Here is a 105,532-nt window from a genome sequence, read left to right on the forward strand (position 1 = left end):
GAGCAGTTACTCTCCTTGGCGTTCTTCTCTGGCAACAGAGCTTTACGATCCGAAAACCTTCATCACTCACGCGGCGTTGCTCCGTCAGGCTTTCGCCCATTGCGGAAGATTCCCTACTGCTGCCTCCCGTAGGAGTCTGGGCCGTGTCTCAGTCCCAGTGTGGCCGATCACCCTCTCAGGTCGGCTACGCATCGTCGCCTAGGTAGGCCGTTACCCTACCTACTAGCTAATGCGCCGCAGGCCCATCCGTAAGCGGCAGATTGCTCCGCCTTTCCAATGAAGAACATGCGTTCTCCATACGTATCCGGTATTAGCTAACGTTTCCGTTAGTTATCCCGGTCTTACGGGCAGGTTGCCTACGTGTTACTCACCCGTCCGCCGCTGACCCCGAAAGGTCCGCTCGACTTGCATGTATTAGGCACGCCGCCAGCGTTCGTCCTGAGCCAGGATCAAACTCTCCAATAAGGTGTTGCTTATTAGATGAGCCGATTTGCTCATTACTTGACTAGCTTGTTATGGTCTCGCGAGAGACCGCACTTGCACGCTCGTTGTTCAGTTTTCAAGGAGCAAATTCGATGACCTTCGTCAACTTTCGCCGTTTTGCGGCGACCTCTTTAATATAACACATCCGCCTATTTCTTTGCAAGCTTTTTTGAAAATTATTTTTCGAAGCTTGCCGACCGATGCATTGCCGTTTGAAGCGGCAAGAGATAGACTACCACGCCCATACGAGAAAGTCAACATCTTTTTTCTTACTCTATGATTAAACCGACTTGTCGGATTTGAAACAAAAGCGGGCGCCTTCGCAGCGCCCGCCGGTCATACGACTTCCTGTATAAATAATTTGCGGTCGACCGCCAAATTGACGATGGTTCCGTTAATGTTCACCATCGGACGCGTCGGATTCGCCCGGTCCGTAAAAATAATTTCGCCGATCCGATTGTCGCTCAGCCTTACGATCGTACCGTGATGAAATTGCGTCACCTTATGGATAAACGTCGAGACGATCGTCGGCTCCAGCTTGCCGAACGATTCCTTCTGAACCTGCTCGAGCACGAGATACGGCGACTGCGCCTTCTTGTAGGTCCGATTGCTCGTCATCGCGTGAAAAATATCGGCTACCGCGATCACTTTCGCATACGGATGGATTTTGTCGCCTTTCACGGCAAGCGGATAGCCCGAACCATCCTCCCGCTCGTGATGCTGCAAAGCGCAAAGCTTCGAGCCGTCGTTGAGCGAAGCCGTATTTTTAAGAATGGCGTACCCGTACAGCGTATGACGTCTCACCTCTTCCACTTCGGCGGCCGTCAGCTTGGAAGGTTTGGCCAATATGGCCGGATCGACCTTCGCGTTGCCGATGTCGTGCAGCAATCCGCCCAATGCGATCGGTATCCAGTCCTTGCTCTGGAATCCGTGCCATTTCCCCAGCAAATACGAGGTAAGAGCGACCATGATGCTGTTGTGATACATATATTCGTCCGAGTTCAGCATTCTCGGCGTAAACGTCAAAATGTTGTAATGCTCGATTTTGGCGATCAACTGCTCGAGTCCCGTTCGAATATCCAATATCGGAATGGTCGGGGAAGCCATCGCGTTTTTGAACACCTTTTTCAGCAGTTGCAGCATTTTGTCGTATTCGGTGTAAAACTGGATGAGGCCCGATTCTTCCTGCCTTTCTTCCGATTTGGCCGACGCCTCCGGCTCGATCGTGACGGCCGGGATGAGAAACGCCCGCAAAATGTCATACTCCCTCTGGGTAACGTAAAAACCTTTCTTGAACAAAACGTTGCCCATTTTCGTAACGACATCTTCGACGATTTTATCGCCGATTTTCAACTGGGAAACGGAAATGATCGCCATCCTATGTCGCCTGCCTTGCGTTCTCGTTTATCGAATCTCCCGTTCCGGTTTATTGTTCCTCGTCGGATTCCGCATCGGCCGGCGCTTCTTCGCTTTTCTCGACCCGCGTAACGGTAGCGACCTCGTCGTCCTCGCGCGTATGAATCAGCTTGACGCCCTGCGTATTGCGGCCCATCGTGTTGATTCCCGACATGCTCGTGCGGATAATCGTGCCCGAAGCGGTAATAATCATAAGGTCTTCTTCGTTTTTGACGACCTTGAGACCTACGACCGGACCGTTCTTCGGCGTAATGTTCAGCGTCTTGATCCCTTTGCCGCCGCGCGACTGGATGCGGTATTCGTCCATCGGCGTCCGCTTGCCGTACCCTTTGGACGTAACGATGAGTACGTCGTCGTTCAAATCGACGACATCCATATCGATGACGGCATCGTCGTCGGCGATCGAAATGCCTTTTACCCCGGTCGCCGAACGTCCCATCGAACGGACGTCCTCCTCGGAAAACCGGATCGACATCCCTTGCCGCGTCCCCATAATGATTTCCTGCTTGCCGTCGGTCAGCTTCACGCCGATCAAATCGTCGTCCTCGCGCAGGTGGATCGCGATCAAGCCCGCCTTGCGGATGTTGGCGTAATCGTCGAGCGGCGTCTTTTTGACGATTCCGTTTTTGGTGGCGAAAAACAAATATTTGTCGGAATCGAAATTTTCGATCGGAATGACCGCGTTCACTGTCTCGCCCTGTTCGATCTGGATCAGGTTGATGATCGGCGTTCCCCGGGCCGTACGGCTCAAATCGGGAATTTCGTAAGCTTTCAGCCGGTACGCCTTCCCTTTGTTCGTGAAAAACATCAAATAATGATGCGTATTCGAAACGAACAAATGTTCGAGGAAGTCGTTGTCTTTCGTATCCATCCCGACGACGCCGCGGCCGCCCCGCTTCTGACTGCGGTAGGTCGTAACCGGCAGCCGTTTGATATAGCCGGAATGCGTAATCGTAATGATGACGTCCTCGCGCGGGATCAAGTCCTCGTCTTCGATGCTTTCTTCGCCGATCGTAATTTCGCTGCGGCGTTCGTCGGCGTATTTCTCGCGAATTTCCCGCAGCTCTTCGCTAATAATGCCGAGAATCAGCTTTTCGTCGGCCAAAATGGCGCGGTATTCGGCGATTTTTTGCATCAATTCCGCGTACTCCGCCTCGATCTTTTCCCGCTCCAACCCGGTGAGCCGCTGCAGACGCATGTCCAAAATCGCCTGCGCCTGCTCGTGGCTCAAGTTGAAACGGTTCATGAGACCGTCGCGCGCTTCTTCCGTCGTCCGGGACGACCGGATCAGCGTAATGACCTCGTCCAAGTTGTCGAGAGCGATGCGCAGCCCTTCGAGAATATGCGCCCGGGCTTCCGCTTTTTTCAAATCGTACTCGGTCCGACGGCGTATGACTTCCTGCTGGTGTTTCAAATAATAATGGAGCATGTCCTTCAGGTTCAGCACTTTCGGCTCGCCGTTCACGAGCGCGAGCATGATGATCCCGTAGTTGGACTGCATCGGCGTATGCTTATACAAATTGTTCAGCACGACGTTCGGATTGACGTCGCGGCGAAGCTCGATAACGATGCGCATCCCGGTGCGGTCGGACTCGTCCCGCAAATCGGTAATGCCGTCGATATGCTTGTCGCGCACGAGCTCGGCGATTTTTTCGACGAGCTTCGCCTTGTTCACTTTATACGGCAGCTCGTACACGATTATACGGGCTTTGTTGTTCGATTCCTCGATGTTGACTTTCGCCCGCATCGTGGCGGAGCCGCGGCCCGTCGTATACGCCTGGCGGATGCCCTCGCGCCCCAAAATGTAGGCGCCCGTCGGAAAGTCCGGGCCTTTGATGACCTGCATCAGCTCGAGCGGCGTGACGTCCGGGTTGTCGATCAGCATTTGCACGCCGTCGATCACCTCGCCGAGGTTATGCGGCGGAATGCTTGTCGCCATCCCTACGGCGATTCCGTACGAGCCGTTGACGAGCAAGTTCGGATAGCGGGAAGGAAGGACGGAAGGCTCGACTTCTTCGCCGTCGTAATTGGGCACGAAATCGATCGTTTCCTTTTGCAAATCGCGCAAAAGCTCCATCGAAATTTTCGACAGCCGCGCTTCCGTGTATCGCATCGCCGCGGCGAAGTCGCCGTCGATCGAGCCGAAGTTGCCGTGACCGTCGACGAGCATGTACCGGGTCGAGAAATCTTGCGCCATCCCGACCATCGTTTCGTATACGGCCGAATCGCCGTGCGGATGGTATTTGCCGATAACTTCCCCTACGATTCTCGCCGATTTCTTGTAAGGCTTATCCGGTGCCATGCCGAGCTCGGACATCGCGTACAATATGCGGCGGTGCACCGGCTTCAGTCCGTCGCGGACGTCGGGAAGCGCGCGGCTTACGATGATGCTCATCGCGTAATCCATGAAGGACGTGCGCATTTCGTTGCTGATGTCGATATCTTTTATGAGCGAACGATTTTCTTCAGCCATGGGACCTCCTGGAAGCTGGTTGTTCGGCGAACGCTACGCGCGGGGCGCAGCCGGTTTCGCCTTTCGTTTCCGCAACTTGCGCGGCGTTTGTGCCGGCGTATCGGATCAAACGTCCAAGTTTTTGACGAACTTGGCGTGTTCTTGGATAAACTCTCTGCGCGGCTCGACGTTGTCGCCCATGAGCGCGTCGAAAATGGCGTCGGCTTCGATCGCGTCCTGGATGCTCACCTGCAGCATCGTCCGGCTTTCCGGATCCATCGTCGTTTCCCACAATTGCTCCGGGTTCATTTCGCCGAGACCTTTGTACCGCTGGATGTTCGCCTTGACGCCTTCGCCGAATTCCTGCAAAATCGCATCGCGCTGCTTCTCGTTATAGGCATAACGAACGGTCTTGTTCCGTTCGATTTTGAACAGCGGCGGCTGCGCGATATACACGTAGCCGGCTTCGATAATTTTGCGCATATACCGGTAAAAGAACGTCAGCAGCAGCGTCCGGATGTGGGCGCCGTCCACGTCGGCGTCGGTCATGATAATGACTTTATGGTAACGCGCTTTGGACAAGTCGAAATCGTCGCCGATTCCCGTGCCGAGCGCCGTAATGATCGCGCGGATTTCCGCGTTGGACAAAATTTTGTCGAGACGCGACTTCTCGACGTTCAAAATTTTCCCGCGAAGCGGCAAAATCGCCTGGAAATGCCGATCTCGGCCCTGCTTGGCCGAACCGCCCGCGGAGTCGCCTTCGACGATGTACACTTCGCTGATCGACGCGTCGCGGGACGAGCAGTCGGCCAGCTTGCCGGGCAGCGAGCTGACCTCGAGCGCGCTTTTGCGCCGGGTCAATTCCCTCGCCTTGCGGGCCGCTTCCCGGGCGCGCGCCGCTTGAATGCCCTTCTCCACGATCCGCTTGGCGATCGCCGGATTTTCGTTCAAAAATTCCTCGAACTTATCCGCGAAAAGAGATTCGACAATACTGCGCACTTCGCTGTTGCCGAGCTTCGTCTTCGTCTGGCCTTCGAACTGCGGGTCGGGAATTTTGACGGAAATGATCGCGGTCAAGCCTTCACGGACGTCGTCCCCGGTCAGGTTGGAGTCGCTGTCCTTGATCGCGTTCGTTTTGCGGGCATAATCGTTCAAAATGCGGGTTAAAGCGCTTTTAAACCCCGATTCGTGCGTGCCGCCTTCATGGGTGTTGATATTGTTGGCGAACGAGTAAATGTTTTCGGTGTAGCTGTCGTTGTACTGCAGCGCCACTTCCGCCTGGATCTTGTCTTTCTCGCCTTCGATGTAGATCGGCGGCTCGTGAATCGCCTGCTTTGTCCGGTTCAAATATTCGACGTACGAGACGATGCCGCCGTCCGCCTTGTACGTGTTCGACAAATCGTGGCGCTCGTCGATAAGCTGAATTTCGATGCCTTTATTCAAAAACGCAAGCTCGCGTATGCGCGATTGCAGCATATCGTACTCGAATTCGGTCGTTTCCGTAAAAATGTCCGGGTCCGGCTTGAACGTAATTTTCGTTCCGGTCTCGTCCGTGTCGCCGACGATCTGAATGTCGTATTGCGGCTTCCCCCGGCTGTATTCCTGTTTATAAACGTGCCCGTCCTTCCACTTCACTTCGACGACGAGCTTTTCCGAGAGCGCGTTGACGACGGACACGCCGACCCCGTGCAGACCGCCGGACACTTTGTACCCTTCGCCGCCGAATTTGCCGCCCGCATGCAGAACGGTCAAGACGACTTCGAGCGTCGATTTTTTCAGTTTGGCATTTTCGCCGACCGGGATGCCCCGGCCGTTGTCGATGACGGTCACGCTGTTGTCTTTATGGACGATGACCTGGATTAATGTGCAATATCCCGCCAACGCCTCGTCGATGCTGTTATCTACTACTTCCCAAACCAAATGGTGAAGCCCCCGGACGCCGGTTGACCCAATATACATCCCCGGGCGTTTGCGTACCGCTTCGAGTCCTTCAAGCACCTGGATCTGGCTTTCGTCGTATGTGTGTTGGTTGACAGTCATTCGCTAGGTCACCTACTTCTCTGATTTGAAAATGGTTCGATATCGCTGACGAGCAAGCTGCTGGTCCGTTTTTTGAGCGTCGTCGACGAGATGGGAGAGTAGTAAACTTTCGTTTTCGTCACGACGATCGACTTGCACTCTTCTTCGCCGATCACTTCCACGTTTTTTTCTTTTTGGGCATGCAGCACGAAACTTTTCGATATTTTCGAAGACTTCTCGACGGACAGATCGAAGATGGCGATAAGCTCGGACGTACGAATGATTTTTTCTCCGCCTAAATGAATAAACATGACGAATCAGCTCCTCTTTCGATTTAAGCGAGCGTTGACTAAACCAATCGGCCGTTTCGCACATGAAAAATGGAGGCGTTCTCCAGTCGATTCATCTGAAGGCTTTCAACGCCGGTCGTGGTGATGAACGTCTGAACTTTCGTCTGGAACGTCTCGAGAAGTTGGGTTTGCCGATATGTGTCCAATTCGGACAGAACGTCGTCGAGCAAGAGCAGCGGATATTCGCCGACTTCCTCCTGGATAAACTCGATTTCGGCGAGTTTTAACGACAGCGCGGTTGTTCGCTGCTGCCCTTGCGAACCGAACGTCTGGACGTCTTTGCCGTTGATGTAGAAAGCCAGATCGTCCCGGTGGGGGCCGTACAGCGTCGTGCTTCGTCGTATTTCCTGATCCTTAGCCTGTGATAACTTTATCATAAATTGCTCAAATAAAACAGATTCTTCTACCGAATCGTCATAGGCGAACGAAGGCTTGTACTCGATGGCGAGCGTTTCCGAGCCGTTCGTAATGCCGCGATGGATAGATTCCGCCCATATTTGCAACTTATGAATAAAGTTTTGACGTTTTTTCATAATTTTAATACTCAGGCGGACAAGTTGTTCGTTCCACACCTCGAGCAGCGTCCCGTTCGCCGGCGATGCGCCGAACGACTGCTTGAGCAGGTTGTTGCGCTGCGCGAGCACTTTCTGATATTGCGACAAGTCATATATATACGAGGGCAGCACCTGCCCGATCTCCATGTCGAGAAACCGGCGGCGGACGCCGGGAGAGCCTTTGACGATGCTCAAATCTTCCGGCGCGAACATGACGACGTTGAGCGCTCCGATAAAATTGCTCAGCTTTTTTTGCTCCAGCCCGTTGATAATCGCTTTTTTGCCTTGATTCGAAAACGTCAGGTCGAGGGTGCACGGGCCGTATTTTTTATCGAACTCCCCGTGCAGCGTCGTCCGTTCGGCGCCGAAGCGGATCAGCTCCTTATCGTGATGCGTCCGGTGCGACTTGGTCAAGGCGAGCACGAATATCGCTTCGAGCAAATTCGTTTTCCCTTGGGCGTTCGGGCCGATGAAAATATTGACGGCGCCTTCCGTCGCCAGCTCTACCGATTCGTAGTTGCGATAGTCGCGGAGCGCCAGTTTTTTCAGATACAAGCAGAAGCCTCCTAGCTACGCCGCTCGACCGCGAACGTTCCGCAGCCTTCCACCGCAACGCGGTCGCCGGCGTACAGCTTGCGTCCTCTGCGGTTTTCCGGCTCGTCGTTTACGGAAATCGCGGTCTCCTTGACGAAAACTTTCGCTTCCCCGCCCGTCGATATGCAGTCCGCCAGCTTCAAAAATTGACCGAGCGTAATGAATTCCGTCGAAATGGTGATCGTCTTCATCTCTTGCACCCCGTCAGCCCGTCGTCCGGTAAGGCATGATCAGATGCAGCATGTTGGAGTGGTCCTCCGGCTTCATGATGATCGGCTGCATCGCGCCGCGGAAACAAATTTGGATAAAATCGCTGTCGATGACCTTGAGCGCGTCGAGCATATATTTGGAGTTGAACGAGATGCTGAGCAGGTCGCCGGTCAGCTTGTGCGTTTCGATCTGCTCCGTCACTTTGCCGAGCTCGCTGGAGCTGGACGATATTTCGACCGACTGGTCTTCCTTCAGCGTCATTTTCACGATATTCGTCTTCTCTTCGCGCGACAGCAAGTAAGCGCGGTCGATTGCGTCGGCCAGCTTGCGCGTGTCGATCGTCAGCTCGGTTTGGAACGATTGCGGAATGAGCTTCGACGTGTCCGGGTAGGCGCCGTCCAAAATGCGCGTGTAAAATAAAATATTTTCCATTTTGAACAGCACCTGGTTGTTCGCGACAACGATTTCGACGGTCATGTTATCGTCGGGAAGCAGCTTGTTCAGCTCGTTCAAGCTTTTGCCGGCAATGACGATATTTTGAAAGTCGACTCCGCCTTCGGATGAAATTTGCGCTTCCCGCGACGCCATCCGCAGCCGGTCGCAGGCGATCAGCTTCAGCCGGTTTTGGGCGAAATTCCACAAGACGCCGGTCAGGATCGGCGACGTTTCGCTGGTGGAGACGGCGAACGTCGTTTGCCGGATCATGCTTTTCAGCAAATCGCTCGATACGTTCACGACGTTGTGCTCCTCCAGCTGCGGGAGGAGAGGGTACTCTTCGGGATCGAGGCCGACGAGCTGAATTTCCGCCGCTCCGGAGCGAATCCATGTAATAAAATTTTGTTTCACCTCGATCGTCACTTCGGGCGACGGCAGCTTGCGGATCATCTCCGTAAAAAATTTCGCCGGCAGCACGACGCTGCCGGTAGCAGCCACTTGCACGATTTCCGTTCCGTCGAGCTCGCGCGGAATAAAGCTTTGTATCGAAATTTCCGTATCGGACGCCGTCAGCGTGACGCCGTTTTCGTCCACATCTATTTTGATGCCGGTCAAGATCGGGATCGTCGTCCGGCTGGAGATCGCTTTCGACACGTGCTGGATCGATTCGTTCAAGTTGTCTTTCAAAATATGGATTCTCATTATTTCAACTCCCGGTTCTAAATGATTCCGAAGCTCGCATAAGATAACGATGTAGACGAGGATGCGGAAAGCGAACGGCTTGCGCGTCACTATTAAGTATATATCTTTTATAGTGCAGGTAGTAGTAGGCGCCCTGAATATGTGGATATGTGGGCAAACCGCTTGAACAATAAAGCCTATCCACATGTGAATAGTTTGTGCATAGGCTTCCGATTATTAAGAGGTCGGATTTTTGATTTTTTCGGTTATCGTTTGAATGATTTTGTACAAGTCCTGATCGTGCTGCAGAGCGGAGGCGATTTTTTCGTGGGCGTGGATGACGGTCGTATGGTCCCGTCCTCCGAACGCTTCGCCGATTTTCGGCAGCGAATAGTCGGTCAGCTCGCGGGACAAGTACATGGCGACCTGTCTCGGAAAAGCGACGGCTTTCGTTCGTTTGCGCGCCTTGAAATCTTCCAGCTTCAGACTGTAAAACTCGCCGACCTTCTGCTGAATGTCCTGAATCGTAATGATTTTCGGCCGGCTGGACGGAATGATGTCCTTGAGCGCTTCCGCGGCCAGATGCGTCGTGATGTCCTGGTTGATGAGCGACGAATAGGCGACGACGCGGATGAGGGCGCCTTCCAGCTCGCGAATGTTCGTATCGATCTGGTTCGCGATATAGATCATCGCCTCGTTCGGGATATCCAAATTTTCCGCCTTCGCCTTTTTCCTGAGAATGGCGATTCGCGTTTCCAGATCGGGAGGCGCGATGTCGGTTATAAGTCCCCACTCGAACCGGGAGCGGAGCCGGTCTTCGAGCGTCGGGATTTCTTTCGGCTGCCGGTCGCTCGAGATAATGATCGCTTTATGCTCCTCGTGCAGCGCGTTGAACGTATGGAAAAATTCTTCCTGCGTGCCTTCCTTGCCGGCCAAAAACTGGATGTCGTCGATCAGCAGCACGTCGATTTTGCGGTATTTGTTGCGAAAATCTTCGCCCCGGTTGTCGCGGACGGCGTTGATGAACTCGTTCGTAAATTTCTCGGACGAAATGTACAGCACGCGCGCCCCCGGATTGTGCTCCAGCACGTAATGGCCGATTGCGTGCATCAGATGGGTTTTTCCGAGTCCGACGCCGCCGTACAAAAACAGCGGGTTGTACGCTTTCGCCGGCGCTTCCGCGACGGCCAGCGACGCCGCATGGGCAAACCGGTTGCCGGATCCGACGACGAACGTATCGAACGTATATTTCGGGTTCAATATATTATAGATGCTGCCGTCTTCCTGCGGCGGCGATTGCTTCACGATCGGAGTCGCTCCCGGCGGGTTCGGCTTCGCGGCGGGCTCTTCCGTATCTTGTATGACGAAGCTGACTTCGACGTCGCGGCCCAAATATTCGAGGACGGTGGCGGCGATCATTTTTTTGTAGCGGCTTTCGAGCCAATCGCGCGCGAAGCTCGACGGCGCGCAAACCGTCAGCTGCGTTTCGGTAAAGACGGATGCCGTCGTCGATTTCAGCCAAGTGTCGAAGCTCGGTTTGCTTAATTTCGTTTGAATCACGGACAACACTTGCTGCCATAACTCGTGGGTATGACCGTCCACAGTTTGTTCACTCCTTCGATTCATTGCCGGTCGTACAAAGGGCCATGCTATGTGAATCATTTCAAAGATTATGTCGGTATATATCCACAAATGTCATAGGTTTGGGAATTTTGAAATGAACGCAGGGGAAAATTGTTCACAAACTTATCCACAGCCTGTTGATAATCGGAGAGTTTCGGTGCGCTATTCACAACCGAAAACAATACCATGATAGCAGAATTGGCGCGTGTTTTCAAACATTATCCACAATATCTAGACCTTGTGCGCAACAGTTGTCAACAGCACTACATATTGTTTATACGTTGTGCAAAAACCGACAAAATGCGATTTTCCGCCCCGAAAAGTTATGCACAAGTGGATAAAAGATCGAAACGCGCGGTTATTTTGCGCACAGTGGATAACGTTGCGGCGAATGCGCCCTGATTTTGCCGAACGGCCCCAGATTGACTTTTGGACCGAGAAGTGATTTAATGGATAGAGGCGTTTTCGGAAAAGGTAACGGAAATACCGTAGGGAGGTGCAATCGATGGGTCCGACATTTAAACCGAATGTCAGCAAGCGCAAAAAAGTGCACGGCTTTCGTAAAAGAATGAGCACGAAAAACGGCCGTAAGGTGTTGAAAGCACGCCGCCAAAAAGGAAGAAAAGTTATCAGCGCGTAATGAAAGGCCACTTCCGGGTGGTCTTTTCTTTTTACGAAATAATGGCATACGTCCGGTGTTCCGGCCGAATGACGGGCTACGGCTTCGAAGTCCCCGCGCCGCGCTGCGGGGGCGCTTAAGTTTTGTCGAATCGACGGTGAAGAGGATGCAGAAGGAGCTGCGGCTGACCCGCAGGGAAGATTTCAATAAAGTGTACCGCCACGGCAAGTCGACGGCCAATTTGCAGGTCGTCATTTATTGTTTGCCGAATCCGCGGATCGAACGGTTCCGGATGGGGGTATCGGTGAGCAAAAAGCTGGGAAGCGCGGTCGTGCGAAACCGGATCAGACGGATGATGAAAGAGATCGTCCGCTTGAACGAGGAACGGATCCGCTCGCATTACGACTTCATCGTGATCGCCCGCAAGCCGGTTGTCGACATGGAGTACAAGCAGTTGGAAAAAAGCTTGATGCACGCGCTGAAACGGGCCCAGCTGCTGCGAAGCTCGACCTAGCGGCGGCCGCTCTGCCGATCGCCCGCCGGGACCTGCTTTCGACAAGCGAAAATTCGTTTTTTCCAAAGTTTCATTTGCTGTCCAACTTGTGGTATAGTTGATGTTGGATAGGAGGGCCGTTTCCCGTCTATGACGGTGCCTTTTCCTGATGTTCCGGGTGCGGTCGACTTTTCGCGCGCAATCAGCGCTATATAGATAAAGATTTAGGAGGAAGCTTATTTTGGCCCGACGTCGAATACATCTCGCTCTGCTGTTTGTTGCTGCCATCGCCTTGCTTTCCGGCTGCAGCAGCATGTCGGCGCAAACGAATCCGATCGATCCGAACAACGGGATATGGGACCGGTATTTCGTGCATCCGCTTTCTTGGTTGCTGAACTGGTTCGCCGAACTGTTATGGGGACAATACGGATTGTCCATTTTGGTCGTAACGATCATCATCCGCTTCCTGGTGCTTCCTCTGACGCTGAAGCAGTACCGCAGCTCCAAGGCGATGCAGGCGATCCAGCCGGATATGAAGAAGATCAAGGACAAGTACAAGGACGATCCGAAGAAGCAGCAGGAAGAAACGATGAAGCTGTTTCAAAAACACGGCGTCAATCCGCTGGCCGGCTGCTTGCCGCTGCTCGTGCAGATGCCGATCTTGATCGCGCTCTATAACGCGATCGTGCGCAACGGGGAGATCAGCCAGCATACGTTTTTATGGATGCAGCTCGGTACGCCGGACCCGTATTACGTGCTTCCGACGCTGGCCGCCATTACGACGTTCCTGCAGCAAAAGGTGATGGCGTCCCAGACGACGCCGCAAATGCAAAATTTGATGCTCATATTCCCGGTGCTCATCTTCGTCATGTCGATGAATTTCGCTTCGGCGCTGCCGCTCTATTGGGTATACAGCAACCTGTTTACTGTCGTGCAATCTTATTTGCTGTACGGTAGATCTAATCAAAAGGGTGACGTGTCCAAATGAAAACAATCGTTGTCACGGGCAAAACGATCGAGGATGCGGTAAAATCCGGGCTTGCGCAATGGGGCGTTCCGGAGCAGCGGGTCAAAGTCAAAGTATTGGAACAGCCCTCCAAAGGGTTATTCGGCTTGATCGGCGCCAAGGAAGCGAAGGTGGAGCTGGAGCTCATTCCGGACGCGCTGGAAGAGGCGGTCAAGTTTTTGGAAGATGTGTTTCGTACGATGGACATCCAAGTCAACATCGATCGTGAGCAAACCGATGACGGCGTACAGTTTAATTTGAACGGCAAAGAATTGGGAATACTGATTGGAAGAAGGGGCCAGACGCTGGACTCTTTGCAATATCTCGTCAATATCGTGGCGAACCGGTACGCCGATTCGCACGTTAGAATCGTGCTCGATGCGGAAAATTTCCGCAAGCGCCGCCGGCAGACGCTGGAGGAGCTTTCGAACCGGCTCGCCATGCGGGTCGTCCGAACCGGCAAGGAAGTGGTGCTGGAGCCGATGTCGCCGCAAGAACGGAAAGTGATCCATTCCAAGCTGCAAAATCATCCCGAGGTGAAAACATTCAGCAAAGGGGAAGAACCGAATCGCAGAGTCGTAATCGCGCTCCGATAAGGGTTGGATGGGATGCGCGGAAGGGGCGCCTCATACCGGGCGAAACGGATGCCGGGAACCGGCGCCGGCCATCCGCGCGACTGCGGCAACTTTATGGCAATGGCTCCGCTAGGGCGGGAGTCATTGTTTTTGTTTTACTTGAAGACTACGGAACGATCAACGAATCGTCAATCCAGAAGGTGGTGTACGTGAAGCATGTCGGATACGATTGCAGCTATTTCGACTCCCGCCGGCGAAGGGGGGATCTCCGTTATACGCGTGAGCGGCGCGGACTCGATCGAGGCGGTCGACCGCATCTTTTCATTTAAAGGAAAGCTGCGGGACGTTCCGTCCCATACGGTGCATTACGGGCATATCGTAGCGCCGGATACCGGCGAGCGGGTCGAAGAAGCGCTCGTGACGGTCATGCGGAGCCCGAGATCGTTTACGACCGAAGATGTCGTCGAAGTCAGCTGTCACGGAGGCCTGATCGCGGTCAAAAAAGTGCTCGACCTCGTGCTGGAGCAAAACGTGCGGCTTGCCGAACCGGGCGAATTTACGAAACGGGCGTTTTTGAACGGACGCATCGACCTCGCCCAGGCGGAAGCGGTCATCGATTTGATCCGGGCGAAGTCCGACCGGGCGTACAAAATCGCGCTGCGGCAGGTGGAAGGGACGCTGTCGAAGCAGGTGAAGCAGCTGCGCCACCGGCTCGTCGAATTGATGGCGCATATCGAGGTCAATATCGATTACCCCGAACATGACGTCGAAGAGCTGACGAACGCGTATATCGAGGACAAATGCAAAGAAGCGCTGGCCGATCTGGAACGGCTGTTGCGCACGGCGGAGCAGGGGAAAATTTTGCGCGAAGGCATCGTCACCGCCATCGTAGGCCGGCCGAACGTCGGCAAATCTTCGCTGCTCAACGCGCTCGCGCAGGAAAACAAAGCGATCGTCACCGATATCCCGGGGACGACGAGGGACGTAATCGAGGAATACGTGAACTTGAACGGCATACCGCTCAAGCTGCTCGATACGGCCGGACTGCGCGAAACGGAGGATATCGTCGAGCGGATCGGCGTGGAGCGCTCCCGGAACGCTTTAACCGAAGCCGATCTGATCATTCTCGTGATCAACCGCGGCGAGCCGCTGCACGAGGACGAGAAGCAGCTGATCGAGCAGGTGCGGGATAAGCAAAGCATCGTCGTGCTGAACAAGAGCGATCTGCCTCTCGCCGCCGATATCGGTTACGTGGAAGCCCGTTTTCCGCCGGAGCGGATCGTCTCGATGTCGGTCAAGGAAGAGGAAGGGCTGGACCGGTTAGGGAAGGCGATCGCGGATTTGTTTTTCGGCGGACGGCTGGAAATGAACGATTTGACGTATGTGAGCAACGTGCGGCATATTCATCTGTTGAAAAGCGCGATGAAGGCGCTGGAAGAGGCGCTCGAGGCGGTCGACCGGCGCATTCCGATCGATATGATCCAGATCGATATTAGCCGCGCCTGGGAGTCTCTCGGGGAGCTTGTCGGCGATACCGCCCATGAGTCGCTCATCGATCAAATTTTTTCGCAATTTTGTTTGGGCAAGTAATCGACGGAATAAAGCGAACAAATGTTCGTGCTATACAAGAAGGCAAGGGAGGTTTTATCGTGAACAACTATTCGGCGGGTCAATACGACGTCATCGTAATCGGAGCCGGGCATGCCGGCTGCGAGGCGGCGCTCGCTTCCGCACGCATGGGGTGCGAAACGCTGCTGCTTACGATCAATTTGGATATGGTTGCGTTTATGCCGTGCAATCCTTCGATCGGGGGGCCGGCGAAAGGACATGTCGTCCGGGAAATCGATGCGCTCGGCGGCGAGATGGGACGCAATATCGATAAAACGTTTATTCAGCTGCGCATGCTCAATACCGGGAAAGGCCCGGCGGTTCATGCGCTTCGCGCGCAAGCCGACAAATTTTTGTACCAGCATACGATGAAGGAAACGATCGAGAAGCAGCCCAAGCTGACGCTTCGCCAAGGCATGGTCGAGGAGCTGATCGTCGAAGACGGCGTCTGCAAAGGCGTCGTGACGAAGACGGGCGCCGAGTATTACGGCAAAGCGATCGTGCTGACGACCGGCACGTACTTGCGCGGCAAAGTAATCATGGGCGATTTGATGTACGAGAGCGGGCCGAACAACCAGCAGCCGTCCGTAAAGCTGTCGGAAAGCTTGAGATCGCTCGGCTTCGAGCTGGTCCGGTTCAAAACCGGAACTCCGCCGCGCGTGCATAAAGATACGATCGACTTCGCGAAGATGGAAATTCAGCCCGGAGACGAGCAGCCGAAATATTTTTCGTACGAAACCGAGCCGTTCGTCCGCGAGCAGCTGCCGTGCTGGCTTACGTACACGTCGGCCGATACGCATGAAATCATTAACAGCAATCTTCATCGCGCTCCGATGTTTTCCGGGGCGATCGAAGGGACCGGTCCGCGCTATTGTCCGTCGATCGAAGATAAAATCGTCCGCTTCAGCGATAAGCCGAAGCATCAAATCTTTTTGGAGCCGGAAGGCCGCCATACGTCGGAATATTACGTGCAGGGGCTTTCCACCAGCATGCCGGAGGAAGTGCAGTTGAGCATTTTGCGGTCGATCCCCGGTCTCGAGAACGTTAAAATGATGCGTACCGGCTATGCGATCGAGTATGACGCGATCGTCCCGACGCAGCTGTGGCCTTCTTTGGAGACGAAGCGGGTCCAAGGTCTGTTCACCGCAGGGCAAATTAACGGGACGTCCGGCTACGAGGAAGCGGCCGGGCAGGGGATAATGGCCGGCATCAATGCGGCCCGCAAAGTGCAGGGGAAAGAGCCTGTCGTGCTGGAACGGTCGCAAGGCTATATCGGCGTTCTGATCGACGATCTCGTTACGAAAGGCACGAGCGAGCCTTACCGTCTGCTTACGTCGAGAGCCGAATACCGGCTGCTGCTCCGTCACGACAACGCCGATTTGCGGCTTACTCCGATCGGGTACGAGATCGGGCTTATTTCCGAGGAGCGGTATCAAAAGTTTATGCATAAAAAATCGACCGTGGCGCTCGAAATCGATCGGTTGAAAACGACGAAGCTGCGTCCGGAGCCGCATGTTCAGCAGCTTTTGACCGAGCTCGGCACCGTACCGCTGAACAACGCCGTCGATATGATTTCGCTGCTCCGCCGGCCGGAAGTGACATACGCGCATTTGGAGCAGCTGTCTCCGTCGCCGTTCGAATTGAACGAGGAGATGAAGGAGCAGGTCGAAATCCAGATCAAATACGAAGGGTATATCGAGAAGCAGCTGATCCATGTCGAACGTCTCGCGAAAATGGAAAAGAAAAAGCTTCCGGAAAATTTAAATTATGCGGAAATTCACGGGATCGCCAACGAAGCGAAGCAGAAGCTTGCGCAAATCCGGCCGATTTCGATCGGGCAGGCGTCGCGCATTTCCGGGGTAACGCCTGCCGACATTTCGATTCTTCTCGTTTATTTGGAGCAGCATAACAAAACCGCTGCGGCAAGAGGCTGACACCGATGGACGATGTGAAAAAGCTGTTTACCGAGCTGCTTGCCGAACGGCAGCTCCAGTTGTCCGATAAGCAATGGGAGCAATTCGAGACGTATTTTCGCGAGCTTGTTTCTTGGAACGAAAAAATGAATTTGACGGGGATTACCGAGAGAGAGCAGGTCTATATGAAGCATTTTTACGATTCGCTCTCTCTTTCTTTTTTCGTTCCGATGTCCGAACTTTCAACGATAGCCGATATCGGTTCCGGAGCCGGGTTTCCCAGTATTCCGCTTCGCATCGTATTCCCGCATTTGCGCGTAACGATCGTCGATTCGCTAAACAAACGCATTCAGTTTTTGAATCATCTCGTTCAATCGCTGGGGCTGGAGCATGTTACTTGTATACACGGGCGGGCGGAAGATGTCGCTCGCATGAATGGACAACGGGACAGCTACGATCTTGTGACCGCGCGGGCCGTTGCCCGTCTGAACGTGCTCGCCGAATTTTGCCTTCCTTTTGTGCGCAAATCGGGCCTATTTGCTGCGATGAAAGGGGCCGATCCCGAGGAGGAGCTGCGCGAGGCTGCGTTCAGCTTGAGGCAGCTTCGCGGAGTCGTAAAATCGGTCGCATCGTTCCAGCTTCCGATCGAGCAATCTTCCCGGCATATCATTTTGATCGAGAAGGTTGGGGCGACGCCGCAAAAGTATCCGCGAAAGGCGGGACTGCCTTTAAAGCAGCCGCTAATTGGAGCGCCGCGTTAATTGTTCCACGTGAAACATTCACAAATTGTTTCGATGGGATAGGCAGGAAATCGACCGTCTTTGGAGAATTATTATATAGTAGATGGGCGAGTGAAAAACAGGTTTTCAACGTCGGCAAGGCCCCCAATGCGGAAGAAGGAGGGCCGATGCAGCATGCTTGCAGAACTCGTATTCCGGCGAGTGATTGGCTGGTTTAGAGCGGGGTTTTCGGCTGATTCGAGGTCCAAAGACGACTTTTGGATCGATATAAAACGGCTTTGTAAAATCGCGCGAGGAGAATGCTGCATGCTGCCGGTGCCGGGGGGTGTTGGCGTGCAGACCGGTCGCCGAAACAGTATCGACACTGACCCTTATGTCAGCCATTGCAAGTCGAATAGTAGGACGGCAGCGAAGAGCCGCGTAACCTGGATGGGGAACCCTCGGACAAGGCTTTCATAGCGACGAAAGGAATTGGGTGATTGGTTTCCATATGAAAGAACAATTCTCCAAGCTATTCGGGTTCTCGGAGCGAACGAGCCAAGACGAAGTCAAAAACATATCCGTACATGAAATCGTGCCTAGTCCTTATCAGCCGAGGACGATTTTCGACGATGAACGTATCGATGAACTTTGTCAAACGATCAAAACTCACGGGGTCATACAACCGATCGTCGTTCGGGTCCGGAATCAAAAATTTGAAATTATCGCCGGAGAACGCAGATGGCGTGCGGTTAAGAAACTCGGGATGGATACCGTTCCGGCGATCGTCCGCGAATTCAACGACGCGCAGGCCGCGTCAATCGCATTAATTGAAAATTTGCAGCGGGAAGGACTGACGGCGATCGAAGAGGCGATCGCTTATCAGCAGCTGATGGAGATTCACGGACTGACACAGGAAAGCTTGGCTCAACGTCTCGGCAAAAGCCAATCGACGATCGCCAATAAAATCAGGCTCCTCAATTTAAGCGAACCGGTCAAGCAATCGCTGCTGGAACGGAAAATTACGGAACGGCATGCGCGGGCGCTGCTCTCGCTGGACAGCGAAGAACTGCAGCTGAAAGTATTAAACGATGTTATAACGAAAGATTTGAATGTGAAGCAAACGGAAGCTAGAGTGACCTATTATAAAGAAGCGGCGGCCATTAAAAAAAGCAAGCGGGTGTCATTTTCCAAAGATATTCGATTGGCCCTTAATACGATTCGTCAATCGGTCGAAATGGTGGCCGGCTCCGGTCTGCAAATAAAAACCGACGAAAAAGATCACGACGATCACTATGAATTCATTATCCGAATTCCGAAAAAACATTAAACGCGACTTCGACATTCCAGCTCCATTTCATGGGGCTTTTCTTTTCTTCTGTCTCTCGATCAACTTGATAGAGAAACTTGCTAGATTCGACAACCGCGTTTACATATAAGCCCATGTACGGCGGCGAGCCAAGTTTTTCTAACATTTTTCGATTGAAATCTAGCTTTTTAGCGTTTTTGCGTTAGCATTCTGATAGGGGAAAATGGTATAATGAGGCGTTAGGTGTAGGATGCACGGTTTGCATGCGCCCGTGTATGGATTATCGATTGAGGTGAAGATGTTGGCTAAGACGATCGCAATTGCGAATCAAAAGGGCGGTGTCGGGAAAACGACGACATCCGTCAATTTGGGCGCTTGTTTGGCCACCTTGGGCAAACGGGTGTTGCTTGTAGATATAGACCCGCAAGGGAATACGACGAGCGGAATCGGCATTAACAAGGCCGATGTCGTGTCTTGTATTTATGATGTCATCATAAACGATGTGCATCCGAAAGATGCGATTATGGGCACAGCGATAGAAAATTTAAAGATCATACCCGCAACGATCCAGCTGGCCGGTGCGGAGATCGAGCTCGTGCCGACGATTTCCCGTGAAGTACGGTTGAAAAAGTCGCTGCAGCTCGTCAAGCATCATTTTGATTACATTTTGATCGATTGCCCGCCGTCGCTGGGCATTTTGACGATCAATTCGCTTACGGCGGCCGACTCCGTCATCATTCCGATCCAATGCGAATATTACGCTTTGGAAGGATTGAGCCAATTGCTCAATACGGTCCGACTCGTTCAAAAGCATTTGAACACAAGCCTCCAAATCGAAGGAGTGCTGCTTACGATGTTCGATGCGAGAACGAATTTGGGTATTCAGGTCATTGAAGAAGTGAAAAAATATTTTCAACAAAAGGTGTACCAAACAATTATTCCGCGCAATGTGCGCTTAAGCGAGGCTCCCAGTCACGGGCAATCCATCATAACTTACGATCCGCGCTCCAAGGGAGCGGAAGTATATTTGGAATTGGCGAAGGAAGTGGTCTCCTATGAGTAAGCGTCTCGGAAAAGGTCTGGACGCGCTGATCCCGTCGCTTCATGTGAGCGAAGAAGATAAAGTAGTGGAAATCCCCTTGAAGGATCTTCGTCCGAATCCGTATCAGCCGCGCAAAACATTCCATGAAGATTCCATTAGCGAGCTCGCCCAATCGATTAAAGAGCACGGCGTCATTCAGCCGATCATCGTTCGCAGCGTGCTTCGGGGATTCGAAATCATTGCCGGAGAACGCAGATTCCGCGCTTCGCAGCAATGCGGGCTCGAAAAAATACCGGCCGTTATCCGCAATTTTTCCGACCAGCAAGTGATGGAAATCGCACTGATCGAAAACGTGCAGCGGGAAGATTTGAATGCGATCGAAATCGCAAACGCGTATCAAGCGCTAGTCGAGCAGTTTCAATTTACGCAAGAGGAGCTTTCGGTAAAAGTCGGCAAAAGCCGTTCGCATATCGCCAACTTTTTACGGCTTCTGCAGCTGCCTGAGGAAGTGAAACAGCATGTTTCACGTGGAACATTATCGATGGGGCACGCGCGTGCGATCGTCGGGGTGAAGGACGACAAGACGAAAAAAGAGCTGGCCGATTTAACGATCAAAAACGAGTGGAGCGTCCGTTTTCTGGAGGACTACATCAAGCAGCTGGAGGATGCGAAGCAGCCGCAAAAGGAGAAAGGGAAGGAAAGGAAAAGCGACCCGTATATCGACCAACTGGAAGAGACATTGCGCGATCGATATCGGACAACGGTGAAAATCAAGCATCAAAACGATAAAGGAAAAATTGAGTTATTGTATTATTCCAAGGATGATTTGGAACGATTGCTGGAACTGCTGCAGGGAAAAATAAGCTGACGGCGCAACGAATCGAGCATACCAATGCTTAACCCGACAAAGGGCCGCTTGGTATGCTTTTTCGACGAAACGACAATCGAAATTCGTTAAGCGTCTGGAAGTGGAGGCCTGTTCTCGATGACTATTACCTATTTGGATAATGCGGCGTCATCATGGCCTAAGCCGCCCGCCGTATGGGAAGCGATGAGCGAGTGTATGCAAATGGCCGCCAACCCGGGGAGAGGCAGTCATCAGATGGCGGTCAAGGCGAGCCGTATCTTGTTCGAGACGAGAAGCGCGATCGCGAAGCTGATCGGGGTGCGCAATCCTAACGACATTTCGTACGCGCTCAATACGACGATGGCGCTCAATGAAGCGATTAAAGGCTTCGTAAAGCAAGGGGACCATGTCATTTGCACAAACGTGGAGCATAACTCGGTGCGCAGACCGCTCGAATTTTTGAGGAAACAAATGGGCGTGCAAGTGACTTATGTGGAAGCGAATGCCGAAGGGCAAGTTCGAGTCGAGGATGTCGAACAAGCGTTTCAATCGAACACGACGCTCGTTGTTTGCAACCATAGCTCGAACTTGCTCGGTACGATATTGCCGATCGAACGGATTGTCGAATTAACGAAGCGGAAAGGGGCCAGGCTGCTCGTCGACGGCGCGCAAACGGCCGGTATCATTCCGATCCATGTCGAACGGATGGGGATCGATATGTTCGCATTTCCGGGGCATAAAGGACTTCTGGGGCCGCAAGGAACGGGAGGTTTGTACATTCATCCCGATCTGGAGCTGACCCCGCTGCTGCACGGGGGGACGGGAAGCCAGTCCGAGGCGATCGATCAGCCGACGGTAAGGCCGGACCGATACGAAGCCGGGACGCAAAATACGGTAGGGATCGCCGGATTGAAGGAAGGTGTAAAATTTGTACTGCATGAAGGCGTCGAGGCGATCCATAATAAAGAATGGAATCAAATTCAAAGGCTTATGGAAGGATTGCAGTCCGTCGATGGCTTGAAGCTGCTAGGTCCCAAGCTTGGCGAACCGAAGACGGGGATTGCCTCGTTCGTGCTGGATCAAGCCGATGCATCGGAAGTGGCGTTTATTTTGGATCAAAGCTTTCAAATCGCCGTGCGTGCAGGCTATCATTGTACGCCGCTGGCCCATGAGGCGGCCGGTACGACGAAGACGGGGGCGGTTCGGGCAAGCATCGGATACTTTACGACCGACTCCGAGATCGACGATTTGATCGGAGCGATGAAAGAAATAAGCAAGCATTACCGCAGCTCGGTTTAACGAACTGTTGTTCATGAATAAGGGAGAAAGGAACCGAAAACGTTGAACGAATGGGCTAATTCGCTGCAACCCGTCTACTTGCTCGCCGCCGGTATCGTCATCGCGCTGATGTTCGTTATTCTTCTAATCGTTGTGATCGCCCTTTCGGTCAAGTTGTCCAAATTGCGAAAAACGTACGAAAAAATGATGGGCGAGTTGAACGTGACGAACCTGGAGCAAGTACTGTTCGATTATAAAAACAAAATCGATACGGCCGTTGCGTCGCTCCAAACGGAAAGCGCGCGAATCGATCGTATCGAATCGTCCATGCAAACGATGGTGTCGAAAATCGGGGTTGTCCGGTATAATGCTTTCGGCGAAAGAGGCTCGGATCTCAGCTTCTCCGTCGCGATCTTAAGCGAGAAGCAGGACGGAGTCGTATTATCCGGCATTCACAACCGCGACGAAACGCATATGTACGCGAAACCGATATCCGGCGGGCAATCCGCTTACCGATTGACTCCGGAAGAAAAAGAAGCGATCAATCAATGCTCGGAACTTGTCCAGTCGAAGTGATGCGTCTGGCCATCATAAGCGAACGGAAAATCGAGCGCGAAATAATTTCCGACATTTTCATCACGACGCTCAGTCTCGTGTTTTGCAAAACGAAATACTCCATGAACCCGCCGACGTTCACGATGCCCGTCACGTGCATATGACCGAGCGCGGGCAATTCTTTTTGCACGCCGGCGCCGGGCTTTACCGGACCGTCGGCAACGGTTATGCAGCCGACGCTGGATACTTGACCGAGACAGGCGTCTATGGCGACAATATAAGGGGAGTCGTACAACCGTTCGATCTCCGCAATCGATTCGTTCAAGTTCATCGCATGCACCGGCTCGTCCAGCGTGCCGAACAGGTGAAGGCCGCTGTAATGATATTTATACAGGAGTGTGCCGATGAGGGGGCCGAGCGAATCGCCCGTCGAACGGTCGGTGCCGATACATACGAAAACGATTTGCTTGTAGTCCGGCACAAGCGAGAAATATTGATATAAACGTTCCGTTAACGAGTCCACGACGTCAGGGTCGCTATAGTTGAACCGGTACGAGGCGGGATCGTTTTTGTTGAATAAACCGAGCGGAAACTTCATGGACGGTTCCTCCCAAATCGATCGACATGGATAATTTCTACTAGTATACGAAAAAGAAGGCTCGTTTATACGTAGAAGAATGAGAGAATCGAAACAACATTTCGAATTGATCGAATAAGGCGGTGGTTTTGCTGGAAACGATGCTGATCGCGTTCGATTCGACCCAGCAGGCGCTGCGGACCGAAATGCTGCTCGAATATGCCGACGTGGAAATCGATATAAGACCGACTCCGAAAGAAATAACGGCGGGCTGCGCGTTGTCGATCGATTTTCCGGCCGAACGCTTCGAGCAGGTGAAAGCGATAATCGAGCAAGAAAGTGTGGAAATTCGCGGAATTTTCAGAAAAATGGACGAACGGTACGAGTTGGTAATGGGAAGTCCGAACTGAATGCGGAGGGAGCTATCATGAACGGGCAAGGTTTATTGATCGCCATGTTGGGCGATATCGGTTGGTGGGCGAAATTCAAGCAAGATACGTGGGCCTACATGATGAATCCGAACAATTGGACGACATGGCTGACGATTCTGATCAAAGTGATCGTCATTTACGCGGTAGGTCGGATCGTCAATACGATCACGCGGCGGGCGGTTCAGCATATGGTGCAGGAACGGGAAAAAAGTCCGCTGAAATTCGATCCGAGACGTACGAAGACGATCGGCAAGCTGGTCGGCAGTCTCATATCTTCGACCGTCAATTTCTTCGTCATCATTTTGATTTTGTCCCAGTTCGGATTCAATCTGGCGCCGATTTTGGCCGGAGCCGGCGTTCTCGGGCTCGCGATCGGCTTCGGTGCGCAGAGCCTGGTCAAAGACGTTATTACCGGCTTCTTCATCATATTCGAAGACCAGTTTGCCGTCGGCGACGTCATTCAGACCGGCGCGTTCAAAGGAACGGTCGAGGAGATCGGCATCCGCGTGACGCGCGTTCGCAGCGGTACCGGCGAAGTTCATATTATTCCGAACGGTCTCATCACTCAAGTGACGAACTTCTCCAGCCATAATTCGCTTGCGGTCGTCGACGTGACGATTGCGTACGAAGCCGATTTGGAGAAAGCGATGCAGGTGACGAAGGAGACCGTCAATCGCGTATACGCAAGCAGCGACTTGATCGTCAAAGAGCCGGCCGTATTGGGCGTACAAGCGGTAACGAATACGGAAGTGACGCTGCGCATCTCGGTGGAGTGCAGACCGAATACGCAGGCCGAAGTGATACGGGGATTGAATTTCGAGCTGATGCGCGCATTGGAGCAAAACGGCTTGAAAAAAATCGGATAAGAGGAGGGACGACGCAATGGAACGGAAGCAGTTCGAGCTGGGCGATGTCGTGCAAATGAAAAAGCCGCATCCGTGCGGAACGAACGAATGGGAAATTATTCGGATGGGGATGGACATCCGGATCAAATGCGTCCAATGCAAGCACAGCGTGCTCATTCCGCGCGCCGAATTCGAGAAAAAGATGAAGAAGGTGCTGCGTTCGGCCGCATCGAACGAGCAATGAGCGTTCCGGAAACGGCAAAGCATTTATAAAAAATTTCCGCTTAAGAGGTCTTGCGAATTTCCGAAAGGGTATGCTATAATATCTCTTGTCCTCATTTTTTGGGGATTAGGCCGATGCGGAAAGGTACCCAAGAGGCCCAAGGGGGCTGACTCGAAATCAGCTAGGCGTCGCAAGGCGTGCGTGGGTTCGAATCCCACCCTTTCCGTTCTTAAGCAAGAAACGAACAACGACCTCCTACTCGACGGGTAGGAGGTTTTTTGTATGAGAACAGCAATCGGATCAGTCGTTTCCTTTTTTCGTCCATTTGCGGTCTTTATTCGTCGTTTCCGGGAACTTGTCGCCTTGCTTCAGCTTGATTTGCTTCGGATTCGTAATGCCCATATGGAAATCGTTCTCGCCGATCTCGATGTACGTTCCGTCGTTCGGGGCGGTCATGCCGGGCTTGAATTCGGTTTGTTCTCCCATCGTCGTCACCTCCGGGGCTCTTTGTGAATGGTTTGCATTCCATAGGTTGCGCGAGGGGACGAAAAACATGCCCGGAGGAGCCGTCCATATTTTGCATCGGATAGCGGGTCTTTCGCCGCATCGTTCGACTTGTATTGCCGCTGCCGATTTGATATAGTTATAAGGTGCGAGTTTTGACTGCAAAGCCCGCTCCTTGCTTCCGGCTTGTCCGGAAGCCGCTAAGTCCAGAAGGAGGTGACCATTCATGCGCAAATACGAAGTGATGTACATCATTCGCTCCGACCTCGAGCAGGAAGCCGTTCAAGCGACGATCGAGAAGTTCCAAGGCATCATCGGCAACGGTGGCGAGATTACGAAGCACGACGTAATGGGAAAGCGCCGTCTTGCGTATGAGATCAACAAGTTCCGTGACGGGATTTACGTTTTGGTGCAATTCAACGCCAATAACGACGTCATTACGGAGCTTGACCGCGTAATGAAGATTTCCGACGAAATCATTCGTTACTTGATCGTCAGAGACGTAGCTTGATCGTTTACGATTGTTTGAAGTAGTCGAACCGTTAGGGAGGGGTTTCGATTGTTGAACCGTGTTATTCTGATCGGCAGGCTGACGCGCGATCCGGAGCTGCGGTATACGCCTTCCGGCGTTGCCGTCACGCAGTTTACGATTGCGGTGGACCGGCCGTTCTCGAACCAGCAAAACCAGCGCGAAGCCGATTTCATACCGATAGTGACTTGGCGCCAATTGGCGGAAACGTGCGCGAACTATTTGCGCAAGGGCCGATTGACGGCGGTCGAAGGCCGCATACAAGTTCGCAACTACGACAACAACGAAGGCAAGCGGGTATACGTGACCGAAGTTATCGCCGATAACGTGCGTTTTCTGGAATCGGCCAACAAGGACGCGAGCCGCGACGAATTCGGCGGAGGCGGAAGCGGTGGAAACGGCGGAGGGAACAGCGGTGGCAGCCGGTACGGCGGTTCGCGGGACAATCAAGATCCGTTCTCGGACGACGGGAAACCCATCGATATTTCCGATGACGATTTGCCATTCTAGGCAGAAAGGAATGAATCTCGCATGAGCAACAGACGTGAGGGCGGAGAAGACCGCGGCGAACGCAAGTTCTCCAAAAAAGGCCGCAACAAGCGCCGCAAAGTGTGCTACTTCACTGCCAACAAAATTACTCACATTGACTATAAAGATACGGAAACGTTGAAAAAGTTCATCAGCGAGCGCGGCAAAATTTTGCCTCGCCGCGTTACGGGTACTTCCGCGAAGTACCAACGCATGCTGACGATCGCGATCAAGCGTTCCCGTCAAATCGCGCTGCTCCCGTATACGACGGAGTAATCCGGGACAACGGAGCCGCGAGCGAAATCGTGCGAAACAAAGGCAGAGCGTCCGTGCTCTGTCTTTTTTCGTACGCGGACAAAGCCGTAAGGACTATTTAAGAGAAAGTTAAGAATTCCGGTTCATTCTCCTTAAGGTTTACGAGATACAATGGTTTCGTAAGCGAAAAAGCGGGATGAAAGAGGCTGGACCGGATCATGACACAAGCTGAAGAACTGTCGTTCCAACACATATATAAAATGTATCGGCTGCCGCTGCACCGTTATTTGGCGCGGCGTACCGGAAACGATAGCGAGGCGGCCGATTTGGCGCAGGAGACGTTCGTCCGCATGTACGAGAAGCGGGTGCAGCCGGAGACGGCGAAGGCGTGGCTGTTCAAGACGGGCTATCATTTGTTCGTCGACCAGTGGCGGAAAAAGAGGAGAGCGCTGCACGTTCCGCTCGAATCGATTCCGGATATGCCGGTATCGGACGGATCGCCGGAAGGGGAAGCCGCCATCGCCGAGCTGCGGCTCGAAATTAGCCGGGCGCTCGGCGAGCTGAAGGCCCGCGACCGCCAGGTGCTGCTGCTGCTCGCGAACCGGGGGATGACGTACAAGGAAATCGCCGATCAGTTCGGCGTATCGGAAAATGCGATCAAGACGCTCGTCCATCGGGCCCGCAAGCGGATGCGCGAGCTGATGGAAGCGCGCTGACAGCGGGTGAAGATACAAAGAAATGCCGCCGGGACGACCGGCGGCATTTTTCTTTTTACGGATTAATGTAAGCGGTACGGCTTTGCTGCACGTATTGAACGTCGAAGCCGAGCGCCTCCGCCATGAGCCGCAGCGGAATGTACGTCTTCGTTTCGCCGTTGCTCTCATGCGCGTGGGGCGGGGCGGTATCGATCGTTTTCGCGGTGCCGTCTACCGTAATGGTCGTCGAATCCATCGTAAGCGCGACGCTTCGGCCGCCGACGCTGACCGTAGCCGTTTTCGTCTCGTCGTTCCAGCCGACGGTCGCTCCGAGCGCTTCGGCATATTCGCGAAGCGGCACGAACGTACTGCCCTCGATTAAAGCGGGCACATGCGGCGTTTCGATCGTCCGGCCGCCGACAACGACCGTAATCGGGGTCGTACGGGCCAAATCTGTCCGATAATCGCCCCATATCGATTTGGCGAACAGCTCGGCGATTTTGTCATACCCGGACTGGTTCGGATGAATGTCTCTCTCGGCGATATGCGTATACGTTCCTTCGCTGCCGACAAAAGCTTCGGCGACCGGAACCGCCGTCACCTGGAAGCCGTTCCCGCGGAACGTTTGCTCGATCTTCTTCAGCGTTGCGGTAAACGTATTTTTTAACGTTTGAGCCTTCGCGTACTCGGCCTTCAAAAAGCTCGGCACGGGCGAATATTGATCCGCTACGTAGATGCGAACGTTTTTGTTGATCGTGAATATGTTTTGCAGGGCGGAGGTCAAATTATCGGTATATGCTTTCATGAAGGTTGCGGAATAAGCCTCCAGCTCGGCGTCGCTCATATCCTTCAGCTCGGCGATCATTTTCGATCCGATGTCGTTGCCGCCGATCGTAATCGTGACGAGGGTCGCGGCCGCGAGATCGGATTTGATTGTGGCCGCATTCGCCAGCACCTGATCGGCGCGCGGGTCGGGGAGCGATTGCTGAATGTCGGCGCCCTTCACGTTTTTGCCGTCGACGACGGCTTGCAGCATCGCTTTCAGTCCCGAGCTCGTCAGTCCCGCGATGCCGTAATTGGCAATCGTGGCGCGGCCGTGTATAAGCGCCTGCTCGTATAAGCGATCCGAGTAGCCGTACGGCGTCGAACCGACCGACATGCCCGGCTCGTAGCCGATCGCAAGCGAATCGCCGAACACGACATACCGTTCCGCGGGAGAGGGTGCGGCCGATGCGCTTGAAGCGAAGGCGCACAGCGCCAGCAAGCAGCAGGCGAGCCAGATCGATAACGTCCGTTTTTTCAAAAAATGTCCCTCCTCCTAATCGATGCCATAAGCACTAATTCGCGATCGGCCGAAGCCGTTCCTGCCGGCCGGCCGCCGGAAATCGATGTTTTTGCGGCGGGCGGGCCGAACGGGACAGTGCCCGGGGTTTGTGCTATAATTTGTAACATAGCCGAAAAAAGGAGCCGTGTTGCCGGGAGCTGCGAAATCGGTTTATGGTGTAACCTGATTCCGTTAAGAGGTGACGTTTTGTTGAACAAGCAAGCCTTGTTATGGAGCCTCATCCTGGTGGTGCTGCTCTTGCTCATGTTTACTTCGCTGGCCATGGTTGCGCTCAGCCTGGCCATGATCCCGACCGTTTTCCTGTTCGTGAAGCTGGATACGAAACGATTCGTTCTTTACTATGCATTGTCGCTGCTGGTGGTGTATGGGGTCACCGCGGCGTTCGGCGCCGGCATTTTGGGCACGGTCGCTTCGCTCGTTTCGTTTTGTTTGCTCATTCCGAGCATCGTCATGGGTATTCTGTACAAGCGAAAAGCGTCGGCGCGTTCGGTCATTACCGGCGGTGCGGTCGCATTTTTGGCGCAATTGCTGCTGTTTCTGCTTGTGACGCAGCTGTCCGGCATCCAAGTCGCGGGCGAAATGCGCGAGTTCGTCAGAGGCAGTCTGGACACGCTGCCCGCCGAGCTGAAGCAGATGGTGCCACAAAATATGATCGACCTCGTGATCGACATGATGATCCGGCTTCTGCCGCTTTATCTGATCGGCATATCGCTCTATTTCAGCGTCCTGACGCACTGGATCGTCCGGAAAGCGCTCGTGCGCAGCGGAGAAACGATTCCGGCGATGCGGCCCGCCAAAGAGTGGATGCTGCCCCGGTCGTTCGTCTGGTACTATTTGATCGCGCTTGTGCTCGGGTTTATTTTCACGGGGACGGGCGGCACGATGATCGACATGGTGCTGCTTAACGTCACGCCGATTTTAATGTTCGTTTTTGCGGTGCAGGCGTTCGCGTTTTTCTTCTTCGTCGCCGATACGCGGGGATGGGCGAAGGCGGTGCCGATCGCCATCGTGGTGGTGCTCGGACCGCTCATGGTGCTGTTGCCGTTCATTATGCAGCTGCTTACGCTGCTCGGCCTGTTCGACGTCGCCTTCCCGATTCGGAGCCGATTGAAGAAATCATAGAAGTTTAGGAGCGAGGACGTATGCCGAAGTATTTGTTGAATCGTTGGCATGGACTCCATATTTATTGGTCGTCGATTGCCATTCTGCTGCTGTCGGTCGCGCTTTTTTTCTATGAGTGGGTGCTGGGCGTCGTCGGTCTCGCGATCGGGGGCGTGCTGGCGTATTACACGCTGGCGGCGGAGCGGGCGTTTCGCAAAGGGCTGAATCAATACGTCGGAACGTTGTCGCATCGGATCAAAAAAGCGGGCAACGAAGTGTTCAACGAGCTTCCGATCGGCATCGTTTTGTACGATGAGGAACGGAACATCGAATGGCACAACGGCTATGTCGGGAAAATGACGGAGCGCGACTCGCTGATCGGCGAACCGCTGCTCGACGTGTTTCCGGGGCTGAAGGGCAAGGACGACAAAGACAACAAGCTCGATCTGACGGTCGGCAAGCATGTGTTTCAGGTGCAGGTGAAGGCGGAGCATCGGCTTTTGTATTTTCAGGACGTGACGGCGCATGCGGTACTGTCCAAAAAGTACGAGGAAGAGAAAATCGCCATCGGCATCGTCATGCTGGACAATTTGGACGAAGCGACGCAAGGGATGGACGACCAGAGCCGCAGCGTCATGCTCGCGAAGGTGACGGGCGAGCTTACCGGCTGGGCGCAAAAATGCGGCGTCTACATTCGCCGGACCGCCTCGGATCGCTTTCTTATTTTCATGAACAACAAGGCGCTCCGGCAGCTGGAGCAAACCCGGTTCGACATATTGGACGACGTTCGCGACATAACGATCGAATACAAGCTTCCGCTCACGCTCAGCATCGGCGTCGGGGCCGGGGCCGACAGCTTGATCGAGCTCGGCCAGCTGGCGCAAACGAGCCTCGACATGGCGCTCGGACGCGGCGGCGATCAGGCGGCGGTGAAGGTCGGGCAGCGGCTCTCGTTTTACGGCGGCCGCTCGAACGCGGTCGAGAAGCGCACCCGCGTCAGGGCGAGAGTGATCTCGCACGCGCTGAGAGACTTGATCCGGGACAGCGACAAGGTCGTCATCATGGGGCACCGCATCCCCGATATGGATTCGATCGGAGCGGCCGTCGGCGTGCTGAAGGCGGTGCAGGTCAGCCAGAAGGAAGGGTATATCGTCCTGGAAGGGATGAACCCGTCCATCCTGAAGCTGATGGAAGCGATCAAGGAAGACGAGCGGCTGCACAAATGGTTCATTACGCCCGAGCAGGCGATGCAGATTACGACGCCGCGCAGCTTGGCCGTCGTCGTCGATACGCACAAGGCGTCGATGGTCGCCGAGCCGAGGCTGCTGCAGCAGACACACCGCATTATGATCATCGATCATCACCGCCGCAGCGAGGAGTTTTTGAGCGAAGCGACGCTCGTCTACATGGAGCCGTACGCGTCGTCGACGTGCGAGCTGGTGACCGAGCTGCTGCAATATTTCAACGACCGGCTGTCGATGGACGTGCTGGAGGCGACGTCGCTGCTCGCGGGCATCGTCGTCGACACGAAAAGCTTCTCGCTGCGCACCGGGGCGCGCACGTTCGAAGCGGCGTCGTTTCTGCGCAGAAGCGGCGCCGACTCCGCGCTCATCCAGCGGATGCTGAAGGAAGACCTGGAGCAGTACATTCGCAAGGCGGAAATCATTAAGCACGCGGAAATGATGTACGATCATATCGCGGTCGCCGCAACGGCGCCGGGACGCAAATACCCGCAGCTGCTGATCGCGCAGGTCGCCGACACGCTGATCAACATGACGGACATTATGGCTTCGTTCGTCGTCAGCGAGCGGACGGACGGCTTGATCGGCATAAGCGCCAGGTCGCTCGGGCAGATCAACGTCCAGGTCATTATGGAGCGGCTCGGCGGAGGGGGGCATTTGACGAACGCGGCCACGCAGCTCGAAGGAACCGTCGAGGAGGCGGTGGCCAAGCTGAAGCAGGTGCTCAGGCAAGTCAACGAAGAGGAGGGACTGTTCGAATGAAAGTGATCTTTTTGAAAGACGTGAAGGGCCAGGGGAAAAAAGGGGAAATCAAGGAGCTGTCGGAGGGATACGTCCGCAACTTTTTGCTGCCGAAAGGGCTGGTCGCGCTCGCTTCGGAAGGAAACGTCAAGCAGCTGGAGCACCAGAAGCTGTCCGAGGAGAAGCGCAAGGAGAAGGAAAAGGCGGAAGCCCAGGCGCTTGCGGCCAAGTTGTCGGAGATGGTCGTGACGATCAAGACGAAGGCGGGCGAAGGCGGCCGGCTGTTCGGATCGATTACGAGCAAGCAGATCGCCGAGGAGCTGGAGAAGAAAGGCATCCATCTCGACAAGCGCAAAATCGAAATGAACGACGTCATCCGTTCGCTCGGCACGACAATCGTCAAAGTGAAGCTGTATCCGGACGTGACGGCGGAGCTGCGCGTCCAAGTGTCGGAATGAGCAAGGCCATCGAAAGAAGGAGTTTGACATGAACGGGGACCAGTTTGTCGAAAACCGCATACCGCCGCAAAATTTGGAGGCGGAGCAGGCGGTTCTCGGAGCGATCCTGCTGGACGGCGACGCGCTGATTACCGTCATGGAGCGGATCGGCAGCGACGATTTTTACCGTACGTCCCATCAGCATATATTCGGCGCCATGCTCGAGCTGGCCCAGCAAAACGAACCGATCGACCTGATAACGCTGACGGCGAAGCTGCAGGACAACCAGCAGCTCGAAGGGATCGGCGGGATCGGTTACTTGAGCCAACTGGCGAACAGCGTGCCGACGGCGGCGAACGTGGACTACTACGCGCAAATCGTCGAGGAGAAGTCGATGCTCCGCCGCCTGATCCGTACGGCGACGCAAATCGTTTCGAGCGGCTACGCCGGCGAAGACGACGTGAGCAGCTTGCTAGGCGACGCCGAGAAGCGCATATTGGAAATATCGCAGCGCCAGTCGGGAAGCGGGTTCGTTTCGATTCGCGACGTGCTGATGGAAGTGTTCGAGAAAGTCGAATTTTTGTACAACCATAAGGGCGGGGCGAGCGGCATTCCGTCCGGCTTCCCCGACCTCGACCGGATGACGTCCGGCTTTCAGCGGTCGGACTTGATCATCGTGGCGGCGCGGCCGTCGGTAGGGAAAACGGCGTTCTCCCTCAACATCGCCCAGAACGTGGGCGTGCGGGCGAAAGAAACGGTCGCCATCTTCAGTCTCGAGATGGGCGCCGCGCAGCTCGTGCAGCGGATGATCTGCGCGGAGGCGAACGTCGATGCGACGCGAATGCGCACCGGCCAGCTGGAGGGCGACGATTGGGAGAAGCTGACGATGGCGATCGGCACGTTGTCCGAAGCCCAAATTTATATCGACGACTCGCCGTCGGTCACCGTCGCCGACATTCGGGCCAAGTGCCGGCGGCTGAAGCAGGAGAAAGGGTTAGGCCTCATTTTGATCGATTATTTGCAGCTGATTCAGGGACGCGGCAAAGCCGGGGAAAACCGGCAGCAGGAAGTTTCGGAAATTTCGCGGACGCTCAAGCAGATCGCGCGGGAGCTCAACGTGCCGGTCATCGCGCTGTCGCAGCTGAGCCGGGGCGTCGAGCAGCGGCAGGACAAGCGTCCGATGATGTCGGACTTGCGGGAATCGGGATCGATCGAGCAGGACGCCGACATCGTGGCGTTTTTGTACCGCGACGATTATTACGACAAAGAGTCGGAGAAGAAAAACATTATCGAGATCATTATCGCCAAGCAGCGGAACGGTCCGGTCGGAACGGTCGAGCTGGCTTTCCTGAAAAATTACAACAAATTCGTCAGCCTGGACCGAACCCATCAGGAGGTCGCCGCTGGAGCGGGGTGACGGGGCGAATTCGCTTCCGAACGCCCCGCTTTGGTTTTTCCGGGATCGGACGAGGGGATCATGTCTAATTTCCGAACGTTGCTAAGGCTACATGCGGAATTGTTCGTTTATTCGTTGACTTTACCAAGGGTGACTGATACACTGAAAATGCCGCCTTGACTTCGTCGGGCGGGGTTGTCGGCAGTGTCGGAACACACTTGAACTGGAGGTTTTGCCATGTCTAGCGTTGTAGTTGTCGGTTCCCAATGGGGCGATGAAGGTAAGGGCAAAATTACCGACTTTTTGGCGGAATCGGCCGAAGTCGTCGCAAGATATCAAGGCGGAAACAACGCCGGCCATACGATATTGATCCAGGATAAAAAATATAAGCTGCATCTGATTCCTTCCGGAATTTTCTATACAAATAAAATTTGCGTCATCGGCAACGGCATGGTCATCAACCCGGCCGCGCTGATCGAGGAAATCAACTACATCCACGAGAACGGCTTCTCGACGGAAAACCTGAAAATCAGCGATCGCGCCCACGTCATTATGCCGTACCATTTGCTGCTGGACGGTCTGGACGAAGACCGGAAAGGCGCCAACAAAATCGGCACGACGCGCAAAGGGATCGGTCCTTGCTATATGGACAAAGCGGCCCGCAACGGCATCCGCATCGCCGACCTGCTGGACGCCGAAGAGTTCGAGCGCAAGCTGCGCCACCTCGTCGCCGAAAAAAACACGCTGATCGAGCAAGTATACGGCGGCAAAGGACTGGACGCCGACTCGATCCTGACCGAATATTTGGGCTACGCCGAAGTGATCCGCCCTTACGTGACCGATACGTCCGTCGTATTGAACGACGCCATCGATCAGGGGAAACGGGTGTTGTTCGAAGGCGCGCAAGGCGTCATGCTCGATATCGATCAGGGCACGTATCCGTTCGTCACGTCCTCGAACCCGACGGCGGGCGGCGTCTGCATCGGCTCCGGGGTAGGTCCGACGAAAATCCATCAAATTATCGGCGTCGCCAAAGCGTACACGACGCGCGTAGGCGACGGTCCGTTCCCGACCGAGCTGAACAACGAAACGGGCGACTGGATTCGCGAGAAGGGCAACGAGTACGGCACGACGACCGGACGTCCGCGCCGGGTCGGCTGGTTCGACAGCGTAGTCGTTCGCCACGCCCGCAGGGTAAGCGGCATTACCGGCCTGTCGCTCAACTCGATCGACGTGCTGTCCGGCCTGCCGACCGTTAAAATTTGCACGCATTACGAATATCGCGGCGAAAAGATCGACTATTACCCGGCCAGCCTGAAAATGCTGTCCGAATGCACGGCCGTCTACGAAGAGCTGCCCGGTTGGTCGGAGGATATTTCCGGCGCGAAATCGCTGGACGATCTCCCCGAAGCGGCCCGACATTATGTGGAGCGCGTCTCCCAGCTGTCCGGCATTCCGATCGCGATCTTTTCCGTCGGCCGCAACCGCGACCAAACGAACATCGTACGTCCGATTTACGCATAAGCGATCTACCGCTCAGCAAGCCGTCTTTCCGGCCCGAACCGCCGGCAAGGGCGGCTTTTTCCGTTTCGCGGCGCTCGTCTGGACACAGGCTTCCCCCGCGTTCGATCGTTTCAAGCGCGTCGTTTTCGTCAATACTGGTGCTAACGACATCAAGCTTCGCGGAAGCTCCGGAAGGTGGAATGCGACATGAAACTGTTCGCTTGGCTCGGAAAAACGCTCGTTACCGCCATTTTGATCGCCGGTTTATCGGCGGCGGCGACGCTTTACGTGCTGAACGCGTACGTCCAGGAACTGCTGAAGCCGTATGCGGCCGTATTGCCGACTAATCAAATCAAGTTTTCGGATTTTGTTGCAAAATTATGGACCGGGTCGAATATAGTAGGTCAGGGGGGTACGCAGCCGAGCGGAAAGGAGAGGACGCCTCAGCCCGATACGAGCAACCCGGTAACGAAGCCGCAGCCGGAGGACGACGCCGTCGCCGCATGGGCGCAATCCGGGAAATCGGACGCCCGCGAGAAGGATAAAGTGGTGATGAGCGCCGAGCAGTTCCAGGCGAAGCGGGAGAAGCTGTCGGAGGAGGACAAGGCGAGCGTGTTCTCGCTGCTCATTTCCAAGCTGCCGCAGGAGGAGCTGCAGCAAATTTCGACAAAGCTGGAGGACGGAATTACCCAGGCGGAGCTGCAGGAAATCGAGAAGATCGTGGAACAGTACCTACAACCCGACGAACTCGCAAAATTGATGGAGATCGTGAACAAATACTAGATTCGCCATGCCGATCAAGCAATGCTGGCGCCCGGTATCCCTTGCGAATGCCGCCTTCTTTCACGATCCTCTCACATGGCTTTGCCGCAGAAAGTTGAAACTAGTAGACGGACTGTGGTAAAGTAGAAACGTTGGTGTCGGCTTTTGCTGCCGAAAGTTGCCAACTTTCGTAAAAACCAATGTAAGAGGAGAAGCACATGAACTCATTCAAGAATAAAGGTTGGGCCAAGGCTGCGCTTGAATCCGTAAAGCGCATGTTTTCGAAAGCCCAATATAAAAGCTTGACTGAAACAATCAGGCAAAGAAGGCCTCTTCATCGAACGGAATCGCTGCTGCGCACATATAAGCTTCGCTTGCTGCAAGGCGTTGGCGCCTTGGGACTTTTGGCCTCCATCTCGATCGGAGGCAACGAATACGTACAAATGCATACTTACGAAGTGTTCCACGTGTATGTCGGCGATCAACTGGCCGGAACCGTCAGCGATCCGAAAGTCGTCGAAGACTATATCATCGACAAGGTGAAGCGGCTGGAGGAGCAGAACCCGAACGTACATATGGTGCTGAATTCGGACGAGGTCGCCTATAAAGCTGAAAAGGCTTACAAGATACAGAGCGACGACGCGGGCGCGCTGGCCAATTTGGACAACATGCTGAAGGCTCATGCCGTCGGCGTGCAGCTGGTCGTGAACGACAAGCTCGTCGGCATCGTGAAGGATAAGGAGACGGCCGAATCGGTGCTGAACCGCATTAAAGAGAAGTATGCGCCGCAGCAAAAAGACGCGGGCCGCGTATCGGTGCTGTCCGCCCCGCCGGAGCCGCAGGCGGGCGAATCGGTCATCCAGTCGGTCGAATTCATGGAAAAGGTCGACATGAACATTACCGAAATCAAACCGGAGGAGATCGCCAATCCGGACGATCTCGTCCGCAAGCTGGAAACCGGCGACGTGGCGCCGAGCAAGTATACGGTCGTCAAAGGCGACTGCGTCGGCTGCATCGCCAAGAAGCTGGGCATTTCGAGGCAGCTCATTTACGAAAAAAATCCGTGGATTCAAGACGATAAAATCAAAGTCGGCGACGTGCTGGACGTCACGATGCTGAAGCCGGCGCTGACCGTCAAAACGGTCGAGAAAGTGGTCGAGAATCAGGAAATCCAGCACGACATCATTTACGAGAAAGACGACACGATGCGGGCCGGAGAAACGAAGACGATCAAAGAAGGCAAGAACGGCATGAAGAAAGTGACGTTCCTTGTCACGAAGGCGAACGGCTACATGATGGAGCAGGAGCTGGTCGGCGAAGAAGTCGTCGAACAGCCGGTTCCCGAGTATGCGAAGAAAGGGACGAAGGTCATTCTCGGCGAAGGCAGCGGCAAGTTCATCTGGCCGGTCCTGAGCGCGAAGCTGTCGGACTACTTCGGCATGCGTTGGGGCAAAATGCACAAGGGCGTCGACATTACCGGCAACCGCAATATTATGGCCGCGGACAACGGCGTCGTCACGTATACCGGCAACAAGGGAGACGGCTACGGCAACAAAGTCATCATCGACCATAAGAACGGCTATGTGACCGTCTACGGCCATCTGAGCAAAATCGAAACGACCAAAGGCAAAATCGTCGAAAAAGGCGAGAAAATCGGCGTCATGGGCAGCACCGGCGATTCGACCGGCGTTCACCTGCACTTCGAAATTCAGCGCAACGGCGTTGCCGAAAATCCGCTTAAGTTTTTGTCGCGTTAATCGCAATCATCTTCGATACCATCGTTCCAAGAGGTGCAGAGCCGAACCGGATTCGGCTTTGCGCCTCTTTTTCCGTTCGCGTGCGGCCTTTTCGCCCCGATGGACTGGGATATTATTCATTTAACCGAATGGATGCGATTTGAAACGCCATGTATGGTAATATAGAGAAAAGAATGAAATTCATTACCCGAAATGCCGAAAAGGGGCGGTGAAGGCGAATGTACGGAAAAATACTGGTCGTCGACGACGAGCAGCCGATCGCGGAAATACTCAAGTTCAACCTGGAGAAGGAAGGCTATCAGGTCATATGCGCATTTGACGGCGGGACGGCGGTAGAGCTCGCCTTCTCCGAAGACCCGGATCTGATCCTGCTCGACATCATGCTTCCGGTGAAGGACGGCATGGACGTATGCCGCGAGGTGCGGACGAGAAAAGATACGCCGATCATCATGCTGACGGCGAAAGACTCCGAGGTGGATAAGGTGCTCGGGCTCGAATTCGGCGCCGACGATTACGTGACGAAGCCGTTCGGCACGAGGGAGCTGCTCGCCCGGGTGAAGGCGCATTTGCGCCGGCAAAACAAATCGAACCAACTCCAGCAGGAAACGGCGGAGCAGGCAAGCTTGAAGGTGCATCGGCTGACGATCGATACGGACATGTATTTGGTATACAAAGACGGACAGACGGTCGACCTGACCCACAGGGAGTTCGAGCTCGTCCATTATATGGCCAAAAATTGCGGCAGAGTCATGACGCGCGAGCATTTGCTGCAGGCGGTATGGGGCTTCGAATATTTGGGCGACGTCCGCACGGTCGACGTGACGATTCGCCGGCTGCGCGAGAAGATCGAAGACGATCCGAGCCGCCCGGAATACATCATGACGCGCCGGGGTCTCGGCTATACGATGCGCAACCCGAAGGCGGGAGGCGCCCTAAATTGAAAGGCATGCGCTTTTTTCAGACCGTTCAGAGCAAAATCATCATCATTTACGTGCTGCTCATTTTGATGGCGATGCAGCTGATCGGGGTATACTTCGTCCGCACGATGGAGAAGTCGTTCATCGACAATTTTACTAATAATCTGAACTCTCAGGCGTCCGTGCTGGCCACTTTCACCCCTCAGTTTTTAACGGAAAGTTCGGAATCGAATTCGTCGGGCGAACCGAAGAAGCCGAATGCCGAGTTGAACGAAATCGTCAAGCAGCTGTTCAACATCAGCGAAGCGGAAATCCAGATTATCGACGCGAACGGCATCGTGCAGGCGACGTCGGATCCGAGCAAAGCGTCGCTGATCGGGCAAAAGACGACGCAGGCCGAAGTCGTCTCCGCGCTGCAAGGGATCAAAGATATCGAATCGGACGTTATCGACAGCGACGGCCATCCGCGTAAGGTGATCGCCCAGCCGGTCAGCGAAGGCGCCAAAGTGATCGGGGCGGTTTACATCGTCGCGTCGATGGAATCGCTGTACGGCACGATGAATCGGATCAACAAAATCTTTTTGTCTGGCACCGGCATCGCGCTGGCGTTCACCGTCTTTCTCGGAGTCGTGCTGGCGCATACGATTACGAATCCGATCAAGGAGATTACAAGACAGGCGTCGGCGATGGCCGACGGCCATTTCAACCAGCAAGTTTCGGTGAAAGGCCCGGACGAAATCGGGCAGCTCGGCAACGCCTTCAACCATATGACGAACCGGCTCAAGGAAGCGCTCGCGCTGAACGAAGAGGAACGGGAGAAGCTGGCGTCGGTGCTCGCCAACATGAACGACGGCGTTATCGCCACGAACGATCAGGGCAAAATTATCGTCGTCAACCGGAAAGCGAAGCAGATGCTGCAGAACGGGGACGAAGACTTGACGGACCGGAGCATTTCGGACGTGCTCGGCATAGCGGAGGAGAATATCGGACAATACGTGCAGGGGGAGCATCAAACCGCAACGATTCAGGTTGCGAACGGCGAAGAGGGGGATTTCGTAAAGCTGAGAGTCGTCTTTTCTCCGATTCACCGGCGGGGGATCGGGATAACCGGCACGATCGCGATGCTGCAGGATATTACCGAGCAGGAGCAGCTCGAAGACGCCAGACGGGAGTTCGTGGCGAACGTGTCCCACGAGCTGCGCACGCCGCTGACGACGATGAAGAGCTATCTGGAGGCGCTGGACGACGGCGCGATCGAAGATCCGTCGCTCGCGCACCGGTTCGTCGGCGTCATGCGAAACGAAACCGAGCGGATGATCCGGCTCGTCGGCGATTTGCTTCATTTATCGCGGCTCGATTCGCGCATTTCGCTCGTCAGCAAAGAGCCGACGAACGTCCTTGACATGCTCGAGGAGGTGGCCGACCGGTTCTCGTTTCAGCTCGATCAGAAAGACATCTCGATTCAAATCTCCGTGGCGCCGGGCATCCGCGAAGTGCTGCTCGACCGCGACCAGATCGACCAGGTGCTCGACAATCTCGTCTCGAATGCGATCAAATATACCCCGGAAGGGGGGGCGATTGCGATCCGCGCAAGCCGTACGGACAAAGATTGGCTGGAAATTAGCGTGCAGGACAACGGGATCGGCATTCCGAAAAAAGATTTGTCGCGCATTTTCGACCGCTTTTACCGCGTGGACAAAGCGCGTTCGCGAAATATGGGCGGAACCGGGCTCGGCTTGTCGATTGCCCGGGAAATAGTGAAGGCGCATGGCGGAACGATCTCGCTCGATTCCGAGCTGAATCACGGAACGCGCGTGACGTTCGCGCTGCCGGCTCAGCAGGTGGAAGGTGAAGCGGTATGATCGAGAAATTCAAAACGGCGCTGCTCGCCTTTCTCGTGCTGGCCAGCTTGCTGCAAAGCTATATGCTGCTGTTCAGCTCGCCGCGGCAGGCTCCGACCAACCAGGGCGAATACGTGCAGACCGACTTGATCGGGACGCAGACGACGACGGCGGAGCTGATTTTCCCCGAGCTGATCGTGCTGCATACGGGCAAGCAAACGCATATGGCGCTTTATCCGAACCATCTGCATTTCAAAGAAATTATGAAAATGCTGAAAGGGCGGACGTTCGACAATTTCAGACGCAGCGCTCCGGTGCTGGCGAACATCGATTGGGACGACATCCGCAGCAAGCAGGCGGGCGTGGAGGTCCGCTTCCAGCGCGGCGGCGTACCGTTCAGCATTTTGAAAACCGTGTTCCAGCTGAAGGGCGATTTGCCGCTCGACACGGAAGGCGTAAACCGCATATGGATCTATGTGAGCCGAGAGACGGAAGAGGTGCGCACCTATTTCCAAACGGAATTCAATACGTACGAAGCGCGCGCCGACCTGAACAACAAAAACATCGAACAAATGATCGGTTTCGGCGAGCTGCTGGTGACGTACCATGCCAAGGACGACTACTATTTGCCGGATCAGCCGATCGAGGTGCCGAAGTATACGATCGGCGTGACGTCGATGCCGATCGACCAGCTGCAGAAAACGCTGTTCGTCGATCCGAACAATGCGCGCAATTTCCGCAACAAGGACGGTTCGGACACGTACTATACCGACGGCAAACGGGGGCTGCAGGTGAAGCCCGATCTCCAATGGATGAGCTATACCGACCCGATTCCGGCGGTCGATACGCGCAACGACGTTCGCGAAAATTTGAACGCGGCCGTCCAGTTCATCAATCAGAACGGCGGCTGGAACGGCAGCTTCATGGCCAAGGCGATCACGCCTTCGCAGCTGATCGGGCGGCAGCAGTTTACGTTCCGGCAATATTACGACTCGTTTCCGATCATCGGCGAGCAGAACGAAAGCTTCGGCCTCATCCGCATCATTTTGCAAAACCGGGTCGTGGCGAGCTACGAACGGTCGCTCATGATGCTGGACAACACGAAGGTCGAACGGTCGCTGAAGACGATCGAGGGCGGCAAAACGTTGGACGACATGATTAACGCCTACGCGCGCAAAAATTTGATCGTTTCCGTTACGCCGGCGTACCGGCCGATCGTGCGGGACAAGACGATGGAGCTGAGCCCGGCATGGGCGGTGGAGCTGCGCGACGGAACTTACGAATATTTGAAATGAGCGGAATGGGGGTAGCGGGGGCGAATGGATTGGAGCAAAGCGAAATCGATCTTTATCGTATCGTTTCTGGCGCTAAACCTGCTGCTCGGCTACGAATTGTGGATCGGCAAATGGAACATCGTCGGCGATTCGAAGCAGGCTTCGGCGGACGTGGCGCAGGAGCTGGACCGGATCATGGTGAGCCGCGGCATCAAAATGACCGTGCCGGTGCCGAAGGACACGCCGAAAATGCGGGAAATTACGGTCAAATGGGTCGACGGCGAAAGCTACGGCCGGAAAGTGACGCTTCCCGAGCCGATCCGCTATAATTTGTTTTTGAGCAAGGGCTCGCTGAAAGATTTGGCGAACAAGGCGATTCCGAAAATCGAGTCGTACGCGTACGACCGGGTGACGAGCAAGGACGGGCTGTTCATGATGAATCAGCTCGTCGGCGAATACCCGCTGTTCGACATTAATCTGGAGCTGTTCGTCACGAACGGGGAAGTGAACGGGTATCGGCAGTCGTACGTGGAAGTGGCCGCGGAATCGGACGGGAAAGAAGAGAAGAAGGTGATTTCCGCCTATACGGTGCTGCGGACGCTGACCGAAAAATATTTGCAAAGCGGCGCCGTCATTTCCGATATCCGGCTCGGCTACCACGGGCAGTTTTTCGAAACGGAGCAGTGGTCGACGCTGCCGGCTTTTCCGACCTGGCGGGTCGCGCTCGAAAACGGGGATATCTACTACGTCCAGGGCTTCCGCGGCGACGTGGAAACGGCGGAACGGGTGCCGAAGAAGCCGTAGGGGCGGGGGATGAGTGTGTCCGACGGATCGGCTAGGCGAATAATGAAACATCCAGCACTTCGTCGGACTTACTCCTGGAGCGAACAACGGGACAAGAGGGGAAACGGGGATGACCATACGGTATACGATACTCGCAAGCGGCTCGACGGGCAATTCGCTCCTGGTCGAAAGCGAAGGGACGAAGGTGCTCGTCGACGCCGGGCTGAGCGCCAAAAAGATCGAACAGCTGATGGGGGAGCGGGATGTGAAAGGGGCCGAGCTGGACGCGATCCTGATCACCCATGAGCATTCCGACCATATTAAAGGCGTCGGCGCGCTCGCGCGCAAGCACGACTTGCCGGTGTACGCCAACGAGAAGACGTGGGAAGCGCTGAACAAGCATCTCGGCGAGCTGGCCGAGGACAAAATCAAGGTGATGGAGACGGGGAGCGTCGTCCAGTTCGGGGCACTCCAGGTCGAATCGTATCCGATCTCGCACGACGCGGCCGAGCCGGTCGGTTACTGCTTCTACGACGGGGAGCGCAAGCTCAGTCTCGCTACCGACCTCGGTTACGTCAGCGGCAAGGTGAAAGAAAAGCTGGCCGACTCGGACGCGATCATTCTCGAATCGAACCATGACGTCGATATGCTGCGGATGGGCAAATATCCGTGGAACATCAAGCGGCGCATTCTCGGCGATACGGGCCATCTGTCGAACGAGGCGGCCGGCGAAGCGCTGTGCGACATCGTGTCGGGGCAGACGGAGACGGTGTACCTCGCGCATTTGAGCCGCGACCACAACTTGATGGATTTGGCCAAACTGACCGTGAATACGATATTACAGGAGCGCGGCATCGAATGCGGCGACCGCAAGGTGGAGCTGAAGGATACATATTTCGACCGCCCTACGAAATGGGATAGATTGGGTCCGGAATCATAATGCGGTCAAGCTCCGCCATCTTCGCCTCGATTTCGCCGCGGGTCATGACGCCCTTCTCGATCAGCAAATCCATAAGCGCGGCGACGAGCAGCGTGTTGCGGTAATGCTCCTCCTTCAGGTCGGCCAGCTTGCCGATCCAATTGATTTCCTGCATGGGCGAATGGATGCGATTCATCGATTTTTATCTCCTTTTCCAGTGAATTCGGCTCGTACTTTCCGCGCAAATCTAGTAAAATAAGAGGGTGCGGCTTCGTAGTATCAGTATAGGCCGCGGTCAGCGAAAACATTCCTCTTTTTTCGGAAGCGAAAAACCGGAGTGGAAATAGAGTGATGTCACCCGAGAGGAGAAGCGGGCATGAGCTTGTTTGACGACGATTTTTACACGACGAAGCTGCCCCGGAGAACCCGCTTGACGCACGAAGGCTCGGAGTTTCCCGCCGTCAGACGGAGCAAGCGAGGCTCCCCCGCGATCGTTACGGTCGCCGGCGCCGCCGCGGCGCTTATGCTTGGGGCGCTCCTGATCGGGATCGGCTGGAATCGAACGGAACCGGACAATCGGGCGGCCGTGCCGGTGATGTCGACCGGCAACAACTATCAATTGCTCGAGGACCAGGTCGTCCGTGCGGTAGAGAAAGTGAAGCCGGCCGTCGTCAGCATCATCAGCGCCATCAAAGAGGAGGGCGCCGGCAATGCGCAGAGCCTCGGGATCGGCTCCGGCGTTTTGTTCCGCAAGGACGGGGACAAAGCGTATATCGTGACGAACAACCACGTGGTGCAGTCGGCAACGCAGATCGAAGTCATTTTGGCCAATGGCGAGCACCGGAAGGCGAAGCTGAAGGGCAAAGACTTGATTACCGACCTGGCCGTCGTCGAGATCGACGCTTCGGGCATTCAGCATTATGCCGAATTCGGCGACTCCGGGAAGCTGAAAGCGGGGCAAACGGCGATCGCCATCGGCAGTCCGCTCGGCCTTCGGTTCGCACAGACGACGACCGTGGGCGTCATCAGCTCGCCGCATCAGAAGGTGCCGATTTCGTTCGCCGGCGACGGCAACTACGATTGGGAGATGGACGTGATCCAGACCGACGCGGCCATCAACCAGGGCAACAGCGGCGGCGCGCTCGTCAATCTCGAAGGCAAGCTGATCGGCATCAACAGCATGAAAGTGGCGGAGAAAGGCGTAGAAGGGCTCGGCTTCGCGATTCCGATCAATTCCGCGAGGGAGACGATCGAGAGCCTGCTCCAATACGGCAAGGTGAAGCGCCCGTATCTGGGCGTCACGACCGAGCCGCTGCGCAGCTATAAAGGAACGGAAGTATTAAAACTGCCCGATTCGGTCAAAAATGGACTTATCGTCATCGATGCGATCGGTCCGGCGAAGGAAGCGGGACTCGCCACGAACGACGTCATTACGGAGCTCGACGGGAAACCGGTGTACGATAACATTTCGCTGCGGCAATATTTGTACGGCGACAAAAAAATCGGCGACAGCATCAAGGTGACGTATTACCGCGGCGGGAAAAAAGCGACCGTTACGATCCAATTGGGCGAGAAAGAGGATTAATCGATGTTTGTCGTATGCAAGGAGCATATCGAAATTGCGATCGACCTGTTCGTAGACGAATACGAGGAAGCGCCGGACATTTACGATTTGAACGAGGTCCGGTTCACCGCTTGGGAGCCGCCGGCGAAATGCGACCGGTGCCAGAACAAGCCGCAATTTTTGGTTATTTGATAAATGGGTATGATGGGAGCCTGCGAAGGCTCCCATTGTTGTACATACACGAGAGGAACGGATACGATGCACATCCAAATTATCGCCGTCGGCAAGCTGAAAGAAAAATATTTCACGGACGGCATCGCCGAGTACGCGAAGCGGCTGACGCCGTACGCCAAGCTGACGATCACCGAAATCGCCGAGGAGAAGGCGCCGGAACGGATGAGCGAAGCCGAGGAGCAGCAGGTGAAGCAGAAGGAAGGCGATCGCATCCTGGCCGCGCTCCGGCCCGACACGTACGTCATCGCCATGGCGATCGGCGGGCAAATGTGGACGTCCGAGGAGCTGGCCGGCCAGCTTGAGCGCCTCGGCACGTACGGCCGCAGCCACGTCGCCTTCCTCATCGGCGGCTCGATCGGCATGTCCGACGACGTGCTGAAGCGGGCCGACGCGCTTCTCTCGTTCGGCCGGATCACGTACCCGCATCAGCTGATCCGGCTCGTGCTGGTGGAGCAGGTGTACCGGGCATTTAAGATTATGCGGGGGGAACCGTATCACAAGTGATGGTAAAGGATAAGTTTGAATTGACGATACCATACAAAATGACGCTAAAAAACATATAGAACGTATTGGTACTGGGTGTTTATTCCCATTTCGTTTAAATATATAATTCGGATTAGAAGGAAATTTTGGTTAAATGGGAAGGGGACGAGGAGAATTTTGTTTACGATGGATGCCTTCTTGGAGGAGAAAAAGGGATAATGATAACAACTGAAGATTTAGTTGGAAAAGGTTATTTGCCATATGAACTTATCCCTGCGATGTCAACTAAGAAACTTTCAAAAGCAGTAAGAAAGGTATTGCAAAAAACTAAAGGGAAAGATGTAGCGAAGAGCAGTAGATATTATAGTTATTCTATCCCAAAAGTAAAGCATGTGCGAAGGACATTAGCGATTCCAAATCCTATCCACCAAATTAATTTGAGTGAAATTGTAAATAAAAATTGGTTAGAAATTGAAAAGTATATATCCCAATCACCAATTTCAAAAAGTAAGCCTGTAATAGAAATCTTTGAATTTGATACCGAGCGTGCATTTTCGAGAGAAATAAACTTGTCAGATATACCTATAGAACAGGCTAAACTTTCTGTTGATGCGAGATATCTTCTGCGAGCGGATATATCAAGATTTTATCCTACTATATATACACATATTATACCTTGGGCTTTACATACTAAAAAAATTGCAAAAGAAAACGTTAAGAAAAGGATAAAATTATATGGAGATAATTTAGATGATGCAGTTAGAAGTACGCAGGCCAATCAAACCATTGGAATACCAATAGGACCAGACACATCATTCCTAATCTCAGAAATTGTAGGCACGGCAATTGATTTGGATTTGGAGAGAAGATTGAAGGGAAAGAAGATAAAGCTAGTAGGGTTCAGATTTGTTGATGATATTTTTTTATATTTCAAGAACATATCGGATGCCAATTATGCTCTATCAGCGCTTCATTTAACGATGAAAGATTTTGAACTGGAATTAAACCCCGAAAAAACAAAAATAATAGAACTTCCTGTGATATTAGAACCCAAATGGGTCTTGGAATTACGGCAACTAAAATATCATATAGGGAAAAATGAAGAATTGTATAATGATGACCTGATAACATACTTCAGCAAAGCATTCGAATTGTCGAAATTGTATCCCGATGAATCTGTACTTAAATACTCCTTAACCGAAATTGTGGATTCAAGAGTCGACGAAAAGAATTGGGCATTGTATGAATCACTATTATTAAACGCTGTAATTGCTGAACCAAGCGTCCTTCCTACTGTAACAGAAATTTTTTTAGCATATAATAATGAAAAATATAAATTGAACAAAAAAAAGATTGCAAGCACATTATTTGAACTTATAAGTTTTCATAGTCAGTATAACCATGTTCATGAGATAACATGGGCCTTGTGGTTATGTAAGACCTTGAAAATAAAATTAACAACACAGGTGACCAAGATAATATCTTCTATAGATGATTCTCTCGTAGCACTAATATCACTTGATTTATATAATAACAATCTCATAACTAGACTTAACACTGATTTATGGCGGGAACGTCTTAACAAGGAGAATTTATACACTGAACACTGGCTATTAGCCTATGAGGGCATGAAGAAAGGCTGGATAGCACCAATAGACGGAAAGGATTACTTAGAAGAAGATGAGTTTTTCAAGGAGCTTAAGGAAAATGATGTAGAGTTTTACATTCCTGAGAACCAAGTTACTCCAGCCTTAATAAAAGAAACCTACAGATTTCAAAAAAAAGTAAGATCCAGACAAAGAAGAAAGAAACGTTTTTATTAATATTTATAGTTCTTATATATAGTTGTTGGTAAATAGCATTTCGATTCTAAGCGTACCCCTTGTTGCATTTACGAGAAGGACCAATAGGGTTGCGGATTATTTGGGTTGGGGGACGCAAGGGATCACCCTACCGATATAAAAAGAGCCTGACAAATTTGTCGGGCTCTTAATTTTTCAATAGAGTGAAAAAAGGTGAACCTATCATAAAATATGGTAAAGGTAAGATGAGAAACTAAGCGTTGATTTTTATCTCATAAAAGTGTATTTAAATTGTACGTATTGTGGTTATATTAGTATTAAGGTTGACAAAATAAACGTTTTTGGTAAAATGAATTTATAAAACCAAGGACGTGATGAAGACATGGAAACAATTAAATTGTCTATACCTATTGCTGACAATCATAAAACGGTGATTATTGATGCGATTAGGAATGCTGGTAAAAAGGACATAATGGAATTTAGAATGGAAAGAAAGGTCGAGACATTCAATAGCGTTCATTTTTTGAAATGGGATTTTATTAATACCAATATTATTCGAACGCTTCCGACAAGCCAGTTCCAGTGTGTGAAAATTAAAAGAGGCCCTCTGTGGGAACTTGTCTTGATTTATGAAAAAGAAACACAATATTTATATGCAGCTATGCAAGAGAAACGGTTTCATCAATTAAATGAACGGCTTTATAAAGAAACAGTTCATTACATTGATGCCCTTTCATTAATAAATAATGACTTGGAAGCTGATGAAGAACTAAATCCAGCCAAACAACTTAATCTTTTTGAGAGCGAGAACGATGACTGGAATGCACAGGTAGAATATGAGTTAAAAACCATGTTACATATGCTTGAAGGTGAAGTAAAACGGTTTGTTCTTATTACCTTTTCAACAGATAAAGGCGAAATAACTGCTGTTAATGCCATTATGCCCAATGCTAAATTAGAAATAGCGTATGAGGAAAATTGGAATGAATTTATTACAGCTGACTTTAGTATAGCATTTGAATCGCAGGGAGCTATTGCTGAACAAGAAGAAGAAATTTTTGTTGGTCTTAGAGAAGGAGTTATTCCTCATCAGCAAAACGACCTTGTACAACTTAGAGATGATGAGATGGAGAAGGAAGGTTAAGGTTCTTTCTCTTAGGAGGAATAGAAATGTCAGTATTAAGAGTTTTTAATGGAGATAGGTTGAAAGCAGCACGAATTTATAGAGGTAAAACTATTGCTGAATTAGCCGATGAGGTATTGGTTAGTAAACAATCAATATCACAATACGAGAATGGAAAAGCAAATCCTAGTTTGGAAACACTACTAAAATTGATTAGCACCCTTGGGTTTCCAAGGGAGTATTTTTATGAAAAGGACAATGAGAGTATTAAAGTAGGTACTACTTATTTTAGAGCACTTCTATCCACCAATAAAAAAGACCGTCTTTCACAAGAAGAAAAAACGAAAATGTTAGCTAAGATATATCACACTTTAAATCAGTTTGTACAATTCCCGAAAATAAATATCCCGCCTAAACATGAAAAGATAAATGATATTGAAACGATCGCTCAATATACACGAGACTATTGGAAACTGGGTGCTGACCCAATTCCTAACATGGTTTACGTACTCGAAAAGAATGGGTTCATTGTAACCTCATTTGGCACGGATAATACGAGTATTGACGCTTTTAGTCAACGACAAGAATTCGCTGGAGATGAGTACTTTTTTATTGTTCTTGGAAGTGACAAAAGCTCAGCAACAAGAAGACAATTCGACGCGGCACATGAATTGGGGCACATAATGTTGCATGATTGGAATACTGATTTGGAACTTGTATCTCGTGAAGAGTTCCGTCAAATGGAAAATGAAGCGCATCAGTTTGCAGCTTCATTTTTGCTGCCAAAAGAAGCCTTTTTGAAGGATCTGATTTTGCCGAATAATTTAGATTTTTATATAGAGTTAAAAAAGAAATGGAAAGTGTCAATATCTGCAATGATAGTGCGAGCTTATCAACTAAAGGCAATCAACTATAATCAGTATCAGTACTTAATGAGGCAGATATCAAAAAAGGGTTGGCGTACTAAAGAACCATTAGATGATGTTATTCAAGTATCCAAACCAACCGTTCTTAGAAAAGCTATAGATGTTTTACAAAGTAATGGTGTTCTTTCTGGGGATCAGTTTATGCAGCAACTTTCTAAAAATAGTGTAAGTTTGAATAAAGATGAGGTAGAAGTACTCCTTGGATTAGAGCGAGGCGTTCTTAGCGAAAGTAAGCAAAATGCGGTCGTTTTAAGTCTGCGTAATAAAGATATAAGAACTTAATTAATGACGCCACTCTGCTTATCAGGGTGGTATTGTTTTAGACAATCTAACTGTTGTGTTGGGGGACTGGTAAATTGGGTAATTCTAAAACCATTGTTTCTGATCCGCAATTCCAAAAAACAAGTAAAAATGCAGAAAGTATAATTATTATTCAAGGTGAAAGCAATGATTTGGCTAACGAGTTTTTCACCTACAGCCTTAATTTTAAAAAATCTGCACATATTATTACTGAGCACTTATTTAGTTCGCATCCAGATATAAGTAAACTTGATACTTATTTTTTTTCTTTAGCGTACCTATATAGACATAGCCTTGAATTGATCTTAAAGGCTATTGGATTTCAGTATATTAAAGAGCAAAGTGAAAGAAAAAAATTCATAACAGATACATTTCATAACTTAGTAGAGATTCTCCAAGAGGTCTCACCTCATATACAAGATCAAATTGAAAATAACAGAGGTGCATACAACTGGCTTGTTTCATTATTTAATGATATGGCTCTAAAAGATAAGGAATCTGATTCGTTTAGATACCCGTTTGGCATAACTGTTATAAAGGACGAAGATCCATTCTCAGATGTGCCCAAGCAATACAGCATAAAAGCGTTTTTTGATAAACAGACACATATCGATTTAATAGCATTTGTATGCAAAATGGAAGTTGCTTTCAACATTCTCAGTAACTATTACTCTGATATTCCAAAAATTGTAGAGGACTATAAAAAGTATAAACCGCTTTTCTTAGAGGAAGGGGGAAGTTACTATGGGCAAAGTGTTGTAGGGTACTCTTATAGCAGAAATCGATTCTATCCGTATGTGAAAGCATATACCGAGTCAGCAGATATATTGCATCAATATATGACTAAAAAAAAGAAAACAAAAAGTAGCCTATTTATTCCAATGTGTTATTTATACAGGAATGGAATAGAGTTGGCTATAAAGGAAATTCTATTTGAAGAATGCTCTCTGGATCATCAATCTGCTATCAAAAAAATAAAAGAGAAAAAACATAGTATTTTAGCCCTATGGAATTCAATCAAGAGCGATGTAGTGAGACATGCAGGTACATCTGATGATGACGCTCACCTTCGTAATGTTGAAAAATACATAAAACAGTTACACGATTTTGATGGTGCTTCGGATAAATTTCGATATCCAACAAATAAAGATTTGCAATTGCATTATAATAAGCCAAAGAAATTTGATGTTGATAACGTGGCAGAATTTTTCGGACAACTATCATATTTTTTGCATGGGGTTTGTCTAATGATGTCCGCACAAAATGAAATGCAAGCAGATATAGAAGCAGAGTATAGAGCCCAAATGCCGAATGAATATGATTATTTCGATTATTAAATTGTGCGGAATGCAAATGGAATCAATTAAGGTATTCAAAGAGCTTTTCAAATTAGCTGATGTTGAAGAAGTGGCGATTGCATGGGAGTTTCCAATGACAAATAAATGTTCCAGTACCGTTATGAAAAGGGAAACGGCAACGAAAATAAACTGGGATGGCTTCGACAAAAAGAAATTTGAGGGTGCAGCTAATACATATTGGAAGCATCCTTCAAGTCGTAGCAATTAAAATCTTCGGTTTACATCATCATAGATGGACTGTAAAATATAAATATAAACTTCCAAACTTTCCAAACTTAGAAGCCTTATTCCTTACGGAATGGGCTTTTTTTATTTTCATATGAGAGGAAGCGAAGCAAAATGGCTAAAAGTGGAGTGCAACAAATTGAAGGGCAGATTAAACAAGAAGAAAAGAAGCTCCAAGAGATCGAGGAAAGAATTGATTCGTATACGGCTAAAGCAAGGGAACTTAGACACATGGCTTATACCTTGCAAGCAGGAGAGCCACATCCTGATAATCCTGCCAAAATCGCCGATCTGCAAAGACAGGCACATTATTATGATTCGCTTGCGGAAAAAGCAACGCATACCGAGCGACACAACCAGCTTTACAGTCTCAACATTTTGAAAGAAAATGCGGTCAGACTGCGCCATACTATTAATCACAACAAAGCAATTTTAGCGAGGTACTATCAAGAGGTAGAGGAAGCTAAGTTGAGAGCGGCCAAAATGATTGAAGATGCCGACCGAAAAGTAATAGATGCCCAATATCTCATTAAGGAGCAGGAGAAAGAATTGCTCGATCTTGAAGGGGTTGAATAAATTTGATAAAGCAACTTAGCCAAGAAGCATTGGAAGCTCGTAGAAAATATAACCGTGATTATATGAGGAAGTGGAGGCAACGTCCTGGGAATCAAGATAAGCAGAAGGAGTACGAGCGTAAGCGTTGGGAGAGGTACTCCTTAAAGAAGTAGCCAGAGACGAACGAGACGGGGCGAGATACCCATTTGATTGTAAGAGATGGGTAAATGTAAAGATTGCGGATGGATACACCGCAAAACCAAATTTAAGGGGATGTTCATCTATGAAAGAAACAGCGGAAGGTTTTTTATGGGAAATGCTTAGACTGTCCGACGAATCACATGACCAATTGCTGGATTTAGTAGGCAACTACATTGAATTTCTAAACGCTAACGGTTTGACGAAGCATTTTAATCAATTTCTGCAGGATAAGGCAGCGGCGCAAATCACTCATAAATAATTGGGGGTAAAATTCAAAACAGTACCCCATGCAAGGAAGGGGGCGACACTATGAGCGAACAACACTGTGGTGCAAAAACAAGGTCTAACGGTACTTGTCGCAAGAAGCCTATGAGAAATGGACGCTGTTACATGCACGGCGGCGCAAGTACAGGACCTAAGAATAAAACGAAACACAGCGAAAGTATGAAGGGAAACAAGAACAGTCTAAGAACTGGCGAGTATGAAACGATTTGGTTTGATTCATTTTCCCCTGAGGATATTCAGCATTACGAGTTGACCCCGACAAGTGCGATAGAACAATTGGACCATGAAATCAAAATTGCCGACATCAGGGAAAGACGTATGATGAAACGGATTAGGGATTCGGAAAAATCTAAATGTAAGCAAAAAGCAGAGCTAATCACCAAGATTGAGGACTCACTTAGTCGCCTACAAGCAGTGAAGTCACGGCTCATAGACCAAAAGATACGATTACAGGAAATAACCGATCCCGAAGTTGGTCATAATTCGTTAGACCAATTGGTATCTATTCTTGCACAGGCAAGAAATCTTCATACAAGAAATGAGTAAGGGGTGGAAGTATGAATAGCAATAAACGCCAATTACAGATTGAGAGTCATCTCAAGAACGGTGAGTTGTATATTGAAATTGAGGACGAGCTTAACCTTGATAACTATTCAAAAGAGGAAATCAGCCTTGCCGTTAAAGAAGGAGTTAGGATTGCTGTCAGTCAGTTATTGAAGGCATGATTAGACTTGACAGGGATAGTAAGTGTATGTCATTATCTCAGTGTCAATGATGACAACATACAACCTTAACTCAACTTAAAGCACTTGGACACTTACGTGTATCAGGTGCTTTTTTATTTTGTTCCTGGGCGGTTGCCTATAATAGTATAGTCCAAAAACATTTAAAGTTTTGGCTACGGCATCTTTTAACGAAAGGATTGGTCAAAATTATGGGCATATCAGTTTCAGTCGATAAGATTAGAGTTGATTTTTGTAATATTAGACAATCGGACTTTATGAGGTTTCTACTTAGGGCAGCAAAACGAGATGCGTTTAACATAAATCTACCGTCAATCGGATATGTATTCACATTCTCATTGTTTGCAGGTGAGAGCTACCTGTTTATTCAATACATGAACTTTAAGGAAAGGGAGTTTATAGTGGGTGAACTGCATAAGCCGCTGTATACTTTACGGTTAGAAACCGCTCCAATAAATTTATTAACCCATGCGGATATTATTCAAGAAATCAAAGCTATGTGTGAGGGCATTTATTTTGTTAGCGCAGATGTGGCTTATGATGTACCTGTTCCAATGCATCGGGTATTCGTAATGAGTAACCATGACAGTAGGAAAATAAATCCCAATTACCAAGATAGTTGGTATTTTGGTTGGAAGGACGAGCGCAAGAAGAACGCTTATTGTAGGATATATGACAAAATAGCGGAGCAAAAAGGTAATCCGGACACAGACGGTCACTTAACAAGAATTGAAATTGTATACAAACCAGAATGGCGAATAAAGTTCTATGAGGTAATGACATATCCACCGCAGCAAAATGAGTATTACTATGCAAAAATAATTGATGACCTGTCATGGTGTAAAGCAAGAAGACGAACGCAGATTTTCAACCAACAACGGGGATTCGGTGAATACAGTTGGCACATTAGAAATGAGATAAAAAAATCACTCGCCAATCAGGTTGATATTGATTTCAACCAATTGGCAAGCGATGAATGGGCTAATATTATGAATGCACCTGCCAGTGCATTGATAAATGAAAGGTCAATCAGCTTTTTGCATAATCAGCAACTGGTCAATGGATAAATCCAGTTTAGCGCAGATTATTGCAAGTGTCGTTAAATAAATCCGGTCAACTTGATTTTTGCATAGTGAACTTATCGTACTCGGGCGCAATCCTGTTAGCTCTGCTAACTGGCGTTGCGTCATTTTTCTTTCTCGAAGAATTTCTTTCAAGCGAATATAAAATGTATTTGTGTCCATGACCTGTACCACCTTTTGTCCGAGTTACCTACTACTATTTTAAGGTCGATTAGCAGGAAATGTAAAATATTATTTTGATGTCTTGTGTAAAATATTGGAAATACCATATAATAAAAATAACGGTTAAACGTTATTTTATGGTACATATCCACAGGTCGTAACATGGACTCAAATCACTGTAACGGGAGGGCTAACAATGGTGCAAAAAGCGGTTGGGTACGTTCGTGTATCAACTTACGGACAAATGAAAGAAGGTTACAGTCTTACATATCAGCGTGAAGAAATAGAAAGCTATTGCCAAAAGAACGGTATCGAATTGATAGGCATATATGAAGACCAAGGTCAAAGTGGTGCAACCGTTGATGAGGAAGGATTAACGGTAGAACGTGACGGTCTTCAAGACCTACTGGCTGAACTGAAATATAACAAAGTGGACTATGTAATAGTGCTGAACACTTCTCGCTTATGGCGTTCAGATATGGCGAAGGTACTCATTCAACGTGAGTTCAAGAGAAACAAAGTCGATGTAAAAGCGATTGAGCAAACCACATACAGTATTTATGCAAATGACCCGAACGATTTTCTTATTAATGGCATGATGGAGTTACTTGACCAGTACCAACGCTTAGAAATCGCTATGAAACTTAGCCGCGGCAGAAGAAAGAAAGCCGAACAAGGCGGTTATGCAGGGGGCGGTGTACCGTATGGATATAACTGCCCTAAAGGTCAGAAGGAACTGCAAATAAACTGGGATGAAGCAACTGCAATATTACGGTTATTTGAACTGCGAGAGCTGTTCCCTGATTGGTCGCTTTCAGAATATGCGTACCAACTTAACTATGACGGATTTTCAACAGCAAAAGGCAAGCGGTTTACAAAGGTACAGGTCAAATGCATATTAGACCGAGAAGATTTCTACAAAGGGCTGTATTGTTACGGTGAAATCACCTCAACAGGACAGTATTCGGCGATTATCTAAAAAAGTTTTCAAGTCAACTTAAATAAATCGCCCCAAAAGATATATATTAGTCAGCTTCAGCTTGAAGCATTATCTCTTTGGGAGGAATTACCATGTTAAACAAGCAAACAGGCAAGTGGCAAACAGTCCAGTCGTCCGAGCAGTTAGTAAAGACTGCACAGAAATTAAGGCAACAGATAAAGGGACTCGACATTGCAATACGTCAATTGGTCTTGTACAAGCCTTGCGAATGGGGCGAAACAGTTGATACAGCAAGCATGGACTGGGTATTGAAAGAACTACAGTCAAGGAAACTTGAGCTTGAGAAAGAAAGCTTTCAAGTTAGGGCTAAGATTCAGTTGCAAAATCTGTCGGCTGAATTGCCTCTTTTCTAATAGGTGCTGACTATGACAAACCATCAAAGATCAACAATAATAACCGCGTCGGAAGCTGATGTAAAGCGGCTTGAACTCATCAGCGTGTTAGCAAGCATTATTAGAAACTATGCAACAATGCTAAACAGCAAATAAGGTTTCGGGCAGGTTCTCTTCGGATAACTTGCCCGAATTTTAAAATGGAGGAAATGACAATGGGCGATAAACAGCTTGCTGTAATATATACAAGAGTATCAACCGAGGAACAGAAAAACGGTGGTAACTCCTTACAAGCGCAAGAGGACGAGTTAATTAAGTATGCCGAACAAAAGGGTCTAAAGGTTGTTAGGGTTTATTGTGATGGCGGTTATTCTGGTAAAGATTTTAATAGACCCGAGTTTCAGAAAATGATGAAAGACTTAGAAAAGGGCGAATTTCAAATTATTTTGGCTTGGCGTGTTGATAGGATTTCTCGAAATAACAAGGATGTTCTGACGTTAATTGAAAACGAGCTAAGACCACGAAACTGTAAGCTTCTTATTAGCATAGGCGATATTGACAGTTCAACCGATAATGGATTTATGATGATTTCATTATTGGGAACACTTGCGCAACATGAGCGAGCATCCATTATATCAAGGGTAAAGTTGGGCATGAATAAGAGAGCTTCAGAAGGAAAATGGAACGGTGGATTAATTTACGGATACGATTGCGTCGATAAGAAACTCGTAATAAATGAAGCAGAGAGCGATGTTATTCGGAATATCTTTCAAATGCGATTAGACGGCATGGGATATAAAGCAATCGCCCACAGGCTCAACGAACGTGGCATTACAACGAAAACGGGAAAGTTATTCAGTATTTTTAGCATTAAGACAATACTGACGAACCCGACCTATATTGGACAGAATCGGTGGTCATATCATCAAGACTGGAATATTCGCCGACGTAAAGGAAAAAATGAAGAACCAATTTTAGTCGAGGGACAGCATGAGGCAATCATTAGTTTAGAACTTTGGAACAAGGTACAGGCGGTTCAATTAGCAAGTAAAAATAGCGTTTCAACAAACAAAAATTATAATGGTGAGTTCCTTCTATCTGGCTTACTAAGATGCCCCAAGTGTGGAGCAGGAACGGTAATGAGTAAAACGAAAAAATATGATGGTTCGGGGTATCATCTTTATTACATGTGCCAGGCATACCACAGTAAAGGGAAAGTTGCTTGCGGTACAAATTTAATTCCAAAAGATCGTATTGAAGGACAGGTAATTACAACCGTTAAAGCCCTACTCCATTCAGAATCAATAATTGATGAAGTGTTAGCAAAGCTCGAACAGGATGTGAAGCAAGACACATATGAAATACAACAAACACTGAATTTGGTTGAAAAAGAGCTGACAAGGAACGAAGCCATGCAAAAAAAGCTTGATACCGATTATTTTGCTGGAGCAATAGCTGCACAACAGCACAGCCGCCTTTCAGAACAATTAAGGGAACGAAACGAGGAGCTAAGTGAGCGGATTGATAGGTTTCAAAGGATGTTAGATGCCGAATATGCTAAGATTAAAATTAACAGGGACACCGTAAATCAAGCCTTGATTAATTTCAATTCGTTAATTGATTCGGCAACCAATGAGCAGAAAAAGGCACTGATTCGGGCATTAGTAAAGCGTGTTGAGGTAGAAACCGACAGGCAAACGATTAAGGATATTACCTTTTGGTTCTTTGATGGGCTTACTTTACCACTTAGTAAGGTCAGGGGAACCTTACCACAAGTAACGGCAAGTTTTAAGAAGACAGAAGGCCGGATTAGGAATCAATTCCATCGAAAACGAAGGGCCGTCCCACAAAGGACGGCCCAAAATTGTCTCTAGAGATAACGGGGTGTTTCAGTTGTTGAAGTAGTGGCCCTGTTCAAGGTCCGCGATCAGGGCAGGGTACACCGGCTGCCATCCTAAGCGTTCCTTAGTCAGCGCGCTCGACGTTGGATTATCGGTGGAAGCGGCGAAGGAGAGCCACCCGAAGTGAGCGTCTGCCTCTTCACGGGTTATACTGCGCACCGGCAGGTTTAGTTGACGACCGATGACGCCGGCAATATCCCGGAAGGGCACTCCTTCGTCGGCGACCCCGTGATAGATGGCTCCCGTGTCGCCCTTCTCAAGCGCCAGTCTGAAGAGACGGGCTGCATCCAACTGATGTACTGCCGGCCATCGGTTGAGTCCATCTCCCACATAGGCCGAAACCCCTTTCTGGCGCGCGATCCCGATGAGGGTCGGTACGAAGCCCTGCTCGCCCTCACCATGGACGGACGGTGCGAGACGGACGATCGATGACCGCACGCCGTGGCCAGCCAATGCAAGCGCCGCCTCCTCGGAGCGCCGCGGCGTAGATTGCATCGACGCCTGCTCTTCCGTCCCGAGGATTCCCGGCATGAGCATTAACGTGCCCGAGGTGGCCACGAATGGTTTCCCGGTGCCCTTGAGCGCCGCTCCCATCGCCTCGATCGCCAGAGCGTCGGCGGCTGCGGCTGCCTCAAAGCTGGTGAAGTCGTGTTTGAAGGCCAAGTGAATGACGCCGTCCGCCGACCCAGCGCCTTCTCGCAGGCTGTCAAGGTCATCGAGGTCGCCATGGTGTACGTCGGCGCCGGCTGCCGTCAACGCTGCGGCAGACCTATCCGAGCGGGCAAGTCCGACAACCCGATGCCCGGCATCGAGAAGTTCGCGTACGACGGCAGAACCGATGAAACCCGTTGCACCCGTTACAAATACACGCATCGTAATCATCCTTTCACCTCAGTGGCATGATTAGGTACAGGAAAGATTATACAGCAAGATGTTAGCAAAGTAAACCAAATTAACGAAAATAGTAAAGTTATTAAAATAAGTAAACTGAGTTTGTGATAACGTTAAGTTTGCTATACTATTGTGGAGTAAGCATCAAAGGAGGCTTAAATCGTGAGGAAACCGATGAGCGCCGATCACTACTTAAACAAAATTAAGCCGATCGTTCGAAAAACGAAGTTCAGCCAATTGAGAATAGACGATATCGCAAAATATATGGATATTAGTAAAGTGACGCTATATAAACATTTTTCATCCAAAGATGATATCATCGAACAGGTTGTCGAATATGAAATTCAGTACTTGCAGCAGGCTGATATCGTTGTAAATGATGATTCCCTCTCTTATGTAGATCGCTTCCAAAAAACTTTTCTGCAATCGCTGCTGTGCGTTGTTTATTTATCTGACCTGTTCCTGCAAGATCTCAAGGAATTTTATCCGACGCTTTATGATAAGCTAGTCCTGGCCCAACAAAATCGAAATAAGAATTTACGGACTTTTTTTGAAACCGGGATGGACCGGAAGGTTTTCAACAGAATGAATCCCATGCTGCCCTTGATTCAAGATGACGCCACGCTGCGGCGCATCATGGAACCGAATTTCAGTATTCAATGGTATGATCTCACGTTGAAACAAGCGATAATCGAATATTACAAGATGAAACAATATCAAATGATCAGGCCGGAACATCTGGATTCGATTGACGATTCCAATTTTGAGAGTCAGGTAGCGGAAATTTTACTAACAATTTCGTGAGCATATCTGTGGGTTGGCTTTTAACTTGCCGTTACAGACAGCGCGGTGAGCCGTATCACAAATAACGAAAAGCCCTAAACAAGCTCCCCTTTAAGTAGACAGGATTAATAAATAAACCGGCTACTTCAGAGGAGCATATCAGTTGCCTTAGATGTCGAATTCTTTGGTATCCTTTAAAATGGTTTTACCACATCATCTGAATCAGTGGAGTAAGCCAGCTCTTTCTGTGCTTCCAGAGCGGCCAGTCTGTCCAGCAGGGCTGCCCGGATTTGCTCATAGGCGTCACTGCCCAACGCCATACGTATCGGACCCTCTCCATGGTCGACTCGACGGATAATCTGCTGCGCCATTTTATCCGGAGATCGCCGACAACCATTTGATTGAACATGCTCATATCTATACCAGGCAGTTCTCCCTTCATCAGGCTAACGAATTGGCCCGCCTCCGTATCCCGGTATTCGTCCATCCGCTCGCCGAATACGGCGTTGCTTGTAATGAAATTCGTTCGGATGCCGCCGGGCTCCACCATAGAGGTCTTAATATTGAACGGAGCCACTTCCTTAGCTAGCGCTTCAAAGGCTCCTTCGACCGCCCATTTCGAAGAGCAATACAGTCCCATACCCGGAATAGAATAATGACCCGCCATACTCGAAATCTGCACCACGTGACCGCCGCCCTGCTTACGGAAAAAGGGCAGGACTGCACGCGCTGCACGCAGGGAGCCAAGCACATTGGTCATAAACTGATGCTCAATTTGCCTGTCGCTTGCTTCTTCCACTGCGCCATACAAGCCATAGGCTGCATTATTGACAAACACATCGATCGTGCCCAATTCTGAAAATGCACGTTCCACCACTTCAGCAATTTGCTGAGAGTTTGTCAGATCCAAATTAGCCTGCCAAAGTTGTGAGCCATACTGTGCCTGCAGATCATCCAGCACCCCCGGCTTGCGTACCGTTGCGGCTACACGGTCCCCCCTATCAAGCAACCGGCGAGTTATACGTGAAGCCAAGCCTCCTGACGCTCCTGTAATGAACCATGTTTGCATGCTAAATACCCTCCAATCTTGTCTTCCGTTGAATCATAAAACAACTGGAGGGTGTTAGCCACAGCACGTCTATTCTATTAACGGGAGTAACAGTCTACGGTAGCTGCCTGTCCTGCTCCATTAAACGCAATAATCTCTCCTCCGTGCCAGAACCGGGAACCGGAACAAAGAAACACCAGTGCAGTCCCGGGTCATTATCGATTACAGCCGCGGAATGGAGCTCGAACTCCATCTCCTGTGCGTCAGGAACACGGAATAAAGCAGTGGCTACGCGTTTTTGTTTGATTTCATATAGCTCCCAGAAATGTACGAACTCCACGCTTTCCCGCGTCAAGCGTTCGAACCGTTCCATATATAACGGGTTGTTCTTGTAAAGGTCGAAGCTTGCCCGCAGAACCGCTACGGAGTAACGGGCAAAACCTTCCCAATTCAGAAGTCTTGTACGGTAATCCGGCTTTAAAAACATAATGTTCATCATATTCCGTTCGTTGTCCGGCAGACTGCCGAAATCGGCTACGATCAGTTCTGCTGCCCGATTCCAAGCGATAACATCCGTACCTTCGTCCGTGATAAAAGAAGGATAATAAAGTTGATCTACGATTTTCTGCAAAACTCCCGCATCCGGCCCTCCGTTATTCGGCACTGTAACGACACTCTCCGCGTCTACATTGGCCAGATCGAACAGATGCTTCTGCTCATCTTCGTCAAGCTGAAGCGCTTTGCTGATACTTAGCAGCACTTCCGGCGAAGGATTCACCTCCTTGCCTTGCTCCAGCCAGGTATAGTAAGTCACGCTTATATGGGCAAGATAAGAGACTTCTTCTCTTCGAAGTCCCGGAGTGCGTCTTCGTCCAGGCAGCGGCTGGATCCCTGCCTCTGAAGGCTGCAAGCGTTCTCTGCGCGATTTTATGAACTCGCCCAATGCGGATGAGAAACGATTTGTTTTCAAGCAGCTCACCTCTAATTACTTATATGGAAGAATACGTATCGTAATTAAATAAATGGACCCAAAGCACTTCGTACACGATCATTATAATCTCTGTTAAGGTTTCGTGCACATAAAAGAGAACCATAACGAGTACCGATGCTGTTACTCTCGTTAATAGTATAGACATGCTGTGGCTAACTCCTCCTACCGATAGTACGATTAAGATAATTTACATCAGAGCAGTGCTATCGATAGGAGGCTTTGTATCTTGAACAAGTATGCATATAGAAACAAGCTGGCTGTAGTCACCGGTGCTTCATCCGGAATCGGGAAAGCGTATGCCAAAGAACTGGCGGCACGAGGCTGTCATGTCGTTCTGGCAGCGCGCTCCAAGGACAAACTGGATGCAATGGCAAGGGAAATCAACCGCCAGTACGGCGTACAGGCTTATGCGCTCGCTTGCGATTTGTCCAAAGCGAATGCCCCGCGTCAACTGGCCGAACAAATATCCGAACTGGGCTTGTCGGTCGATATTCTCATCAACAACGCAGGCGTTGGCACATATGGCCGTTTCGAGGAAATAGACCCGGAGCGCGAGCAAGAAGAGATTATGCTGAACACGGCTGCATTAGTCGATCTTACGCATCGGTTGCTGCCCGATATGCTGAGGCGAGAGGACGGAGTCATCGTTAACGTAGCTTCGATGGCCGCGTTTATGCCTTGTGCTTATTCTACCGTTTACGGGGCTACCAAAGCATTTGTATTGTCCTTCTCTGAGGCGCTATGGGCGGAAACGCGCGGGCGAGGCGTTCGCGTGCTCGCACTGTGCCCGGGTGCAACCGAGACGGGGTTTTTCGATGCGGTCGGCAGCGAGGAAATGGGGGCGGGCCAAAAGCTCTCGACCCCGGAGAAGGTTGTACGAGCCGGATTTCGAGGGATTGACCAAGGACGCAGCTATATCATCGATGGCCGTAACAATTACCTTATGGCTCAAATGGTCCGATTTTTTAGCAGGCGCAGGGTAGCCTTGATCATGGAACGCATGCCAAAGCCAAAAAGACACGGATAGCGGGATCGGGTTCTTTTGAGGATCTACAGCTTGTAAACCAATTTAGCGGTAAGTGTGCTTTATCCCAAACGTTATTCGCCAGAACCTATTTTGCTTTCGAATTGGCACGACGAATCGAAGGAACAGGAGTTTCGTCATTTGCATTTCATCCGGGATGGGTAAAATCCAATCTGACCAGTAATGCTCCTTGGTATTTAAGGGTAACGGCCCCGTTAATGAATGCAAGGGCACGTTCCGATTGCAAACCGGGGGTTTACGCCGCAGCAGCACAAGAAATTCAGAACATGAATGGAGCCTTTATTAACGACAAAATGAAGGTGGTGCCTGTTAGCTAATTTTGATGAAGAAGTGCGAAAACGATTGTGGCGTATGTATGAGGAACTAACCGCCAGGTGATGATGGCTGGCATGTTTATTCTCCTGAAAAATTGGAAGCCTCCTTGCGAAAGGGGGCTTTATTTGAAAAGCAGTGAACAAACTTGCCGTTACAGACAGCGCGGTGAACCTTATCACAAGTAGGGCGAAGTTTTTTGCTGTGTACCCATATACTTATTAATATTGTTTGCATGGTGTGACTTTGATGTATCTGTACAGTACGGTGCGAATCAGCCAGAGTATGACATTGTCATAGTGCAGGGTGACAGAATGCTCAAAGTGTCGGTCAAAGGTAGTCAGGACGGTTCCTGGGGATTGACTCAGAATTATAAGAAAGGTAAGACCTATCAGGATAAAGGAAAAGCCCCTACGCTATTGGTTCAGCGGAAGGGGCTAAGCTTAAAAAATGCTTTTCGGTCTCCTCGTTGAAGGCGAGCTCGACGCTGCCGATGTGCTTCCTGTCGTCCAGCGTGATCCTCTTCACGATCAGGTGCATTAGGGTCTTGCGCTGCGGGAAAGGCGAGCGGCGGAGCAGGGGGTCAAACCTTCCCACTTTCAGCCGGTATTTTTCCTTGTTCTGCTGCTGTATTTTGTTTCCATGAGTCACAGTTAAGTTGCGGGATGGCCTTTTTGATAGCGTTCCTACGTACATTGGGATACCCTTAAATTCACTTTAAGCCATTGGCCGGATGCCTGTTCAGATCATCTTGGGAATTATCTGCTCGTGTTGCGAGTATTAGAAAAATGCCGATAACTGACATAACGATGACAATGATAAAGGAGATTGTAAAGTTAGTATTGAAGGATAAAAATCGACTTAAAATAGAAGGACCAAATGCACCTCCTAAAATACTTAAAAGAGTGAAGAGTCCCATCCCGATACCAATCTCCGTTTTTTTCAAGGTCGATGGCACAACATTGGCAGCGGATGATACTAATGTGGTATAGCCGAGCGCAAAGATGAACATGACTATCCCAATGCCGATGGGCATGTCTTGCAAAACCGCCATAAGCAGTGCTCCCAGAATCATAAAACCATGACCAGCTAGGATAATGATCCTGCCATTGTACTTGCGAGAAAGTGCTCCCATGTAAGGGCCGAACAACGAACCAATCAGTGCGCTTGGGAACATGATGATGCCGATCAAGCTTGCTTGCAAGTTACCGCCCTGTTTTAGAACCAAGGGCAATAAAAATAAAGCGGCCGGATATGCAGATGTGCCTGCAAATACAGAGAGCAAGGAATTTCTGTAGCCTTTGTTAGCGAGTAAAGAGATGGTGATAAAAGGTGCGTTCTTCCCGCGTATGTGGAATGAAAACGCAATAAGCATCAGGACAGCAATTATTAAAAGATAAGGATTTAGGCTGATACCTAGTACCAGAATGCCTACTGAAAGGGAGAATAAAATAGCTCCTAATACATCGAATTTCTCCCCTTGTGCAACATTAGTAGGGAAGTGTTTCACAACAAATGGGATAATAAATACGATCAAGAGAGAAACAACAAAAAGACCGTGCCAACCAAACAGTTGAATAATAAATCCACTGAGGACTGGGGCTACTCCGCCCATCAGTGCGAAAGTAGTAGACACAAGGCTTAATGCTTTGCCTCTGTTCTCGGGTTTGAAATATTTAGGCGGAACTACATACGCTAGGGAGGGAATAGCCGCAGCACCAGCTGCTTGAATAATTCTTGCGGTTACAACGGCCGGAAAAGAGCTCGAAAAAAACCCCATTAGCGAACCAAGAGTGAATAGGGCAATCCCTATTAGTATTAATGACCGTGCAGAGAAACGATCGGTAAGCTTTCCATACGTACCCGAACCTGCTGCTAATACAACTGCATACAGCGTCGTTATCAGACTGCTTTCGGAAGTGGACAGATGCAAGTCTTTAATAATAAATGGAACAGCAATGTTGAACATATAGACATTCATCGTGGCCAATGATGAGGCAATTAATAATAGGGCTAGTAATGCTTTTTCGTTTATAGGTTTTGCGATAGAATCCATCCTCAATCTCCTTCGGCCATAGTTCTGTTGAATTTGCACTAAATTTAGATTAACATTAAACGGAGAGCTCTCCTCTTTATATTAAGCGGAGAGGTCTCCGAATGTCAATATGAACCAAGTTTAGCATGAGGGGTGTTAATATGTCGGAGGAAATCAAGGCAATTCAGTCGCGAATTGAACGACGTGATGCCGCCGAGAATCGTCAACGAATATTGGTCGCAGCCCATAAACTTTTTGAGCAGTACGGCGTGGATCAGGTAAGTATGAATCAGATAGCGGCGGAAGCCCAGATAGGTCCGGGCACCCTATATCGTCGTTATGCCAATAAAGGTGAGTTGTGTTTGGATTTAATAAAAGACAGTGTCGTTCGGTTCTTCGAAGATATGGAGCAATATCTATTGCAGAATCAGCAAGAGCCGCCGGACCACCGGTTAAAGGGAATTCTCAAAATTTACATGCCTTTCATTGAGAAGAAGGCACAACTACTAACAGGAGGCAAGGGATCCGCGTCAACTCAGCGACTTCCGTATCAATCACAGAATCCGCTCTATAACAAAATGCATCAAATCGCAGTCGAGTTATTCGATGAGATGGCAACAGCGGATCATCCAAGCCCAAATAGTATATTTAAAGCAGATATGCTGCTGATCGCCATAAGTATTGATTCATATTTTTATCAAAGAGATGTTCGTGGCTATTCACCCGATGAAATTTTGGAACACCTTTGCTCTACATTCATTTAAAGGGGTTTGATGCAGTTTATAATCTGGACCTTCAGCGAAAAAAAAGAAGGAATGTGGTTCGCCGGAGAGCATACGAAAGACGGGTTTCTAGAAATGCTCGGTAAAACTGAAACTGGGCTTGAAAAAGCAGATGATTTTCCAGGAAACGATAAACGAACTTGCATCGATGTGAGTGCTGGTTGTAACGATTAAAAAATTGGATGGTTAAATGGGTCAAGAACGATGGCAGTCATGCGCCGTTGCCCTCTTTTCGCCGATAGACCCGTTGAGGTGAACCGTACCATAAGTAACGGCAAGTTTTTTGAATTAGAGGATTCTCCTGTTCGATCAAGAATTATGTTAATGTTAACTTTCTTCCAAAGAGGTGTTTAAATATGGCGGAACCATCAAGAATCGATCTTAATATTCGCGCTGAGAATGTTCATGAAGTTTACTCTTGGTATCTTTGAAGGAAAGCTTATTGTAAACAGAAGATATCAACGAAAGTTAGTTTGGACTAAAGACGAAAAGTCTCAATTAATTGATACTATGATTAAAAGATACCCTCTTCCGTTAATACTTCTTGCAGAGGTGGAGATTGACGGAGTTGCAAAATATGAAATTATCGATGGAATGCAGCATTGAAAATAAATTAGATGTTAGAGGACAACATTTTGATTTAGAGACAATGGCATCTGCAAAGCAGCTACTTGATGAAGGAAAGTTAACTCAAAAGGAACCTAAATTTGAAAGGAGTCTATGCACCCATTTTGCAAACTATAAACTCCCAATCTCGACGTATCGCCTAGACAAGGTGGAAGATATCGATAAGATATTTCGTAGAATAAATTCTAATGGAAGACGACTTTCTAATCAGGAAATAAGGCAGGCAGGAATAATTGGAGCCTTTGCGGACGCTGTAAGAGATTTATCATCTGAGATCAGAGGAGATGTCTCTCAATATGGATACGATAAGCATAACTAATAGGGATCTAGACTACGGCATTAAGGTTGAGGATATATATTGGGTTCAAAATGGAATATTCAGAAAAGAAGATATTCGAGATAGTCGAGATTCTCCTGCGGATGTATCGTTAAGCAATAAATGAGGTCCATTGTCAAAATGTACGGCATTGCTTACATCAATGACCGTCTTATTTTGATGCAATGCTCCCTGACTTACCTATCTCTTGCTGCCAAGAAAAGTGTTTCGAGTCAAGGGGGTCTCGACTACTGATTAACTCACCGGCGGTGAATTCATTCTTTTGGGCCAAAGAAATACTCCCCTCCAAGCAGCAGGTTTGTTTATTTAACCTGTCTACTTAAAGGGGAGCATATCATTCATGGGCAGCCTTCTTGGCTTGCTACAAGTGTTATCGTTGGAGAAATAGGTTGTTTACAGTGGAAATTGATCAGGATGGTGACATACCGGCGAGTCCGGAGGAGTAATCCCACGTCGTACCCTGCTATTTTTTAACCACAGGAACCCAAAATTCGCCATAGAAAGTGCCGTCACCGTTTTCTTTGCGATAAGTCGCATTTGGACCGCCGATGTAAGCATAGTCCGTGATTTGTGCCAAGACTTCGCCAAAAGCACGGTAAGTCAACTGATCAAACAAAGTTTCCTTGTCGCCGGTTCCCGCGACCACGATGTACTCGCTCTCCGGAAACTCGATGATGCGTGTAGCGTCAGCCACCGATTTGCTAGCTTCTACAGCAAAATAATTCCACGGTCTGCCTTGATAAACCTCGTTGACCGACCATTCGCGATCATCTTTTGCCGCCGCTTTGAGCTTATCAAAACGCCCGTCAGCCTTGAGTCCACCCCAAAACTCCGCTTTTTCCTTTTGCAGAGCCGGCACGTCTTGGAAATTGGATCGAATGGAAAAACCATAAGCGGTCAATGTAAATGATTTTTTATGTTCAACTGTGTAATTTGCCATGGGGAGTGCTCCTTTGACCGAGATTAGCCTGCTACTTTTTTTACACGAAGCCACATTTCGCCGTAGAATTTACCATCTTCAGCTGCTTTGACGAATGTTGAGTTACCGGGCCCAACGTATTTGTAGTCTGTGATTTCTTGCAGCAGGCCACCGAAAACTTTGCCTGTTATTTCGTCAGCGAGGCGGTCTTTGTCAGCGCCTGTGCCAGGCACCACGAGGTAGTCCCCAGCGAGGAAGTCGAGGACGACCGCGCCTTCCACGTCGTATGCACCCATCACGCCGAAGCCGCGCCAAGCCTTGCCGTTGACGACGTAGTTGATTTGATATTCTTGCCCGTCAGCGAGCGCGAGAAGTTCGGCAAGCTTGCCGTTTTCAGTGATTTCAGCTTTTTTCGCTGCGGTTTTTGCTGCATTGCCTGCCCAGTCGTTGTAGTCTTCAAGTATAACACCGAAAGCAGTCATTTTGTAGTTTTCCGGGATTGCTTGGATGGAGTAGTTAGACATTTTGATCTCTCCTTAGCAGATTTATTTTTACAAGATTGATACTATTCGCTAAATGTATCAAAAAACGATACCTTTTATGATAATCATTTCTGATACAATAAAATCATGAAGAAGACAGAACGAGTGAACCTGATCATGCGCTTCATCAATAACCGCGCGCGTTTTACGATTGCAGAGATTCAGCGGGAGTTCAAGATTTCTCGCGCGACGGCGATCCGCGACATTAACGAGATTCAGGCGATGGGTTTTCCGCTGACGACCGAGCTTGGGCGAGGGGGAGGCTACAATGTCCTGCAGAATCAGTATCTGTCCGCCGTCCGTTTCACGCCAGAAGAGCTCAAAGCGATATTTATCAGCTTTATCGCCTCGAAAAATTCGCAGCTGCCTTATTTGCAAAATCGCCGCTCCATCACGGAAAAACTCATCGGCATCGCGTCGCAAACCCAGCACGACGAACTGATCGAGCTGAATAATATCTTGCTCTTTGAAAATACGAATCCTGCGAATCCGAATCTTTTGGAACTCGATGATGCGGCGCCTGCGGAGTTGAACCAGTTGATTTCGCTTGCTGCGCGGGATAAGCACTTGCGCTTGACGTATGAGCCGAGTCCCGGCTGGCCGCAGTTGATGGACGTTTATTTGCTTCATATTTTGAACTCAAACGCTCATTGGCTGGTCGAGGTTTATGATCTTGATACGGATGAGTTTCGTTATTTGCCTGTTGAGATGCTGCGGGATTCGGCAATTTCCGAGCAGAAGATGAAGCGGTCTGAGCAAGAGATTTTAAGCAAAAAACGGCTTGGTGCACGTGATTCCAATCTGGTTGTAAAGCTTGATACGACTGGGATTCAGCGCTTTAAGCGCTTACACCCGCCGGGGATTATTTTGTCCTTTACGGGGATGTTCCAGTCGAGTGGGATTTTCAATGTTCAACTGGATGTGACCGATGTTGAGGCGCTGGAGTATTATGCGGATTGGCTTTTGTTTTTGGGGAAAGGGGTCGAGTTTGAACGGATTCCTGATGAGCTGCGCATGATTTTGGAAGAGCGGTTAAGGGGAAGTGCTGACACTTTATCCAAATACACGCTAGGCCATTAAATATCCGCTAAGCCCGAATAACTACGCCAACCGCACCGGAACCCACGCGAACGCTTCAAGAGCATCGCCGGAATGAGACGCTTTGAAGAGGCTGAATGGCTTGCCATGCACGAGACGCAAAATTCGGAGGTCGTCGTTGCCGAATGGATCGTTCACGGGCAAGTGACCGCGACCGGTCGCTCCTTCACCTTATCGTACATGATGGTGGTCAAGGTCCAAGATGGGCGGATCGTATCTTCGCGTGACTATTCCAACCCGATCGACGGAGCGAAGGCTTTCGACAGATTGCCTTCGCCGATAGACCCGTTAAGCTGAACCGTATCATAGGTGACGGCAAGTTTCTGAAACTACATTGGACCCTCTCTCCAAATAAAGAACACTCGCCGTCACGGAGGCGAGTGTTCTTCATATGGGCCAATTCCAAGTCGTAGCTGCCGCAGTCAGGTATAAGGGAGTCTACACAATGGAACAGCATTTGATAAATGTTGTTATTCAATCGTGTTTTTCGTTGCATGATACATTTTTTCTGTGTATTCGTCTATTTCATCTCGCGACATGCGAAGACGGGCCACAGAAGAACCGTACCCTATTTCCGTATTGCCCAGTGCTAGTTCTTTGAAAATTCCATCGGCGAAGGCATCTAACGGTTCGCCATGTGTGTGCAATCCCGTACCGCCTAAATCCGTATTAACGGCAGGAGGAGCAACTTCTATGACTTCGACGGACGTATCTGACAGCTGGTGTCTTAGACTCACCGTAAACGAGTGAAGAGCCGCTTTCGTTGCGGAATAGATCGGAGCAATCGCAAAAGGTGTGAAGGCTAACCCGGATGTCACATTCAGGATTGTCGCCGATTCTTTTGTTGCAAAAAACGGAGCGAACAACATAGAGAGATGGAAAGGCGCTTCAATGTTCGTGATGATTTCCTGGTTGAAAAACCGCCAGTCGTTCTTTGCATCAGCCTTTAATACGTTAAAACGTTGTTGGATTCCGCATTATTCACTAACACATTCACTTCCGGATAGTTCGCGGTTATCCAGTCAAACAAGGCTGTACGTTCAGATTCCTTCGTCAAATCACTTCCATGAGTGATAAGGTTTGGCAACGTTTCTTTCGCCCGTTGAAGTACATGCTCGCGTCGTCCTGTAACGATGACTGTGTTTCCAGCCTTTATAAACCGTTCTGCGAAAGCAAGCCCGATTCCCGCATTTCCGCCTGTAATCAGAATCGTATTCCCTGAAAGGTTCATGATCGTTCCTCCCCGATATGTTTTGTATAGCGCTTAATTTTCTCCTCAATTCCCTGCAAGGATTCTGTCATTACTGCGATCTCGTTCAGCACCGCTTGTTTGTGATTTCTCATCATTTCGAGTCGGCTTTCGATCGTTGCATCTCCTTCTAAGATCCAACCCAAATACTGCTTAATGCTCTTTATTGACATATGCGTGTTCTTTAAGCAAATCACGGTTTGCAGAAGCGCCATCTGGTCTTCCGAAAATAGCCGCCTGCCTGCTTCATCACGCTCGATTAGCGGCAGTAGCCCTTGTTTTTCATAGTAGCGCAGCGTGGATTCCGGTATATTGAATTTGGCTGCGGCTTCGCTAATAGAACAATACTTCATTTGGAGGCCTCCAAACCTTACATCCTATGGTTTACTGTCGACATGAATAGGATACGACTTAAACCACGGTTTAAGTCAACGGGAAAAATTATAACGGAAACTTGCCGTTACAGATAGCGCGGTGAACCGTACCATAAGTGACGGCATAATGTTCACTACATAACCATACGATCAGTTAGAATGGTTCAATTGTGTATGAAAAATAAGCTTGCATGTCCTGTAGAGCAAATGCAGCCGTTTCTGACGGTATCCGCCGGTGCCGAGCCTGCAGAATACCCCGAGCAGGTTGAGCGTTTAAGAAGCCACCGGGAAGATACCGTCAGTCAAGTCGCATCGCTTGCAGCAGGTCGTCGATTTTATCGACTGAAGCTGGAGGAGGGGAGAAACCTCCGGAATGGTTCGTCAGATATCATAGTAGAAGAACAGAAAAGCAAGGCCCGCCTCAGTGGTACAGATGAATTGTTTTCAGTGACGAAATAAAACCTCAAACGTTCAAGCAGCCCCCGGTTGTACGGGGGCTCCTTCTATTTCACGATCGACGGGCTCCGTTTCGCCCCACCAGCATCAATGCCAGCGGCATGATAAGAGCAGAGGCGGCGGCCAGCACGTATAGGCAAATGGTAAATGCGTCGGAATAAGCGGAGACCGGTTTGGGAGGGACCCCAAGAGCGCTAAGCCAAATGATGCCGATTAGGGCGATTCCGATCGTAGAGGCGATCTGTATACTAGTTGTCATGACGCCGGATGCGGAGCCGATATCTGTTGTGCGGATTTTCGCCAAAACGATATTAGTCAGCGGCGCGGCGACGAGGCCTTGACCGATGCCGAGTACAGCTAGAGCCGGAATCCACACGCCGACATCGGATGAACCATCGGTCGCTTGGACCGCCCAGCTAAGCAGCAGGTAACCTGCTGTCGTTAAGATGGAACCGACGGTCAGTACATGGGCTCCGAGCTTCGCAGCGACTCGGGAAGAGAACAGCGATGCGAGGAAATAGCCTATTCCCATCGACCCGATTACAAGACCTGCTTGCAGAGCCGAGAAATGAAGTCCAAGCTGAAGCATGTAGGCGGCGACAAGGAAGAAGGCGCCCTGCGACGACATCAACAGCAGCACGACGAGAATGCCGAACGTGAATACCTTATGTCTAAAGAGATCGACATTCATGAAGGGGAGCTGGCCGCGGTGCAACAGCCGTCGTTCGTACCAGGCGAACAAAATCAACACAGGAGCCGAGCAGAACAAAACGGCGACGAGGCTGGGAGGCCATCCTGCACGCTGTCCCTGTACGAGCGGATAGACGAGCATCAGCAAGCCGGTCGCGGCGAGTGCGGCTCCAACCCAATCCAGTCCGGCGCGATCCGGCGAGCCGGACTCCGGAATAAACGGAATCAGGGCCAATATAAGAGCTCCGAGCAGAACGCTGATTAGGAACACCGCTCTCCAATCCAGTTCCCACAAATTCATGCAGAGAAGCAGCCCGCCGATTATCTGCCCGGCCGCCGCTGCGATTCCCTGGGTTGCTCCATACATACCGAAGATCGCGCCTCGACCTTCTGGTGTATAATTGGCTTGAATGAGAGATAAAACCTGTGGCATAAACAGAGCGGCACCGACGCCTTGCAAAACGCGCGATGCAATGAGCATAGTGACGCGGGCAGAAAAGCCGCATAACAGAGAAGCGATCGTGAATAAGGCCACTCCGATGAACAGCATTCTCCGGCGTCCAAACCGATCGCCCAGCCGGGCGCCGATAATCAGCAGAACGGCGAACGTAAGAGTATACCCGGTAAGAATGAATTGTACATCGGAGAAGCTGGCCCCGAGCCCTTCCTGGATCGAAGGTGTGGCTACGTTCACGATGAACACGTTCGATACAGCCATAAATACAGGCAAAAGCAGAGCCGGCAGCATCAGACGCGATCTGTGTCCGTCTCCTTTGGAGACGGGGTCGCGAGTCCGCACCAACCGGGCGGCAGCGTCCGAAAGTGTATTAGGCATAGAATGTTCTCCTCTCTCACTACTCGCTCAATTGACAGGGAGCGAGAGGATTTCATATAATGGGGGAGACAGGTCTGTCTCTTCATGAAGGAATGATACAGACAGATCTGTCTCGTGTCAAGACACTATTTCCCAACCATATAGACACGGGGGATCGAATATGAAAAAAGAATCGGCTAGAGATCGTATATTACGTACCGCCTCGGAATTATTTTACATGGAGGGAATACGGGCGGTTGGCATCGATCGGATTATCAAGGAATCCGGCGTTGCCAAGGCAAGCTTCTATCGAAGTTTCGCGACGAAAGATGATCTGACGGTTGCTTATCTTGAATCTAGGGATGAGCTAAAAGTAGAGAAACTGGAAAAACTGAGGCAGCAGTATCCGAACTCTCCTAAGGAACAGCTCGGCGCCCTCATTCGCGATGTGACCGAACAGATGGGGACGCCGGATTACCGGGGGTGTCCGTTCTTGAACGCGGCGGTCGAATTCCCGGATCCGAACCACCCCGCCCACATCAGATTGCTGGACATTCAGAGGAGCTTCTGGACTCGGGTTCAAGAGCTTGCAAGTGAAGGCGGGGCACGACAGCCCGAGGAACTGACTGTGCAGTTGAGGATGTTGTATGATGGATTCGTCATGAAAAGCTACTTGGATAAGTCCGATTCTGATCCGGAGTATTTCCGGAAGGCTGCGGAGCTGCTCTTGGAGAAGCAACTCGCTCCTGACAACCGGTAAAGGATGATTTTCATAATACGCTTAAAGATCATTCTCCTGTGAAAAAGAGTTAGAGGATCGGAGGCAACGCCTCCGGTTTTCTTAAATAAAATGATTTCGCCGAGAGATTGGAAGTAAACGTGCAAATGAAAGATTTTTTATGTTCCTAAAAACAAAGAAACAATCGGATAAAAGCCATTCGGCTAGCCCGATTGTTTTCTTTGCCCATCAAAAAGAATGCTACCGCCTTCGGATGATGTACCACTCGTTCAAGTCGGAACAAAATGCTGTTCCTCCCTTTACTCGGGTCAAATAAATAAACTTAGCGCTTAACATGAAGCTCGCTTGGACTTTTAAATCTAAATAGAGGTTGTAAATCATATATCTAACATATGGTATAATGGTTTGTCAGAAAAAGGGGGTTGATAACCGTGCATATTGGAGTAGATTTAGATAACACTGTTCTCGATGCTACTTCAGCTTATTTACACTATTACAATATGGTGTCCGGATTATCGCTAACACCTGATGATGTTAATGATTTTTATTTATACCGTCTATACGGGTGGGATGAGGAAGAACGAGATGCCATTTATAATAAACACGGGCATGATATTCATTGGAATTCATCGCCTTTACCGATGGCAGTTGAAATATTACAGGAATTATCTGATCAGCATCAGATATCAATTATTACCGCTCGACCTTTATTTTTTCGAGATGTTACCATTTATTGGCTTAAAAACCATAATATTCATTTTAACAATATTACATTTACTGAGAATAAACTCCAAGAATGTATGAACTCCAAAGTTATTTTATTTGAACAGCCATACAATTTGTCTGTTACTAATGACTTAATTTATCGTGCTACAAATTGGTTTGAGGTAAAAAGACATATTGATTACTTAAAGTCTAGACTTGGTTAAGTTGAAATGTGTTCTACAAAAAACCACTCCAATTGTGTTAGGAGCGGTCTATCTGCGTCGATCAGTTCAACGTACTCGGGGCAACTGCCCAGCAGTCCGCCGTCTTCGTGATTCAGCCATCCCTCCTAAAAATGAAAATGACCCATCGAAAAAGGGGGCTTGGTCAAAAACATGAAATATGTAAGATATTGGTTTTGATTTCGATTTTCAGAGATTAAGGAACTAAAGCTTGAGAGAAAGTAACTTCGCCAAACACTGTACTCACCCATATGGGCGGTATTCCCTAGCACCGGGTCCGTTCATTGGGTGAATTCGGAAATAAATAGACCGCCTTATCTTCGATAAGCTTTACAGGCGGTAGTTATGGTCAATTACTTCTTCCCCAAAACATCCACTCTTTCCTGTAATCCTTCTACAACTTCTTTCGGGATTTCCCTGACCTGGATATCTCCACCTAAGAAAAGCAGCCAATTTGTTACTTCGGCCAGTTCATCCGGATGATGAACATTGATGAACGTCTTTAAAATAGCCGTAGTTTGATAAGGATTCGTGTATGAAATCGTAATTTTTAACGGATGGTACTTTTTGAACTGGGCGATCGCCTTGGGACCAAGCTCGAGGACCAGGTTGATGGCTTCTTCCTGCTTGCTTAGTTGTTCTACAATCTTCTTCCTGCTTATTCTTTTTTTATCGGGGTATGGGCTGACATCGGTGAGATTGTCGACAGGAATAATCCGCCTCTTTTCCTCCTCCAGGTCGAAGCCTTCAATTTGCCAAGAGCTTTTTTCACGATACAGGTGCATGAGATAGATGGGATAAGACTTTATTTCCCTTCCTTCTTCGACGGAAACCACTAAGTAGCGGTCCACAAGAAGGATTTGGATGAGTTGTTCTAACATAGGATGGGGCAGATCCGATAGATCGAGCAGATCGGGATTGTGGGGGTTGGTACCTTCGAAGAGCAAGATTTGATTTAACAGAACAAGATCATCTTGCTGGTTTTGAGAGATGAGGCCTAGCAATTTTTCCGCTAAAGAATGGCGACTCTTGAGATAAGGGAGTTGCAGATTTCGTGTGGCCATGAAGGCGATAAAAAGAGCCTTAACCTCATTATCGGTAAAGCGGACATTGGGCAGGACGGAGTTGTGCATGACAAAATAACCCCCGTCCCTTCCGACTTCGGCGACCAGAGGCATTCCCATCGCTTCAATTTCCCTGATATCTCTAATCGCCGTCGAACGAGAGATGTTAAACTCATGCATGATTTCCGAAATGGTAAAATGGGCGCGGTTGTTGATGTACCGCATGATGATGTTAATCCGTTCTACTTTTTTCATAAGGCCCTCTAAACAGTATCATATTTTGACATGATTTATGGTTATTATAAACCCATCAAGTAAAAAAACAAATGACTTGATCAAATCAAAAAAAGGAGCTTGGATGATGGCAGCATATACCCTTGAGGAAAAGACTGCTTTATCGTTCTAGGTATTGGAACGGAGCTGAAGAGTGAGTACACGGACTACGCCGGTATGAACAAGGAGAAGGAAAGCTTTTGGTGGACCGTGGAGCAGGATGGAAGGCTTGACGCTTTAAAGGCGGTCGCTGCGAACGACTACATCTTCGCTGTAAACGAACTGGTAAACCGCAAGAGGATGTATTATGCCGGCGTCATGACAGAAGAAGCGGTTGTGAAGAAATAAAGAGATCACAGGAGGTACGGAATGAGTACGATTATCGGTAATGAAAATATCGCGAAGGTAGAATCCCGCCCTATTGGAAGGATGGCCGCATATTGGACCGTCACCCTATTTCTCGCATTCTCTATTGCATTAAGCGGTATCGGGCAATTGATGCGATATGGCGGTAATGTCGATTTAGTGACCGATATTGGTTTCCCGTTATATGTCACGAACATTCTCGGAGCTTGGAAATTGCTCGGAGTCATTGCGATCGTAATGCCGGGTTTCCCCCGGCTCAAGGAATGGGCTTATAGCGGTATCTTTTTTCTAATGACGGGTGCGGCCTTATCTCATGCCTTCGCAAATGATTACGGCGATTATGGATTCCATATTATTCTACCGCTTATCTATGCCGCGCTTGGCATCGCCTCCTGGGCGCTGCGTCCGAAAAGCCGCAGACTCTGATGGGAGTGATATTAACGCCGGCCCATTCGTGACCCCGATAGACTTCTACTGCCTGGAGCATTACTATTAGGTAGGGGCGCTGTGGAGAGAACAATCGGTTGACCTCTAAACAGTATCATATTTTGACATGATTTACGGTTATGATAAACCCAACAAGTGAATAAATAAATCAATCGATCCATTCAAAAAAAGGAGCTGGGATGATGGCAACGTATACCTTTGAGGAAAAAGACAGCTTTATCGTTCTTGGTATTGGAACGGAGCTGAAGAGCGATTACACGGATTATGCCGGCATAAACAAGGAGAAAGAAAACTTTTGGCGGGCAGTGGAGCAGGATGGAAGGCTTGACGCGTTAAAGGCCATTGCTGCGAACGACTATATTTTTGCCGTAAACGAAGCGGTAAATCACAAGATGATGTATTATGCCGGCGTCATGACCAATTCATCGATACCGGAAGAACACAGAGTGATCCAATTCCCCAAGGGACAATACCTCGTCGTTAAGGGTGAAGGAAAGTCGGCTGATGAATTGGGCAGGTTGCTTACCGGCATTGCCTTCGGTCAAGTTTTGCCGGCAGCCGATAATTACGCCTATGTCGGCGGGCCTAATGCAACGGTTGAGATGGGGCAGCGAGACGGCTTCGTATATGGCGAAATGTGGATTCCGGTTGTAAAGAAGTAAACGAGATCAGCAGGAGGAATGAAGGATGTCCCTTATCGTTGATTTTAAAAATGTGTCTACGGTTGGTCTGGAGTCTTCGCCGGTAGCAGAAGCGCTGGCTGGTATGCGTGCGAATGAAGCCCGTTACTTCATGAACAAATACAAGCACGAATTTACGGTCGTACCAGCCAGCGAAAGCCAGGAGACGCTTGATTATGTGAAACGAATTTTGAAAGAAGAACGTGGTATTGAGTTTGCGGCCCAACCTCTGGAAACATCGCGTTTTCAAGTAGAAAATATCAAATGGGCCTTCGTCTTTTATGAGGATGGTCTGGCGGTCAACGTCATGTATACGGTGGATGATCCTAAGAAGCGGGCAGTTGGATTTAAGTTGTCCGAGGGGATGGAAGTACCTAAGGAGTTGGAAGAGAAGAAGTTCAAATTTGCTAGACAGAAGTCCAAACTGGCTGGGACCATTCGAGGATCGTTCTTCGTCATTAAAGGAGAATATTAAGCAATCAACGCCCCTTTGAATACTGGATCAATGTCGAGATAAAGAAATTACATGGCAGCAAGCACAAGAAAGGCACCCGTTTGGGTGTCTTTTATTTTGCGATAACATTCGCCAATAGAGTGATACGTTGAACCGCACCACAAGTAACGGCAACGTTGTTGCTTGCATTCGACGATATCATTACAACGAGGCCACCGCCTCTAGCCGGTAGCCTCGTCCTCGATGTAAGATGCGTTAACTTGCCTGTTTGCCAGGAAGCGATCATGGGGTGCGCAATCTGCTCGCTTTTTCCCATTCGTGCAATTCGTCGGTCAAAACGGTGTCCGTAGTAATGTAGGCCACGCCCGCGTCGATAAAAGGCTGACTGATCTGTCGGTCGTTAATAGTCCAGATCGACACGTCCACCCCATGCTGCGCGCAAACCTTTACATCGTTCGGCGTTGCGGTTTGAAAGTCATAGTCCAGAAAAGCCGGCTTCAGTTGTCGGACAAGCTCGAGATCCGAGGAAGAGGGATGGTTGGCCGACAAATATCCGAGCGGGACCTCGCTGTTCATGGCTCTCACCTTCTTCAGATCGTCTGCGTTGAAGCAGATGAAGCTGCATTGCCCGAGCATACCGGAACGGTCGACGGTCTCCAATAGATTCTCCAGGTCGGCATCGTTATGGTATTCTTCGATTTCAATGAACGCATGCATGCCGTACGACTTGCAAATGTCCAATACTTCCCCCAGGGTCGGAATCCGCAGCCCGGGGTAATTTTCTATCCCGACGCCTGCCGTAATCTTCAGCATGCGAATGGCTTCGAACGAAAAATTTTTCGTTCTGCCGGTACCATCCGTCATCCTGTCCACCGTCCGATCGTGATGGACGATCCAGTGGCCGTCTGTCGTGCAATACGTATCCAACTCAATTCCCCAGAACCCGGCTTTTCCGGCCAATTCGAAAGCGACGGTCGTATTTTCGGGCGCATGCAGGCTCAACCCTCGGTGAGCAATGTATTTGACTTTGGACATCCGGATCCCTCCTTTGCCTAGCCCATTCATTCGAGGCGCTGATCGAGGATCATTTGTTTGAATGGTGAGTCGTCCTCTTCGGAAGCGCCGTGGCGAATTTTTCGCCGATAGCCCGTTAAGCTGAACCGTATCATAAGTAACGGCAAGTTTTTTTGCGGAATTTCTTGTGGGGCTTCGTATTTTTTTCACCGCTCCCGACATCTCGCTTCCGCCCTATTAATTATGCGCGTTTCACCCGTTGCGAACTTTACTCTGTAGACTTCTGAGAGAGCCCATTTTCTTAATAGTGTCCATTCTGCAACCTCATTCAGCAAGGGTATCATTGAGCCGTAATCTGAAAAACAAGTTGGAATCATTCCAGCATATCCTCCCTAACTATATTCTTACGAAACACAATTTTTACATATATAGTCAAAAAGATATAGACTTATAATTCTCCGTTTGGTATGATGTGGAATAAGTCTTGAAAAATTTCAGGACTCTTTTTTTGTTTTTTCGTAAATAGTGAAGGTCATCCCACAAGGATGGCCCTAAAACTTGCCGTTACAGACAGAGCGAAGAACCGTACCATAAGTTACGGCGAAAATTTGTCATGGGTAGGTGGAGGAAGACGTAGGTATGTGGAATAGAGTGGTTCCGAGCCTCTACGCTCATCGACTTTTTTTGGTAATAGTTCGCGGTTCAGTCCACGTTGCAGAGGGCGAAGACGTTGTCCCTGCTTCGTGAACGAAGATGTAGCCGCTCTTGCCCAAGCTTTCCAGACATTGGCTGGTCATCACGCTAAGAAGAGCCCGAAAACATTTTATTAAATACATATAAACTGCTGGAGGCGTTGGAGAGGCTCATGAGCGTGATTTATATTGTTTGAAAAAGGATGTGAAAGTGAAAGATGAACAATAAAAATATTTTTTTTGAAGAAGATTTCAAACTATACTATGGACCAAAAAAAGGAAATGTTTGTGAAATTGATTTGATCAATCATGAAGAAGTGCGGTTGGATAATTTCCAAATTTTACAAGGTGTTTCATATCTTTTGATGGATCGGCGAATTGATGACGCAACCAAGTTTTTTTCTGTGCAAACAGGCTGTACATTAGATGAGGCGATAGAATTTATCCAAAGTACGAATAACGATAATGATGAAATCTCACCAATTACTGAAGCAATGTATTTGGCAGAGCTAAAAGAAACTGCCGATGCACTTCATGCAAAAGCAGCTCAAAGAAGAACAGGAATAATAGCCTATTTTGCAGGCGCAGCAATAATGCTAGTGGTTTTGCTAGTACTCCTATTTATTAAATGAAACTAATACTTGCCGCGGACACGACTACAAAAAGAGGTTACATATGAGTTCTATTCTAAAAGTTATAGAAAAGCTAAAGTTGAACGTCTTGAATGTGGAAGATGTTCCAGAGTCATTTAGTTCTGATGTATACAAACTTACTCTTGCCAGCGGAGAAAACGTTTTTGTAAAAATTCCATTTAACAAGGATAAACTGTTCCGTGAATTTCAGATGCTTGAAACATTAAAGGGTATAATACCTGTTCCTAAGGTATTGGACATTTGGTACGGGGATGAAAGTACTACTGGAGCCTTGCTTCTTACAGCGATTCAAGGTATGCCTTGTACAGGAGACATGGATGAGAAACTCTCTTATCAAATTGGCGTATATCATGCTATGCTCCATGAGGTTAAAATGCCTGGGTATGGTTACCATGTAACCGATGGTTTTAAGCTAGTTGACCAAAACAATTGGAGATTATATATCAAAAGTAATTTTGAAAAGTGGAAGGAGCCATGCAAAGAGATACTCGACTCAAAATTGTATGAAAGATGTATTCTTCGCTTTGATGGAGTTTTCTCTGCTTTACCGGATCCCGACGGACCATGCATTGTTCACATGGATTTTAGACCAGGTAATATATTGGTGAACGGTAACGAGGTTGCTGGCATTATTGATTTCGAGAGTGCCCGCGGCGGATCGTCGGAAATAGATTTTACAAAAGTCAATCGCTATATTTGGGAAGTCAATCCGAGAACAAAGATACCGTTCATTGAAGGGTATCAATCGATTCGACCGATGTTGGCTCTGGAAAGAGTGCTGCCATTTTATGATATCTACGATGCTTTCAGCGCAGTTGCTTGGTGTAAAAACAGAGGAATTGAAAAAAATCAAACGTTCCTCCAGGAAAATATTCTTACTTTAAGAAATTCGGTGGGTTATGGAGTATAGTTGTTTGGATCTGATAGGCAGGCCATCCCACAAAGGATGGCCTTTACGCTTCGCAGTAGGAAAGGAACGTGGGCCGGGCATGACGGAGAGTGGAGCCGGTAGTCCGAAAACCGCCTCACGGCCAGGCTTCGTCGACCCCTTCGAGCTCGGGGAGCCCCGCCTTGCGCCGCTGCTCGATGATATATTGGACGTACCACTCCGGGTTCTCGGTATTTTTCCGGATCGAGCGGATCGTACCCAGCCAGCGGTCGTTCCAGCTCATGCCGTCGGAGTTCACGTGTCCCCGCTTCTCCATCTCGATCGTCTGGTCGTACGCGGAGGCGGCACCGATGCGCATGCCGGGCGTATCGAGCAGGATCACGTTGCCGTACTCGTCCCGCCTGATGTCGAGTTCGCTGCCTCTTTCCTTCAGCACCGCGTAAGTTCCCGCCAACACCACGAATATGACTACGACCGCGATGAGCGAACCGAGGATCCACAGAATGACGTTCATCTTCCGGCCTCCCGAATCAAGATATTTGTGGAACCGGAGTAACCGAATCGGTCCCGATATCTCAATAATAGCACAGGACGACCTTCCGGCATGGAAAGTTTTTTTAATTAGCTGCAGCGTATCGAAAGGGCGACAAAGTGGCCCTTTCTCCAACTGGAAGGCCCGCAACTCGGGCTGGAGCCGCAGGCTGGTGGCGTAGACGGCTTGGAGTATCGGAGAGCGTATGATAGAAAGGAATTGTAGAGCCTCCGGGACCCCGGATTTCAGGAGCAAGGTTGGTTGTCTACTTTAATCGCAAATATGGTTGGAGCGACTTGGATAAGCGATTATGCGTTCGTGCTGAAAGGCATTTAAAAAAAGTTGAACCCCATCGGTGACTTATTACGTATACCAATTTGCAGGGCAGGAAACATTATCTCTATATATTGGTCGGAGAGGGGAATTGAAACTTGGAGTCGTTGTGGCTGGAGTATACGTGGGCTTTACTAATTCTTATCGGTTTGGAAGGATTGCTGTCGGCTGACAATGCGCTCGTATTGGCGGTCATCGCGAAGCATTTGCCGGATGAACAAAAGAAACGGGCGATTAATTATGGAATCATTATGGCCTTTGTCTTTCGTTTTGCCGCTCTTTTTGCGATATCCTTCATCGCAAACGTCTGGCAAGTGCAGGCGATTGGCGCGGCTTACCTTCTTTACCTGGGTCTAAAACACATCATCCAAGCGCGGTTCGGTAAGAAGAACGGAAATATTCACAAGGAGCAAAAACAAGAGGCCGCAGGGAAAGGCTTTTGGCCTACAGTAGGAAAAATTGCGTTGGCAGACCTCGCTTTTGCCATTGATTCTATTCTTGCTGCGGTAGCGCTTGCGCTGGGATTGCCTGACTCGCCGCTGGGCGAGTTCGGCGGTATGGACGGCGGACAATTTGCTGTAGTGTTACTTGGCGGGATTGCCGGCTTAGTTTTAATCAAATATGCAGCTACTTGGTTTGTAAAGCTGCTTGGCCAACGCCCCGCGCTGGAGACAACGGCTTATGCAATCGTTGCTTGGGTTGGGGTAAAGCTTGCCGTCATTACGCTGGCCCATGAGGATATTGGAGTTTTGGATCATCATTTCCCCCATAGCACGGGCTGGACTTCCGTCTTCTATATTGTGTTGGTGGTGATCGCCCTTATTGGATGGTTTTCGCCCAGCAATAAACTTTCTAAGGCGGGCAATGCCTAATGGAGGAACGGACCAGACCGCGATCCTCCACGGGATCGGCGGAACCGATATTGTGTTACCAAATGGTTCGATTCTGTGGCACTCGGCAGATCTATCCTTAATCCGTGCAGGGTCCAAATCGAGCATGCCCTTAAAAGCCGTTAAGAACGCTCTTCGATTCTCGCATGCAAGCGGGTTTCGAAGAGCTTTTTTTCAACCTTTGCAAGTAACAGGATTAAAGCCTTGTATTTTTGTGTATTCCTATGGTTTTGTGGACGGTTTCTCGCTTCTTCCCCGTAACAGTCCGTCATCACTGAATTTTCCGGCTTTTAAATGCTATGTAACTATCATATAATAGAAAGTAACATAATCATTTTAATAGGGATACACTATGATCAGGTTTTCATTGGTCCGGAGGAGGGTGTGACTAGGTCACACCCTGGCTTGCTGTGGGGCTTGAGCAGGCGCGCCTGCATCTTTTCTTCAAATAATAGTGTGTTAGGAAGGTAATCATGAGCAACAGACAAACGAAAACAGACGTTATCTTGATTGGTGCCGGAATCATGAGTGCGACGTTGGGGTCGCTGCTGAAAGAATTAGCGCCGGACTGGAACATTACCGTGTTTGAGAAGCTGCCGAGCGCAGGAGAGGAAAGCTCTAACGAATGGAATAACGCGGGAACGGGGCATGCCGCGCTGTGCGAGTTGAACTACACGGCCGAAAAACCGGACGGATCCATAGATATTAGCAAAGCGATCAAAGTAAACGAACAGTTTCAAGTTTCGATGCAGTTTTGGTCTTACCTGGTGAACAGCAATCTGATTCGCAATCCGCACGACTTTATCATGCCCCTGCCTCATATGAGCTTAGTCCAAGGGGAACCAAATGTATCGTTTTTGAAAAAACGGTTCGAAGCGATGGCAAGCAATCCTTTGTTCCAAGGGATGGAATATTCCGATGACCCGGCAAAATTGACGGAATGGATTCCGCTTATTATGAAAGACCGGAAATTGAACGAACCGATTGCGGCAACCCGAATCGAATCCGGCACGGACGTAAACTTTGGCGCTTTAACGCGTATGTTGTTTACTCATTTAAAGAGTCAAAGCGTCGAAATCCGGTACAACCATCGGGTTGACGATATAAAACGGACGAGCGACGGCTCGTGGGAATTGAAGGTACGCAATGACAGCGGTACGGTCGAACACCATACGGCCAAATTCGTCTTTATCGGCGGCGGCGGCGGAAGTTTGCCTTTGCTCCAAAAATCCGGCATCCCGGAAAGCAAACATATCGGCGGATTCCCGATCAGCGGGCTCTTTATGGTGTGCCAGAACCCGGATATCGTAGCGCAGCATCATGCCAAAGTATACGGCAAAGCGAAGGTCGGCGCCCCTCCGATGTCCGTTCCGCATCTGGATACGCGATTTATCGACAATAAAAAATCGCTGCTCTTCGGACCGTTTGCCGGCTTCTCGCCGAAGTTCCTGAAAACCGGTTCGATGTTCGATTTGATCGGTTCCGTGAAACCGAACAATGTGCTCACGATGTTGGCGGCGGGCGCCAAAAACCTTTCGTTGACGAAATACCTGATCCAGCAGGTGATGCTTTCGAAAGAACAGCGAATGGAAGAGCTGCGCGAGTTTATCCCGAACGCCCGAAGCGAGGATTGGGATTTGCTGGTGGCCGGTCAACGGGTGCAAGTAATCAAAGACACGGCTGCGGGTAAAGGAACGCTTCAATTCGGAACGGAAGTCGTCAGTGCCGCCGATGGATCGATCGCCGCATTGCTCGGCGCTTCTCCGGGCGCTTCCACGGCCGTTTCCGTCATGCTGGAGGTCATCGAAAAATGCTTCCCGAAGCATATCAAAACGTGGGAACCGAAAATCAAAGAAATGATCCCTTCCTACGGCGTGTCTTTAGTGAAAAACCCGGAGCTGATCCGGCAAATTCATACATCGACTGCGCGGACGCTCGGTCTGCACAATGAATTGCATTCCGTCGTGTAAACTCTCTATACAAAAAGCGGCCTCCATCCCGATGTTCAAGGGACGGGGGCCGTTTGCTTTTCCTGCAAGGGCGGCTATCCATCACCTAAAGTTGCGAATTGCTCGGCCGTAATGATCGACGGCGAAGCCGAACAATACTTTAAGCATAAACAATTCGCAGACGATCAGCATATAGGGCGTGATTCCCGGCAGCATGGGGATGCCGCCCAGACCGACAGACAAGAGAAAGCCTGCCACGACCAATTGCGATTGCTTGCCGATCAGGGCGTTTACGGTCAAGGCTGCGATCGTCGTATAAGCCCACACCCCCAGCGAATACCAAATATCGGCGTGAAGCAGAAGGGCTACAAGCACGACATGGACATGTATCGCAATGAATACGAGCCGATTCGTTTTTCTCGCCGCATAAAAGTTGCTGGTCGAAGCCGTAAAATTCGCAATGCAGCCGGAACCAATATCGAAGATCAATACGAAGGCCAGGGCGCTGCGCCATACCGGAAGATCGTTCGTCATTTCGGGAAATGCGCCATATAACGCGGCAGTCAGCATTCCGCCAAAAAGCAGGATCGCCGCAATGGCCCCCATCGACTGTTTTTCGCCGAAAACATCATGCAAAAAAGAAGGCATTCGGAGTTGTTTCATTTCGTTACACCCCATAAAGTTTTATACTGTAATGATCGATTTACTCTAAAACGATTATAGCGACGCAAATTCGGAAGATCAATGTTTTATATTTGCTTTATTGAATCGCTCTAAAACTTTAGTTACACTACAAGCGAGGTGAAGCCAATGGACGGCTACGAACGACGGAAGCGGAAAAAAATGGAGCGAATATTCGGCGTATCGTTTGAACTGTTTTTCAAACACGGCTTTCAAAAGGTCAGCGTGAACGAGATCGCGCATAAAGCGAACGTTTCCCCGGCTACGATCTATAACTACTTCGGTACGAAAGAACAGCTCTATGCGGAGACGCTGACGAACTGGATGGACAAGCAGCTGGAGCGGTATGAGAGCATTCTCGATTCCGGGCTGTCTTTTCCCGAGAAGGCAAAAGAAATTATGCTGTTGGAGGCGAAAAACCTAAACCTTTTGGCGGATGAGCTTCAGAAGGTCCCGTCCTCCGAGCCCGGCGGATGGAAGCGAATGATGGAAAGCTACAGCGAGCGGAAGGTCGCGCCGTTTTTTGCGAAGTTTGTCGCGCTCGGGAAACGGGAGGGATCTATTCGCAAAGATTTATCGGACGAGGTGGCGATGCGTTACTTCGCGATGTTCAATCATGAACTGAGCCGGTATTGGGGATCGGCGAATGAAGAACGGACAACCCGGGACTTGGATCAAATGATGGAATTGTTTTTCTATGGGTTGGCCGGAAAGGGGCAGAGCCCCGATTTACCGCTTGCACCTTACGTAACGTAACGTTTTATAATGGAGCTACCGGTACTCAGCTAGCGCCAAAGAGCGGAGATGATGCATGAAAAGAAATTGGAAGGTCGGAGAGCTCGCCAAACTGACGGGCCTTACCGTACGAACGCTGCGCTTTTACGATCAAATCGGCCTGTTCTCTCCGTCCGGCCAGACGGAATCCGGGCACAGGCTGTACAGCGAATCGGACTTGTCGCGGTTGAGAATCGTGCTGAGTGCCTGCCGGGCGCTTTTTCATTTTCGCTGCCGCAGACATCATACCTAAGTATGAAAAAAATATGTAAATTTCTCGCTTTTTTGGGTATGTGCTACTAGGTCGTTCGAGCCTTGTTTACCCCGCTTGAAAATATGATAATAGACAAAAACTAAACTGGATAAGGAGAAATCATATTGAACAAAAAAGGTTGGTTTATCGGCGCATCGATATTCGGAATGATCGTGACGGGCTCCGCGGGTGTGTATGCGGGCAGCAATTTGCAGGAAATTAAAGCGCTCCTCAATATGGAGATCGGCATCGTCGTGAACAACGCTGACTTCAAGCCCGTAGATGACGAGGGGAATAGACTGTATCCGATTACATATAACGACTCCACCTATTTGCCGGTACGCGCTATATCCGAAGCTTTGAAGGTACCTATCGACTACGACGGAACAAACAATAGAGTCTTAATCGGCGGCAGCGGCAGCGGTACGGCAACTCCGCCGCCAGCCGCTTCCTTCCAGCGGCCGAAGCATTTGCCGAGCGACTTCCCGCTCCCGGCGGATACTAAAAAAATCGAGCTGCTCGAAGACGCGGTCGGCACCAATAAAAGCGTTACTTTCACTTTGCAAACAAAGGAAAGCTTGAAAAATCTGATCAAGACCTATAACGACTATTTGAAAGCCCGCGGTTACGAAACGATTGTCGACTCCTCCGCCGGCAATACAATCAACATTAGCGCTACCCAAAGCCGCGAGTCTACGGTTATTGAAGGTTCGATCATCGATGCGGAAGCGGGCATCGCGGAATATACCATCACGTGGTCGGCGGTTTAGACGTATAGCCAAGCCTCAGCTGCTAATTCAAGCAGGGGAGGCTTTTTTGCTTTGTTCGTTCGACGGATCGAGACAGGCAACCCGAGGTTGCGGGGCCGCGCAACCAAAGCGGTCTTTACTTTTGCATGCGGGTAAACGATATTGGATGTATCCATTGCAGAAAGGCTGCTGCTGCTATGATCTTTGCGGAGAAGTTGAAAACGGAAAGAAAGAAGAAGGGCTGGTCTCAAGAAGACTTGGCCGAGAAGCTGTTTGTAAGTCGACAGTCGGTTTCGAAATGGGAGAATGGCCAGAACTACCCGAGCATTGAAATCATTATCAAAGTTAGCGATCTATTCGGCGTAACCGTCGACGAGTTATTAAGGAGCGACGAGGAGTTGACCAAGAAGGTGATCAAAGACAGCAAACAATTGGCTCATCCGAAATTAAAATTTATATTTGACGTCTTGTTTTTGATTGGCTTCGCGCTGCTGGCGATCAAACTCGGCGTTCTGCTCCTGAACAAAGTAACGGCGCTGGACATTATGTTGTATGGCGGGGCTTTGCTTTGGAATTTCGGATCTTTAATTTTGATGGTCGGCGCGGGAATCGGTTCCGGTATGCTTAAAGACAAGTATAAACAAGATTGATGCAATCCAAAGTGTTCGACGGTGCGAACGGGACTTTTCGCTATCAAGAACAAAATTAACCGGAGATTTACATGGCGTTGATACCTCGTTAATAAAACGGCAGTAACCTATAATCAAAAGAATAGCCGCTCCGGCAAAGACGGTAAAAACCCGGCGATCAGAAAATCAACAAGCCTTTATCCAAAAAGGACGGTTTCTGTTTCTGATGCGGGTTTTTTATGTTTGTTTTGTTCCGGATGGCGAAAATTCCATTTGAAACTGGAGGAGAGATCTGATGAAGCTTGCAGTCATGGGCGATTTGCACTATCACGAAGTCGACGAAACGATTCCGGGGTGGTTGGAAGCGCGCAACGATTTTTATCGAACATTTCTGGGACGGTTTCTGGAGTTGGAAGCGGACGCTCATATTTCGCTCGGCGATTTGACCAATTACGGGCATTCCTCGGAGCTGCAAGAGGTTTACGGGATTATCCGGCAGCATGAAAAAACATTTTACCATGCTTTGGGGAATCACGACCTTTATGCCCAAACGAGAAGGGAAGTTCTCGAACGAACCGGACAAGCTCGCTATCACGCCGTAACGACGGAGCATGCCGTGCTTGCATGTATAGACACGGCGAAGGAGATGGATTTTGCGGACTGGGGAGGCTGGGTCGACGAAGAGCAGCTGCAGTGGCTCGACCATGTCGTAAAGGCGTCCGGAACGAAGCCCCTTTTACTGTTCGCCCATCATCCGGTATACAATACGACAGCCCGTTCGGACATGGATAAAGGCTCCATTCATCCCGACATCGATATGTGGAGCATTTTAAACCGGAAAGAAGGAGTCGGGATTTATTTTAACGGTCATACCCACGTCGACTCGATTGTAAAACGGAACAACTGGACGTTCGTTCAGCTGTCCGCCTGCCTGGATCAGCACGGCGTGAGGATGGTGGAGATCGGGCAGGACGAGATTCGCATTTCGGCTGTCGATTTCACGGACGCGGCGATGATCGACAACGCGGAGACTTTATACAACAATATGAAGCATTTTAAACATAACCCGAATGCCCGCGGACAAGAAACGGATCGGGAATGCGTTGTCGCGTTGCGGCTGGCTGCCGAACACAAATAAGTTCCGGTTTTGAACAAAGCCGGTTTCACAGGAGGTGCTGACGGATGAAAAGTAGGAAGGATGAAGGCGGATCGTTTTTCGACAGATTAACCGCGCACCGGATGGTGGCTTCCATTAAGGAGCCGAAACAAATCGAACTGGCCTTGTCACTCCGAAACCAATTAGGCGGCGTATTTCTGCTAACCGGGCACATAGGCGTCATTAAAGGCTATGTGGATTTGTTCAAAACGCATCAGGTGCCGGTTTTTCTCCATTTGGATAAGATAGGCGGCCTATGCACCGATACCCACGGTCTCGATTATTTGGCCAAGGCGATCAAACCGACCGGGATCATTACCACGAAAACGAACGTCGTCAAAATAGCGAAAAAGGTCGGGCTGATTTCGATTCAACGTTTCTTTCTGGTGGATACCGAGGGACTCGACAATATAGCCAAAAGTCTCCTCCAAATCGAGCCCGACATCGTGGAAATCATGCCCGCCCGAATACCGGAGGTGATCGGGGAGATCAAAACGTTCACCTCTCTTCCGATCATCTCCGGCGGCTTGATGTTCGAACGAAGCCACGCCCTGGCCTGTCTGGATCATGGCGCGACCGCGGTATCCTCCTCCAAATCGGAATTATGGCGCGAAATTTATTCCGCTCAGGAAAAAAGGTTTTGCAGCATCGGATAACGCATTTGCACAATTTTAATAACGAGTTGACACCGATTTAATAATGAACCTGTATTCTAGAATCAAGTAAATAGCTTTGGCTTGGAGCGAAGGAGAAGCCTTAATTACTGCCGGCATCGCAGCGGCGGTCGATTAAGGCTTCTTTATTGTGCCGCATAAAAAACGGGAGGGTTTCTGATGGGAAAGAAAACAGGCATGTCCATGGCTGCTCTTAGTTCCGTCCTCATGCTCGCGGCGTGCGGTTCCGGGGGCACGGACGGAAAGACCGCCGCCGGCGCGGCCGGCGGCTCCGAAGGCAAAAAAGTCGTAATCAAGTACTGGACGGCCAACGGCGGAAAAATCGAAGAAGCGAAACAAAACCTGGTGAAAAAATTTAACGAATCGCAAAACAAAATCGAAGTGCAGCAAGCGAACCAGGGCAATTATGACGATCTTCACGCGAAAGTGCAAGCTGCGTTTGCGGCCGGAAACGCGCCGGCCGTATTCGACCTCGAAATCGCATCCACCGGCATTTTTTCCCGTTCGGGCATGTTGGTGGACTTGACGCCGCTTGCCGCAAGGGATGACGCTCAGCTCAATCTGAAAGACTTCATACCGGGTCTGATGGGCAACGCTTATGTAGACGGCAAGCTTTACGGCATTCCGTTCGTGCGCAGCACCCCGATCTTCTATAAAAACGTCACCATGTTGAAAGAAGCGGGGTTGGATCCGGCCGGTCCGAAAAATTGGACGGAATTGGAACAGTACGCCCGCGTGTTGAAGGCGAAGGGGAAGACGCCGATGACCATGCCGGTCGGCATCTGGGAGTACGAGGCGCTAGTCGCGCAAAGCGGCGGCAAGGTGCTGAGCGAGGACGGCAAAAAAGCCGCGTTTAACTCGCCTGAAGGGGTCGCGCCGGTCGAGTTTTGGAAAAAAATGTCCGATGAAGGTCTCATCAAGTTTGTCGTAGGGAAAACGGCGGGAGCCGACGCGGAAAAGGATTGGGCCAACCAGATTTCCGCCTTTAAATTCGGGTCTACGGCCGGGGTTTCCGCAAGCCTGGAAATCGCAAAGGGCAACAACTTTGAAATGGCGACCGACTTTATGCCCGCCAATAAAACGTACGGCGTTCCGACCGGCGGAGCCCATCTGGTTATCACGTCGAAGCTCAGCGAGCAAGAAAAAGAGGCGACCTGGGAATTTATTAAATGGATGACATCCAAGGAAAATACGATTTATCAGCATAAGTACATCGGCTATTTGCCGAACCGCATTTCGGCTTTGGAAAGCGAAGAGCTGCAAGCCTACTATAAAGAGTTTCCGCATTACAAGGTTGCTTCGGATCAATTGAAGTATGCCGTATTGCGTCCGAATGCAAACGCATATCCGGAAATTACGAAAATCATGCAGGATGCGATCACGAAAGCGATTCTGGAAAAGAATGTGAAGCCGCAGGATGCCATGAACGAGGCTGCGGAGAAAGCGAACAAATTATTGAGCAAGTAAGGAGACGGTCGTATGGCGAAAATCGAATTAATCAATGTCGGAAAAAGATACAAAGACGAAACCGTAATCAGCGGCTTGAATCTGACCATCAAGGACGGATCGTTTACGGTGCTCGTAGGCCCGTCGGGCTGCGGCAAATCGACGACCTTGCGGATGATCGCGGGTCTGGAAAAGCAGAGCGAAGGGCAAATATGGATCGGCGACAAATGCGTGAACGAAACGCAGCCGGGGCTTCGGGACGTCGCCATGGTTTTTCAAAACTATGCTTTATATCCGACGATGACCGTTCGCGAAAATATCGAATTCGGGCTAAAAAACAGAAAAGTTCCCAAACCGGAGCGCGAAACTGTAATACGCGAGATTTGCGAAATCGTCGGCTTGACGCCTTACCTGGACAAGAAGCCGCAGCATTTGTCCGGAGGGCAGCGCCAACGGGTGGCGCTCGCCCGGGCGATGGTCAAAAAGCCGAAGGTGTTTATTCTCGACGAACCGCTCTCGAATCTGGACGCGAAGCTGCGCAACCAGATGAGAACGGAGTTGATCCAGCTTCATAGAAGGCTCGGCACCACCTTTGTCTATGTGACCCATGATCAAGTCGAGGCCATGTCTATGGGAGACGAAATTGTCGTCATGAACAAAGGGGTGATTCAGCAAGCGGACTCCCCCATGAAGCTGTACAACGACCCGGACAATCTGTTTACCGCACAGTTTATCGGTACTCCGGCCATGAATATGTTGGATTACGGCGCCGTCAAAGGCTTGAAAGCAGAGACAGCCGTGAAGATCGGATACGTCGGGTTTCGGGCCGAGCATGGGCTGATCGGCGCGAAGGATCGGACAATCGGACTGGCGATCGAGGGGGAAATCGTGACCCGGGAGAGCTTGGGCGCGGAACATATTTATCAGATCCGGTCGGCCGCGGGCATCTTTTTCGTGAAAACCTTCCTTGCGCCCATGGAAACGGAGGATCGTATCCAAGTGACCGTTCCGTATGAACGGCTGTACTATTTTGACTTGGACGGCAACCGAATCCGCTTGGAAACCCCGCAGAAAGCATCATGGCCAAAAACTCTTGCAACAGTCGGCGGTGTATAAGATGACCTTTTGGGAAAAGCTGCGTCCGTATGCGATGGTTGCCCCGGCGATCGCCGTGTTTTCCTTGTTTTTTATTTATCCGATCCTGTATATGATCTATCTGAGCATGTATGACTGGAATTTCATCAGCCCGACGAAGAACTTTGTCGGTTTGCAAAATTTTGCCGACCTGCTGCAGGAAAAAGAATTTATTCAAGTGATAACAAACTCCACCGTCTATACCGTTCTGACGGTTACGTTTATCATTGGGCTCTCTCTGCTGTTGGCTCTTTGGTTGAATCGGGCCGGAGCGTTCCACAGTTTTGTCCAAGGGGCGATCTTCAGCCCGCATATCGTTTCCTGGGTATCCATTTCGATGATCTGGGCTTGGGTCATGGATCCTCAGTACGGCTTGCTGAACTGGTTCATCGGGTTGTTCGGTTTCGGAAAAGTGGGTTGGCTTTCCTCCCAGAACACGTCCCTGCTTTCATTGGTCATTGTCGCCGTGTGGAAAGGGCTTGGCTATAATACTTTGGTGTTCATCGCCGGTCTGCAAAGCATTCCGAAGGATATCTATGAAGCGGCGGCCCTGGACCGATCCAAGCCTTGGACCACCTTTCGCAAGCTGATCCTCCCGATGCTGTCGCCGACCATCTTTTTCCTGGTCATCATCAACATGATCGGTTCGTTTCAGGTGTTCGAGACGATCGCGATCATGACCCAGGGAGGACCGGTCAACTCAACCAATACGTTGGTGTATTACATTTACGAGTACGGTTTCCGATTTTTTAAGATCGGTTACGCTTCCGCGGCAGGCGTCATCTTGCTGTTCATTGTCGGAGCCTTAACGATCGTCTACTTTAAATTGCTGTCGAAACGCGTTCATTATCAATAGGAAGCGGTGAACTCCATTGAAAGCGGAACAGACGATTGATGCCGATCGTACATTCATGCCTGTCAAAAGCAAAGAGGAGATCGTTTCGAACATGGTGCAATACGCCATCCGGACCGTAAGCGCGATCGGCATGGCCTGTTTGGTTCTCGTTTTCGCAATGCCGTTCGCGTGGATGTTTTCTACTTCGTTAAAAACGCTGCCGGAGACGATGATTTTTCCGCCCGATTGGATTCCTGACCGTTTCGTCTGGAGCAATTACGCTCAAGCTTGGGGATCGGGACCTTTTCTGCAATATATCACGAACAGCATGATTGTTTCGGTAGGCATTCTCGTCATGCAGATGCTTACGATTATTCCTGCGGCTTATGCTTTCGCCCGCTATAAGTTCAAGGGGGCGTGGTTTTTATTCGGAATGGTCATGATTACTTTAATGATCCCGTCTCAATTGATTTTCCTGCCGGTCTACTTGCAGTTAAGCGCCTGGAAGCTGCTGAATACGCATCTCGCCCTCATTCTTCCGTTTGCATCCAGCGCATTCGGCATTTTTCTCCTGAGGCAATCGTTTAAGCAGGTTCCGGAGGAATTGCTCGAAGCGGCGCGGTTGGATAGCGCGAAAGAGTGGCAGATCATATTGAAATTGATGGTGCCCATGGCCAAACCGGTACTGGCGACCTTCGCGTTGTTCAGCTTTATCGCCCACTGGAACGATTACTTCTGGCCGCTGGTGATGACTACGGATGAAACGGCGAGAACGCTGCCTTTGGGGATTGCGAAGATCCGGGAGGAAGAAGGAGTGGCCAATTGGAACATTTTGATGGCCGGCAACATGATTCTGGTTACGCCGATTTTGATCGCATTTTTCTTTGCGCAGCGGCATATTATTCAAGCTTTTGTTTATACGGGCGTAAAATGATCCGAATGGGAATAAGCGGGATACGCGGCAGCCACGGTAGAGGGCTGCTTTTTTGTTTTCGGCGGGCGAAAGAGAAGGCGGCTTCAACCGTCGACCTGCGGCAATTCCGCAAAAAAAATCAAAATAAGTCGATCGCATTATATTATAGTTGTACTAGCTCCATGGAGGCTTTGAAAATGAATTATACGGAATCGGTAACCAAAGCGATCGCTTATATCGAAGAGCATCTGGCCGGCGACATCACACCGGAAGAAATAGCGGCACGGGTAGGATACTCCCCTTATCATTTTCACCGGATTTTCCAATCGGTCACGCGAAGCTCCGTTTCGGAGTACATAAGGAAGCGGAGACTGACCCATGCGGCGTACGATTTGTTTTATTCCGACCTCCGCATCGTAGAGATCGCCGTCAAATATCGGTTCGAATCGCAGGAAGCGTTCACCCGCGCCTTTCAACACCTGTTCTCGATTACGCCTGGACAATTCCGCAAGCAAACGGATATGAAGGACACGCTGTTCCGGACGATGGAGAAAAAGGCATTGGACGAGGCCGGGTTGAAGCATTTGCACGAAAGAATGAGTCTCGAACCCGTTTACGTCGCTACGGGAACGCTTCAACTGGTCGGAATGGAAATACGGGGCGTCAATTCCCGCGATGTCGGCAGGCTGTGGAGCCGCTTCAGGCAGCGTGCGGCCGAAATTGCGACAAGGCGGGGCCCCGAATCCGTTTTTTATGCGTTAATCGAACTTACCGGTGTACGGTGGGAAGTTTCCTATACCGCATGTGTCGAGGTCGAAGAAGCGGGGCGACTTCCCGAAGGGATGGTCTATAAAGTTCTCCCTTCCGGAACGTACGCCGTATTTTCCCACAGAGGATCGCTGGAGAGATTGTCGGATACGTTCGATTATATTTACAACATATGGCTGCCGAAATCGGGGAAACTGCGCACGAACGATCCGGAATTTGCGCGATACGATGAAAGATATTTGGGGCCGACGAATGAAAATTCGGAAATTGATATTTACATTCCCATTAACCCGATATCGCAGCGGGAACGGAGCTGAAGGAAAGGAACGATTTTGGATGAAGCATAACGCGGAAATCAAGCGGGGCTATGCCGGCTGCCGCGAAGTGAAAATAACCGACGCCGCTCTAGGAATCGCATTTCCGATGACGGTGATATATCCGGCAGGGACGCCCGAACATGCGGACCGTTTGGGCCCCTATGCATTGGAGCTGGCAAGAGATGCGGAACCTTCGGAAGGACCGTTTCCTCTGGTCATCGTCTCTCACGGCACCGGCGGTTCGCCGCTTGTATATCGGACGCTGGCCCGGCACTTGGCGCGCAGCGGCTTTATCGTCGGCTTGCCCGAGCATCCGTACAATAACCGAAACGACAACAGCTGGGAAGGTACGGTCCGGAACCTCGCCCATAGACCCGAACACGCTCGAATGGCCGTCGACTGGTTTTTCGCAAACGAGCCGTTCGCCGGAACCGTAAAACCGAATGCCGTTTCTTTCATCGGGCATTCCATGGGAGGATATACTGCATTGGCGGCGGCGGGCGGCGTGCCGACTTCGTTTCCCCACGAATCCCCCGACGGTAAATCGCAGCTCATCGAGGTTGCGCCGGATCCCCGAATCCGGTCTCTGGTTTTGCTGGCGCCGGCGTCGGTCTGGTTTCGGGCCGAAGGCGCTTTGCGCGCGGTCAATATTCCCATTCTGATGCTGAATGCCGAGAAAGATCCTTATACGCCTCCCCTGCACGCGCAAATCATACTGGAAGGCGTAGCCGACCGGAACAAGATTCGATTTAGGACGGTCGAAAACGCCGGACACTTTTCCTTTCTGAGCCCGTTTCCGGAATCGATGAAAGCCCCGTCGTTTCTCCCTTCCCAAGACCCTCCCGGCTTCGATCGCGACCGTTTTCACCAAACGCTTCAGGAGGAAATATTGGATTTTCTGATCGCTGCAAACGAGCCGTGAAGTGTCGCAAAAGGAGACCGGGCGCCGCGGCGGACCGATAGGGTGACGATGAGGCGGCGAATCAAAGCCGTCAGCGCTGCCCGAAGATGGAAGCGAAGGGATATTTCGAACGATACAAAAGCGTCGATCCTTGCCGATCGGCGTTTTTTCTTTTTTCAAAAAAAAACGCATAGCCAAAAGCGTTTATGCCCTAATGTACCGGTGGTTGCGCAGCCGTTTCGCAAACTAAATCTATGTTCTCCGTCTGGTTTACTGTATGATAAAAAAAATGCGGAAATTCGAGAAGAAGGTGAGACAGCAATGGATGACAAGAGGGAACAAATGGAGCGAGTACTCGAGCTGGAGCGACTGTCTACCATCGGACAAATATCCGCCGGCATCGCTCACGAGATTCGCAACCCGCTCACGGCGGTCAAAGGGTTTTTGCAGCTCATGCAAAAGGAGCACGATAGCCGTTATTGGGAAATCGTCAATTCCGAACTGGAGCAAGCCATTTCCACGGTGCAAAATTTGCTGGCCGTTTCCAAGCCGGAGACGAACGACGAGAATTGGACCGTCGTCAATTTGTGCGAAATTCTTGAAAATACGCTATCGCTGTTCGATCATGAAATGTACCGGGTTCGGGTGGAGAAGCGGTTTTACAATACGAATACGAAAATTTTCGGAAAACGAACCCAGCTGAAGCGGGCGATCTTTAACTTATTGAAAAACGCCTTCGAAGCCATAGAAGGCGAAGGAACGATCACGGTCGAACATTACCGGACGGACAATGTCCTTTGTTTCTCGATCCGCGACACGGGCAAAGGCATTCCGAGCGACAAGCTGTCGATGCTGGGAACCCCGTTTTTCACCACGAAAGCGGATTCGGGCACCGGGCTCGGGTTATCGCAAGTATATGCCACCTTCCACGAACATAAAGCGACGATCCACGTCGACAGCACGGAAAACATAGGCACCAAGTTTACGATCCGGATTCCGATAATGGATCGTCTGGAGGGGCATACGCAGATGAAGCTGGTCATCGATGAATCTATGGATGTAAGGCAGTTTTTTGAGGCCAATCGTCAGCTGTTCAACCGTCAATTGGAAGTCGAAGCGCAAAACAGCTTCGAGATCGTCAGCTCGCTTAAATTCGTCACGACGCAGGATTTGCTGGACCATGCGAATCAGATTTTGTCGCTCGTCCATGACGGAATGACGCAGGAAATTATCCAGCTGGCCCAGGAACGGGGGATCGCTTGGGCGAGGTCCGACGTGCCGATCATGACGAAGATGGAATGGTTTTACGCCTTGCGCAAGGTCATATGGTCGTTTCTCCGCCAATACCATTTGCACGTCGGCATTTCGCCGGAGGAAGTATTCAATTTATCCGAGCGGATCAACGACGCCTTGGACAATTTCATTATTCAGTTTAACGTCGTCTTTACGAAATACAGGGAGGACGTCATCAAATCGAAGCAGGCGATCATCGACGAGCTGACCGTTCCGATCATCCCGATCTTCAACCAGATCGCCGTGCTGCCCTTGATCGGCACGCTGGACGAGCTGCGGATGAATACGGTCGAAGAGAAGCTGTTGGAGGAAATCGAAAAGCGAAACATTCAAAAAGTATTTATCGACATGTCCGGAGCCGCCTTGACGAACGCCGACGTGTTTCTGAAAGTCGTCCGCATCATCGAGGGCATCAATCTTCTCGGCTGTCAGGCCATCGTCACCGGAATCAGCGCGAAGCTGGCGAAAATCATCCTCGATTTAAGCGATTCGATCAAGGACAAGCTGATCGTGGAAAGCACGCTGCAGCAGGCACTGCTTAAAGCATCCTACCCGGGGGGACGGATTGCGTCGACCGAATCGTAACGGGAGCGGCGGCGATCGAAAAACTCCTTTAGCTTGCGCGGTCCGTCCACTATAATGGGATCAAGAACTTGTCGTTACTCGCGGGGAGCGTGCAGCCATGATTTTGTTGCAGGAATCGTATAACGGATGGGTCGTCATGCTCTCCTTCGTCATTGCCGTATTCGCCTCGTACTCGGCTTTGAATTTGGCGGCGAAAATATACGGATCCCAGGGCAAAACGCAAATGTGGTGGCTGGCCGCCGGTTCGTGCGTGATGGGGTGCGGAGTGTGGTCGATGCATTTCGTGGGAATGCTCGCCTTCCATCTGAACGTTCCGGTCAGCTACGATATTCCGATCACCTTGCTTTCCATGCTCGCGAGCATCGTCGCCTCCTGCATTGCATTTCAAATGCTGCTGGCGAAGCGGGTCGATCGGCGGAAGTTCGCGCTGAGCGGTTTATTCATGGGGAGCGGGATCGTCGCCATGCATTACACCGGCATGGCCGCCATGCGTCTTCCCGCCGAGCTCCGCTACGATTGGACCTATTGGGGGCTGTCGGCCTTGATTGCGCTCGTCACCTCTTATGTGGCGCTGTTTCTGTTCATCCGTTTCCGCAATCAGCCTTCCGTCAGCTGGTGGAAATGGGCTTCGGCGCTAGTGATGGGAGTCGCCATTTGCGGGATGCATTACACCGGCATGAAGGCGGCTCAGTTTTGGTGCGGGGACTTGAGCCTGCTCGATGCGTCCGAAAGCGGCCGCATCAATTTCACCCTGCTGGTCGCCGTCGCCTTGACCACGTTTTTCATTCTGCTCGTATCGTGGGGGGCGATGTTTTTGGACCGTCACGTACTGGAGAAAATGGCGTTCAGCGATCCGCTGACCGGACTTCCGAACCGCCACGACTTGAACCGTTATTTGGGCGAGCGCTTGGACGATTCCAAGCCGATCGCCATGCTGTTTATCGATCTGGATCGATTCAAAACGATTAACGATACGCTCGGCCACGATATCGGCGATATGCTCGTTCAAGAGGTCGGATACCGGCTTCGGCTTCTGCTGCGCGAAGGGAGCAAGGCGTTCCGCCTCGGCGGCGACGAATTTCTGATCGTAGCCGAACAAAGCGATCAGGCCGAAGCCGAACGATTGGCGGCCGAAATCCTGAGCGCGGTCACCAAGCCGTTTCACCTGAAAGAAAACGAGCTGTACATCACCGCCAGCATCGGCATCAGTTTGTCCCCCCGGCACGGCACCGATCGCGCTTCGCTGCTCAAAGCATCCGATACGGCCATGTACAATGCGAAAAATACCGGCAAAAACAAATACTGCGTATTCGACGACGAATTGGACAGGAAGCTGTTGCGGCGGCTGGAGCTGGAAAAGGACATGAGGGGCGCGTCGGCGCGTCAGGAGTTTTATATCGTCTATCAGCCCAAATGGGATACGGAGTCGGAGCGGCCGGTAGGAGTGGAAGCGTTGATGCGGTGGCCTCACCCCCGATTCGGCGTCGTTTCGCCGGACGAATTCATCCCGATCGCCGAGGAGACCGGATTGATCATTCCGATGACCCGATGGGCGCTGACGGAAGCGTGCCGGCAAAATAAGTCGTGGCTGGACAAAGGCATGCCGCCGCTAACGGTGTCCGTCAATGTGTCCGTCCGGCTGTTCGAAAGCCAGACGCTGCTCGACATGATTCGAACCGCCCTGGAGCATACCGGGCTGCCCGCCCGCTATTTGGAATTGGAAATAACGGAATCGACGATTTTATACGATGTACGGGACATGATCAAGCAATTGTCCGAGCTGCGCGCGATGGGCGTGCGCATTTCGATGGACGATTTCGGATCGGGGTATTCGTCTCTCGGCTCGCTGGACCAGATTCCGATCGATACGCTCAAAATCGACCGGCTGTTCATCCGCGAGAGCGACTCGCCGTCCAAACGGGCGATCGTCGGCGCCATTATCGACATGGCGATCAAGCTTCGGCTGGAGCTGGTCGCGGAAGGCGTGGAAACGCAGGAGCAGATCGACTTCCTGCGTTCGTCCGGCTGCAGCATCATGCAGGGGTATTATTACGGCAGACCGATGAACGTCGATCAGATCGACGAGTGGCTGCTGCAGTACGCGGACGGCCAGGAAAAACGGAGCGGCTAGACACGGCCGGCCGGTTCCGTTTCGGCTTTGTCCGGCGGAAACGACGGAAGCGCGCGACGAACGGCTCGCACGCTTCTTTTTTTGCGGCCAGGCTTTCACGTGATGAGCAGGATGACGGATAGAACGAGCATAAGGACGGCGTTCACGGCCATTGCCGGTTTATGCTTGGCTCGAAAAAGATGGGCATGAATCGCTCCGACCATTAAAACGGCAAATAAGACCGCTGCGTACGTCGCGTTTGACGGCATCCAAAACGCCGATATCAGGATCGCGACCCCGACCGCCTCCAATGCGGCGATGCCGTACATACCCCACACGGGATATCGGTATTCGGTCCAGTGACGAACCATGGAGCGGGTGCGCAGAAACTTGAACGAGGCGGACAGACTGAACATGACGATCAATACGGCATAAATGACTGGAATCCAAAGCGGTTGCATGACGTTCGCTCCTTTATGATCATTCGCAGCGGGCTGCTTGCAATCCCCAGTATACTCGGGCCGGGCGCCGGAATATGTAGTCCGGAATACAGAAGGAGGGGGGACGATATGGACCCGATCAAATATTTGTCGAGAATCGATTTATTTCGCGGGCTTAGCGGGGAAGAGCTTAGACAATTGAACGCGTTTACGCCCATGCATACGTGTAAAAAGGGGACCGTCGTCGCTTCTCCGCATCTGGAGCGAAAGGCGCTGTATTTGATCAAAGCGGGAAAAGTCCGCCTGTACAAACTGACGGAGGACGGCAAAGAGCTGACGCTCGACCTGCTCAGGACCGGCCACATTTTCGGAGACATGACCTCCTTCAGGACGGAAACCCGCATGTTCGCCGTTACGATGGAAGATTCGGTTATTTGCTCGATCGATCGCGAGCAGTTTCAGACGATTATCGGCGAAAAACCGGGGCTTGCCTTAGCTTACATCGATATCGTGACCGCGAGGCTGAAGGAGGTCGAGGAATGGCTCGAGTATATGGCCTATGGAAGCGTGCGGAAGCGGCTGCTCTTCTTGCTGAACAAGCTGTCGGCGAAATTCGGGGCGGGCGGCGAGGACGAGCCGGAATGGGGGCGGCTGCAGGTCGAACTGACGCATCAGGAATTGGCGAGCATGACGGGGAGCATGCGGGAAACGATAACGCCGCTGCTCAATCGGCTCGTTTCGGAGGGGGTGCTGCGCAAGGAGGCTGCGCGCGGGCCGTATTGGATTCACCGCGAACGGTTGCGGGCCGCTTTGGCGGCAAGCAAATAAGGCCATGAAAAAAGGCGCAAGCCGCTGTCGGCTCGCACCCTTTTTTCGGTTCACTTCTTTCCTTCGACCCGGGTGATCTCCCGGCGCACGAGCGGGGCGACCTTCGTGCCGAGCAGCTCGATCGCGCGCAGCACGTCGCGGTGCGGCATCGTGCCGACGTTGATATGCAGGAAAAAGCGGGTGACGCCCAAGTTTTTGCGCAGCAGGACGATCTTTTCGGCGACATAATCCGAATCGCCGACGTAAAGGGCGCCGCGGAGGCTGCGCGCCGCATCGAACGTCGACCGGTCGTACGGCGGCCATCCCCGCTCGCGCCCGATGACGTTCATCTGGGCTTGCGTGGAAGGGAAAAAGAGATCGGCCGCTTGCTCGGTCGTCTCCCCGACGAAGCCGTGCGAATGCGTCGCGATCGGCAGCTTGTCCGGGTCGTGCCCGGCCCGGGCGGCCGCTTCCTTGTACAGCGCGACCAACGGCGCGAACCGTTCCGGCATACCGCCGATGATCGCGAAGGCGATCGGAAGGCCGAGCGTGCCCGCGCGAACGGCCGACTCCGGATTCCCGCCGCTCGCGATCCAGACGGGGAGCGGGTCTTGTACGGACCGGGGATAGACGCCCAAATTCCGGATGGCGGGACGGTGACGTCCGCTCCACGTCACTTTCTCCGACGCCCGGATCGCGAGCAGCAGCTCGAGCTTTTCTTCGAACAGCTCGTCGTAATCGTCGAGGCTGTAGCCGAACAAAGGAAACGATTCGATGAACGAGCCGCGGCCCGCCATAATTTCGGCTCGTCCGTTCGACAGGCCGTCCAAGGTGGAGAACGCCTGATAGACGCGAACCGGGTCGTCCGAAGACAGGACGGTAACGGCGCTTGTGAGCCGGATCCGTTTGGTTGCGGCGGCGGCGGCCGCGCCGGCGGCCGGCGAACGCGTCGAAGAGCGCGTGCCGCTGAAAGGGATGCGCAAGGCGATCGCGAATGCGATGGTCAAGTCGGTGTACACGGCGCCGCACGTCACGATCATGGACGAAGTGGACGTCACCGCGCTCGTCGAGCTGCGCCAGAAGGCGAAGCCGCTCGCCGAGAAGAAGGGCGTCAAGCTGACGTACCTCCCGTTCATCGTCAAGGCGCTTGTCGCCGCCGTGAAGCAGTACCCGGCGCTCAACGCCTCGATCGACGACGAGAAGAGCGAAATTGTGTACAAAAAATATTATAACATCGGCATCGCCACCGATACCGACAACGGCTTGCTCGTGCCGGTCGTCGCCGACGCCGATCGCAAAAACGTATGGCAAATCGCCGGCGAAATCCGCGAGCTGGCGGCGCGCGGCCGCGAAGGCAAGCTGCAGTCGCACGAAATGAAGGGCGGCACGATTTCGATTACGAATATCGGCTCGGCCGGCGGCATGTTCTTCACCCCGGTCATCAACTATCCGGAAGTGGCCATTCTCGGCACCGGACGCATTTCGGAAAAGCCGGTCGTCAAAGACGGCCAAATCGTCATCGGCAACGTCATGGCGCTTTCGCTCAGCTTCGATCATCGTCTCATCGACGGAGCGACGGCCCAAAACGCGATGAACTACATCAAATCGCTGCTGGAAGATCCGCAGCTTATGGTCATGGAGGTGTAAGCGCATGGTAGTCGGAACGATTACGGTAGATGTCGACGTCCTGGTTATAGGTTCCGGCCCGGGCGGTTACGTGGCCGCCATCCGCGCGGCGCAGCTCGGCAAGTCGGTCGTCGTCGTCGACAAGGCGGAAATCGGCGGCGTCTGCCTGAACCGCGGCTGCATCCCGTCGAAAGCGTTGATCTCCGCCGCTCACCGGTACGAATCGGCGCTGCAAGGATCCGAATACGGGATCAACGTAGGCGACGTGAAGGTCGATTGGGCGAAAGTGCAGGAGTGGAAAAACGGCATCGTCAAAAAGCAAAACGGCGGCGTCAGCTCGCTGTTCAAAGGCAACAAAGTGCAATTCGTCTCCGGCGAAGCGTTCTTCGTGAACGAATCGGTCGTCAGCGTGGCGACGGAAAGCGATTCGACGCAGTACAAGTTCAACCACTGCATTATCGCGACGGGCTCCCGTCCGGTCGAGCTGAAAGCTTTCCCGTTCGGCAAACGCATTTTGTCGTCGACGGAAGCGCTCAGCCTGCCGGAAATTCCGAAAAGCATGATCGTCATCGGCGGCGGCTACATCGGCATCGAGCTCGGCCAAACGTACGCCAAGTTCGGCACCAAAGTGACGGTGCTCGAAGGCTCGGACACGATTTTGCCGGGCTTCGAAAAGGAGCTGTCCCGTTACGTCGGACGCAGCCTGAAAAAGTCGAACGTCGACGTCGTCACCGAAGCGCTCGCGAAAGAAGCGAAGCAAACCGATTCCGACGTGACGGTTACGTACACCGTCGGCGGGGAAGAGAAGCAGGTCACCGCCGAATACGTGCTCGTTACGGTCGGCCGCAGGCCGAACACCGACGAGCTGGGCTTGTCCGCGATCGGCGTTAAAACGAACGACCGCGGCTTGATCGAGGTCGACTCGCAAGGCCGCACGAGCGTGCCGGCGATTTTCGCCATCGGCGACGTCGTGCCGGGTCCGGCTCTCGCCCATAAAGCGTCGTACGAGGCGAAGGTCGCCGCCGAAGCGATCGCCGGACAGCCTAGCGCGGTCGATTACAAAGCGATTCCGGCCGTCGTCTTCTCGGAGCCGGAAATCGCCAGCGTCGGCCTCAGCGAGACGGAAGCGAAGGAGAAGGGCGTGAACGTCTTCTCCGGCCGGTTCAGCTACGGAGCGAACGGCCGCGCCCAGTCGATCGGGGCGAACGAAGGCTTCGTGAAGCTGGTCGGCGACAAAGATACGGGGCTGCTGATCGGGGCGCAAATCGTCGGCGCGGAAGCGTCCAATCTGATCGCCGAGCTCGGACTCGCGATCGAGATGGGAGCGACCGTGGAAGATATTTCGCTGACGATTCATGCGCACCCGACGCTTGGCGAGATCGTCATGGATGCGTCGGAAGGCGCTTTGGGCCATCCGATCCATATGGTCGTGAAATAATCGAAGCCGTTGTATGTTGTATGACGAAGGCGGGGCCGTTTCGGCTCCGTCTTTTTGTCATGCAACGCCGCTTTTCAGCGTCGGGCCGCTCGCTCGCTCGCTCCGGGAGGAGGACCTGGCGTTGTAACGAACCGGATAGCGCTTATTGTCGGGAATTTGTACGGATTGGGATTGGAACGAACTTCAGCATCGTTATTGGGGCGAAATCGGGCTGAAACGGCCGGTTTTGGCGGAAATAACGTTTCTGGAGTTCGTTGCGTTTTGTGGCGGCACTTTTGGGGGCAATAGGTTGTTTGGATTCGTTAGAAACCTGCAAGCCGCGGGACCGGCCCGAATATGGCGCCGCTTCGCGCGGTTCGCAAAATCGGCGCATGTCCCTTTCCGCCTGCCGCGTCCGGCGTATGATATAGCAGCATGTACGAAAGGAGAGCCCTTATGCCGATCAAGAGCGGAAAGCAGTACGTCGATCGTTTGGATCGATCCGGCGCGGAAATATGGCTGCGCGGCGAACGGATTGCCGGTCCGATTTCCGCTCACGCCGCGTTTCGCGGTCTCGTGGCGACCCAGGCGGAGCTGTACGACATGCAGGGCGAGGACGACTGGCGGCAGGCGATGACGTACGAGTCGCCGACTTCCGGCGAGCCGGTCGGGCTGTCTTTTTTGCGTCCGCGAACGATATGCGACCTGCGGCGGCGGAGAACGATGATGTCGCTGTGGGCCGGCCGTCATCACGGCTTTCTCGGCCGCTCGCCGGATTACATGAACACCGCCGTCATGGCTTTCGCCGCGGCGGCCCCGCTGCTGGAGGATCACAGCCCGGCGTTTGCCGACAATATGCGGCGGTACTACGAGCATTGCCGGGAAAACGATATTACGTTATCCCACGCCTTTATCGTTCCTCACTCCGCGCGGATGTCGTCGTTCATGAAAACGCTCGAGCAGCCGGACGCTCCTCATGTCGTGGAGCGGACGAAGGACGCGATCGTCGTCAGCGGCGCCTTTTTGCTCGCGACGCAGGCGGCGACGGCGGACGAACTATTGATTTTCCCGGCGCCTTTGCCGTCGCTGGCGGAACCGAATCCGCACGCGTTCGCCTTCGCCGTCCCGTGCGGCCTTCCGGGAATCCGGTTCGTCTGCCGGGAAAGCTTCGTCGGCGGCGATTCGCCGTTCGACTATCCGTTAAGCTCCAGGTTCGAGGAGATGGATGCGCTTGTCGTGTTCGACCGGGTCCACGTGCCGATCAACCGGGTGTTTTTGTACGGGGACGAAAGCTTGGCGTACCGGTTTATCGAAGAAAGCCATTTCCATACGCACGCGACCCACCAGGTGCTGTGCCGCAACGTCGCCAAGACGGAATTCATGCTCGGCGCGATCGAATCGATCGTCCGGATGCTCGGGCTCCGCACGTATACGCAGGCGATCGATAA

At 50.7% G+C, this 105,532-nt stretch carries 108 protein-coding genes, 1 tRNA gene, 1 rRNA gene and 5 pseudogenes; 85 read left to right on the top strand and 30 right to left on the bottom strand.

Going from position 1 to position 105,532, the window contains the following annotated elements; translation table 11 throughout:
• From PV407_RS19220 to dnaA, 9 genes are all read right to left on the bottom strand, one after another.
• Positions 1 to 465 (bottom strand): 16S ribosomal RNA (locus PV407_RS19220); the annotation flags it as partial.
• Between the two features lie 354 nt (positions 466 to 819).
• Positions 820 to 1,860, bottom strand: coding sequence for an HD-GYP domain-containing protein (locus tag PV407_RS19225; protein WP_332091593.1), 1,041 nt, complete (start codon positions 1,858 to 1,860; stop codon positions 820 to 822).
• Positions 1,861 to 1,909: 49 nt separating this feature from the next.
• Positions 1,910 to 4,372 carry a DNA gyrase subunit A gene (gyrA, locus tag PV407_RS19230; RefSeq protein WP_332091594.1) on the bottom strand — a complete coding sequence of 821 codons (2,463 nt, stop codon included), beginning with the start codon at positions 4,370 to 4,372 and terminating at the stop codon, positions 1,910 to 1,912.
• A 105-nt stretch (positions 4,373 to 4,477) separates the two neighbouring features.
• Positions 4,478 to 6,391 carry a DNA topoisomerase (ATP-hydrolyzing) subunit B gene (gyrB, locus tag PV407_RS19235; protein ID WP_332091595.1) on the bottom strand — a complete coding sequence of 638 codons (1,914 nt, stop codon included), beginning with the start codon at positions 6,389 to 6,391 and terminating at the stop codon, positions 4,478 to 4,480.
• 8 nt (positions 6,392 to 6,399) lie between these two features.
• A complete protein-coding gene (gene remB / locus PV407_RS19240; protein ID WP_332091596.1) occupies positions 6,400 to 6,681 on the bottom strand; it encodes an extracellular matrix regulator RemB in 282 nt (93 codons plus the stop codon).
• A 38-nt stretch (positions 6,682 to 6,719) separates the two neighbouring features.
• Positions 6,720 to 7,829: a DNA replication/repair protein RecF gene (recF, locus tag PV407_RS19245; RefSeq protein ID WP_332091597.1), complete on the bottom strand. Its 1,110-nt coding sequence runs from the start codon at positions 7,827 to 7,829 to the stop codon at positions 6,720 to 6,722.
• A gap of 11 nt (positions 7,830 to 7,840) precedes the next feature.
• The gene (gene yaaA / locus PV407_RS19250; RefSeq protein ID WP_332091598.1) at positions 7,841 to 8,059 is read right to left on the bottom strand and encodes a S4 domain-containing protein YaaA; all 219 of its coding nucleotides are present in this window, start codon (positions 8,057 to 8,059) and stop codon (positions 7,841 to 7,843) included.
• 13 nt (positions 8,060 to 8,072) lie between these two features.
• Positions 8,073 to 9,215: a DNA polymerase III subunit beta gene (dnaN, locus tag PV407_RS19255; protein ID WP_332091599.1), complete on the bottom strand. Its 1,143-nt coding sequence runs from the start codon at positions 9,213 to 9,215 to the stop codon at positions 8,073 to 8,075.
• A gap of 216 nt (positions 9,216 to 9,431) precedes the next feature.
• The gene (gene dnaA, locus PV407_RS19260) at positions 9,432 to 10,796 is read right to left on the bottom strand and encodes a chromosomal replication initiator protein DnaA (RefSeq protein ID WP_332091600.1); all 1,365 of its coding nucleotides are present in this window, start codon (positions 10,794 to 10,796) and stop codon (positions 9,432 to 9,434) included.
• 526 nt (positions 10,797 to 11,322) lie between these two features.
• On the opposite strand from dnaA, the gene rpmH reads away from it, so the two are divergent.
• From rpmH to PV407_RS19320, 12 genes are all read left to right on the top strand, one after another.
• Entirely contained in the window at positions 11,323 to 11,457 is a 135-nt protein-coding gene (gene rpmH / locus PV407_RS19265; RefSeq protein WP_110841751.1) for a 50S ribosomal protein L34, read from the top strand.
• Positions 11,458 to 11,602: 145 nt separating this feature from the next.
• Positions 11,603 to 11,950: a ribonuclease P protein component gene (gene rnpA / locus PV407_RS19270; protein WP_332091601.1), complete on the top strand. Its 348-nt coding sequence runs from the start codon at positions 11,603 to 11,605 to the stop codon at positions 11,948 to 11,950.
• A gap of 220 nt (positions 11,951 to 12,170) precedes the next feature.
• Positions 12,171 to 12,917, top strand: coding sequence for a membrane protein insertase YidC (gene yidC, locus PV407_RS19275; RefSeq protein ID WP_442951682.1), 747 nt, complete (start codon positions 12,171 to 12,173; stop codon positions 12,915 to 12,917).
• Positions 12,914 to 13,531 carry an RNA-binding cell elongation regulator Jag/EloR gene (gene jag, locus PV407_RS19280; RefSeq protein ID WP_332091602.1) on the top strand — a complete coding sequence of 206 codons (618 nt, stop codon included), beginning with the start codon at positions 12,914 to 12,916 and terminating at the stop codon, positions 13,529 to 13,531. The genes yidC and jag overlap by 4 nt, the downstream gene beginning before the upstream one ends.
• 195 nt (positions 13,532 to 13,726) lie before the next feature.
• Positions 13,727 to 15,100, top strand: coding sequence for a tRNA uridine-5-carboxymethylaminomethyl(34) synthesis GTPase MnmE (gene mnmE / locus PV407_RS19285; RefSeq protein WP_332091603.1), 1,374 nt, complete (start codon positions 13,727 to 13,729; stop codon positions 15,098 to 15,100).
• Positions 15,101 to 15,159: 59 nt separating this feature from the next.
• Positions 15,160 to 17,052: a tRNA uridine-5-carboxymethylaminomethyl(34) synthesis enzyme MnmG gene (gene mnmG / locus PV407_RS19290; RefSeq protein WP_332091604.1), complete on the top strand. Its 1,893-nt coding sequence runs from the start codon at positions 15,160 to 15,162 to the stop codon at positions 17,050 to 17,052.
• Positions 17,053 to 17,057: 5 nt separating this feature from the next.
• Positions 17,058 to 17,792, top strand: coding sequence for a 16S rRNA (guanine(527)-N(7))-methyltransferase RsmG (gene rsmG / locus PV407_RS19295; RefSeq protein WP_332091605.1), 735 nt, complete (start codon positions 17,058 to 17,060; stop codon positions 17,790 to 17,792).
• A gap of 469 nt (positions 17,793 to 18,261) precedes the next feature.
• Entirely contained in the window at positions 18,262 to 19,080 is an 819-nt protein-coding gene (noc, locus tag PV407_RS19300) for a nucleoid occlusion protein (RefSeq protein ID WP_332091606.1), read from the top strand.
• Positions 19,081 to 19,360: 280 nt separating this feature from the next.
• Positions 19,361 to 20,122: a ParA family protein gene (locus PV407_RS19305; protein WP_332091708.1), complete on the top strand. Its 762-nt coding sequence runs from the start codon at positions 19,361 to 19,363 to the stop codon at positions 20,120 to 20,122.
• Positions 20,115 to 20,969, top strand: coding sequence for a ParB/RepB/Spo0J family partition protein (locus PV407_RS19310; RefSeq protein WP_332091607.1), 855 nt, complete (start codon positions 20,115 to 20,117; stop codon positions 20,967 to 20,969). Before PV407_RS19305 ends, PV407_RS19310 begins: the two co-directional genes overlap by 8 nt.
• A gap of 117 nt (positions 20,970 to 21,086) precedes the next feature.
• Positions 21,087 to 22,247: an aminotransferase class V-fold PLP-dependent enzyme gene (locus PV407_RS19315; protein ID WP_332091608.1), complete on the top strand. Its 1,161-nt coding sequence runs from the start codon at positions 21,087 to 21,089 to the stop codon at positions 22,245 to 22,247.
• A 42-nt stretch (positions 22,248 to 22,289) separates the two neighbouring features.
• Positions 22,290 to 22,802, top strand: coding sequence for a DUF4446 family protein (locus PV407_RS19320; RefSeq protein WP_332091609.1), 513 nt, complete (start codon positions 22,290 to 22,292; stop codon positions 22,800 to 22,802).
• Here PV407_RS19320 and yyaC read toward each other — a convergent pair.
• Positions 22,768 to 23,379, bottom strand: coding sequence for a spore protease YyaC (gene yyaC / locus PV407_RS19325; RefSeq protein ID WP_332091610.1), 612 nt, complete (start codon positions 23,377 to 23,379; stop codon positions 22,768 to 22,770). The two genes, PV407_RS19320 and yyaC, sit on opposite strands and share 35 nt — an antisense overlap.
• 140 nt (positions 23,380 to 23,519) lie before the next feature.
• Between yyaC and PV407_RS19330 the strand changes: the two genes are divergently transcribed.
• The 4 genes from PV407_RS19330 (at position 23,520) to PV407_RS19345 (ending at position 25,083) form a co-directional block, all read left to right on the top strand.
• Positions 23,520 to 23,768 carry a DUF3343 domain-containing protein gene (locus PV407_RS19330; protein WP_442951684.1) on the top strand — a complete coding sequence of 83 codons (249 nt, stop codon included), beginning with the start codon at positions 23,520 to 23,522 and terminating at the stop codon, positions 23,766 to 23,768.
• Between the two features lie 17 nt (positions 23,769 to 23,785).
• The gene (locus PV407_RS19335) at positions 23,786 to 24,655 is read left to right on the top strand and encodes a mechanosensitive ion channel family protein (RefSeq protein WP_332091612.1); all 870 of its coding nucleotides are present in this window, start codon (positions 23,786 to 23,788) and stop codon (positions 24,653 to 24,655) included.
• 16 nt (positions 24,656 to 24,671) lie between these two features.
• Positions 24,672 to 24,878: a DUF951 domain-containing protein gene (locus PV407_RS19340; RefSeq protein ID WP_332091613.1), complete on the top strand. Its 207-nt coding sequence runs from the start codon at positions 24,672 to 24,674 to the stop codon at positions 24,876 to 24,878.
• A gap of 117 nt (positions 24,879 to 24,995) precedes the next feature.
• Positions 24,996 to 25,083: transfer RNA gene (locus tag PV407_RS19345), tRNA-Ser, on the top strand.
• A gap of 74 nt (positions 25,084 to 25,157) precedes the next feature.
• On the opposite strand, the gene PV407_RS19350 is transcribed toward PV407_RS19345, so the two are convergent.
• Positions 25,158 to 25,343, bottom strand: coding sequence for a YjzC family protein (locus PV407_RS19350; RefSeq protein WP_332091614.1), 186 nt, complete (start codon positions 25,341 to 25,343; stop codon positions 25,158 to 25,160).
• A 244-nt stretch (positions 25,344 to 25,587) separates the two neighbouring features.
• On the opposite strand from PV407_RS19350, the gene rpsF reads away from it, so the two are divergent.
• The 4 genes from rpsF (at position 25,588) to PV407_RS19370 (ending at position 27,389) form a co-directional block, all read left to right on the top strand.
• Positions 25,588 to 25,872, top strand: a complete 285-nt coding sequence (gene rpsF, locus PV407_RS19355) for a 30S ribosomal protein S6 (RefSeq protein WP_332091615.1) — start codon at positions 25,588 to 25,590, stop codon at positions 25,870 to 25,872.
• A gap of 48 nt (positions 25,873 to 25,920) precedes the next feature.
• Complete coding sequence (ssb, locus tag PV407_RS19360) at positions 25,921 to 26,400, top strand: single-stranded DNA-binding protein (RefSeq protein ID WP_332091616.1); 480 nt, start codon at positions 25,921 to 25,923, stop codon at positions 26,398 to 26,400.
• A 21-nt stretch (positions 26,401 to 26,421) separates the two neighbouring features.
• Positions 26,422 to 26,694 carry a 30S ribosomal protein S18 gene (rpsR, locus tag PV407_RS19365; protein WP_332091617.1) on the top strand — a complete coding sequence of 91 codons (273 nt, stop codon included), beginning with the start codon at positions 26,422 to 26,424 and terminating at the stop codon, positions 26,692 to 26,694.
• Between the two features lie 197 nt (positions 26,695 to 26,891).
• Positions 26,892 to 27,389 (top strand): RNA polymerase sigma factor, encoded by a 498-nt coding sequence (locus PV407_RS19370; protein WP_332091618.1) that lies wholly within the window; start codon positions 26,892 to 26,894, stop codon positions 27,387 to 27,389.
• Positions 27,390 to 27,444: 55 nt separating this feature from the next.
• Here the strand turns inward: PV407_RS19370 and PV407_RS19375 are convergent, their stop codons facing one another.
• On the bottom strand, positions 27,445 to 28,671 hold the full coding sequence (locus PV407_RS19375) for a stalk domain-containing protein (protein ID WP_332091619.1): 1,227 nt from the start codon (positions 28,669 to 28,671) through the stop codon (positions 27,445 to 27,447).
• Positions 28,672 to 28,902: 231 nt separating this feature from the next.
• Between PV407_RS19375 and PV407_RS19380 the strand changes: the two genes are divergently transcribed.
• The 12 genes from PV407_RS19380 (at position 28,903) to PV407_RS19435 (ending at position 43,406) form a co-directional block, all read left to right on the top strand.
• A complete protein-coding gene (locus tag PV407_RS19380) occupies positions 28,903 to 29,835 on the top strand; it encodes a DUF2232 domain-containing protein (protein WP_332091620.1) in 933 nt (310 codons plus the stop codon).
• Between the two features lie 20 nt (positions 29,836 to 29,855).
• The gene (locus tag PV407_RS19385; RefSeq protein WP_332091621.1) at positions 29,856 to 31,817 is read left to right on the top strand and encodes a DHH family phosphoesterase; all 1,962 of its coding nucleotides are present in this window, start codon (positions 29,856 to 29,858) and stop codon (positions 31,815 to 31,817) included.
• Entirely contained in the window at positions 31,814 to 32,254 is a 441-nt protein-coding gene (gene rplI, locus PV407_RS19390; protein ID WP_332091622.1) for a 50S ribosomal protein L9, read from the top strand. The genes PV407_RS19385 and rplI overlap by 4 nt, the downstream gene beginning before the upstream one ends.
• A gap of 28 nt (positions 32,255 to 32,282) precedes the next feature.
• Positions 32,283 to 33,650, top strand: coding sequence for a replicative DNA helicase (gene dnaB, locus PV407_RS19395; protein WP_332091623.1), 1,368 nt, complete (start codon positions 32,283 to 32,285; stop codon positions 33,648 to 33,650).
• A 216-nt stretch (positions 33,651 to 33,866) separates the two neighbouring features.
• Positions 33,867 to 35,153, top strand: a complete 1,287-nt coding sequence (locus PV407_RS19400; RefSeq protein ID WP_332091624.1) for an adenylosuccinate synthase — start codon at positions 33,867 to 33,869, stop codon at positions 35,151 to 35,153.
• Between the two features lie 186 nt (positions 35,154 to 35,339).
• Complete coding sequence (locus PV407_RS19405; protein WP_332091625.1) at positions 35,340 to 35,915, top strand: hypothetical protein; 576 nt, start codon at positions 35,340 to 35,342, stop codon at positions 35,913 to 35,915.
• Positions 35,916 to 36,289: 374 nt separating this feature from the next.
• Positions 36,290 to 37,651: a M23 family metallopeptidase gene (locus tag PV407_RS19410; RefSeq protein WP_332091626.1), complete on the top strand. Its 1,362-nt coding sequence runs from the start codon at positions 36,290 to 36,292 to the stop codon at positions 37,649 to 37,651.
• 218 nt (positions 37,652 to 37,869) lie between these two features.
• Positions 37,870 to 38,592: a response regulator YycF gene (gene yycF / locus PV407_RS19415; RefSeq protein WP_332091627.1), complete on the top strand. Its 723-nt coding sequence runs from the start codon at positions 37,870 to 37,872 to the stop codon at positions 38,590 to 38,592.
• Positions 38,589 to 40,430: a cell wall metabolism sensor histidine kinase WalK gene (walK, locus tag PV407_RS19420; protein ID WP_332091628.1), complete on the top strand. Its 1,842-nt coding sequence runs from the start codon at positions 38,589 to 38,591 to the stop codon at positions 40,428 to 40,430. Before yycF ends, walK begins: the two co-directional genes overlap by 4 nt.
• Entirely contained in the window at positions 40,427 to 41,704 is a 1,278-nt protein-coding gene (locus tag PV407_RS19425) for a YycH family regulatory protein (protein ID WP_332091629.1), read from the top strand. The genes walK and PV407_RS19425 overlap by 4 nt, the downstream gene beginning before the upstream one ends.
• 24 nt (positions 41,705 to 41,728) lie before the next feature.
• Positions 41,729 to 42,487: a two-component system regulatory protein YycI gene (yycI, locus tag PV407_RS19430; RefSeq protein ID WP_332091630.1), complete on the top strand. Its 759-nt coding sequence runs from the start codon at positions 41,729 to 41,731 to the stop codon at positions 42,485 to 42,487.
• 109 nt (positions 42,488 to 42,596) lie between these two features.
• A complete protein-coding gene (locus PV407_RS19435) occupies positions 42,597 to 43,406 on the top strand; it encodes an MBL fold metallo-hydrolase (RefSeq protein WP_332091631.1) in 810 nt (269 codons plus the stop codon).
• On the opposite strand, the gene PV407_RS19440 is transcribed toward PV407_RS19435, so the two are convergent.
• The gene (locus PV407_RS19440) at positions 43,372 to 43,581 is read right to left on the bottom strand and encodes a hypothetical protein (protein WP_332091632.1); all 210 of its coding nucleotides are present in this window, start codon (positions 43,579 to 43,581) and stop codon (positions 43,372 to 43,374) included. The genes PV407_RS19435 and PV407_RS19440 overlap by 35 nt on opposite strands.
• Positions 43,582 to 43,761: 180 nt before the next feature.
• Here PV407_RS19440 and PV407_RS19445 point away from each other — a divergent pair, with 180 nt between their 5' ends.
• From PV407_RS19445 to PV407_RS19505, 13 genes are all read left to right on the top strand, one after another.
• Complete coding sequence (locus tag PV407_RS19445) at positions 43,762 to 44,970, top strand: S1C family serine protease (protein WP_332091633.1); 1,209 nt, start codon at positions 43,762 to 43,764, stop codon at positions 44,968 to 44,970.
• A 3-nt stretch (positions 44,971 to 44,973) separates the two neighbouring features.
• Positions 44,974 to 45,141 carry a CxxH/CxxC protein gene (locus tag PV407_RS19450; protein ID WP_332091634.1) on the top strand — a complete coding sequence of 56 codons (168 nt, stop codon included), beginning with the start codon at positions 44,974 to 44,976 and terminating at the stop codon, positions 45,139 to 45,141.
• A gap of 66 nt (positions 45,142 to 45,207) precedes the next feature.
• Positions 45,208 to 45,687 (top strand): 23S rRNA (pseudouridine(1915)-N(3))-methyltransferase RlmH, encoded by a 480-nt coding sequence (rlmH, locus tag PV407_RS19455; protein ID WP_332091635.1) that lies wholly within the window; start codon positions 45,208 to 45,210, stop codon positions 45,685 to 45,687.
• A gap of 125 nt (positions 45,688 to 45,812) precedes the next feature.
• Positions 45,813 to 47,489 (top strand): RNA-directed DNA polymerase, encoded by a 1,677-nt coding sequence (locus tag PV407_RS19460; RefSeq protein WP_332091636.1) that lies wholly within the window; start codon positions 45,813 to 45,815, stop codon positions 47,487 to 47,489.
• 361 nt (positions 47,490 to 47,850) lie between these two features.
• The gene (locus PV407_RS19465; protein ID WP_332091637.1) at positions 47,851 to 48,612 is read left to right on the top strand and encodes a DUF5986 family protein; all 762 of its coding nucleotides are present in this window, start codon (positions 47,851 to 47,853) and stop codon (positions 48,610 to 48,612) included.
• A gap of 26 nt (positions 48,613 to 48,638) precedes the next feature.
• Positions 48,639 to 49,799: a helix-turn-helix domain-containing protein gene (locus tag PV407_RS19470; protein ID WP_332091638.1), complete on the top strand. Its 1,161-nt coding sequence runs from the start codon at positions 48,639 to 48,641 to the stop codon at positions 49,797 to 49,799.
• A gap of 74 nt (positions 49,800 to 49,873) precedes the next feature.
• Positions 49,874 to 51,154: a hypothetical protein gene (locus tag PV407_RS19475; RefSeq protein WP_332091639.1), complete on the top strand. Its 1,281-nt coding sequence runs from the start codon at positions 49,874 to 49,876 to the stop codon at positions 51,152 to 51,154.
• Entirely contained in the window at positions 51,129 to 51,383 is a 255-nt protein-coding gene (locus PV407_RS19480) for a hypothetical protein (RefSeq protein WP_332091641.1), read from the top strand. Before PV407_RS19475 ends, PV407_RS19480 begins: the two co-directional genes overlap by 26 nt.
• Positions 51,384 to 51,514: 131 nt before the next feature.
• On the top strand, positions 51,515 to 51,976 hold the full coding sequence (locus PV407_RS19485; RefSeq protein WP_332091642.1) for a hypothetical protein: 462 nt from the start codon (positions 51,515 to 51,517) through the stop codon (positions 51,974 to 51,976).
• 262 nt (positions 51,977 to 52,238) lie between these two features.
• Positions 52,239 to 52,415 (top strand): hypothetical protein, encoded by a 177-nt coding sequence (locus tag PV407_RS19490; protein ID WP_332091644.1) that lies wholly within the window; start codon positions 52,239 to 52,241, stop codon positions 52,413 to 52,415.
• Positions 52,416 to 52,465: 50 nt separating this feature from the next.
• Positions 52,466 to 52,987, top strand: a complete 522-nt coding sequence (locus PV407_RS19495) for an HGGxSTG domain-containing protein (RefSeq protein ID WP_332091646.1) — start codon at positions 52,466 to 52,468, stop codon at positions 52,985 to 52,987.
• A gap of 11 nt (positions 52,988 to 52,998) precedes the next feature.
• Entirely contained in the window at positions 52,999 to 53,166 is a 168-nt protein-coding gene (locus PV407_RS19500; protein WP_332091647.1) for a hypothetical protein, read from the top strand.
• A gap of 419 nt (positions 53,167 to 53,585) precedes the next feature.
• Entirely contained in the window at positions 53,586 to 54,251 is a 666-nt protein-coding gene (locus tag PV407_RS19505) for a replication initiation factor family protein (protein WP_332091649.1), read from the top strand.
• On the opposite strand, the gene PV407_RS19510 is transcribed toward PV407_RS19505, so the two are convergent.
• Positions 54,210 to 54,428, bottom strand: a complete 219-nt coding sequence (locus PV407_RS19510) for a helix-turn-helix domain-containing protein (protein ID WP_332091650.1) — start codon at positions 54,426 to 54,428, stop codon at positions 54,210 to 54,212. The genes PV407_RS19505 and PV407_RS19510 overlap by 42 nt on opposite strands.
• Positions 54,429 to 54,624: 196 nt before the next feature.
• Here PV407_RS19510 and PV407_RS19515 point away from each other — a divergent pair, with 196 nt between their 5' ends.
• The 3 genes from PV407_RS19515 (at position 54,625) to PV407_RS19525 (ending at position 57,634) form a co-directional block, all read left to right on the top strand.
• Positions 54,625 to 55,407, top strand: coding sequence for a recombinase family protein (locus PV407_RS19515; protein ID WP_332091651.1), 783 nt, complete (start codon positions 54,625 to 54,627; stop codon positions 55,405 to 55,407).
• A gap of 92 nt (positions 55,408 to 55,499) precedes the next feature.
• The gene (locus PV407_RS19520) at positions 55,500 to 55,781 is read left to right on the top strand and encodes a hypothetical protein (RefSeq protein WP_332091652.1); all 282 of its coding nucleotides are present in this window, start codon (positions 55,500 to 55,502) and stop codon (positions 55,779 to 55,781) included.
• Positions 55,782 to 55,975: 194 nt separating this feature from the next.
• Complete coding sequence (locus PV407_RS19525) at positions 55,976 to 57,634, top strand: recombinase family protein (protein ID WP_332091653.1); 1,659 nt, start codon at positions 55,976 to 55,978, stop codon at positions 57,632 to 57,634.
• A gap of 15 nt (positions 57,635 to 57,649) precedes the next feature.
• Here the strand turns inward: PV407_RS19525 and PV407_RS19530 are convergent, their stop codons facing one another.
• Positions 57,650 to 58,534, bottom strand: a complete 885-nt coding sequence (locus PV407_RS19530; RefSeq protein WP_332091709.1) for an SDR family oxidoreductase — start codon at positions 58,532 to 58,534, stop codon at positions 57,650 to 57,652.
• Positions 58,535 to 58,714: 180 nt separating this feature from the next.
• Between PV407_RS19530 and PV407_RS19535 the strand changes: the two genes are divergently transcribed.
• Entirely contained in the window at positions 58,715 to 59,356 is a 642-nt protein-coding gene (locus tag PV407_RS19535) for a TetR/AcrR family transcriptional regulator (RefSeq protein ID WP_332091654.1), read from the top strand.
• Between the two features lie 184 nt (positions 59,357 to 59,540).
• Here the strand turns inward: PV407_RS19535 and PV407_RS19540 are convergent, their stop codons facing one another.
• Both PV407_RS19540 and PV407_RS19545 read right to left on the bottom strand, forming a co-directional pair.
• Positions 59,541 to 60,404: an SDR family NAD(P)-dependent oxidoreductase gene (locus PV407_RS19540; protein WP_332091655.1), complete on the bottom strand. Its 864-nt coding sequence runs from the start codon at positions 60,402 to 60,404 to the stop codon at positions 59,541 to 59,543.
• A gap of 94 nt (positions 60,405 to 60,498) precedes the next feature.
• Positions 60,499 to 61,353, bottom strand: a complete 855-nt coding sequence (locus tag PV407_RS19545; RefSeq protein ID WP_332091656.1) for a helix-turn-helix transcriptional regulator — start codon at positions 61,351 to 61,353, stop codon at positions 60,499 to 60,501.
• Positions 61,354 to 61,600: 247 nt separating this feature from the next.
• Between PV407_RS19545 and PV407_RS19550 the strand changes: the two genes are divergently transcribed.
• Positions 61,601 to 62,401: an SDR family NAD(P)-dependent oxidoreductase gene (locus tag PV407_RS19550; protein ID WP_332091657.1), complete on the top strand. Its 801-nt coding sequence runs from the start codon at positions 61,601 to 61,603 to the stop codon at positions 62,399 to 62,401.
• A 741-nt stretch (positions 62,402 to 63,142) separates the two neighbouring features.
• Here the strand turns inward: PV407_RS19550 and PV407_RS19555 are convergent.
• Complete coding sequence (locus PV407_RS19555) at positions 63,143 to 63,427, bottom strand: hypothetical protein (RefSeq protein ID WP_332091658.1); 285 nt, start codon at positions 63,425 to 63,427, stop codon at positions 63,143 to 63,145.
• 16 nt (positions 63,428 to 63,443) lie between these two features.
• Positions 63,444 to 64,787 (bottom strand): MFS transporter, encoded by a 1,344-nt coding sequence (locus tag PV407_RS19560; protein ID WP_332091659.1) that lies wholly within the window; start codon positions 64,785 to 64,787, stop codon positions 63,444 to 63,446.
• 140 nt (positions 64,788 to 64,927) lie between these two features.
• On the opposite strand from PV407_RS19560, the gene PV407_RS19565 reads away from it, so the two are divergent.
• From PV407_RS19565 to PV407_RS19575, 4 genes are all read left to right on the top strand, one after another.
• A complete protein-coding gene (locus PV407_RS19565; protein ID WP_332091660.1) occupies positions 64,928 to 65,530 on the top strand; it encodes a TetR/AcrR family transcriptional regulator in 603 nt (200 codons plus the stop codon).
• Positions 65,531 to 65,539: 9 nt separating this feature from the next.
• Positions 65,540 to 65,722 carry a hypothetical protein gene (locus tag PV407_RS19570; RefSeq protein ID WP_332091661.1) on the top strand — a complete coding sequence of 61 codons (183 nt, stop codon included), beginning with the start codon at positions 65,540 to 65,542 and terminating at the stop codon, positions 65,720 to 65,722.
• Between the two features lie 231 nt (positions 65,723 to 65,953).
• Entirely contained in the window at positions 65,954 to 66,154 is a 201-nt protein-coding gene (locus PV407_RS29600; protein ID WP_442951683.1) for a DUF262 domain-containing protein, read from the top strand.
• Positions 66,126 to 66,494, top strand: coding sequence for a hypothetical protein (locus PV407_RS19575; protein ID WP_332091662.1), 369 nt, complete (start codon positions 66,126 to 66,128; stop codon positions 66,492 to 66,494). The genes PV407_RS29600 and PV407_RS19575 overlap by 29 nt, the downstream gene beginning before the upstream one ends.
• A gap of 481 nt (positions 66,495 to 66,975) precedes the next feature.
• Here the strand turns inward: PV407_RS19575 and PV407_RS19580 are convergent, their stop codons facing one another.
• Together PV407_RS19580 and PV407_RS19585 are read right to left on the bottom strand one after the other, a co-directional pair.
• A complete protein-coding gene (locus PV407_RS19580; protein WP_332091663.1) occupies positions 66,976 to 67,452 on the bottom strand; it encodes a GyrI-like domain-containing protein in 477 nt (158 codons plus the stop codon).
• Positions 67,453 to 67,475: 23 nt separating this feature from the next.
• A complete protein-coding gene (locus tag PV407_RS19585) occupies positions 67,476 to 67,955 on the bottom strand; it encodes a hypothetical protein (RefSeq protein ID WP_332091664.1) in 480 nt (159 codons plus the stop codon).
• Between the two features lie 123 nt (positions 67,956 to 68,078).
• Here PV407_RS19585 and PV407_RS19590 point away from each other — a divergent pair, with 123 nt between their 5' ends.
• Positions 68,079 to 69,053, top strand: a complete 975-nt coding sequence (locus PV407_RS19590) for a helix-turn-helix transcriptional regulator (protein ID WP_332091665.1) — start codon at positions 68,079 to 68,081, stop codon at positions 69,051 to 69,053.
• A gap of 72 nt (positions 69,054 to 69,125) precedes the next feature.
• Positions 69,126 to 69,368: a nuclear transport factor 2 family protein gene (locus PV407_RS19595; protein ID WP_332091666.1), complete on the top strand. Its 243-nt coding sequence runs from the start codon at positions 69,126 to 69,128 to the stop codon at positions 69,366 to 69,368.
• A gap of 173 nt (positions 69,369 to 69,541) precedes the next feature.
• On the opposite strand, the pseudogene PV407_RS19600 reads toward PV407_RS19595, so the two are convergent.
• Together PV407_RS19600 and PV407_RS19605 are read right to left on the bottom strand one after the other, a co-directional pair.
• Positions 69,542 to 70,302, bottom strand: a pseudogene (locus PV407_RS19600) (SDR family oxidoreductase).
• Positions 70,299 to 70,673 (bottom strand): MerR family transcriptional regulator, encoded by a 375-nt coding sequence (locus PV407_RS19605; protein ID WP_332091667.1) that lies wholly within the window; start codon positions 70,671 to 70,673, stop codon positions 70,299 to 70,301. Before PV407_RS19605 ends, PV407_RS19600 begins: the two are co-directional and overlap by 4 nt.
• A 195-nt stretch (positions 70,674 to 70,868) precedes the next feature.
• On the opposite strand from PV407_RS19605, the gene PV407_RS19610 reads away from it, so the two are divergent.
• Entirely contained in the window at positions 70,869 to 71,153 is a 285-nt protein-coding gene (locus tag PV407_RS19610; RefSeq protein ID WP_332091669.1) for a hypothetical protein, read from the top strand.
• A gap of 49 nt (positions 71,154 to 71,202) precedes the next feature.
• Here the strand turns inward: PV407_RS19610 and PV407_RS19615 are convergent, their stop codons facing one another.
• Positions 71,203 to 72,675 carry an MFS transporter gene (locus PV407_RS19615; RefSeq protein WP_332091671.1) on the bottom strand — a complete coding sequence of 491 codons (1,473 nt, stop codon included), beginning with the start codon at positions 72,673 to 72,675 and terminating at the stop codon, positions 71,203 to 71,205.
• 160 nt (positions 72,676 to 72,835) lie between these two features.
• On the opposite strand from PV407_RS19615, the gene PV407_RS19620 reads away from it, so the two are divergent.
• A complete protein-coding gene (locus PV407_RS19620) occupies positions 72,836 to 73,414 on the top strand; it encodes a TetR/AcrR family transcriptional regulator (RefSeq protein WP_332091672.1) in 579 nt (192 codons plus the stop codon).
• Between the two features lie 410 nt (positions 73,415 to 73,824).
• Positions 73,825 to 74,322 carry a 5' nucleotidase, NT5C type gene (locus PV407_RS19625; protein ID WP_332091674.1) on the top strand — a complete coding sequence of 166 codons (498 nt, stop codon included), beginning with the start codon at positions 73,825 to 73,827 and terminating at the stop codon, positions 74,320 to 74,322.
• Positions 74,323 to 74,693: 371 nt separating this feature from the next.
• Here the strand turns inward: PV407_RS19625 and PV407_RS19630 are convergent, their stop codons facing one another.
• A complete protein-coding gene (locus PV407_RS19630; protein WP_332091675.1) occupies positions 74,694 to 75,659 on the bottom strand; it encodes a helix-turn-helix transcriptional regulator in 966 nt (321 codons plus the stop codon).
• A gap of 106 nt (positions 75,660 to 75,765) precedes the next feature.
• Here PV407_RS19630 and PV407_RS19635 point away from each other — a divergent pair.
• The 4 genes and pseudogenes from PV407_RS19635 to PV407_RS19650 all read left to right on the top strand — a co-directional run.
• Positions 75,766 to 76,013: pseudogene (locus PV407_RS19635) on the top strand (effector binding domain-containing protein); the annotation flags it as partial.
• Positions 76,014 to 76,046: 33 nt separating this feature from the next.
• On the top strand, positions 76,047 to 76,469 hold the full coding sequence (locus PV407_RS19640) for a DoxX family protein (RefSeq protein WP_332091677.1): 423 nt from the start codon (positions 76,047 to 76,049) through the stop codon (positions 76,467 to 76,469).
• Between the two features lie 203 nt (positions 76,470 to 76,672).
• Positions 76,673 to 77,152, top strand: a complete 480-nt coding sequence (locus PV407_RS19645; protein WP_332091678.1) for a GyrI-like domain-containing protein — start codon at positions 76,673 to 76,675, stop codon at positions 77,150 to 77,152.
• A 25-nt stretch (positions 77,153 to 77,177) separates the two neighbouring features.
• Complete coding sequence (locus PV407_RS19650; RefSeq protein WP_332091680.1) at positions 77,178 to 77,645, top strand: phage tail protein; 468 nt, start codon at positions 77,178 to 77,180, stop codon at positions 77,643 to 77,645.
• Between the two features lie 261 nt (positions 77,646 to 77,906).
• Here the strand turns inward: PV407_RS19650 and PV407_RS19655 are convergent, their stop codons facing one another.
• Complete coding sequence (locus tag PV407_RS19655) at positions 77,907 to 78,659, bottom strand: glycerophosphodiester phosphodiesterase (protein ID WP_332091681.1); 753 nt, start codon at positions 78,657 to 78,659, stop codon at positions 77,907 to 77,909.
• 889 nt (positions 78,660 to 79,548) lie between these two features.
• Between PV407_RS19655 and PV407_RS19660 the strand changes: the two genes are divergently transcribed.
• Together PV407_RS19660 and PV407_RS19665 are read left to right on the top strand one after the other, a co-directional pair.
• Positions 79,549 to 79,962: a hypothetical protein gene (locus tag PV407_RS19660; RefSeq protein WP_332091682.1), complete on the top strand. Its 414-nt coding sequence runs from the start codon at positions 79,549 to 79,551 to the stop codon at positions 79,960 to 79,962.
• Positions 79,963 to 80,005: 43 nt separating this feature from the next.
• Positions 80,006 to 80,893 (top strand): phosphotransferase family protein, encoded by an 888-nt coding sequence (locus tag PV407_RS19665; protein WP_332091683.1) that lies wholly within the window; start codon positions 80,006 to 80,008, stop codon positions 80,891 to 80,893.
• A gap of 115 nt (positions 80,894 to 81,008) precedes the next feature.
• Here the strand turns inward: PV407_RS19665 and PV407_RS19670 are convergent, their stop codons facing one another.
• Positions 81,009 to 81,386, bottom strand: a complete 378-nt coding sequence (locus tag PV407_RS19670) for a hypothetical protein (protein WP_332091684.1) — start codon at positions 81,384 to 81,386, stop codon at positions 81,009 to 81,011.
• A 449-nt stretch (positions 81,387 to 81,835) separates the two neighbouring features.
• Between PV407_RS19670 and PV407_RS19675 the strand changes: the two genes are divergently transcribed.
• Entirely contained in the window at positions 81,836 to 82,609 is a 774-nt protein-coding gene (locus tag PV407_RS19675) for a TerC family protein (RefSeq protein WP_332091685.1), read from the top strand.
• A 491-nt stretch (positions 82,610 to 83,100) separates the two neighbouring features.
• Positions 83,101 to 84,597, top strand: coding sequence for a malate:quinone oxidoreductase (locus PV407_RS19680; protein WP_332091686.1), 1,497 nt, complete (start codon positions 83,101 to 83,103; stop codon positions 84,595 to 84,597).
• An 81-nt stretch (positions 84,598 to 84,678) separates the two neighbouring features.
• Here PV407_RS19680 and PV407_RS19685 read toward each other — a convergent pair whose 3' ends face one another.
• A complete protein-coding gene (locus PV407_RS19685; protein ID WP_332091687.1) occupies positions 84,679 to 85,239 on the bottom strand; it encodes a hypothetical protein in 561 nt (186 codons plus the stop codon).
• Positions 85,240 to 85,386: 147 nt separating this feature from the next.
• Here PV407_RS19685 and PV407_RS19690 point away from each other — a divergent pair, with 147 nt between their 5' ends.
• From PV407_RS19690 to PV407_RS19755, 14 genes and pseudogenes are all read left to right on the top strand, one after another.
• On the top strand, positions 85,387 to 86,013 hold the full coding sequence (locus PV407_RS19690) for a TetR/AcrR family transcriptional regulator (RefSeq protein WP_332091688.1): 627 nt from the start codon (positions 85,387 to 85,389) through the stop codon (positions 86,011 to 86,013).
• Between the two features lie 55 nt (positions 86,014 to 86,068).
• A pseudogene (locus PV407_RS19695) lies at positions 86,069 to 86,236 on the top strand (MerR family DNA-binding transcriptional regulator); the annotation flags it as partial.
• A 173-nt stretch (positions 86,237 to 86,409) separates the two neighbouring features.
• Positions 86,410 to 87,054 carry a hypothetical protein gene (locus tag PV407_RS19700; RefSeq protein ID WP_332091689.1) on the top strand — a complete coding sequence of 215 codons (645 nt, stop codon included), beginning with the start codon at positions 86,410 to 86,412 and terminating at the stop codon, positions 87,052 to 87,054.
• Between the two features lie 176 nt (positions 87,055 to 87,230).
• A complete protein-coding gene (locus PV407_RS19705) occupies positions 87,231 to 87,683 on the top strand; it encodes a helix-turn-helix domain-containing protein (protein ID WP_332091690.1) in 453 nt (150 codons plus the stop codon).
• A gap of 274 nt (positions 87,684 to 87,957) precedes the next feature.
• Entirely contained in the window at positions 87,958 to 88,800 is an 843-nt protein-coding gene (locus PV407_RS19710; RefSeq protein ID WP_332091691.1) for a metallophosphoesterase family protein, read from the top strand.
• 44 nt (positions 88,801 to 88,844) lie between these two features.
• Positions 88,845 to 89,474 carry a glycerol-3-phosphate responsive antiterminator gene (locus tag PV407_RS19715; protein WP_332091692.1) on the top strand — a complete coding sequence of 210 codons (630 nt, stop codon included), beginning with the start codon at positions 88,845 to 88,847 and terminating at the stop codon, positions 89,472 to 89,474.
• Positions 89,475 to 89,651: 177 nt separating this feature from the next.
• Entirely contained in the window at positions 89,652 to 90,959 is a 1,308-nt protein-coding gene (locus PV407_RS19720) for an ABC transporter substrate-binding protein (protein WP_332091693.1), read from the top strand.
• 12 nt (positions 90,960 to 90,971) lie between these two features.
• Positions 90,972 to 92,054, top strand: coding sequence for an ABC transporter ATP-binding protein (locus tag PV407_RS19725; protein WP_332091694.1), 1,083 nt, complete (start codon positions 90,972 to 90,974; stop codon positions 92,052 to 92,054).
• A 1-nt stretch (position 92,055) separates the two neighbouring features.
• Entirely contained in the window at positions 92,056 to 92,928 is an 873-nt protein-coding gene (locus PV407_RS19730; protein WP_332091695.1) for a carbohydrate ABC transporter permease, read from the top strand.
• 91 nt (positions 92,929 to 93,019) lie between these two features.
• The gene (locus tag PV407_RS19735) at positions 93,020 to 93,841 is read left to right on the top strand and encodes a carbohydrate ABC transporter permease (RefSeq protein ID WP_332091710.1); all 822 of its coding nucleotides are present in this window, start codon (positions 93,020 to 93,022) and stop codon (positions 93,839 to 93,841) included.
• Between the two features lie 176 nt (positions 93,842 to 94,017).
• A complete protein-coding gene (locus PV407_RS19740; protein ID WP_332091696.1) occupies positions 94,018 to 94,905 on the top strand; it encodes an AraC family transcriptional regulator in 888 nt (295 codons plus the stop codon).
• Positions 94,906 to 94,924: 19 nt separating this feature from the next.
• Positions 94,925 to 95,827, top strand: a complete 903-nt coding sequence (locus PV407_RS19745) for an alpha/beta hydrolase family protein (protein WP_332091697.1) — start codon at positions 94,925 to 94,927, stop codon at positions 95,825 to 95,827.
• Between the two features lie 321 nt (positions 95,828 to 96,148).
• Complete coding sequence (locus tag PV407_RS19750; RefSeq protein WP_332091698.1) at positions 96,149 to 97,684, top strand: ATP-binding protein; 1,536 nt, start codon at positions 96,149 to 96,151, stop codon at positions 97,682 to 97,684.
• 97 nt (positions 97,685 to 97,781) lie between these two features.
• Positions 97,782 to 99,815 (top strand): bifunctional diguanylate cyclase/phosphodiesterase, encoded by a 2,034-nt coding sequence (locus tag PV407_RS19755; RefSeq protein ID WP_332091699.1) that lies wholly within the window; start codon positions 97,782 to 97,784, stop codon positions 99,813 to 99,815.
• A gap of 95 nt (positions 99,816 to 99,910) precedes the next feature.
• Here the strand turns inward: PV407_RS19755 and PV407_RS19760 are convergent, their stop codons facing one another.
• Positions 99,911 to 100,255, bottom strand: coding sequence for a DoxX family protein (locus PV407_RS19760; protein ID WP_332091701.1), 345 nt, complete (start codon positions 100,253 to 100,255; stop codon positions 99,911 to 99,913).
• A 108-nt stretch (positions 100,256 to 100,363) separates the two neighbouring features.
• On the opposite strand from PV407_RS19760, the gene PV407_RS19765 reads away from it, so the two are divergent.
• On the top strand, positions 100,364 to 101,062 hold the full coding sequence (locus PV407_RS19765) for a Crp/Fnr family transcriptional regulator (protein WP_332091703.1): 699 nt from the start codon (positions 100,364 to 100,366) through the stop codon (positions 101,060 to 101,062).
• 50 nt (positions 101,063 to 101,112) lie between these two features.
• Here the strand turns inward: PV407_RS19765 and PV407_RS19770 are convergent.
• Positions 101,113 to 101,970, bottom strand: a pseudogene (locus PV407_RS19770) (LLM class flavin-dependent oxidoreductase); the annotation flags it as partial.
• On the opposite strand from PV407_RS19770, the pseudogene PV407_RS19775 reads away from it, so the two are divergent.
• From PV407_RS19775 to PV407_RS19785, 3 genes and pseudogenes are all read left to right on the top strand, one after another.
• Positions 101,954 to 102,688: pseudogene (locus PV407_RS19775) on the top strand (dihydrolipoamide acetyltransferase family protein); the annotation flags it as partial. The pseudogenes PV407_RS19770 and PV407_RS19775 sit on opposite strands and share 17 nt — an antisense overlap.
• Before the next feature lie 4 nt (positions 102,689 to 102,692).
• Positions 102,693 to 104,105 carry a dihydrolipoyl dehydrogenase gene (lpdA, locus tag PV407_RS19780; RefSeq protein ID WP_332091705.1) on the top strand — a complete coding sequence of 471 codons (1,413 nt, stop codon included), beginning with the start codon at positions 102,693 to 102,695 and terminating at the stop codon, positions 104,103 to 104,105.
• Between the two features lie 435 nt (positions 104,106 to 104,540).
• The coding region (locus PV407_RS19785) for a 4-hydroxyphenylacetate 3-hydroxylase N-terminal domain-containing protein (RefSeq protein WP_332091706.1) at positions 104,541 to 105,532 on the top strand (992 nt) is incomplete at its 3' end.

The sequence above is a fragment of the Paenibacillus sp. GYB003 genome (genome assembly GCF_036577625.1).
GTDB lineage: Bacteria > Bacillota > Bacilli > Paenibacillales > NBRC-103111 > Paenibacillus_AB.

Coding starts and splice junctions, on each gene's coding strand:
- PV407_RS19225 (WP_332091593.1), bottom strand. CDS start 1,860: ATGGCGATCATTTCCGTTTCCCAGTTGAAAATCGGCGATAAAATCGTC.
- gyrA (WP_332091594.1), bottom strand. CDS start 4,372: ATGGCTGAAGAAAATCGTTCGCTCATAAAAGATATCGACATCAGCAAC.
- gyrB (WP_332091595.1), bottom strand. CDS start 6,391: ATGACTGTCAACCAACACACATACGACGAAAGCCAGATCCAGGTGCTT.
- remB (WP_332091596.1), bottom strand. CDS start 6,681: ATGTTTATTCATTTAGGCGGAGAAAAAATCATTCGTACGTCCGAGCTT.
- yaaA (WP_332091598.1), bottom strand. CDS start 8,059: ATGAAGACGATCACCATTTCGACGGAATTCATTACGCTCGGTCAATTT.
- dnaN (WP_332091599.1), bottom strand. CDS start 9,215: ATGAGAATCCATATTTTGAAAGACAACTTGAACGAATCGATCCAGCAC.
- rpmH (WP_110841751.1), top strand. CDS start 11,323: ATGGGTCCGACATTTAAACCGAATGTCAGCAAGCGCAAAAAAGTGCAC.
- rnpA (WP_332091601.1), top strand. CDS start 11,603: ATGCAGAAGGAGCTGCGGCTGACCCGCAGGGAAGATTTCAATAAAGTG.
- jag (WP_332091602.1), top strand. CDS start 12,914: ATGAAAACAATCGTTGTCACGGGCAAAACGATCGAGGATGCGGTAAAA.
- mnmE (WP_332091603.1), top strand. CDS start 13,727: ATGTCGGATACGATTGCAGCTATTTCGACTCCCGCCGGCGAAGGGGGG.
- rsmG (WP_332091605.1), top strand. CDS start 17,058: ATGGACGATGTGAAAAAGCTGTTTACCGAGCTGCTTGCCGAACGGCAG.
- noc (WP_332091606.1), top strand. CDS start 18,262: ATGAAAGAACAATTCTCCAAGCTATTCGGGTTCTCGGAGCGAACGAGC.
- PV407_RS19310 (WP_332091607.1), top strand. CDS start 20,115: ATGAGTAAGCGTCTCGGAAAAGGTCTGGACGCGCTGATCCCGTCGCTT.
- PV407_RS19315 (WP_332091608.1), top strand. CDS start 21,087: ATGACTATTACCTATTTGGATAATGCGGCGTCATCATGGCCTAAGCCG.
- yyaC (WP_332091610.1), bottom strand. CDS start 23,379: ATGAAGTTTCCGCTCGGTTTATTCAACAAAAACGATCCCGCCTCGTAC.
- PV407_RS19330 (WP_442951684.1), top strand. CDS start 23,520: ATGCTGATCGCGTTCGATTCGACCCAGCAGGCGCTGCGGACCGAAATG.
- PV407_RS19335 (WP_332091612.1), top strand. CDS start 23,786: ATGAACGGGCAAGGTTTATTGATCGCCATGTTGGGCGATATCGGTTGG.
- PV407_RS19340 (WP_332091613.1), top strand. CDS start 24,672: ATGGAACGGAAGCAGTTCGAGCTGGGCGATGTCGTGCAAATGAAAAAG.
- PV407_RS19350 (WP_332091614.1), bottom strand. CDS start 25,343: ATGGGAGAACAAACCGAATTCAAGCCCGGCATGACCGCCCCGAACGAC.
- rpsF (WP_332091615.1), top strand. CDS start 25,588: ATGCGCAAATACGAAGTGATGTACATCATTCGCTCCGACCTCGAGCAG.
- rpsR (WP_332091617.1), top strand. CDS start 26,422: ATGAGCAACAGACGTGAGGGCGGAGAAGACCGCGGCGAACGCAAGTTC.
- PV407_RS19370 (WP_332091618.1), top strand. CDS start 26,892: ATGACACAAGCTGAAGAACTGTCGTTCCAACACATATATAAAATGTAT.
- PV407_RS19385 (WP_332091621.1), top strand. CDS start 29,856: ATGCCGAAGTATTTGTTGAATCGTTGGCATGGACTCCATATTTATTGG.
- rplI (WP_332091622.1), top strand. CDS start 31,814: ATGAAAGTGATCTTTTTGAAAGACGTGAAGGGCCAGGGGAAAAAAGGG.
- dnaB (WP_332091623.1), top strand. CDS start 32,283: ATGAACGGGGACCAGTTTGTCGAAAACCGCATACCGCCGCAAAATTTG.
- PV407_RS19400 (WP_332091624.1), top strand. CDS start 33,867: ATGTCTAGCGTTGTAGTTGTCGGTTCCCAATGGGGCGATGAAGGTAAG.
- PV407_RS19405 (WP_332091625.1), top strand. CDS start 35,340: ATGAAACTGTTCGCTTGGCTCGGAAAAACGCTCGTTACCGCCATTTTG.
- yycF (WP_332091627.1), top strand. CDS start 37,870: ATGTACGGAAAAATACTGGTCGTCGACGACGAGCAGCCGATCGCGGAA.
- PV407_RS19425 (WP_332091629.1), top strand. CDS start 40,427: ATGATCGAGAAATTCAAAACGGCGCTGCTCGCCTTTCTCGTGCTGGCC.
- yycI (WP_332091630.1), top strand. CDS start 41,729: ATGGATTGGAGCAAAGCGAAATCGATCTTTATCGTATCGTTTCTGGCG.
- PV407_RS19435 (WP_332091631.1), top strand. CDS start 42,597: ATGACCATACGGTATACGATACTCGCAAGCGGCTCGACGGGCAATTCG.
- PV407_RS19440 (WP_332091632.1), bottom strand. CDS start 43,581: ATGAATCGCATCCATTCGCCCATGCAGGAAATCAATTGGATCGGCAAG.
- PV407_RS19445 (WP_332091633.1), top strand. CDS start 43,762: ATGAGCTTGTTTGACGACGATTTTTACACGACGAAGCTGCCCCGGAGA.
- PV407_RS19450 (WP_332091634.1), top strand. CDS start 44,974: ATGTTTGTCGTATGCAAGGAGCATATCGAAATTGCGATCGACCTGTTC.
- rlmH (WP_332091635.1), top strand. CDS start 45,208: ATGCACATCCAAATTATCGCCGTCGGCAAGCTGAAAGAAAAATATTTC.
- PV407_RS19465 (WP_332091637.1), top strand. CDS start 47,851: ATGGAAACAATTAAATTGTCTATACCTATTGCTGACAATCATAAAACG.
- PV407_RS19470 (WP_332091638.1), top strand. CDS start 48,639: ATGTCAGTATTAAGAGTTTTTAATGGAGATAGGTTGAAAGCAGCACGA.
- PV407_RS19480 (WP_332091641.1), top strand. CDS start 51,129: ATGAATATGATTATTTCGATTATTAAATTGTGCGGAATGCAAATGGAA.
- PV407_RS19485 (WP_332091642.1), top strand. CDS start 51,515: ATGGCTAAAAGTGGAGTGCAACAAATTGAAGGGCAGATTAAACAAGAA.
- PV407_RS19490 (WP_332091644.1), top strand. CDS start 52,239: ATGAAAGAAACAGCGGAAGGTTTTTTATGGGAAATGCTTAGACTGTCC.
- PV407_RS19495 (WP_332091646.1), top strand. CDS start 52,466: ATGAGCGAACAACACTGTGGTGCAAAAACAAGGTCTAACGGTACTTGT.
- PV407_RS19500 (WP_332091647.1), top strand. CDS start 52,999: ATGAATAGCAATAAACGCCAATTACAGATTGAGAGTCATCTCAAGAAC.
- PV407_RS19510 (WP_332091650.1), bottom strand. CDS start 54,428: ATGGACACAAATACATTTTATATTCGCTTGAAAGAAATTCTTCGAGAA.
- PV407_RS19515 (WP_332091651.1), top strand. CDS start 54,625: ATGGTGCAAAAAGCGGTTGGGTACGTTCGTGTATCAACTTACGGACAA.
- PV407_RS19520 (WP_332091652.1), top strand. CDS start 55,500: ATGTTAAACAAGCAAACAGGCAAGTGGCAAACAGTCCAGTCGTCCGAG.
- PV407_RS19525 (WP_332091653.1), top strand. CDS start 55,976: ATGGGCGATAAACAGCTTGCTGTAATATATACAAGAGTATCAACCGAG.
- PV407_RS19530 (WP_332091709.1), bottom strand. CDS start 58,534: ATGCGTGTATTTGTAACGGGTGCAACGGGTTTCATCGGTTCTGCCGTC.
- PV407_RS19540 (WP_332091655.1), bottom strand. CDS start 60,404: ATGCAAACATGGTTCATTACAGGAGCGTCAGGAGGCTTGGCTTCACGT.
- PV407_RS19555 (WP_332091658.1), bottom strand. CDS start 63,427: ATGTACGTAGGAACGCTATCAAAAAGGCCATCCCGCAACTTAACTGTG.
- PV407_RS19560 (WP_332091659.1), bottom strand. CDS start 64,787: ATGGATTCTATCGCAAAACCTATAAACGAAAAAGCATTACTAGCCCTA.
- PV407_RS19565 (WP_332091660.1), top strand. CDS start 64,928: ATGTCGGAGGAAATCAAGGCAATTCAGTCGCGAATTGAACGACGTGAT.
- PV407_RS19570 (WP_332091661.1), top strand. CDS start 65,540: ATGCAGTTTATAATCTGGACCTTCAGCGAAAAAAAAGAAGGAATGTGG.
- PV407_RS29600 (WP_442951683.1), top strand. CDS start 65,954: ATGAAGTTTACTCTTGGTATCTTTGAAGGAAAGCTTATTGTAAACAGA.
- PV407_RS19575 (WP_332091662.1), top strand. CDS start 66,126: ATGAAATTATCGATGGAATGCAGCATTGAAAATAAATTAGATGTTAGA.
- PV407_RS19580 (WP_332091663.1), bottom strand. CDS start 67,452: ATGGCAAATTACACAGTTGAACATAAAAAATCATTTACATTGACCGCT.
- PV407_RS19585 (WP_332091664.1), bottom strand. CDS start 67,955: ATGTCTAACTACTCCATCCAAGCAATCCCGGAAAACTACAAAATGACT.
- PV407_RS19595 (WP_332091666.1), top strand. CDS start 69,126: ATGAGACGCTTTGAAGAGGCTGAATGGCTTGCCATGCACGAGACGCAA.
- PV407_RS19605 (WP_332091667.1), bottom strand. CDS start 70,673: ATGAAGTATTGTTCTATTAGCGAAGCCGCAGCCAAATTCAATATACCG.
- PV407_RS19610 (WP_332091669.1), top strand. CDS start 70,869: ATGAAAAATAAGCTTGCATGTCCTGTAGAGCAAATGCAGCCGTTTCTG.
- PV407_RS19615 (WP_332091671.1), bottom strand. CDS start 72,675: ATGCCTAATACACTTTCGGACGCTGCCGCCCGGTTGGTGCGGACTCGC.
- PV407_RS19620 (WP_332091672.1), top strand. CDS start 72,836: ATGAAAAAAGAATCGGCTAGAGATCGTATATTACGTACCGCCTCGGAA.
- PV407_RS19630 (WP_332091675.1), bottom strand. CDS start 75,659: ATGAAAAAAGTAGAACGGATTAACATCATCATGCGGTACATCAACAAC.
- PV407_RS19640 (WP_332091677.1), top strand. CDS start 76,047: ATGAGTACGATTATCGGTAATGAAAATATCGCGAAGGTAGAATCCCGC.
- PV407_RS19645 (WP_332091678.1), top strand. CDS start 76,673: ATGGCAACGTATACCTTTGAGGAAAAAGACAGCTTTATCGTTCTTGGT.
- PV407_RS19650 (WP_332091680.1), top strand. CDS start 77,178: ATGTCCCTTATCGTTGATTTTAAAAATGTGTCTACGGTTGGTCTGGAG.
- PV407_RS19655 (WP_332091681.1), bottom strand. CDS start 78,659: ATGTCCAAAGTCAAATACATTGCTCACCGAGGGTTGAGCCTGCATGCG.
- PV407_RS19660 (WP_332091682.1), top strand. CDS start 79,549: ATGAACAATAAAAATATTTTTTTTGAAGAAGATTTCAAACTATACTAT.
- PV407_RS19665 (WP_332091683.1), top strand. CDS start 80,006: ATGAGTTCTATTCTAAAAGTTATAGAAAAGCTAAAGTTGAACGTCTTG.
- PV407_RS19670 (WP_332091684.1), bottom strand. CDS start 81,386: ATGAACGTCATTCTGTGGATCCTCGGTTCGCTCATCGCGGTCGTAGTC.
- PV407_RS19680 (WP_332091686.1), top strand. CDS start 83,101: ATGAGCAACAGACAAACGAAAACAGACGTTATCTTGATTGGTGCCGGA.
- PV407_RS19685 (WP_332091687.1), bottom strand. CDS start 85,239: ATGAAACAACTCCGAATGCCTTCTTTTTTGCATGATGTTTTCGGCGAA.
- PV407_RS19690 (WP_332091688.1), top strand. CDS start 85,387: ATGGACGGCTACGAACGACGGAAGCGGAAAAAAATGGAGCGAATATTC.
- PV407_RS19705 (WP_332091690.1), top strand. CDS start 87,231: ATGATCTTTGCGGAGAAGTTGAAAACGGAAAGAAAGAAGAAGGGCTGG.
- PV407_RS19710 (WP_332091691.1), top strand. CDS start 87,958: ATGAAGCTTGCAGTCATGGGCGATTTGCACTATCACGAAGTCGACGAA.
- PV407_RS19715 (WP_332091692.1), top strand. CDS start 88,845: ATGAAAAGTAGGAAGGATGAAGGCGGATCGTTTTTCGACAGATTAACC.
- PV407_RS19720 (WP_332091693.1), top strand. CDS start 89,652: ATGGGAAAGAAAACAGGCATGTCCATGGCTGCTCTTAGTTCCGTCCTC.
- PV407_RS19725 (WP_332091694.1), top strand. CDS start 90,972: ATGGCGAAAATCGAATTAATCAATGTCGGAAAAAGATACAAAGACGAA.
- PV407_RS19730 (WP_332091695.1), top strand. CDS start 92,056: ATGACCTTTTGGGAAAAGCTGCGTCCGTATGCGATGGTTGCCCCGGCG.
- PV407_RS19735 (WP_332091710.1), top strand. CDS start 93,020: ATGGTGCAATACGCCATCCGGACCGTAAGCGCGATCGGCATGGCCTGT.
- PV407_RS19740 (WP_332091696.1), top strand. CDS start 94,018: ATGAATTATACGGAATCGGTAACCAAAGCGATCGCTTATATCGAAGAG.
- PV407_RS19745 (WP_332091697.1), top strand. CDS start 94,925: ATGAAGCATAACGCGGAAATCAAGCGGGGCTATGCCGGCTGCCGCGAA.
- PV407_RS19750 (WP_332091698.1), top strand. CDS start 96,149: ATGGAGCGAGTACTCGAGCTGGAGCGACTGTCTACCATCGGACAAATA.
- PV407_RS19755 (WP_332091699.1), top strand. CDS start 97,782: ATGATTTTGTTGCAGGAATCGTATAACGGATGGGTCGTCATGCTCTCC.
- PV407_RS19760 (WP_332091701.1), bottom strand. CDS start 100,255: ATGCAACCGCTTTGGATTCCAGTCATTTATGCCGTATTGATCGTCATG.
- PV407_RS19765 (WP_332091703.1), top strand. CDS start 100,364: ATGGACCCGATCAAATATTTGTCGAGAATCGATTTATTTCGCGGGCTT.
- lpdA (WP_332091705.1), top strand. CDS start 102,693: ATGGTAGTCGGAACGATTACGGTAGATGTCGACGTCCTGGTTATAGGT.